This window comes from Enterobacter cloacae complex sp. IR53030 (assembly GCF_049238365.1).
GTDB classification, from domain to species: Bacteria; Pseudomonadota; Gammaproteobacteria; order Enterobacterales; family Enterobacteriaceae; genus Enterobacter; species Enterobacter kobei.
In genome coordinates this window covers 1-115,343 of record NZ_JBMKHA010000017.1, presented here as the reverse complement: position 1 = coordinate 115,343, position 115,343 = coordinate 1, and the positions used below count along the sequence as shown (strand labels likewise).

Here is a 115,343-nt window from a genome sequence, read left to right as displayed (position 1 = left end):
CCCGGCTGGTTACTTCCCGGACTGCTCGCCGCCATGCTGATGGTGGTAGTCAGTCTGGGAGCATTCCTTGCGTTGTGGTTTAACGCGCCGGAGAGCGATCTGCTCGCGCTCTGGCGCGATAGCTATCTCTGGCACGTCATTCGTTTCTCCTTCTGGCAGGCGTTTCTTTCTGCCCTGCTGTCAGCGCTCCCGGCTATTTTTCTTGCGCGGGCTCTGTATCGTCGGCGTTTCCCCGGAAGAGTAGTCCTGCTGCGCCTGTGCGCCATGACGCTGATCCTGCCCGTGCTGGTCGCGGTATTTGGTATCCTGAGTGTTTACGGTCGACAGGGCTGGCTGGCGTTGCTGTTTGCCCGGTTTGGCCTGGAATGGACCTTCTCGCCATACGGCCTGCAGGGCATTCTGCTGGCGCACGTGTTTTTCAATATGCCGATGGCAACGCGCCTCTTTTTGCAGGCACTGGAGAATATTCCCGGCGAACAACGCCAGATTGCCGCTCAGCTTGGCATGCGTGGATGGTCGTTTTTCCGCTTTGTCGAATGGCCTTGGTTAAGACGTCAGATTGCCCCGGTTGCCGCGCTGATCTTTATGCTCTGCTTCGCCAGCTTCGCCACCGTGCTTTCTCTCGGCGGCGGGCCACAGGCGACCACCATTGAGCTGGCGATTTATCAGGCCTTAAGTTACGACTACGATCCGGGCCGCGCCGCGCTTCTGGCGATCGTGCAGATGGCGTGCTGTCTGGTGCTGGTGCTGCTGAGCCAGCGCCTGAGCAAAGCGATTCCCCCGGGCAGCAATAGCCTCTCGGGCTGGCGCGATCCGCAGGATAGCCTGCACAGCCGCGTCTCCGATTTTATCCTGATCGTGCTGGCACTCCTGCTTCTGTTGCCACCGCTGCTGGCCGTTATCGTTGATGGCCTGAACAGGAATGTGGTGTCAGTACTGCAACAGCCCGTGCTGTGGCAAGCGACGTGGACCTCGGTACGCATTGCGCTGGCAGCCGGAGCGCTATGTGTGATCCTGACCATGATGTTGCTCTGGAGCAGCCGCGAGCTCTACGCGCGTCATGCCCGTAATGCCGGACAAGCGCTGGAGCTAACGGGCATGCTGATCCTGGCGATGCCGGGCATTGTGCTGGCGACCGGTTTCTTTCTGCTGTTCAACACCACCGTCGGCCTGCCGGAAAGCGCCGACGGCATCGTCATTTTTACCAATGCCTTAATGGCAATCCCCTACGCGCTGAAAGTACTGGAAAATCCTATGCGGGATGTCAACAGCCGCTACAGCATCCTGTGTCAGTCCCTTGGGATAACCGGCTGGCGGCGGTTAAAGGTGGTGGAACTTCGCGCCCTGAAACGCCCCCTCGCCCAGGCACTGGCCTTCGCCTGCGTACTCTCCATCGGGGATTTTGGCGTGGTGGCCCTTTTCGGCAATGACGATTTCCGCACGCTGCCGTTCTGGCTTTATCAGCAGATTGGCTCCTACCGCAGCCAGGACGGGGCCGTCACGGCGCTACTGCTGCTCCTGCTGTGCTTTGGACTCTTTACCGTTATCGAAAAACTTCCGGGGCGTGATGTTAAAACTGACTGATGTAACCTGGCTTTACCAGCATCTGCCGATGCGCTTCACGCTCTCCGTGCGTCAGGGAGAGATTATTGCGGTGCTTGGCCCAAGCGGTGCGGGAAAAAGCACGCTGCTCAATTTGGTTGCGGGGTTTCTGCAGCCGGCAAGCGGATCGATAATCATTGAAAATCGGGACCATACCTATACGCCGCCTGCAAAACGTCCTGTCTCCATGCTGTTTCAGGAAAACAACCTGTTTACCCACCTGACGGTGCGGCAAAACATCGCGCTGGGGATGCATCCGGGACTCAAGCTGAACGCCCCCCAGCGCCAGAAGCTAGAGGTCATTGCCGCCCAGATGGGGATCGCGGAATTTCTCGACAGGCTGCCCGGCGAGCTTTCCGGCGGCCAGCGTCAGCGCGTGGCGCTTGCCCGTTGTCTGGTCCGCGAACAGCCGATACTGCTGCTGGATGAACCGTTCTCTGCGCTCGACCCGGCGCTGCGCCAGGAGATGCTGACGCTTGTGCAGGACGTCTGTCAGCGCCAGCAGCTGACGATGCTGATGGTTTCGCACAGCATCGAAGATGCCGCACGGATTGCCCCCAGATCGGTGGTCATTGCCGAAGGACGAATTGTGTGGGATGGGATGACAGAAGAACTTCTGAAGGGTAATGCTACCGCGTCGTCGCTGCTGGGCATCAGCGCAGTCTGATGCCATCACTCTGGCCCTCTCCCACAGGGAGAGGGAAACCCATTAACGGCTCACCACCTTCAACAGGATTTCACCGTACACCGGCATCAGAGGATGGCGAATCAGTGCGACCAGCGCCACCACCGCAACGCCCAGCATCAGGGGGGCCAGCCACAAAAGACGAGTGCGCGGAAGATAGCGTGTCAGGCGATCGACACTGGCTTTCGCACTGCGCCATAACCGCCAGCACAGCCACGCAGCCAGCCACAGCAGCACCGCCGTTGCCAGCAACAGCCACTTAAACTCACCGCTTTGCATGCCGTCAGGAATATCGATGGCCGCACCGGCCAGGATCCCCGGCAGGAAGTAGAACGGCGGCCAGAAGACGCAGCCGATGATGTTCGGCACCACAAACTTTGCAACGGGCAGATCCAGCATTCCGGCAACCATCGGCACCAGAGGACGCGTGGGTCCCACAAAGCGGCCGACGAGAATAGTAAACATGCTGTGCTGATGCAGCGCATGCTCGGTTTTATCCAGCAGCGCTTTGTTCTTTTTCATGAACGACCAGCGGTGCAGCGGCTTCTTAAAGCGCCAGCCCAGCCAGAAGGATATCCAGTCGCCCAGCAGGCAGCCGATTATCCCGGCCAGCCACGCCTGCCAGAAATTGACCTCACCGCTGCCAATCAGCGCGCCAAGACCCGCCATCATCACGGTGCCGGGCAGGATTAACCCCACGAGCGCCAGCGACTCCAGAAAGGCCACCAGCGCCACGGCGATGAGCGAATACATAACGGACTGGGTAATAAAGTGTTCCAGCAATGCCTGCATAACTATTCCGGTCAGAAAACGAATCAGCGATTCTGCTTAGCGCCCCGCACTGCGTCAAGGCAACAATTGTCTGAATAGTTTACAGGTAGCTTTCTGCGTTCACCTGTTTGTTTATCTTTTTTTACCGTTTATTCACATCCCGCGCGGAATTCACTCGGGCTGGCACCGGTGCATTTTTTAAAGACGCGCGAAAAATAGAGCTGATCTTCAAAGCCAACGTTACGCCCCACAGTGGCAATCGGCATCCGGGTGGTGCTGAGCAACAGTTTCGCCTGGCTGATACGCTGATCCTCACGCCAGCTCAGGACGCTGACGCCAAGCTGCTGGCGAAACAGATGTGACAGCCGTGACGGCGACAGACACACATGCTGGGCGACGCTGGCAATATCGAACTGGCTGTCGGCGAGATGGTCGCTGATGTACTGGCAGGCGTCGCGCACGCGGTTATCCAGCGGAGGATTAAGCGACTCGTTAATGGCCTCCATCCGTCGCAGCAGCAGTTGTTCAAGCAGGTTTATCGCCAGCAGTTCAGCGTAGCGACCACCAGCCTGCCCCGCGTCAATAATCTGCGCGAACAGCTCACGGAACTGCGCCAGATGCACTTCATCCGGGCGATAAAAACCGGTGTGCGCAAAAATAGCAGGCCAGGTAAGCCACTCCTGCCAGTAGGCGCGCGGACGGAAATAGACCCACTGGTGATACCACTCTTTGGCATCCGGATGACGGCCATAGTGGTGGATCTCCCCCGGCGGGAACAGCAGGATATCGCCGGGGCGGCAGACGAACTGCTGGTCGCCATTCTTGATGATCCCCTCTCCGCGCACGGTCAGGTTGAGGATATACCCTTTCATCCCGAGCGGTCGGTCGACGTAAAAATCGAGATATCCCTCAGCCTCGATAGGGGTCAGCCCTGCCACAAGGTGCGCGTTAAACGAGTATCCCGGCAACAAGGGATCGTTTTGCGTTTCGGCCATAGATTCAGTTCTCCCAACGGTCCTGAAGGAAACCAATTGTCCATATCACTAAAAGCAGGTCAAAAATGGTCTGCGAAAAGATCCAGAAAGCATCACGCCTCTTTTACGTCCGCCATGTTTCAGCCTTTCCCCCTGATTTCTCCGCCAGAGGAGGCAGATAAGCAGTAACAAAAGTGTCTATAAGTGCGGCAGAAATGTCCACATTGAATATTTGCACGGCGTCACACTTTCCGCTGTAACAGCAATTTAATCCATAAGATTAGCGGATCCTGCCTGACGATTTTTGTCCCCAGTCTCTAATGTTCTTCCATACCTGTTTTTCGGATGGAGCAACACCATGGCAATTGCAATTGGCCTCGATTTTGGCAGCGACTCGGTTCGCGCGCTGGCAGTGGACTGTACGACTGGCCAGGAGATAGCAACCAGCGTTGAGTGGTACCCGCGCTGGCAAGAGGGGCGCTACTGTGATGCGCCAAATAACCAGTTCCGTCACCACCCGCGTGACTATATCGAGTCGATGGAAGCGGCAGTTAAAACCGTTCTGGCGGAACTGACGGATGCCCAGCGGGCCGATGTCGTTGGGATTGGCGTCGACAGCACCGGCTCAACGCCTGCCCCGGTGGATGCCGAAGGCCGCGTACTGGCGCTGCGCCCGGAATTCGCCGACAACCCGAACGCCATGTTCGTGCTGTGGAAAGACCATACCGCCGTGGAAGAGGCCGAAGCCATCACCCGTCTTTGCCATCAGCCGGGCAAAACAGACTACTCACGCTATATCGGCGGAATTTACTCCAGCGAATGGTTCTGGGCCAAAATCCTGCATGTCACCCGTGCCGATGCGACCATCGCGCAGGCTGCGGCATCGTGGATTGAGCTGTGTGACTGGGTTCCCGCCCTGCTCTCCGGCACCACCCGTCCGCAGGATATTCGCCGCGGACGCTGCAGCGCCGGGCATAAATCCCTGTGGCATGAAAGCTGGGGCGGTCTGCCTCCGGCAGCCTTCTTCGATGAACTCGATCCAATTATCAATAAAAACCTGACCTACCCGCTGTTTACCGACACCTTCACCGCCGATATTCCGGTGGGCACGCTCTGCGAAGAGTGGGCAAAACGCCTCGGCCTGCCGCAGAACGTGGCGATTTCCGGGGGCGCGTTTGACTGCCATATGGGTGCCGTGGGGGCGGGCGCACAACCTAACACGCTGGTGAAAGTTATCGGCACCTCCACCTGCGACATTCTGACGGCGGATAAAGCCACCGTTGGCGATCGCGCGGTAAAAGGCATTTGCGGCCAGGTTGACGGCAGCGTGGTGCCGGACTTCATCGGTCTCGAAGCGGGTCAATCCGCCTTCGGCGATATCTACGCCTGGTTTGGCCGCGTGCTGGGCTGGCCGCTGGATCAGCTCGCGGCTGCGCATCCTGAACTGAAAAGCCAGATCGCCGACAGTAAAAAACAGCTTCTGCCACAGCTCACGGAAGCCTGGGCGAAAAATCCGTCTCTCGATCACCTGCCGGTGGTGCTGGACTGGTTTAACGGCCGCCGCACGCCGTTTGCCAACCAGCGACTGAAAGGGGTGATTACCGATCTCAACCTGGCGACCGACGCCCCTGCGCTGTTCGGTGGCCTGATTGCCGCCACTGCCTTCGGCGCGCGCGCCATTATGGAGTGCTTCACCGAACAGGGTATCGACGTGAATAACGTGATGGCACTGGGCGGCATCGCCCGTAAAAATCCGGTCATTATGCAGGCCTGCTGCGACGTGCTGAACCGTCCGCTGCAGATTGTCGCGTCCGATCAATGCTGCGCGCTGGGCGCGGCGATTTTCGCCGCCGTGGCAGCCGGTGTCCACGCGGATATCCCCACCGCGCAGCAGCATATGGCGAGCGCCGTCGAAAACACACTCGAGCCGCGTGCCCAGCAGGCACAACGCTTTGAACAGCTTTATCAGCGCTACCAGCAATGGGCAAAAAGCGCCGAACTTCACTATCTCCCTGTCGCCGCCCCGTCAAAACACACCGCGGACACGACGGCAACCCTGACCCATTAAGGACACGATGATGACCATTTTTAATAATTATGAAGTGTGGTTTGTGATTGGCAGCCAGCACCTGTACGGGCCGGAAGCGCTGCAGCAGGTGACGAAACATGCGGAGCACGTCGTTAATGCCCTCAACGCGGAAGCCAAACTGCCATGCAAACTGGTGCTGAAACCCCTGGGTACAACGCCGGATGAGATCACCCATATCTGTCGCGACGCGAACTACGACGACAAGTGCGCCGGTCTGGTCGTGTGGCTGCACACCTTCTCACCGGCCAAAATGTGGATCAACGGCCTGTCTATCCTCAACAAACCGCTGCTGCAGTTCCATACCCAGTTTAACGCCTCCCTGCCGTGGGACAGCATCGATATGGACTTCATGAACCTGAACCAGACCGCGCACGGCGGCCGCGAGTTCGGCTTCATCGGCGCGCGTATGCGTCAGCAGCATGCCGTCGTGACTGGTCACTGGCAGGACAGCCAGGCGCAAAACCGTATCGGCTCGTGGATGCGTCAGGCGGTATCGAAACAAGATACCCGCCATCTGAAAGTGGTGCGTTTCGGTGACAACATGCGTGAAGTGGCGGTCACCGATGGCGATAAAGTCGCAGCACAAATCAAGTTCGGTTTCTCCGTCAATACCTGGGCGGTGGGCGACCTGGTGCAGGTAGTGAATGAAATCAGCGATGGCGACGTGAGCGCGCTGGTAGACGAGTACGAAAGCCGTTACCGCCTGACGCCTGCGGCACAAATCAACGGCGACAAGCGCCAGAACGTGCTGGATGCCGCGCGCATTGAGCTTGGCATGAAGCGCTTCCTGGAACAGGGCGGCTTCCACGCCTTTACGACAACGTTTGAAGACCTCCACGGCCTGAAACAGCTCCCGGGTCTGGCAGTACAACGTCTGATGCAGCAGGGCTACGGCTTTGCAGGCGAAGGCGACTGGAAAACTGCCGCTCTGCTTCGCATCATGAAGGTGATGTCAACCGGTCTGCAGGGCGGCACCTCCTTTATGGAGGACTACACCTACCACTTCGAAAACGGCAACGACCTGGTACTCGGCTCGCACATGCTGGAAGTGTGCCCGTCTATTGCGGTGGAAGAGAAACCGATTCTTGACGTGCAGTACCTCGGCATTGGCGGTAAAGCCGATCCGGCTCGTCTGATCTTCAACACCCGCACGGGCCCGGCCATCAACGCCAGTCTGATCGACCTTGGCGATCGTTTCCGCCTGCTGGTGAACTGCGTCGATGCAGTTGAAACGCCGCATTCACTGCCAAAACTGCCGGTCGCCAACGCCCTGTGGAAAGCACAGCCAGACCTGCCAACCGCGTCAGAAGCCTGGATACTGGCCGGTGGCGCGCACCACACGGTGTTCAGCCACGCGCTGGATCTGAATGACATGCGTCAGTTCGCCGAGCTGCACGATATCGAACTGACCGTGATTGATAACGACACCCGCCTGCCTGCGTTCAAAGATGCGCTGCGCTGGAACGAAGTCTATTACGGTTCGAAACGCTAAGTACGAAATGCCCGGTGGCACAGTGTTCACCGGGCAGGGAGACAACAATGTTAGACGATCTCAAACGACAGGTGCTCGAAGCCAACCTGGCGCTGCCGAAACATAACCTGGTGACCCTGACCTGGGGCAACGTCAGTGCCGTTGACCGCGAAAAAGGTGTGTTCGTGATCAAGCCTTCTGGCGTGGATTACACGGTGATGACGGCAGACGATATGGTGGTGGTCAGCATCGAAACGGGTGAAGTGGTGGAAGGCAACAAAAAACCCTCCTCCGATACGCCTACCCACCGTCTGCTGTATCAGTCATTCCCGACCATCGGCGGCATCGTGCATACCCATTCGCGTCACGCCACCATATGGGCGCAGGCGGGCCAGTCCATTCCGGCCACGGGTACCACCCACGCGGATTACTTTTACGGCACCATTCCCTGCACGCGCTTAATGACCGAGGCGGAAATTAACGGTGAGTACGAGTGGGAAACCGGCAACGTGATTGTCGAAACCTTCGAAAAACAGGGTATCGACGCGGCGCAGATGCCTGGCGTGCTGGTGCACTCCCATGGTCCCTTCGCCTGGGGTAAAAACGCGGAAGACGCGGTACATAACGCCATCGTGCTGGAAGAGGTCGCCTATATGGGGATCTTCTGTCGCCAGCTCGCGCCACGGCTACCGGATATGCAGCAAACCCTGCTGGATAAGCATTACCTGCGCAAGCACGGCGCGAAAGCGTATTACGGGCAGTAGCTTGTAGGCCGGATAAGCGCAGCGCCATCCGGCAAAACAGACACTGTATAAACCCCCAGCAAACACCCCTTAACCAGGCTATAATCAAGCCTGGTTTTGTTTATGGGATAACGGTGTGACGCAGGCGCAAGAAGGCTTTTTACTGACCCGGCACTGGCGGGATACGCCTCAGGGCACTGAGGTTGAATTCTGGCTGGCGACGGACAGCGGCCCGTTGCACGTAACGCTGCCGCCGCAGGAGTCCGTGGCGTTTATTCCTGAATCGCACGTCGAAAAAGTCAAACAACTGCTGCGCGGCGAAAACGGCTGGCGCATCACCCCTCTTGAGCTGAAAGATTTCCACCGTCAGCCGGTATACGGCCTTTACTGTCGCGCCCATCGTCAACTGATGCGCTATGAAAAGCTGCTGCGCGAGGCGGGCGTAACGCTTTACGAAGCGGATATCCGTCCCCCCGAGCGTTTCCTGATGGAACGGTTTATTACCGCGCCCGTCTGGGTGGATGGCACAGCGCAAAACGGTCGCCTCGTTAACGCTCGTCTGAAGCCTAACCCGGGCTATCGCCCGCCGCTAAAATGGGTCTCCCTGGACATTGAAACCACCCGCCACGGCGAGCTGTACTGCATTGGTCTGGAAGGCTGCGGCGATCGGGTTGTGTACATGCTTGGGCCGCCAAATGGCGATGCGTCCACGCTGGATTTCCGGCTTGAATATGTCAATAGCCGACCCCAGCTGCTGGAGAAGCTTAACCAGTGGTTTGCCGACTACGATCCCGATGTCCTGATCGGCTGGAACGTGGTGCAGTTCGACCTGCGCGTGCTGCAAAAACATGCCGAGCGGTATCGCATTCCGCTGATACTCGGGCGCGGCAACAGCGAGCTGGAGTGGCGCGAGCACGGCTTTAAGAATGGCGTTTTCTTCGCCCAGGCCAATGGCCGCCTGATTATCGACGGCATCGAGGCACTGAAATCCGCCTTCTGGAACTTCTCGTCATTCTCTCTTGAAGCCGTAGCGCAGGCGCTGCTTGGCGAGGGCAAATCCATTGACAACCCCTGGGACAGAATGGATGAGATTGACCGACGCTTTAATGAAGATAAACCGGCGCTCGCCACCTATAACCTGAAAGATTGCGAGCTGGTTACGCAGATTTTCCACAAAACCGAGATCATGCCGTTCCTGCTGGAGCGCGCGACGGTAAACGGCCTCGCGGCCGACAGGCACGGCGGCTCGGTAGCGGCCTTTAGCCACCTCTATTTCCCCCGCATGCACCGGGCAGGGTACGTTGCCCCCAACCTCGGGGACGTACCGCCACAGGCCAGCCCCGGCGGGTATGTGATGGACTCCCGGCCAGGGCTTTACGATTCGGTGCTGGTTCTGGATTATAAAAGCCTGTATCCGTCGATTATCCGCACGTACCTGATTGACCCGGTGGGGCTGGTGGAAGGGATGGCGCAGCCGGACGACGCGCACAGCACTGAAGGCTTTCTCGGCGCCCGTTTCTCGCGTGAAAAACACTGCCTGCCTGAAATTGTGGGAAACATCTGGCACGGGCGCGACGAGGCGAAGCGTCACGGCAATAAGCCCCTCTCGCAGGCGCTGAAAATCATTATGAATGCCTTTTACGGCGTGCTGGGCACCAGCGCCTGCCGCTTTTTCGACCCCAGACTGGCGTCATCCATCACCATGCGCGGGCATGAAATCATGCGTCAAACCAAAGCGCTGATTGAATCCCGGGGCTATGACGTCATTTATGGCGATACCGACTCCACCTTTGTCTGGCTGAAAGCCGCCCATTCTGAAGAGGACGCCGCGCGAATCGGCAAAGAACTGGTCGCCTTCGTGAACGCCTGGTGGCGCGAAAGTTTGCAAAAAGAGCGGTTAACCAGCACGTTAGAACTGGAATTTGAAACCCATTTCGCCCGCTTTTTAATGCCCACCATTCGCGGTACCGACCAGGGCAGCAAGAAGCGCTATGCCGGGCTGATTCAGGAAGGTGACACGCAGCGGATGGTGTTCAAAGGGCTGGAGACGGTTCGCACCGACTGGACCCCGCTGGCGCAGCAGTTCCAGCAAACGCTTTACCTGCGGGTATTCCGCAACGAGCCCTATCAGGATTACGTGCGCGAAACCATCGCCAGCCTGATGGCGGGTGATCTGGATAACCAACTGGTTTACCGCAAACGCCTGCGCCGCCCGCTGGCAGAGTATCAACGTAATGTGCCTCCCCACGTACGCGCCGCGCGCCTGGCGGATGAAGAGAACGTGAAGCGCGGCCGCGCCCCGCAGTATCAGAACCGGGGAACGATCAAATACGTCTGGACAATTAACGGTCCGGAACCGGTGGATTATCAATACTCACCGCTCGATTACGATCACTACCTGACGCGTCAGCTTCAGCCGGTCGCCGACGGAATTTTGCCCTTCATCGACGACGATTTTGCTACACTAGTGACAGGGCAACTTGGCCTATTTTGACACGTGACGAAATGGCTGCCATCCAGTACCATAGCGCCCTTTCCATTCCCGGACCCATTTTTCGATGACCGTCTTTTTTGACGGGGGTCGAACTATTGCCTGCAATTAAAGATTAGAGCCGAACAACTATGCCTTTTACACTTGGTCAACGCTGGATCAGCGATACAGAAAGCGAACTTGGATTAGGAACCGTCGTTGCCGTCGATGCGCGTATGGTAACCCTCCTCTTCCCTGCCACCGGTGAAAACCGCCTGTACGCTCGCAATGACTCCCCTGTAACCCGCGTGATGTTCAATCCGGGTGACACCGTGACCAGCCATGACGGCTGGCAGCTCAAGATTGAAGACGTAAAAGAAGAGAATGGACTGCTCGCTTACATTGGTACGCGTCTTGATACAGACGAAGCCAATGTCATCCTGCGTGAAGTGCTGCTCGACAGCAAACTGGTTTTCAGTAAGCCGCAGGACCGCCTGTTTGCCGGGCAAATTGACCGTATGGATCGCTTCTCGCTGCGCTATCGCGCGCGCAAGTTCCAGAGTGAACAGTACCGTATGCCGTGGAGCGGCCTGCGCGGTCAGCGCACCAGCCTGATCCCCCACCAGCTGAATATCGCCCATGACGTGGGCCGTCGCCATGCCCCTCGCGTACTGCTGGCCGATGAAGTGGGCCTGGGTAAAACCATTGAAGCGGGTATGATCCTGCATCAACAGCTGCTTTCCGGTGCCGCCGAGCGCGTGCTGATCGTGGTGCCTGAAACCCTGCAGCACCAGTGGCTGGTCGAGATGCTTCGCCGCTTTAACCTGCGCTTCTCCCTGTTTGACGACGAACGCTATGCCGAAGCGCAGCACGACGCCGACAACCCGTTTGAAACCGAACAGCTGGTTATTTGCTCCCTGGACTTCGTGCGCCGCAGCAAGCAGCGCCTCGAGCACCTGTGCGATGCCGAGTGGGACATTATGGTCGTTGACGAAGCGCACCATTTAGTCTGGAGCGAAGACGCGCCAAGCCGCGAGTATATGGCTATCGAACAGCTTGCGGAGCGCGTCCCTGGCGTCCTGCTGCTGACCGCAACGCCGGAACAGCTGGGTCTGGAAAGCCACTTCGCCCGTCTGCGCCTGCTTGACCCAAACCGTTTCCACGATTTCGGGCAGTTCGTGGAAGAACAGAATAACTACCGTCCGGTCGCGGATGCCGTGGCCATGCTGCTGGCAGGCAATCGTCTTTCTAATGAGGAACTCAACACCCTGAGCGAGCTGATTGGCGAGCAGGATATTGAACCGCTTCTGCAGGCCGCGAACAGCGATAGCGATAACGCGGAGCCTGCGCGTAAAGAGCTCATCGACATGCTGATGGACCGCCACGGCACCAGCCGCGTGCTGTTCCGCAACACCCGTAACGGCGTGAAAGGGTTCCCGAAACGCGAGCTGCATACCATCAAGCTTCCGCTGCCCACCCAGTATCAGACGGCGATCAAAGTCTCTGGCATTATGGGCGCGCGCAAAACCCAGGAAGAGCGCGCCCGCGACATGCTCTACCCGGAACAAATCTACCAGGAATTTGAAGGCGATACCGGCACCTGGTGGAACTTCGACCCGCGCGTGGAGTGGCTGATGGGCTACCTGACCGCCCACCGCTCCCAGAAGGTGCTGGTGATCTGCGCCAAAGCAGCTACCGCGCTGCAGCTGGAGCAGGTGCTGCGCGAGCGTGAAGGTATTCGCGCCGCCGTGTTCCACGAAGGGATGTCCATCGTTGAACGTGACCGCGCCGCGGCGTGGTTCGGTGAAGAGGACAGTGGCGCACAGGTTCTGCTGTGCTCGGAAATCGGTTCTGAAGGCCGTAACTTCCAGTTTGCCAGTAATCTGGTGATGTTCGATCTGCCGTTCAACCCGGATCTGCTGGAACAGCGTATCGGTCGTCTGGATCGTATCGGCCAGGCGCATGATATTCAGATCCACGTGCCGTATCTGGAAAAAACTGCCCAGTCCGTGCTGGTGCGCTGGTTCCACGAAGGTCTGGATGCGTTTGAGCATACCTGCCCGACGGGCCGCACCATTTACGATCAGGTGCATAGCGATCTGATCGGCTACCTGGCCGCACCGGAAAACAGTGACGGATTTGACGATCTGATCAAATCCTGCCGCGAGAAGCATGAAGCGCTGAAAGCGCAGCTTGAGCAGGGTCGCGACCGCCTGCTGGAAATTCACTCCAACGGCGGAGAGAAAGCGCAGGCGCTGGCTGAAAGCATTGAAGAACAAGATGATGACACCAGTCTGATCAGCTTCTCCATGAACCTGTTCGACATCGTCGGAATTAACCAGGACGATCGCGGCGAGAACCTGATTGTCCTGACCCCGTCCGATCACATGCTGGTGCCGGATTTCCCGGGCCTGCCGGAAGATGGTTGTACTATCACCTTCGAGCGTGATGTGGCGCTGTCCCGCGAAGATGCTCAGTTCATCACCTGGGAACACCCGCTGATCCGTAACGGACTGGATCTGATCCTTTCCGGCGATACCGGTAGCAGCACGATTTCACTCCTCAAGAACAAGGCACTGCCGGTGGGTACGCTGCTGGTAGAACTGATCTACGTTGTGGAAGCCCAGGCACCGAAACAGCTCCAGCTGACCCGCTTCCTGCCGCCAACGCCTGTGCGTCTGCTGCTGGATAAAAACGGTACCAACCTGGCAGGGCAAGTTGAATTCGAGAGTTTCAACCGTCAGCTGAGCGCGGTGAATCGCCATACGGGCAGCAAGCTGGTGAATGCGGTACAGCAGGACGTGCATGCCATTCTGCAGCTGGGCGAAAGCCAGATCGAGACAGCGGCCCGTGCGCTGATCGATGCTGCACGCACCGAGGCCGATGAGAAACTCTCAGCAGAGCTGTCCCGTCTGGAAGCGCTGAAGGCGGTGAACCCGAACATCCGTGACGATGAACTGGCTGCCATTGAAAGCAACCGTCAGCAAATTATGGAAAGCCTGAATCAGGCGGGCTGGCGACTGGACGCATTGCGTCTGATTGTTGTCACGCATCAGTAAGAAGAGCAAAAAAATGGTAATGGAGCCCTACAATCCGCCGATGGATCCCTGGCTGGTCATCCTGTATCAGGATGAACACATTATGGTAGTTAACAAGCCGAGCGGCCTGTTGTCCGTACCGGGGCGTCTGGATGAGCACAAAGACAGCGTGATGACGCGCATTCAGCGCGATCATCCACAGGCGGAATCTGTGCATCGTCTGGATATGGCAACCAGCGGCGTGATTGTGGTGGCGCTCAATAAAGCGGCGGAGCGCGAGCTGAAGCGCCAGTTCCGCGAGCGCGAGCCGAAGAAGCAGTACGTGGCGCGCGTCTGGGGACATCCTGCACAGGCAGAAGGGTTGGTGGATCTGCCGCTGATCTGCGACTGGCCGAACCGGCCTAAGCAGAAGGTCTGCTATGAAACCGGCAAGGCCGCGCAGACCGAGTATGAAGTGCTGGAGTACGCACCGAATAACACCGCGCGCATACTCCTTAAGCCGATTACCGGACGTTCACACCAGCTGCGCGTGCATATGCTTGCGCTAGGTCATCCGATTTTAGGCGACCGGTTTTACGCGCCGCCGGAAGCGCTGGCGTCAGCGCCGCGTCTGCAGCTTCACGCCCAGACGCTGACCATTACCCATCCGGCCTTCGGTAACACGATGACGTTTAACGCCCCGGTGGACTTCTGAAAAAAGGACCCGACAGTGTCGGGCCCTTTTTTATTTGAAACCTTTCTTCTCTTTAATCAGCTCGTAAGCCTTCTGAATTTCCTGCGCTTTCTGCTTCGCCATCTCCATCATTTCCGGCGGTAAGCCTTTCGCGACCAGTTTGTCCGGGTGATGCTCGCTCATCAGCTTGCGATAGGCGCGTTTGATGGTGGTTTGATCGTCAGTGGGTTTCACGCCAAGTACGTTGCACGCATCGTCCAGCGTCGGTCCACGCTGCGCCTGCTGCCATGCACCGCCGGAAGACTGCTGGTGATACCCCCCGCCAAACTGCGCGCCGCCCTGCATCATGCGTAAGAACTGGTCGAACTGCATTCGGGAGATGCCCAACTCTTCTGCAATGACGTACAGAACATCACGTTCATTAGGATGCAGTGAACCGTCAGCAAACGCCGCCTGGATTTGAATTTCCAGAAACATCCGAATTAAATCAAAACGTCCGAAGCAGATGCTGCGGAACTTACGCATTTTTTCACGCAGCGGATAGTTATCTGATTTCCCAATGCGAAACGCATTCTGCGCGGCCACACGGGATTCACCATGCAAATTCATGCGGTCCATAAAGATGCTGGCGATTTGAATATCGGCTTCGGTCACGCGGCCTTTGGATTTGGTTAAATGCCCCATGACTTCAAAGGTGGTGGAGAAAAAGAGTGACTGGCGCTCGCGCTGATTCGCAAACCAGGCCATTTTGCGGCTGCGCGCCTTATCAAACATATGACCGATAATGAGCCCAAGCACGATTCCCCAGAACCCGGCACCCATGATGATGGCGAACGCAACGCCGATTATTTTACCCCAATACTGCATATACTCCCCGGATAGTCATATTCCTGGCCGACGCAACGTCATCATCACAGTGTTCAAGCCACGGTCAATTGAAGGACATCGCCTATAATTTGCTTTATCATACTCGTCATTCGATAGCGAGCCTAACACTCTGGCACGCAAACGGGCAGGATTAACGCTGGTACTGCGCTGATGAGTAAGATAGTCTCTGAGCGTTTGTAAGCCGTAGCCACTGATGACGGAACAATAAAATACAACGTATGAAAAAACGTATCCCCACCCTTCTGGCCACAATGATTGGCACCGCCCTGTACAGTCAACAGGGGCTGGCGGCCGATCTCGCCTCGCAGTGTATGCTTGGCGTTCCAAGTTATAATCGCCCACTGGTGCAGGGTGATACAAATAGCTTGCCGGTAACCATTACTGCAGACAGTTCTAAGGGTACTTATCCTGACAACGCCACGTTTACGGGCAATGTGGATATTAACCAGGGCAATAGCCGCCTGCAGGCAGATGAAGTGCAGTTGCACCAGAAGCAGCCGGAAGGCGCGGCCGAGCCGGTACGAACGGTGGATGCGCTGGGTAATGTGCACTATGACGACAATCAGGTCATCCTGAAAGGTCCGAAAGCCTGGTCAAACCTGAATACGAAAGATACTAACGTCTGGGAAGGTGATTACCAGATGGTGGGTCGCCAGGGACGCGGTAAAGCGGACCTGATGAAACAGCGCGGTGAAAACCGCTATACGATCCTGGAAAATGGCTCCTTTACCTCCTGTCTGCCAGGGTCAAACACCTGGAGCGTGGTCGGGAGCGAAGTGATCCACGACCGTGAAGAGCAGGTCGCGGAGATCTGGAACGCCCGCTTTAAGCTGGGTCCGGTACCGGTATTCTACAGCCCTTATCTTCAGCTTCCCGTGGGTGACAAGCGTCGCTCGGGCTTCCTGATCCCTAACGCCAAATACAGCACCTCGAACTACTTTGAGTTCTACCTGCCGTATTACTGGAACATCGCGCCCAACATGGACGCCACGATCACGCCGCACTATATCCATAAGCGCGGTAACGTCATGTGGGAGAACGAGTTCCGCTACCTGACTCAGGCCGGTGCGGGTCTGATGGAGCTGGATTATCTGCCGTCAGATAAAGTCTTCCAGGATGAGCACCCGACCGAAGGCGACAAGCACCGCTGGATGTATTTCTGGCAGCATGCCGGGGTACTGGATCAGGTCTGGCGTTTTAACGTCGACTATACCAAGGTCAGCGATCCTTACTACTTTAATGACTTTGACTCCAAGTACGGTTCAAGTACCGATGGTTATGCCACGCAGAAATTCAGCGTTGGCTATGCCATTCAAAACTTTAACGCCACGGTGTCAACCAAGCAGTTCCAGGTCTTTAATACCCAAACAGCAAGTACCTACGGTGCTGAACCGCAACTGGACGTGAACTGGTACCAAAACGATGTCGGTCCTTTCGACACCCACGTCTACGCTCAGGCGGTGCATTTCGTTAATACCAACTCGGATATGCCAGAATCCACACGCGTTCATATTGAGCCGACGGTCAACCTGCCCTGGTCAAATGACTGGGCAAGTCTGAATACCGAAGCCAAGCTCATGGCGACGCACTATCAGCAGAAAAATCTGGACTGGTACAACAATCGCTATGGTACCGATCTTGAAGAATCAGTAAACCGTACGCTTCCCCAGTTTAAGATGGACGGTAAACTGATTTTCGAACGTGATATGGCACTCCTGGCGGATGGCTATACTCAGACGCTTGAACCGCGTATGCAGTATCTTTACGTGCCTTATCGCGATCAGAGCAAGATTCAGAACTACGACTCCTCTTTCCTGCAATCGGACTATAGCGGCCTGTTCCGCGACCGTACCTACGGTGGTCTCGACCGAATTGCTTCCGCTAACCAGTTAACGACCGGTGTCACAACGCGCGTTTATGATGAATCTGCCGTTGAACGTTTTAACGTTTCTGTTGGTCAAATTTACTATTTCACCGAGTCTCGTACGGGTGATGACGACATTAACTGGGAGAAAGACAACAAAACGGGTTCACTGGTGTGGGCGGGTGATACCTACTGGCGCATGACCGATCGCTGGGGTCTGCGCGGTGGGTTGCAGTACGATACGCGACTGGACAATATCGCGACGAGCAGTGCAGCCATTGAATACCGTCGTGATGAAGACCGTATGATGCAGTTGACGTACCGTTATGCCAGTCCGGAATATATTCAGGCGACATTGCCGAACTACGCCAATGCTGACCAATACAAAGATGGGATTTCGCAGGTGGGTGGCGCAGCAAGCTGGCCTATCGCCGATCGCTGGTCAATCGTAGGCGCTTACTACTTTGACACTAACGCCAATAAACCTGCTGACCAGATGGTGGGTCTGCAATATAACTCCTGCTGTTATGCGCTGCGTGTCGGCTACGAACGTAAGCTTAACGGCTGGGATACTCAAAACAATCAGAGCAAATACGATAACGTGATTGGCTTTAATGTCGAACTGCGCGGCCTGAGTTCCAACTACGGCCTGGGCACCCAGCAGATGCTGCGTTCGAACATCCTGCCATACCGTAGTTCCTTGTAATGTATTTGATTTACAACGTAATCCGCTTTGCGGTTAATTGAAATGGAAAAAGTATGAAGAACTGGAAAACGCTGCTGCTCGGTGTCGCTATGGTTGCGAATACCAGCTTCGCGGCCCCCCAGGTTGTTGATAAGGTCGCCGCTGTTGTTAACAACGGCGTCGTGCTCGAAAGTGACGTTGACGGGCTGATGAAATCTGTGAAGCTCAATTCGGGCGAAGCAGGTCAGCAACTTCCGGATGACGCCACGCTGCGCCATCAGATCCTGGAACGACTGATCATGGATCAGATCGTTCTGCAGATGGGTCAGAAAATGGGCGTGAAGGTGACTGACGAGCAACTCGATCAGGCCATCGCTAACATCGCAAAGCAAAACAACATGTCTCTGGATCAGATGCGCAGTCGTCTGGCCTATGACGGCATCAGCTACGCCACCTACCGCAACCAGATCCGTAAAGAGATGCTGATTTCGGAAGTGCGTAACAATGAAGTCCGTCGTCGCGTCACGATCCTGCCGCAGGAAGTGGACGCGCTGGCAAAACAGGTGGGTAACCAGAACGATGCGAGCACAGAGCTGAACCTGAGCCACATTCTGATCCCACTGCCAGAGAACCCAACCTCCGATCAGGCTGCGGAAGCAGAAAGTCAGGCACGTTCTATTGTCGAACAGGCGCGTAACGGCGGCGACTTTGGCAAGCTGGCTATCACCTACTCCGCTGACCAACAGGCGCTGAAAGGCGGCCAGATGGGCTGGGGACGTATTCAGGAGCTGCCATCCATCTTTGCCCAGGCGCTGAGTACGGCGAAGAAAGGCGATATCGTGGGTCCAATCCGTTCCGGTGTGGGCTTCCACATTCTGAAAGTGAACGATCTGCGTGGTCAGAGCCAGAACATTTCCGTGACTGAAGTTCACGCTCGCCATATTCTGCTGAAACCGTCACCGATCATGACTGACGATCAGGCACGTGCGAAGCTGGAGCAGATTGCGGCAGACATTAAGAGCGGTAAAACCTCGTTTGCCAATGCCGCGAAGGAGTTCTCTCAGGATCCAGGCTCTGCCAATCAGGGCGGCGATCTGGGCTGGGCTGCAGCAGATATTTACGATCCTGCCTTCCGCGATGCGCTGATGAAGCTGAACAAAGGCCAGATCAGTGCTCCGGTACACTCTTCATTTGGCTGGCATCTGATCGAGCTGATGGACACCCGTAACGTGGATAAAACGGATGCGGCGCAGAAAGACCGCGCTTACCGTATGCTGTTTAACCGTAAGTTCTCTGAAGAAGCGGCAACCTGGATGCAGGAACAACGCGCCAGTGCTTACGTGAAAGTTCTGAGTAACTAATGAAACCGCATCGTGTTGTGATCACCCCCGGCGAACCCGCCGGGATTGGGCCAGACCTCGTTGTCCAGCTCGCCCAGCGAAGCTGGCCGGTGGAACTGGTTGTCTGCGCAGATGCAACACTGTTACAAGACCGGGCGAAGCTGCTCGGTCTGCCTTTAACGCTTATTCCTTACGTTGAAGGCCAACAGCCAGCACCACAGCAAGCCGGTACGCTCACGGTTCTTTCTGTCCCTCTTCGTACACCGGTCATTCCAGGCCAGCTCAGCACGGAAAACGGCCACTACGTCGTGGAAACCCTCGCGCGCGCCTGCGACGGTTGCCTGAAGGGTGAATTTGCTGCCCTGATCACCGGCCCCGTGCACAAGGGCGTCATCAACGAAGCGGGTATCCCCTTTACCGGGCACACGGAATTCTTTGAAGAGCGCTCGCACAGCCCGAAAGTAGTGATGATGCTGGCAACGGAGGCAATGCGCGTTGCGCTCGTGACCACCCATCTGCCCGTTAAGGCCATTCCTGATGCCATCACCCCGGCACTGCTGCGGGAGATCATCGGGATCCTGCATCATGACCTGCAAACCAAATTCGGCATCAAACAGCCACACGTTCTGGTTTGCGGCCTGAATCCGCATGCGGGAGAAGGTGGACACATGGGCACCGAAGAGATCGACACCATTATTCCGGTGCTTGAAGAAATGCGCGCTAAAGGGATGAATCTTAGCGGGCCGCTCCCTGCGGACACGCTTTTTCAGCCGAAATACCTGGATAATGCCGACGCCGTCCTCGCGATGTACCACGATCAGGGCCTGCCCGTGCTAAAATACCAGGGCTTTGGCCGCGGGGTGAATATCACCCTCGGTTTACCCTTTATTCGAACGTCCGTTGACCACGGTACTGCGCTGGATCTGGCAGGACAGGGGAAAGCGGATGTCGGCAGTTTTATTACGGCGCTTAATCTCGCCATCAAAATGATTGTTAATACTCAATGACTAATCGAGTCCATCAGGGCCACTTAGCCCGAAAACGCTTCGGGCAAAACTTCCTCAACGATCAGTTCGTGATCGAAAGCATTGTTTCGGCTATTAATCCGCAAAAAGGTCAGGCTATGGTCGAAATCGGTCCGGGCCTTGCTGCACTGACCGAGCCGGTAGGCGAACGCCTCGACGAGCTGACCGTCATCGAACTGGACCGCGATCTTGCCGCACGCCTGCAAACGCATCCGTTCCTCGGACCGAAGCTGACCATCTACCAGCAGGACGCCATGACCATGAACTTTGGCGAACTGTCGGAGAAAATGGGTCAGCCGCTGCGCGTCTTCGGCAACCTGCCGTACAACATCTCCACGCCGCTCATGTTCCACCTGTTTAGCTATACTGATGCCATTGCCGATATGCACTTCATGTTGCAAAAAGAGGTGGTTAACCGTCTGGTTGCAGGGCCGAACAGTAAAGCGTATGGTCGTTTAAGCGTGATGGCACAATATTACTGTAACGTGATCCCGGTACTCGAAGTGCCGCCGTCAGCGTTCACACCACCACCGAAAGTGGATTCAGCGGTTGTGCGCCTTGTGCCACATAAAACGAAACCCTATCCGGTTAAAGATCTGCGTGTCCTCAGCCGCATTACCACAGAAGCCTTTAACCAGCGCCGTAAAACGATCCGTAACAGCCTGAGCAATTCATTTACCGTTGAGGTGTTAGCCGAGCTGGGGATCGACCCGGCAATGCGTGCGGAGAACATTTCCGTAGAGCAGTACTGCAAGCTGGCTAATTACATCAGCGAAAATGCGCCGCCGAAGGAGAGTTAAGCCATGATTGATTCGCCCCGCGTATGTGTCCATGTACAAAGCGTCTATGTTGAATCGCAATCCTCACCCGATGAAGAGCGTTTTGTCTTTGCTTACACCGTGACCATTCGCAATCTGGGGCGGATGCCCGTGCAGCTGCGCGGGCGCTACTGGCTTATCACCAACGGCAATGGCCGCGAAATTGAAGTTCAGGGTGAAGGTGTCGTGGGCGAACAGCCCCACATCGCCCCTGGCGAAGAGTACCAGTACACCAGCGGTGCGGTGATTGAAACGCCGCTGGGTACCATGCAAGGCCATTACGAAATGGTCGACGTCGATGGCAATGTGTTCCGCGTTGCTATTCCTGTGTTCCGTCTCGCCGTAACCACACTCATTCATTAATCTAATGTCTACATATCTGATTGGCGACGTTCACGGTTGCTACGATGAACTGATCGCATTGTTAAAACAGGTCGACTTTACGCCAGGACAGGACACCCTCTGGCTGACGGGCGATTTAGTCGCGCGCGGCCCGGGCTCGCTTGAGGTTTTACGTTTCGTCAAATCGCTGGGCGACAGCGTGCGCATGGTGCTGGGTAATCACGATCTCCATCTGCTGGCCGTGTTTGCCGGGATCAGCCGCAACAAACCTAAAGATCGCCTCACTCCGCTGCTGGAAGCGCCAGACGCGGACGATCTGATTAACTGGCTGCGCCGTCAGCCCTTGTTGCAGGTCGACGAGGATAAAAAACTGGTCATGGCCCATGCCGGGATCACCCCGCAATGGGATCTTGAGACGGCAAAAACCTGTGCGCGTGACGTAGAAGCGGTACTGGCGAGCGACTCGTATCCCTTCTTCCTGGATGCCATGTACGGCGATATGCCGAACCACTGGAGCGAAGAGCTCAGCGGTCTGGCCCGCCTGCGCTTTATCACCAATGCGTTCACCCGCATGCGATTCTGCTTCCCGAACGGGCAGCTGGACATGTATTCCAAGGAAACGCCGGAAAGCGCGCCTGCCCCCCTCAAACCGTGGTTTGCCATTCCGGGGCCGGTAACAACCGAATATAGCATAGCGTTTGGTCACTGGGCGGCACTGGAGGGCAAAGGCATGCCAGAGGGTATCTACGGTCTGGATACCGGCTGCTGCTGGGGAGGCAAGTTAACCTGCTTACGCTGGGAAGATAAAGCTTACTTTGTGCAGCCATCCAACCGACAGCAGGACTCAGGGGAGAGTGAGGCCGTCGCCTCCTGATGAATCCCCCTCACCCAGGGTGAGGGGGAAAAACTTAACGACGTTCCAGAATCTCGAAGCAGTAGCTGTGGGAGTTCTGCGCATCGGCGTCGTGGAATTCACTGAATACGGATTCCCACTCGTCCGGATCGTAATCCGGGAAATGGGTATCCCCTTCTACTTCCGCATCAATGTGGGTCAGATACAGCTTCTGCGCTTTAGGCAGGAACTGCTCATACACACGACCACCGCCGATCACCATGATCTCTTCGGCATCACCGCAGGCAGCAATCGCTTCATCTACGGACTTAACCCATTCGACGCGATCGTCAGTACCCGGCTGGCTACTGATAACGATATTCTTACGGCCCGGCAATGGACGACCAATCGACTCCCAGGTCAGGCGGCCCATCACTACCGGCTTGTTTAACGTCGTACGTTTAAACCATGCGAGATCGGCAGGCAGGTTCCACGGCATGGCATTTTCCATACCGATAACGCGGTCTACCGCCAGCGCTGCAATCAGACTGATCATTGAAAATTTCCCGGATGCAAAAAATTGCCGCCACTATACGGAAAGCTTAATCTTTCGTCGACTGGCGGCAGAGTAAAGATACAGAAATTTTTTAATATTGCTGGCAACGCCACTTCACACTGAAGGTTTACTCTCGGGCTCGTCAGCCGGATCGCCGGTATGCTTGCCCTCTTCCGTGCCCTGCCAGCCATGACGCTGGATCAGCGACAGATGATTACGGTCCTCATTGATGATTTCCGTCAGCATCGCACTGGTGCGTTTAAACACCGCCGCCCGCTCCGTGGCCGTGCTGCCTGCCATCGCCGCCATCTCTTCCACCATCCCGGTGTTAAAGCGGCGGAACAGATCCGCACGTTCGCGCGCTTCATACGCCCCGAGCCCCAGATTCTCGAGCGCCATACGCCCGGATTTCAGCGCACCTTCGAATGTTTCACGCTCGGGTGCCTCAACGCCTGCCTGACGTAGTCGGATGTAATGATCCACATCGCGCGCGCGGGAAATGATCGTCAGCGCCGGGAAATGTTCTTTTACCAGCTCCACCATCTGTATGCTGGTCTCCGGATCGTCAATGGCGTTAATCAACACCTCCGCTTTTGCGGCCCCCGCGGATTCCAGCAGATCGACACGGGTGGCATCACCGTAAAACACTTTCATATCAAATTTACGCAGCGTATCGACATGGTCGGGATCGTGGTCGAGGATGACCATTTTCACCCCACTCGACAGCAGCAAACGCCCTACGATCTGTCCGTAGCGACCAAAACCAGCGATGATCACGCGTGGTTGCTCCTCGTCGATTTCATCGGCTTCGCGCTCCTGATCGCTACCCGATTTTTCGAGGCGAGTCAGCACCACCAGCAGAACAGGTGTTGCCGCCATCGAGAGTGCGACCGCCAGCGTCAGCGCTTTTGCCCACTCAGGATCCAGCACGTTTGCCATCTGCGCGGCGCCAAAGACCACGAACGCAAATTCACTCCCCTGCCCCAGCAGTACGGCAAACCAGCTGCGCTGTTTACCCGGCACATTTAAAGGCCGCGCAATCAGCCACAGCATTGCCATTTTAATGACCAGGAAACCGACCAGCAGGATGATAATCCGCAGCGGGTGTGTGACCAGCGTGCCGAAGTCGACGGACATCCCCACGCCGATGAAAAACAGTCCCAGCAGCAACCCTTTGAACGGCTCAATATCGCTTTCCAGCGCGTGCCGGTATTCAGAGCTTGCCAGCAGAACGCCCGCAAGGAACGCCCCCATCGCCATCGACAGCCCGGCTTCTTCCAGCAGCAAACCAAAACCAAAGACCAGGAACAGTGCCACGGCGCTGAACACTTCGCGCAAACCCGAGCGGGCGACGAAACGCAGCAGCGGACGGGTCACGTAGCGGCCCAGCAGGACCACCAGTGCCAGCGCCCCTACAACCTTCAGTGCCGACAGCGCGAACGCGCCCAGCGTCGTGGAGGAGCCGCTTGCCGCCAGCAACGGGATCATCGCCACCAGCGGAATCGCCGCTATATCCTGGAACAGCAGCACCGAGAATGCACTGCGCCCCATCTGGGAGACCGTCAGGTTTCGCTCGTTCATCGCCTGCATGGCAATGGCCGTCGAGGAGAGCGCCAGCGTCATGCCGATGAGCTCAGCCACTTTCCAGTCCATTCCCAGCAGGATGCAGAACCCGCCCAGCAGCAAGCCGCAGGCCACCATCTGCAATGCCCCGCCGCCAAATACCGAGGCGCGAAGTTTCCACAGGCGCTGCGGATCGAGCTCCAGACCAATCACAAACAGCATCAGCACAACACCGATTTCAGCGAAATGGAGAATCGCCTCTGCATCCGTAACCAGACGAAAACCCCACGGCCCAATGACGCAGCCCGCAATCAGGTAGCCGAGAACCGAGCCCAGCCCCAGGCGTACCGCCACGGGCACAATCAGCGCCGCCGCGCCGAGATAAATCAGCGCCTGTATCAGCGTATGGCTATCCATGGTGCGTCTCCTGCCACTCAAGTAAGCGTTGTTTGTAATGGCGAGCCTGCGCCTGCAGCGTTTCATCGTCGCAGACAAACGTGCAGTGCATAGCAAAAGGTGGGATCCAGTTCAAACCACAATAGAGTGCAGTGGCCTGTAGCGGCTGGGCCAGCACGTCAAACCCCGGGAAAGAACCAATATCAAAGTGGCTTTCTCCTCCGCCAGTGGTCACCGCCCACATCAGGCTTTTCCCTTTTAGCGCATTGCCATTGTGGCCATACGCCCAACCGTGGGAGAAGACTTTATCAATCCACAGTTTCAGGAGCGGAGGCGTGCTGTACCACTGCATTGGATGCTGCCAGATAATCAGATCGGCACGGGAGAGCGCGTCCTGTTCAGCAGCGATATCGATATTAAAATCGGGATAAAGTTGATAGAGGGAACGTATCTCTACGTTATCAAGCGTCCTTACCTGCTCAAGCATCCGCTTATTCGCATGCGAGTGCTGCGGATAAGGGTGCGCGTAAATTATGAGTATCATCAAATGACCTGTCTTCTTCTCTTCTTGTAGCAGTGAGTGTAGACAGTTAACCCGCCCGGTGAAAGGGTCAACAGGCCGCGTAAAGGTAAAACGCAACTATTGGCAACCCTCCTTCCTGGCGGGTATAGCAGACCTCAAACCAACAAAAATAACTGTTATCAGATGATATTTGAAATGAATAATTAAGCGCTAAAGCATATTAGTAAGTGATCAATTAAGAAAATATAAAATTATTCTTTAGCAAAATGATCTATACATAACACATTGAAAAATTAATAATTTTACGCTTTTTATCGTTGAATCATTCTTTTAAGTAGCCCAGAAGCGCTATTTTAAGTCATTAATTAGCGCCACTTCTTTTCAAATGGACGTGTAAATGCGCAACAAAATATTCAAATTAAACAAGACCACAAAAACTCTGGGAAATATATTTCCTGCTTTACTTATATTCACACCGATAGTGGCCTTCGCTGGAACTATTAGCCAGTCAACCTCAGTACCCCAGGATTTTTCCGCTGATGCAGAATACGTGATAAATAAAGATGTCACCATTTCCTCCGCGGGAAGCGAGAGTGCCGTATCGGTCACAGGCATCAATGTCACATCCACGACCAACAAAGGTAATATTTCCGGAAAAGGGAATGGATTAGATATTAATACCGGGGCTCAGCGAGTCATTATTCATAATGAAAGCGGTGCAACCATTTCCTCTACAACAGCCAATGCCGTAAATGTTCAGTCAATGCTTGGCGATCTAAACAATGATGGAAACATCACAGGCACAGAGAATGGCGTGTTCGTCAGTGAAAGCTCTTCAGCCGTCAATATCGCTAACACTGACACAGGCATAATCAGAGGAAACACAGGCCTGAGTTCTCAGATTGGTGTGGGAATAAATAATAGCGGAAAAATAACGGGTACAAACGGCGATGGTATCAGCCTGAGCGATGGTAATACCAAAATTATTAATACCGGCACCTTAGAGGGAACGCAGTACGGTATCAACGTCACGGACACGTCGAAAGCGGACATCACAAACAGTGGCGCGATTAGTGGCGATACGACAGCTATTATGTTTGCCAGCACGAAAAATAATACGCTGGTACTGAACACAGGATCGTCACTCAAAGGAGATGTCATCTCCACCGCGTCAAAAGGCAACACGCTTTCACTGGTTGGTACGGGCACAGAAGACAGCAATTTCATCGGACTGAAGGAAGGGGATGGCTTTGCGTCAGTAAAAATGGATGGTGAAAAGTGGACGCTGTCAGGCAATATAGACATTATCGGCGCAGATGACTCTTTACAGGTCAACAGCGGTGATTTAGTCCTGTCAGGCGCCGTCGCGAATGCCGGTAATACCCTCGTTGCAAAAGATGCCTCTCTCCAGCTTGGTGATGGCAAGAACACCGCCACGCTGAGCGGTGGCCTGACCAACAACGGCACCGTTATTTTTAATCAGGGCAGTTCCTCCACATTCACCACCGGCATTACCGGCAGCGGTAATATCGAAAAAGCAGATTCAAACACCCTGACGCTCTCCGGCAATAATAGCTACACAGGAAATACCGTTCTGCATAACGGTACGACGCTGATCGCCAGTGGTGCAACGCTCGGCGTGAAAGGCAGTAACGCCACCGTCACCGTTGAAAATGGTGCAGCGTTTGCCACGGCAGGTGAAGTGAATAACAACATTGATATCCTGACCGGCGGTACGCTGGCGGCATGGAATGCGATTCAGGGTAACACGACCCTGAGCGTTTCAGGTATCGATACGGTCAACGGCAACGTTACCAACGGTGGCACGCTGCTACTCGGCGCGGCCAATAACAGTGTTGGCAACAATTTCATAATAAACGGCGACTACACGGGTTCTTCTGGTAGCCAGATCGTAATGAACAGCAGCCTCGGCGAAGATAACGCACCAACCGACCACCTCACCATTACGGGCAGCAGCTTCGGTCAGTCTGATGTCAGCGTTAAGAATATAGGCGGTCTGGGCGCTCAAACGGTAAATGGTATGGAAATTGTGAGCGTCGGTGGCAGTTCTGAAGCCCAACTGACGCTGGCAGCACCGGTTGTTGCCGGGGCGTATGAATACAATCTGTATCAGCACGGCGACGGCAACTGGTATCTGGAATCGAAGGCGACGCCATCAGATGAGCCGGCAGACGATAATGATGACGGCGGAAACACCGACGGTGACAATACCGATAACGGTGGTAATACCGATAACGGCGACAATACCGACAACGGTGGCAATACCGATACCGATGGCAACACGGATAACGGCGGTAATAGCGATAACGGTGGCAACTCAGCACCTGAAGTTATGGCCCCTGAAGTTGGCGCTTACTTAGGCAACTACCTTGCTGCCCAGGGTATGTTCCTGCACAAGCGTGACGATCGCGATCAAATCACCTTCCGCAATGAAGACGATCTGAACACCTGGATGTACGTTAAGGGGCGTTATCACGAGAACGACGCGGGTGGCGATAAAGTCAGCTACGACACCACCACGACCGTTCTGCAAGTCGGCAGCGATTTCATGAGCAAGCCAATGGACAATGGGATCCTGCGTGCCGGTGGCATGTTCGGTGCTGGCCAGGCGAAGACGCATTCGGATGCGAAGCACAACGTGCGTGATGCTCAAGGCAAGGTGGACGGTTTCAATGTTGGGGTGTATGCCACCTGGCAGGAAGATCAGAAATTACGTCTGGGCAGCTACATTGATACCTGGGCCGCTTATAGCTGGTACAACAATAAAGTGACCAGCAACCGCAATGATGAAGACTACGACAGCGAAGGCTTCGCTGCGTCTGTCGAAGTTGGCCACGCGTGGGTTATCCCGTCAGAAAACGCGCGTACCTGGAAGATCGAGCCGCAGGCGCAGGTGATCTACAGCTATCTCGATCAGGAAAATCATACCGAGCGCGACGGCGTACGCGTAACGACCCTGGACAACGACAGCATCTTTGGTCGTCTGGGCGTTAAGTCCAGCTACTTCGAGCAGAAGGACGTGAAAGCCTGGCAGCCGTACGTTGCGGTGAACTGGCTGAAAGGGGCAGGCCAAAACGATCTGGCGTTTAATGATGAAACCGTGAGCAACGATACGCCGGAAGATCGTGGTCAGTTAGAACTGGGCGTCACCGGCAACCTGAACGAAACCACGACGCTTTCGCTGCGCGCCAGCGGCGAATGGGGTGAGAACAGCTATGCTGCCTATGGCGGCCATATCCTGCTGAATCACCGCTGGTAATCGTCCAGCAAAAGCGAAAAGCCGTGGCATTTGCCACGGCTTTTTTTTTTAGTTATCCAGCTCGCCCATGGATTTCACCTGGTCACGGTTAATCTGCTCTGTTTGACCGGTTTCGGCGTTCTTGTACGACACCAGTCCGGTGTCATCATCTACCTGCGGTTTCCCGTCAGTCACGATGGTTTTGCCATCGGTGGTTTTGACTGCCTGGTTAGACGAACAGCCTGCTACGGTAAACAGTGCAGTGGCAGCCAGAACGGAAGCGATCAGTAATTTATTTTGCATGGTGTTTTCCCCTGCTCTCAGATGAATTTCGTTATCGACCTAACCATTTTAGGCTAACTGACTGAAAGCGGATGGAAAACCAGAAGGTTCTGAAGAGGGGAAGAATGCCCGGCAACCGAATGGCACCGGGCATTTTTCTTACTTGTTAATCTGCGCGTGCATTTCCTGCACTGAAATCACCTTCTCGGTGGCATCCGCGTTCAGCGCCATAGCTGTTGCGAAACCGCCGTTCAGAGTAGTGTCGTAGTGCACTTTGTACTGCAGCGCGCTGCGGCGAATCAGCTTGGAGTCTTCAATCGCCTGACGACCTGCGGTGGTGTTGATGATGTAGGTGTATTCGCCATTCTTGATACGGTCCTGAATGTGCGGACGACCTTCATGCACCTTGTTCACCAGGCGCGGGTTGATACCGGCTTCACCCAGCACAATCGCCGTACCGTGAGTTGCATCCAGCTCGAAGCCCTGTTTCAGCAGCTTGGCCGCCAGGTCAACCACACGCTCTTTATCGCCTTCGCGAACGGAGAGCAGCGCACGGCCTGATTTTCTCATGGTGGAGCTACTGCCGAGCTGCGCTTTCGCGAACGCTTCAGCGAAGGTGCGGCCCACGCCCATCACTTCCCCGGTAGAGCGCATTTCTGGCCCTAACAGCGGGTCAACGCCCGGGAATTTGTTGAACGGCAGCACCACTTCTTTCACCGAGTAGTACGGCGGAATGATCTCTTTGGTCACGCCCTGCTGCGCCAGCGTCTGGCCCGCCATCACGCGCGCCGCCACTTTCGCCAGCGGAATACCGGTGGCTTTGGAGACGAACGGGACGGTACGTGCCGCACGCGGGTTCACTTCAATCAGGTAGACTTCGTTGTCTTTCACCGCGAACTGGACGTTCATCAGGCCGCGAACCTGCAGCTCGAAGGCCAGCTTCTGCACCTGCTGACGCATCACATCCTGAATTTCCTGGCTCAGGGTGTAGGCTGGCAGAGAACAGGCTGAGTCACCTGAGTGCACGCCCGCCTGCTCGATATGCTCCATGATGCCGCCAATCAGCACCATTTCGCCGTCGCAGATGGCGTCAACGTCCACTTCCACCGCGTCGTCGAGGAAGCGGTCGAGCAGCACTGGCGCATCGTTAGAAACGCTCACCGCCGTCTGGAAGTAACGACGCAGGTCAGCTTCGTCATACACGATTTCCATCGCGCGACCGCCCAGGACGTAAGAAGGACGCACCACCAGCGGATAGCCAATCTCTTTCGCCTTCTCAACGGCCATCTCAATGGCGGTGACGGTGGCGTTGGCTGGCTGTTTCAGCTTCAGACGGTCAACCGCCTGCTGGAAACGCTCGCGGTCTTCCGCACGGTCAATCGCATCCGGGCTGGTACCAATAACCGGTACGCCTGCGGCTTCCAGCGCACGGGCCAGCTTCAGCGGAGTCTGGCCACCGTACTGCACGATAACGCCTTTTGGCTTCTCAATGCGCACGATTTCCAGCACGTCTTCCAGAGTAACCGGCTCGAAGTAGAGGCGGTCGGAGGTGTCGTAGTCGGTTGAGACCGTTTCCGGGTTACAGTTGACCATGATGGTCTCGTAACCGTCTTCGCGCAGCGCCAGCGAGGCGTGTACGCAGCAGTAGTCAAACTCAATGCCCTGACCGATACGGTTTGGACCGCCGCCCAGCACCATAATCTTGTCGCGGTCGACGGACGGGTTCGCTTCACACTCGTCTTCATAGGTGGAGTACATGTACGCGGTGTCGGTGGAGAACTCCGCCGCACAGGTATCCACGCGCTTGTAAACCGGGTGCAGGTCATACTGGTCACGCAGCTTGCGGATTTCCGCTTCACGTACGCCCGCCAGTTTAGCCAGACGCGCATCGGCGAAACCTTTACGCTTCAGCATACGCAGGAAGTCTGCGTCCAGGCCGTTGATGCCCAGCTCTGCCACTTTCTCTTCCAGACGCACCAGCTCTTCAATCTGCACCAGGAACCAGCGGTCAATGTTGGTCAGGTTGAATACGCCGTCGACTGACAGGCCAGCACGGAAGGCATCGGCGATGTACCAGATACGCTCTGCACCCGCATCTTTCAGTTCGCGGCGAATTTTGGTCAGTGCTTCCGGGTCGTCCAGGCTGACTTTAGGGTCAAAGCCGGTTGCACCCACTTCCAGGCCGCGCAACGCTTTCTGCAGGGATTCCTGCTGCGTGCGGCCAATCGCCATCACTTCACCGACAGATTTCATCTGGGTGGTCAGGCGGTCGTTCGCACCGGCGAATTTCTCGAAGTTGAAGCGTGGAATTTTGGTCACAACGTAGTCGATGGACGGTTCGAAGGAGGCTGGCGTGCGCCCACCGGTGATATCGTTCATCAGCTCATCGAGGGTGTAACCCACCGCCAGTTTCGCCGCCACTTTCGCAATCGGGAAGCCGGTCGCTTTGGAGGCCAGCGCGGAGGAACGGGACACGCGCGGGTTCATTTCGATAACAATCAGACGCCCCGTTTTCGGGTTCACCGAGAACTGCACGTTTGAACCGCCGGTTTCCACGCCGATTTCACGCAGCACCGCCATCGAGGCGTTACGCATGATTTGGTACTCTTTGTCGGTCAGCGTCTGGGCTGGCGCAACGGTGATGGAGTCGCCGGTGTGGATACCCATCGCATCGAAGTTTTCGATGGAGCAGACGATGATGCAGTTGTCGTTTTTATCACGCACCACTTCCATCTCGTACTCTTTCCAGCCAATCAGCGATTCATCAATCAGCAGCTCTTTGGTTGGCGAGAGATCCAGACCGCGTTCGCAAATCTCTTCGAACTCTTCGCGGTTGTAGGCGATACCGCCGCCGGTCCCCCCCATGGTGAAGGATGGACGGATGATGCACGGATAGCCCACTTCAGCCGCAACGGCCAGCGCCTCTTCCATATTGTGCGCAATACCGGAACGCGCGGTGTCGAGGCCGATTTTCTTCATCGCCACGTCGAAGCGACGACGGTCTTCTGCTTTATCAATCGCATCGGCGGTCGCGCCAATCATGGTCACGCCGAACTCGGCCAGCACGCCCTGACGCTCCAGCTCGAGCGCACAGTTTAGCGCCGTCTGGCCACCCATGGTTGGCAGCACAGCATCCGGACGCTCTTTCTCAATGATTTTGCGTACCACTTCCCAGTGAATCGGCTCGATGTAGGTTGCATCCGCCATTTCCGGGTCGGTCATGATGGTCGCCGGGTTGGAGTTGACCAGGATAACGCGGTAACCCTCTTCACGCAGGGCTTTACATGCCTGCGCACCGGAGTAGTCAAATTCACAGGCCTGGCCGATAACAATCGGGCCAGCGCCAAGGATCAGGATGCTTTTTATGTCTGTACGTTTTGGCATGGTCTTCTCGGCTCCTGATTATTTAGCGGTCTTACGGTATTGCTCGATAAGTTCGATGAAGTGATCGAACAGCGGCGCGGCGTCGTGCGGGCCCGGGCTGGCTTCCGGGTGGCCCTGGAAGCTGAACGCTGGCTTATCGGTACGATGAATCCCCTGCAGGGTGCCATCGAACAGTGATTTATGCGTCACGCGCAGGTTAGCCGGCATTGACGCTTCATCGACGGCAAAACCGTGGTTCTGCGCGGTGATCATCACCGTGTTGTTATCAATATCTTTCACCGGGTGGTTACCACCGTGGTGGCCGAACTTCATCTTGATGGTGTTCGCACCGCTCGCCAGCGCCAGCAGCTGATGGCCGAGGCAGATGCCGAATACCGGGATGTCGGTTTCCAGGAAGGACTTGATGGCGTCGATAGCGTAGTCGCACGGAGCCGGGTCGCCAGGACCGTTAGAAAGGAAGATGCCATCCGGGTTCATCTTCAGTACGTCTTCGGCAGAGGTTTTCGCCGGAACTACCGTCAGACGGCAGCCGCGGTCAACCAGCATGCGAAGGATGTTGCGCTTGGCGCCGAAATCATAGGCCACCACGTGGAACGGCAGCTCGCTCTCTTTTTTCGCTTCCGGCAGGTCGCCTTCCAGCGTCCAGCTACCCTGCGTCCAGCTATAGGCTTCAGCGGTAGTCACTTCTTTCGCCAGGTCCATGCCGTTCAGACCCGGGAAGGCTTTCGCTTTTTCCAGCGCCAGCGTGGCATCGAGGTTATCACCCGCGATGATGCAGCCGTTCTGTGCACCCTTCTCGCGCAGCAGACGCGTTAACTTACGGGTATCGATATCAGCAATCGCCACGATGTTATGGCGCTTCAGGTAAGACGAGAGATCTTCAGTGCTGCGGAAGTTGCTGGCAATCAGCGGCAGGTCGCGGATGACCAGGCCTTGCGCATGTACCTGAGAAGATTCTTCGTCAGCCGCATTGGTGCCGACATTGCCGATATGAGGATAAGTAAGAGTAACGATTTGGCGAGAATAGGAAGGATCAGTGAGGATTTCTTGATAACCGGTCATTGAAGTATTGAAAACGACTTCCCCAACCGCCGAACCCGTTGCCCCTATGGCCCGACCGATAAACTGGGTTCCGTCTTCCAGAACCAATAGCGCTGACTTAATCAAAACACCCTCCAGAGAATATTCACTCACTTTATTTGCATATTAATTCATAACCATGCCATGAATCAATGCAAATGTGTTGCCAGCGGATTTTTGGCAAACGGCGGCATTCTGGAGATTGGGAGGCTAAAAGTCAACTTAAAACGGATATTTTGTTTATCCTTTTGCAAGCCTGGCGAGAGTAAAGCCACTTAAGCGACAAAAAGATCAGGTAAATCACTGTAGAAAACGCTTGCGCGCAAGTTTTAATGAAAAATTATTCGGCGAGGCAGTAAAAAGTGGACCAAATGGTCAAAATTTACATTTCAGTAACGAAAACAAGAGATAAAAGCGCTAGTTTTTAAGCTTTAGAGCAAAAATTAAAGAAAATGAGTTAAAATAAAAGGGCAATAAAATATTGCCCTATGCAATCAATATATTACGACTGCAATAACCACATCACGATGGGTAATAATGCTTACAGATTGTTGAGATCAAGCACATCTCGCATATCAAAAAGGCCGCTCTTCTTGCCTTTCAGCCACAAAGCGGAACGCACTGCACCATTGGCAAACGTCATTCGGCTGGAAGCTTTATGCGTAATTTCGACGCGTTCGCCAATATCGGCGAACATCGCCGTATGTTCGCCGACGATGTCACCCGCACGGACGGTAGCAAAACCAATCGTGCCCGGTACGCGTTCGCCGGTATGACCTTCGCGGGTATAGACCGCGCAGTCTTTTAAATCTTTATCAAGTGCATGAGCAATCGCTTCGCCCATCGCCAGCGCCGTGCCTGACGGCGCATCAACTTTGTAGCGGTGGTGCGCTTCAACAATCTCAATGTCGGTGTAGTTGCCCATCACCTTCGCCGCCTTCTCCAGTAGCTTCAGCATGACGTTAACGCCCACGCTAAAGTTTGCCGCGAAGACAATCGCAATTTCTTTCGATGCATCCTGGATGGCCTGCTTACCTGCGTCGTCAAAACCGGTGGTGCCGATCACCATCCCCTTACCGTGCTGACGGCAAAACGCCAGATGCGTCAGCGTCCCTTCCGGGCGGGTAAAATCGATAAATACATCGAAGTCATCCTTAACCGCCTCCAGGCTGCTTTGCACGGTGACGCCGGTCTTTCCTGCGCCCGCCAGTTCACCTGCATCGGCTCCCAACAGTGATGACCCTTCACGCTCCAGCGCCGCGCCCAGTGCCACGCCATCCATCTGAAGTGCCGCCTGAATCAGCTGACGGCCCATACGTCCACCCGCGCCCGCAATGGCGACACGGATCTGTGCATCATGCATAGTTATTCTCTTACGTTAAAATGATGTAAATCGTTTTCAGATTAACCAGCCTTCGCAAAGGCTGCCAACTGAAAACACCGATAATTAGAATTTAACGTGAAACAGACTTAAATATCAGTAAAAGACATGATTTTGTCGTCACGATAAAGTACGGGGCAAAAAAAAGGCCAGCACATGAGATGCTGGCCTTTCATCAGATAAGGGGTTATTCCACTTCGCGCGCATCGATACGCAGTTCTTTCGGGACCTCGAAAACAATGTTCTCTTCGCGTCCTTCCAGAGGAACCGCTTCACCGCCGCCGAGTTCCTGCAGGCGGACAATGACGTTCTGCACCAGAATATCCGGCGCGGAAGCCCCGGCCGTTACGCCGACGCAGGCCGCATTTTTCACCCACGCTTCCTGAATATCCGTCGCGTCGTCGATCAGAAATGCCGCTTTACCCATACGCTGTGCCAGTTCGGCCAGACGGTTAGAGTTAGAGGAGTTTTTCGAGCCGACCACCAGCACCACATCCGCCTGTTCAGCCAGCGCGCGCACCGCTTCCTGACGGTTGGTGGTGGCGTAGCAGATATCGTCTTTACGCGGCCCGACGATCTTCGGGAAGCGCTGGCGCAGTGCGTCAATCACGTCAGAGGTATCGTCGACGGAGAGCGTCGTCTGGGTCATAAACGACAGACGGGCTTCGTTTTTGACGTTCAGCGTCAGGACATCTTCAGGCGACTCCACCAGGTACATGCCCCCTTCCGGGTTACTGTACTGGCCCATCGTGCCTTCGACTTCCGGGTGACCCGCGTGGCCAATCAGAATCGACTCTTCACCACGACGGCTGGCGCGCGCCACTTCCATATGCACTTTCGTCACCAGCGGACAGGTGGCATCAAAGACCGTCAGATCGCGGCTTTTCGCTTCGTTACGGACGGCCTGAGAGACGCCGTGCGCGGAGAAGATCAGGATCGCGCCGTCCGGCACTTCGCTAATCTGCTCGATGAAAATGGCACCACGCTCGCGCAGGCTGTCGACCACGTAGCGGTTGTGCACCACTTCGTGACGCACATAAATCGGCGCGCCGTAAATTTCCAGCGCGTTTTCAACAATGCTGATAGCGCGGTCTACACCGGCGCAGAAGCCGCGCGGGTTAGCCAACAGGATCTGCATTTCAGGCCTCCAGTGCTGGGTCAATCTCCAGTACTTCAACATCAAAATGAACGGTACGCCCGGCAAGCGGATGGTTGAAATCAACGGTAATGGAGTCACCGTTGATTTCGCGGATCACGCCAGGCATTTCGCTGCCGTCCATAGCGGTAAAGAGCATAATCGCCCCAATTTCCGGCTCACCCGCGTCCATAAATTCGCGACGCGAGAAGTACTGGATCAGATCCGGGCTTGGCACACCAAACGCAGCATCTGGCTCCAGCGAAAAGGCTTTTTTCTCGCCCTCTTTCAGGCCAAGAAGCTGCTGCTCAAGACCTTCAGACAGGGAGGTATCGCCAAGACGGAACAGGGCCGGTTTGCCGTTATTGCGGGTGGATTCAGCCGTGGAGCCATCATCCAGCTTCAGCGTGAAGTGGACGAGAACCGCGCTGTTGCTCTGTACAGATTTAGACATGCAAATTGCTCGCTTGTTTTGGGTCACCTGTTGCCCGGTGGCGCTACGCTTACCGGGCCTACGGGAGGCCACAAATTCTGTAGGCCGGGTAAGCGTAGCGCCACCCGGCATTGATGCTTACGCCTGCTCTTTCGCGGCCGGTTTCGGCAAGAAACCTTCCAGCACGATTAACGCCGCACCGATGCAAATTGCGCTATCGGCGAGGTTAAAGGTCGCGAAGTGCCAGTCGCCGACGTAGAAGTCGATCATATCGACCACAAAGCCGTGCCACAGGCGATCGAACAGATTGCCCAGTGCGCCGCCAATGATCAGCGCGTAGGCGATGTTATTCAGCTTTTGCGTTGCCTTCGAACGGTACATCAGCACTGCCAGTATGACGCAAATACCTAAAGCGATACCCGCGAAGAACCAGCGCTGCCAGCCACCGCTGTCAGCAAGGAAGCTAAACGCCGCACCGTAGTTACGTGCGTAGTGCAGGTTAAGCGACGGGAACAGCGGGACCGTCTCCCCCAGAGCAAAGTTCTGGAGGATCAGGAACTTGCTGCCCAGATCGATAATCAGCACTACCACAACCAGCCACAGCCAGCGCAGTCCTGTTGAACAGAGAGTTTTACTCATCAGGCAAACTTACGTTTTTCGCCGTCACCGGCGACGTTGCTTACACAGCGTCCGCAGATGTCTGCGTGTTCCGCCACCTGGCCGACATCGGTGGTGTAATGCCAGCAACGCGGGCATTTCTCACCGTCGGCTTTGCTCAGCGCGACTTTCAGTCCTTTGAGCAGCTCGCTCTGCTGAGCATCAGCAGAGGCCTCGGCATAATCCGCAACTTTCGCACCGGAGGTCAACAGGACAAATCGTAATTCATCACCCAGCGCGGTCAGTTTTGCCGCCAGCTCAGGTTCGGCGTACAGGGTGACTGCCGCTTCCAGAGAGCCGCCGACTTTCTTGTCCGCACGCGCCTGCTCGATAACCTTGTTCACTTCGCCACGCACTTTCAGCAGCTCGTCCCAGAAGGCATCGTTCATCGCTTCGGTGCTGGAGAGATCGAACAGACCTTCGTACCACTCGCCCGTGAAGACATATTTCTCACGGTCCCCTGGCAGGTAGCCCCAGATTTCATCCGCGGTGAAGGACATGATCGGCGCCATCCAGCGAACCAGCGCTTCAGCGATGTGGAACAGGGCGGTCTGGCAGCTACGACGCGCCACGCTGTCCGCTTTCGCGGTGTACTGGCGGTCTTTGATGATGTCGAGGTAGAACGAGCCCATCTCGATGGAGCAGAAGCGCATCAGGCGCTGTACCACTTCGTGGAAATCGTAAGATTCGTAAGCCTTCAGGATATCTTCCTGTGCCGCTTTCGCGCAACCTACCGCCCAGCGGTCCAGCACGACCATCTCTTCCGGTTTCACCATGTCCTTCACTGGATCAAAACCGTTCAGGTTCGCCAGCAGGAAGCGCGCGGTGTTACGGATACGACGATAGCTGTCGGCAGCACGCTTCAGGATCTCGTCAGACACCGCCATTTCGCCGGTGTAGTCGGTAGAAGCCACCCACAGACGCAGGATGTCTGCGCCCAGCTTGTTCATCACATCCTGCGGAGAAACGGTGTTCCCGATGGATTTAGACATCTTACGACCCTGACCATCCACGGTGAAGCCGTGAGTCAGTACCTGGCGATAAGGTGCTTTACCTTTCATGGCGGTGGAGATCATCAGGGATGACATGAACCAGCCGCGGTGTTGGTCAGACCCTTCCAGATACATGTCGGCAGCGTGACCGGCAAACTCTGGACGCACGTCAACCACCGAGGCGTGGGTCGAACCAGAGTCGAACCACACGTCCAGGGTATCTGGCACTTTCTCGTAGTTGTCCGCGTCCGCGCCCAGGATGTCGCGGGCATCGAGATCCCACCACGCCTGAATGCCGTCAACTTCGACGCGCTTCGCCACTTCTTCCATCAGTTCCAGGGTATTCGGGTGCAGTTCCTGCGTCTCTTTATGCACGAACAGAGACATCGGCACGCCCCAGGTACGCTGACGGGAGATACACCAGTCAGGACGGTTAGCGACCATGGATTCGATACGCGCCTGGCCCCAGTCCGGGATCCACTGCACGCCTTTGATCTCTTTCAGAGACTGCTCACGCAGGCCTTTCTGATCCATGCTGACGAACCACTGCGGGGTTGCACGGAAGATGATCGGCGTCTTGTGACGCCAGCAGCATGGATAGCTGTGCTGCATTTTCTCAACGTGCAGCAGCGCGCCGCTGGTGCGCAGCATATCTACGATGATGTCGTTGGCTTTAAAGACGTTGATACCGTCCAGAGCCGGATAAGTACCAGGCAGGTACGAGCCGTCCGGCCCCACCGGGTTAGCGATTTCCAGACCGTACTTCAGGCTGATGTTGTAGTCGTCAGGACCGTGACCACCGGCGGTGTGTACCGCACCGGTACCGGCTTCCAGCGTAACGTGGTCGCCCAGGATGGCCGGAACGTCGAAGCCCAGGAACGGGTGTTTGAAGCGCATCAGTTCCAGCGCGTCGCCTTTCACGGTGCCCAGCACGGTGTAGTCGGTGATGTTCGCGCGTTTCAGCACGCTCTCCACCAGATCTTTCGCCAGGATAACCGCGCGACCCTCAATCTGCACCAGCGCGTAGTCAAACTCACCGGACAGGGAGATTGCACGGTTGGCTGGCAGCGTCCACGGCGTGGTGGTCCAGATCACCAGCGAGACCGGGCCGTTAACGGAGGAGACACCAAATTTGGCTTTCACCGCATCCTGATCGACAGCGTCGAACGCCACGTCGATAGAAGGCGAGGTTTTGTCGTAATACTCTACTTCGGCTTCTGCCAGCGCAGAACGGCAGTCCACGCACCAGTGCACCGGCTTCGCGCCTTTGTGCAGGTGGCCGTTACCGATGATTTTGCCCAGCGCACGGATGATGTTGGCTTCAGTTTTGAAGTCCATAGTCAGGTACGGGTGCGACCAGTCGCCCAATACGCCCAGACGGATAAAGTCCGCACGCTGGCCGTCAACCTGCGTGGCAGCGTATTCGCGGCATTTTGCGCGGAACTCAGCGGCGGTGAACTTCTCACCTGGCTTGCCAAACTCTTGCTCCACTTTCAGCTCGATTGGCAGACCGTGGCAGTCCCAGCCCGGAACGTAAGGCGAGTCATATCCCGTGAGGCCTTTGGACTTCACGATAATGTCTTTCAGAATCTTGTTTACAGAGTGACCAATATGAATGCTGCCATTCGCATAGGGAGGGCCATCATGCAGAATGAAGGTTTTTTTGCCTTTTTTGGCTGCACGAATGATGCCGTACAGGTCATCATCGGTCCAACGCGCCAGCATTCCCGGTTCGCGCTTGGCGAGATCGCCGCGCATCGGGAACCCTGTTTCCGGCAAATTCAGGGTTGATTTATAGTCACTCATCAGATTCTCGGTTCCGTATTTATCACGTAGGCATTTAAGCCGGGTTCATAGCCCAAAAAACTCGCGGGCCGTCAATTCATCACGCGCAATCTGCGCTTTTAGTTCATCCAGTGAAGCAAATCGCTGCTCATTGCGTATTTTTTTACGCAGTATTACATCTATATGGCGACCATAAAGGTCCATTACAACGTCCAGCAGGTGCACTTCTAACTGTTGACGTACACCGGCGACAGTGGGACGCGTGCCAATGTTGGCAACGCCGTAAAACGGCTTATCGCCCAGTCCTGCCACTTCCACCGCATAGACCCCTTTAACCGGGGAAACCTGACGACGCAGCGGGATATTCGCCGTCGGGAAACCTATCGTGCGCCCCAGGGCGTCGCCATGCACGACGCGGCCTGAGATGGTAAACGGATGCCCCAGCAGCGTTTCTGCCGTATCCAGTTCATCATTCGCCAGCGCCTGACGCACCGCCGTGCTGCTGACGCGCACGCCGCCTTCACAGAAGGTCATCGCGCTGGTCACGTCAAAACCGTACTCCAGGCCCGCCTTCTGTAATAGCAAGAAATCGCCCTGCCGACCAGCGCCAAAGCGGAAATCATCCCCCACGGCGAGAAACTGTACGCCAAGACGCTTAACCAGCAGGTCGCTGACGAAATTTTGTGCTGTCAGTGCGGCAAAGCGACGATCGAAACGCACGCACAGCACGTAGTCCACGCCGGACTCTGCCAGGTAGCGCAGCTTCTCACGCAGGCGAGTGAGACGGGCGGGCGATTTATCCCCCGCAAACAGCTCCAGCGGTTGCGGTTCGAAAATCATCACCACCACGGGCAGGCCACGGGCCTCCCCCTCTTTACGCAATCCCTGCAACAGCGCCTGATGACCACGATGCACGCCGTCGAAATTACCAATAGTCAGCACGCACCCGTGTGGTGCGCTGCTGAGATTATGTATGCCGCGTATCAGCTTCATGTCTGGCTCAAAACAGTGAAAATCGCCAAAGTATACCTTGTACCGCGGTTAAGGTTAACCGGCGATTGTTCGCGCAAAACAGAAAGCCGTAATGATTTCATCAGGCTGACCTTTCACAGCGAAAAAATCTGCGCGTGAACTGCGATTTTTATACCGAAAGGCTGTATTCACGCAAGACAAGCTGGTAGAATCCTGCGCCATCACTACGTAACGTAGCGTCGCTTTTTAACGGCGCTTATTTGCACAAATCCATTGACAAAAGAAGGCAAAGAGGGCATATTCCTCGGCCTTTGAATTGTCCACATAGATCATATTTGGGAGTTGGACTTGGCTAATATCAAATCAGCTAAGAAACGTGCCGTTCAGTCTGAAAAGGCTCGTAAGCACAACGCAAGCCGTCGCTCTATGATGCGTACTTTCATCAAGAAAGTATACGCAGCAATCGAAGCTGGCGACAAAGCTGCAGCGCAGAACGCATTTAACGAAATGCAACCAATCGTGGATCGTCAGGCTGCTAAAGGTCTGATCCACAAAAACAAAGCAGCGCGTCATAAAGCAAACCTGACCGCGCAGATCAACAAACTGGCTTAATCGCTACTTGTTGTTGCTTGTTTAAAGAACCCGCTTAACGCGGGTTTTTTTATGTCTTCAGATTGCCGGTGGCGTAAACAGCGCCGAGTAGTCACGGTTGCAGATTCGCTGCACCGCCGGGTGCTGAATCATTCTTTCGGCAAATATGGCGTGATACTCCTCCATCACGTTATCCACTCTGCCAATCTCCGTAATCTTGTTGTCTGAATAGAGATCGAGCACGTACAGCGTTGGCGCAACGAAGATGGCATTGTGCGCTTCGCCAAAGGCTTTCATCAGTGCCGCATCGTCGAATTCACCGAGGATCTCCACCTTCAGCCCCTGCGAGTTAAACCAGTTCAACAGCTTACGCCCGAGCATTGACCGCCTTCCCGGCACCAATAAGCGACGCTCTTCCAGACAGGCCGGGAAGGGTTTTTCCGGCGGTGGATTAATGCACCAGAAGCTGACACCGCATTCGCCAATCTTCACTGAGAACAGCCCTTCCTGCTGCGTGGAGTCGATGGGGCAGTCCGAGATAATCATATCCAGCTTATGCTGGCTCAGCTGTTCCAGCAGCATCTCGTGGGTGGATTCAAAGCAGCGCAGATGGATTTGTTCATCTTCCACCACCGCGGCATCCAGCACGCCGCTCACCAGCCGTTTGGACAGCGCATCCGCCACGCCGACGTCAAAGAGCAGGTTAGACTCTTTGCGATAGTTGACGATATCCAGCATCTCCTGGCTCAGGGTGAACATCTTGTCCGCATAGCGAAAGACCAGTTCCCCAAGTTCGCTTGGCTCAATCCCGCGGCCTTTACGCTTGAACAGCTTGCCCTGCAGGCGCTCTTCCAGCGCCTTGATTTGGCCGGTAATGGTCTGCGGCGTGAGATAGAGCGCCTCAGCCGCCCCCACCACCGAGCCCTGCTTGTAGACGTGCCAGAAGTAGTAAAGATGGTTGTAATTCAAATGAGACATAGCGTCTTCACTCCCTGAGTATGTAACGGGAGAAGGCTCATCTTCTCCCGGTTTCCGTTATGCCTGGACAGCCTGTCCGGGCAATTTCACCTTCAACAAGGTATAACCGATTACCGCGGCCAGTAATGACCCGATAAGAATGCCGAGCTTCGCCCAGACGATGAGTTCAGGGGCATTTGCGCCAAACGCCAGCGTCGAGATAAAGATCGACATGGTAAATCCAATACCACACAGCACGCCGACAGCCATAATCTGACCAAAGGTGGTGCCGTTCGGCAGCGATGCCAGCTTCATCTTCAGCGCCAGCCAGCAGAACAGGCTGATCCCCAGCGGTTTACCAATAAACAGCCCGGCAATAATGCCCAGCGGCAGGACAGACGTCAGCCCATCCAGCGTCACGCCCTGCAGGGAAACGCCGGCGTTAGCAAAGGCAAACAGTGGCAGGATCACAAAGGCGACCCACGGGTGAAGGACATGCTCAAGCTGTTTAGCAGGGGATTTACCCTCCTGCGGTTTTAGCGGCACAAAGAAGCCAACAATCACCCCGGCCAGCGTGGCATGCACGCCGGATTTCAATACCGCTGTCCAGAGTACCATCCCCACGAGGATGTAAATGCCAATGCGGCGGACATTGAAAATGTTCAGCAGCGCCAGGACCGCAAGTGCGCCTGCCGCCACGCTCAGCGACAGAATCGACAGATCGCTGGTATAAAACAGCGCGATAATCACGATCGCGCCCAGATCATCAATGATCGCCAGCGCCATCAGGAAGATTTTCAACGCCATCGGCACGCGGCTGCCGAGCATGGCTAAGACACCGAGCGCAAACGCGATATCCGTTGCCGCCGGGATAGCCCACCCGTCACGCGCAACAGGATCCTGCCAGGTAAACGCAAGGAACAGCAGTGCGGGAACGACCATCCCGCCGATAGCGGCGATCACCGGAAAGGCGGCGCGCTGACGGCTTGCGAGGGAGCCCAACACCAGCTCCCGTTTGACCTCAAGTCCCACCAGCAGGAAGAACACCGCCATTAGCGCATCGTTGATCCACAGCAGCATGTTCTTGTTAATTTCCAGCGCCCCGACCTTCAGCTCAACGGGTGTTTCCAAAAATGCGTGATAGAGATCGCGCGTCATGCCCAGGTTCGCCAGCACCATTGCGGCTGCCGCGGCAATAATCAGGATCACACCACCGGACGCCTCACTGCTAAAGAAACGGTGTAGTAATTTCATTTAAGTTCTCTCTTTTACAACAATACCTCGATAAAACCATAATACCAAGCCAAATAGCTCGGCAAAAACAGATTAATATTGAGTGTAGACTCAGTTTTACCGATCTATCCCCCAAAATAAAAAAGCCCGGAATCGCTTCCGGGCTTTATATCGTTGAAAACCGGCTAACAGATTAGCGGGTCAAGTCGTCGAAGAATTTTTTGACGCCATCAAAGAAGCTTTTGGAGCGCGGACTGTTTTTCTCGCCCGTTGGGCCGCCAAAGCTCTCCTGCAGCTCTTTCAGTAGCTGTTTCTGCTTGTCGTTCAGCCCCACTGGGGTTTCTACAACCACACGGCACAGCAGGTCGCCCTGAGCACCGCCGCGAACGGACTTCACGCCTTTACCGCGCATGCGGAACAGCTTACCGGTCTGGGTTTCGCCCGGGATCTTCAGATTGACGCGACCATCAAGGGTAGGCACTTCAATTTCACCACCGAGCGCCGCCATGGCGAAGTTGATCGGCACTTCACAGTACAGGTTGTTACCTTCACGCTCGAAGATGGCATGCTGCTTCACCTGAACCTGAACGTACAGATCGCCTGCCGGTGCGCCGTGCTCACCTGCTTCGCCCTCACCTGCCAGACGGATGCGGTCGCCCGTATCCACGCCTGCCGGGATTTTGACGGACAGGGTCTTGGTTTTCTCAACGCGACCATGACCGTGGCATTTAGTGCACGGATCTTTAATCAGCGTACCGCGGCCATGACAGTGAGGACAGGCCTGCTGTACTGCGAAGAAGCCCTGACGCATCTGCACCTGACCGGAACCGTGACAGGTTGGACAGGTCTGCGGCTGGGTACCCGCTTTCGCGCCGCTGCCGTGGCACACGTCACACTCTTCCAGCGTCGGGATACGGATCTCTTTGGTGACACCGCGAACGGCCTCTTCCAGCGTCAGCTCCATGTTGTAGCGCAGGTCTGCGCCGCGCGCTGCGCGCTGACGACCACGACCGCCGCCAAAGATATCGCCGAACACGTCGCCGAAGATGTCGCTGAAATCAGCACCGCCGCCAAAGCCGCCGCCACCGAATCCGCCGCCGCCCATGCCGCCCTGTTCAAAGGCTGCGTGGCCGTACTGGTCATAGGCCGCACGTTTTTGTGCATCGGTCAGGACTTCGTAGGCTTCTTTGATCTCTTTAAATTTTGCTTCAGCCTCTTTATCCCCCTGGTTGCGGTCCGGGTGGAATTTCATGGCCAGGCGCTTATACGCCTTTTTGATTTCACGCTCTTCCGCAGTTTTCGGAACGCCTAAAATCTCGTAATAGTCTTGCTTTGCCATTGGTTTTTTTAAGCCCCTTAACATGCGAGCACGGGCGTGGAGAGTTCTCCTACGCCCGTGCCGATTAATTACCCTGCATCAGGGCGATTATTTTTTGTCTTTAACTTCTTCGAACTCAGCGTCGACAACGTCGTCGTCTTTCGCGTTGTTCGCGGAAGCGTCAGCGCCCGCTTGCTGCTGCGCGTGCTGCTGCTGAGCAATTTCCATCAGCTTCTGGGAAGCCTGTGCCAGCTCCTGCATCTTCGCTTCGATATCCGCTTTGTCTTCGCCTTTCAGAGACGTTTCCAGCGCGGTCAGTGCAGCTTCGATAGCCGTTTTATCTTCCGCTGGCAGTTTGTCGCCCGCTTCTTCAACCTGCTTACGGGTGCTGTGCAGCAGATGGTCACCCTGGTTACGGGTCTGAACCAGCTCTTCGAACTTACGGTCAGATTCCGCGTTCGCTTCTGCTTCACGAACCATTTTCTGGATCTCTTCTTCGTTCAGACCGGAAGAAGCCTTAATGGTGATCTTCTGCTCTTTACCGCTGTTTTTGTCTTTCGCGGAAACGTGCAGGATACCGTCAGCATCGATATCGAAGGTCACTTCGATCTGCGGCATGCCGCGTGGTGCCGGGTTGATACCATCCAGGTTGAACTGACCCAGAGATTTGTTATCAGACGCACGTTTACGCTCACCCTGCAGCACATGGATGGTTACCGCAGACTGGTTGTCTTCAGCGGTAGAGAACACCTGGCTGTGCTTGGTCGGGATAGTGGTGTTTTTAGTGATCAGCGCAGTCATCACGCCGCCCATGGTTTCGATACCCAGAGACAGCGGGGTAACGTCCAGCAGCAGAACGTCTTTCACTTCACCGGTCAATACACCACCCTGAACGGCAGCACCGATAGCAACGGCTTCGTCCGGGTTAACATCTTTACGTGGCTCTTTACCGAAGAACTCAGCCACTTTCTTCTGGACCATTGGCATACGGGTCTGACCACCAACGAGGATAACGTCATTGATATCAGACACGGACAGGCCAGCATCCTGCAGAGCAACTTTCAGTGGCTCGATAGAACGGTTCACCAGGTCTTCGACCAGGCTTTCCAGTTTTGCACGGGTCACTTTGATGTTCATGTGTTTAGGACCGGTCGCATCTGCAGTAATGTACGGCAGGTTAACGTCGGTCTGCTGAGCGGAAGACAGTTCGATCTTCGCTTTCTCAGCGGCTTCTTTCAGGCGCTGCATGGCCAGCGGGTCGTTACGCAGGTCGATGCCCTGATCTTTCTTGAACTCGTCTACGAGGTAGTTGATCAGACGGGTATCGAAGTCTTCACCACCCAGGTGGGTATCACCGTTGGTTGCCAGAACTTCGAAGGTTTTTTCGCCGTCAACTTCGTCGATTTCGATAATAGAGATATCGAAGGTACCACCACCCAGGTCGTAAACCGCGATAGTGCGGTTGCCCACTTCTTTATCCAGACCGTAAGCCAGAGCCGCTGCGGTAGGTTCGTTGATGATACGTTTTACTTCCAGACCTGCGATACGGCCAGCATCTTTGGTAGCCTGACGCTGAGCATCGTTAAAGTAGGCAGGTACGGTGATAACGGCTTCAGTTACTGGCTCACCCAGGTAATCTTCAGCAGTCTTCTTCATTTTTTTCAGCACTTCAGCAGAGATCTGCGGTGGTGCAGTTTTGGTGCCTTTCACATCAAGCCATGCATCGCCGTTATCTGCTGCGATGATTTTGTAAGGCATGATAGAAACGTCACGCTGAACTTCTTCGTCCTGGAAGCGGCGGCCGATCAGGCGTTTAATCGCAAACAGGGTATTTTGCGGGTTTGTCACTGCCTGACGTTTAGCCGGCTGACCAACCAGAGTTTCACCATCCTGGGTATAAGCAATGATAGAAGGCGTGGTGCGATCGCCCTCGGCGTTCTCCAGCACGCGTGCAGTAGTGCCGTCCATAATCGCTACACAAGAGTTGGTCGTACCCAGGTCGATACCAATAATTTTACCCATCTAAACGTCTCCACTAAAAATTCAGTCAACATGTGGTTGTGTACCTGTAATAAGGGCAGAACGTGCTTTTTCAACTGCCCAGATTTGATTTTTTTCAGGTCCACACACTGCGGTTGACTACAAGATGGGGTCGCTACGGCATCCATCAAGGGGCAAGCGTAAAAAAATTTTTAATTTCACCCTGATGAGATCATAGACGGCATCGATTGCGCCCATTATGATGCCGCGCCCCGTCAGGGAGTAATGACGCGGGTTTAACCATTTCACCATATTAATGATGATTTTTTTGAGGACTTATGGGCAACACTAAGTTGGCTAATCCGGCTCCGCTGGGCCTGATGGGTTTTGGCATGACCACTATCCTGCTGAACCTGCACAACATCGGGATGTTCCCGATGGATGGCATTATCCTGGCGATGGGCATTTTTTACGGCGGCATCGCACAAATCTTCGCGGGTCTGCTGGAATATAAGAAAGGCAACACCTTCGGCTTAACCGCCTTCACCTCTTACGGCTCGTTCTGGCTGACGCTGGTCGCTATCCTGCTGATGCCTAAAATGGGTCTGGCAGACGCAGCGAATGCCCACTTCCTGGGCGTGTATCTGGGTCTGTGGGGCGTCTTCACCCTGTTCATGTTCTTCGGCACGCTGAAGGGGAACCGCGCGCTGCAGTTCGTCTTCCTGAGCCTGACCGTACTGTTCGCCCTGCTGGCCATCGGCCACCTGGTGGATAACGAAGGCATCGTACACGTTGCAGGCTGGATTGGCCTGGTATGCGGCGCAAGCGCTATCTACCTGGCCATGGGTGAAGTGCTGAACGAGCAGTTCGGCCGCACTATTCTACCGATTGGTGAAAAACACTGATTCGTCTGTCGTGCCCGCCTCGCGGGCACGATTTTCCCCTGACTGCCGAAGCCAAATCCCCAATACCAGCCCCATTAACGACAACGCCAGCACGTACCAGGCCGGCGCCAGGGGAGACACACCCATTAATACCGTCACCGCAATCGGCGTCAGTCCGCCAAAGATGGCATACGAGACGTTGTAAGAAAATGAGATGCCGGTGAAGCGCACCTCAGGCGGAAACGCGCGTACCATCACATACGGTACCGCCCCGACAACGCCTACGCACAGGCCTACCACACCGTACAGCAGGAACAGCTGTTCAGGGTGGCTGCCTGCCAAATGGTAAAACGCCCAGCTTGATACGGCCAGTAACAGGCTGCCGACGATAAAGGTCACGCTGGCACCGAAACGATCGGCAGCCAGCCCGGCGGCAAGACAGCCAAAGCAAAGCATAATGGTCGCGATACTGTTCGCCTGTAACGTCACTGCCGGGGCGAACCCGTACTGTTTTTGCAGCCAGACCGGCGACATCAAAATCACCACCACGATGCCCGCCGAGAGCAGCCAGGTGAGCAGCATCGACACCACGACCGCTTTTTTATGGCGCACCACCACGGCTTTGACCGGCAACTCCTGAGCCAGCGCTTTGCGCTGCTGCATCTCAAGGAAAATCGGCGTCTCCTGCAACCAGCGACGCAGGTACATCGCCACCAGGCCAAACGCTCCGCCCAGCAGGAACGGTAAGCGCCAGCCCCAGTCGTGCACAGCCTGCTGCGTCATGCTGGTGTTTACAATGGTCGCAACGATGGAACCAAGCAAAATCCCCACCGTTAACCCCGCGGTTAAGGTGCCGCAGGCGATACCAATGCGGCGCGCCGGAACATGTTCCGCAACAAACACCCACGCCCCCGGTACCTCACCACCGATCGCCGCCCCCTGAAGAATACGCATCAGTAGCAGCAATAACGGGGCAACAATACCCATTGAGGCATAGGTTGGCAGCAGGCCAATTGCCAGCGTCGGCACGGCCATCAGCAGGATACTCAGGGTAAACATTTTCTTGCGCCCGACCAGATCGCCAAAGTGCGCCATCACAATGCCGCCCAGCGGACGTGCCAGATATCCGGCAGCAAAAATGCCGAAGGTTTGCACCTGTCGCAGCCATTCCGGGATATCCGCCGGGAAGAACAACTCCCCTACCACAGCGGCGAAGAAAACAAAGATGATGAAGTCGTAAAACTCCAGCGCGCCGCCCAGAGCGGCGAGCGTGAGGGTTTTGTAATCCTGTCGATTCAGAGGTCGGGTGTTATGTGACATAGCGAACCATTGTGCATGTGTTGTGGATTATTTTTTACAGCAATCGTAAAGAAAAAATTACTATATCGTAAATCCATTTACACGCCACTGCGGCTGACGCTAATGTCACATTTTAATTAATTTCAGGAGATTGTCTCGCGGCGGGCGCTTTTAGGACGAAATGCTGCTACCACTTTGTCGTCCGTCTCGACGTACGGCCCCTCCAGCAACTGTATACAATACGGTACACTTGCAAAGATGCCGTGGACGATGACGCTGCCATCCTCCGCTTTCAGTCCTTCCAGCGTCTCTTTGATGGACTTCGGCTGGCCTGGCAGGTTCAGAATCAGCGCCTGTTTGCGGATCACCCCCACCTGGCGAGACAAAATGGCTGTCGGGACAAAGTGTAGACTGATCTGACGCATCTGTTCACCGAAGCCTGGCATTTCACGATCGGCAATCGCCAGCGTCGCGTCCGGGGTAACATCGCGGCGCGCAGGGCCGGTTCCGCCCGTCGTCAGCACAAGGTGACAGCTCATTTCATCCACCAGCTCACACAGGGTCTGCTCGATGATTGGCTGTTCGTCCGGGATCAGGCGGGTCTGGATCTCAAACGGGGTGGTCAACGCGCTTGCCAGCCACTCTTCCAGAGCAGGGATGCCTTTATCCTGGTAAACGCCGCTGGAGGCGCGGTCGGAAATCGACACTAAGCCGATGCGTAAGGTATTCATATCCATTCCATTCAAAAAGTACTGATTAAAGGGAATGATACACGCAGAGGGGAAATTCAGACAGAGTACGAAAGAAGTAGCGTGACCGGGGACCCGGTCACGCAGAATGATTACAGCAGGTCGCCGATCATTTTTTCCAGTTTTTCCTGGTCAATAGCAAACTTACGGATACCGTCCGCCAGTTTGTCTACCGCCATTGGATCCTGGTTGTGCTGCCAAAGGAACTCGGATTCAGTGATGCGCTCTGGGCGTGCTTTCACTTCACCGGTGTAGGACAGTTTGCGCTCGATGGTACCTTCGCTTTCTGCCAGCTCTTTCAGCAGCGCAGGGGCGATGGTCAGGCGGTCACAGCCAGCCAGTTCGATGATTTCACCGACGTTACGGAAGCTTGCGCCCATCACCACGGTCTCATAACCATGCTGTTTGTAGTATTCGTAGATTTCAGTCACGGAAACCACGCCTGGATCTTCAGAAGCCGCGTACTCTTTCTTGTCGGTGTTGGCTTTGTACCAGTCCAGAATACGGCCTACGAACGGAGAAATCAGGTATACGCCAGCTTCAGCACAAGCACGCGCCTGCGCGAAGGAGAACAGCAGGGTCAGGTTACAGTTGATGCCTTCTTTTTCCAGCTGCTCCGCCGCGCGGATGCCCTGCCAGGTAGACGCCAGTTTGATCAGGATACGGTCGTTGCTGATGCCCGCATCGTTGTACAGTTTGATCAGACGTTTTGCTTTAGCAATTGACGCTTCGGTGTCGTAGGACAGACGTGCATCCACTTCGGTGGAGATACGGCCCGGGACCAGTTTCAGAATTTCCAGACCGATGTTCACGGCCAGTTTATCAGTGGCATCCACAACCTGCTGCGCGCGGTCATTGCTCTGTGCTTTCGCCCAGGTCACGGCCTCGTCAATCAGTTTGCGATACTCAGGGATCTGTGCGGCGTTAAGGATCAGAGAAGGGTTAGTTGTGGCATCCTGCGGCTGGTACAGCTTCATTGCCGCGATATCTCCGGTGTCAGCTACGACAGTGGTGAACTGACGAAGGGAGGTCAATTTATCCGTCATGATAGTGTTTCTCTTTTAACGTGCCCTGGATAATTCACGCTACCGACAGCATGCCTGCAGCGGAAAAATGACAGGTTTACTTGTTAGGGGGATGTAACCGGTCTGCCCTGATGATAACACGACGGAGGGGTAGCGCAACCGCAGACAGTGCGCTTAGGCAGAGTATGATAAACTGAGAATATTAACAGGCTGCTAAGCAACAGCATGCCCAATCAGTGGTAGCGCTTACATATTCACATTGGCATCAACAAGAGGGACGTTAATGCCTGATTTCTTTTTCTTTATTAACGAAGTCCTCTGGGGCTCGATAATGATTTACCTGCTCCTGGGAGCAGGTATCTGGTTTACGCTACGCAGTGGGTTTATCCAGTTTCGCTATATTCGCAAGTTTGGCAGAAGTCTGAAAAACAGCGTCACGCCCCATCCGGGCGGACTCACCTCGTTTCAGGCGCTGTGTACCAGCCTTGCGGCACGCCTTGGCAGCGGCAATCTGGCAGGCGTTGCGCTGGCCATCAGCGCAGGAGGGCCTGGCGCAGTGTTCTGGATGTGGGTCACGGCACTTCTGGGGATGGCCACCTCTTTCGCCGAAAGTTCGCTGGCACAACTCTACAAAGAGAAGGATAAAAGCGGACAGTTTCGCGGCGGCCCGTCATGGTATATGGCGCGTGGCTTAGGGATGCGCTGGATGGGCGTGCTGTTCTCGCTTTTTTTACTGTTCGCATACGGCCTCATTTTTAATACCGTCCAGTCAAACTCGGTTGCCCATGCTCTGCGCTATACCTTCTCCTGTCCGGAGTGGCTCACGGGCAGCGTGTTAGCCCTCTTTGTTTTGCTCGCCATTTCTGCCGGCCTTAGGGGCGTCGCCCGCCTGATGCAGTGGCTGGTGCCCATTATGGCTCTGCTCTGGGTTGCCGCGAGTCTGGTCGTTGCAGCACTGCATTTCGAACAGGTTCCGGGGGTCATTGCGTCCATCTTTAAAAGCGCCTTTGGCTGGCGAGAAGTCGCATCAGGCGCGCTGGGCTATACCCTGAGCCAGGCATTGATGGCAGGTTTTCAACGAGGCATGTTCTCCAATGAAGCCGGAATGGGTTCCACTCCCAACGTCGCAGCGGCCGCCTCTTCGTGGCCGCCACACCCGGCTGCGCAGGGTATTGTGCAGATGATCGGCGTCTTTATGGATACGGTGATCATCTGTTCCGCGAGTGCCATGATCCTCCTGCTGGCCGGCCCGGTCCCCCATACCTCGGATGCTGTCGGGATACAATTTCTTCAGCAGGCGCTGGTGAACCTGACCGGCGGCTGGGGGGCTGGCTTTGTCTCGCTCATACTGATGTTGTTCTCCTTCAGCTCAATTGTGGTCAACTATCTGTACGCTGAAAACAACCTCATTTTCCTGAGATTCAACGCTCGCCCTGCTATCCTCCTGCTTCGCCTGGGGGTGATACTGATGGTGTTCGCGGGCGCCCTTCTGACGATGCCTATGATCTGGCAGCTGGCGGATGTCATTATGGCGCTAATGGCAATCACTAACCTGACGGCGATCCTGCTGCTCTCCCCCGTTGTGACGCTTATTGCCAAAGATTATCTTCGCCAGCGCAAGCTGGGGGTTGCCCCGGTATTTGATGCATCACGTTACCCCGAAATTGCGTCACAACTTGCCCCTGGCACCTGGGATGATTTGCCCCGGCGATAACAGCTATCGATCAATTCAGGGCGATTTTTTGTTAAAGTCGCTCTAAATTTCCTGCAAGGACTGGATATGCTGATTCTGATTTCACCTGCAAAAACGCTCGACTACCAGAGCCCGCTCGCCACTGAGCGCTATACCCAGCCAGAACTGCTGGATTATTCACAGCAGCTGATCCGTGAAGCGCGCAAGCTCTCTGCGCCGCAAATCGCCTCGCTGATGGGCATCAGCGACAAGCTGGCGGACCTGAACGCGACCCGATTCCATGAATGGCATCCGGATTTCACCCCTGCTAACGCGCGTCAGGCGATTCTGGCGTTTAAAGGTGATGTCTATACCGGTCTGCAGGCGGAAGACTTCAGTGAAGCCGACTTCGATTTTGCCCAGCAGCATCTGCGTATGCTGTCGGGTCTGTATGGCGTACTGCGTCCGCTGGATCTAATGCAGCCGTACCGTCTGGAGATGGGCATTCGTCTGGAAAACGCCAAAGGCAAAGACTTGTACCATTTCTGGGGCGAAATCATCACCGATAAGCTGAACGCGGCGCTACGCGCTCAGGGCGATAACGTGGTGATTAACCTGGCATCCGATGAATACTACAAGTCGGTGAAACCGAAAAAGCTGGATGCGGAAATCATCAAGCCGGTCTTCCTGGATGAGAAAAACGGCAAGTTCAAGGTCATCAGCTTCTATGCCAAAAAGGCGCGGGGCCTCATGAGCCGCTATATCATTCAGAACCGCCTGACCAAGCCGGAGCAGCTGACCGATTTTAACAGCGAAGGCTATTTCTTTGACGAAGACGCGTCGGGGAAAGGCGAACTGGTCTTTAAACGCCACGAACAGTAAAACAACACCCCGCCTGCTGGCGGGGTGTTGCATTAATGGTGCTTCCAGTCCGGCCCTGGATGGCGATCGTCATGATGATGGTCGTGTCGATCGTCACGATCGCGATGTTCGTCATGCGGGCGCCAGTGGTTATCACGCCAGTCATAATGCGCCTTCCACCAGTCGTGGTCGCGCCAGCGGCCGCCGTCCCAGTAATGCCCGCTGTTGTCCCGGTCGCCAATCTGCAGTTTAACCGCCGGTACGAGGGTGATTTCGGATGCCTGTGCCGCCATGGGAGCGACCAGCACCAGTGAAAGCGCGATGAGTGCAGGTTTCAGTGTAGACATCTGTGACTCCTTATTCTTCTTGCCCAACGTGGGCCGATGTAAGGAGAGTACGCGAGGGGAACGGGGGATGTTATTCTCTGCAATCCTAAACGCTAAGTGACCGCATTTATTGGGAATTTCTGCTTTTTTCCTGCTTTATTCCTCCTTATTTTCTTCACAAAAAAGCCGGGTGGCGGCTTCGCCTTTCCCGGCCTAAAGATCGGTGCTGCTTTTGCCGGGTGGCGCTGCGCTTACCCGGCCTAAAAACCCCGTAGGTCCGGTAAGGCGTAGCCGCCACCGGGCAACACAATCACGCGCGAGTCATCATCAACTTACGCAGCGCGGCAAAATCCGCAGGCAGCTCGTGTGACAGCAGCGGCAGGTCGGCACGCTCGGCCAGCTCTTTTGGCAGCGGCAGCGTTTCGCCCAGGATCGCTTCCACGCTCTCTTTGAACTTGGCGGGATGGGCGGTACCGAGGAACAGACCATATTCCCCCGGGTTGAGCTGGTCGCGCAGTGCGCGATACGCAATTGCCGCGTGCGGCTCAGAGGTATATCCCACCGCCTTCAGCTCGCGCATGGTCGCTTTAGTGGTCTCATCCGTCACCGCCGCGTAGCCCAGGTCCACCAGACGCCATACCTTGCGGCGGAACAGCTCTTCCACGCGCGGCCAGTTGTTTGGCTGTGACACATCCATGGCATTGGAGAGCGTCGCCTGCGTCGCGTTCGGTGCCCATTTCCCGTCTTTCAGGAAGCGCGGCACGGTGTCGTTGGCGTTGGTAGCGGCGATAAAGCGCTTCACCGGCAGACCGAGCGATTTCGCCAGCAATCCCGCCGTCAGGTCACCGAAGTTACCGCTTGGTACGGACACCACCAGCTGATTGCGCGCTTCCTGTGGCAGCTGTGCTACCGCTTCGAAGTAGTAGCAAATCTGCGCCAGCAGACGGCTGATGTTGATGGAGTTGGCGGAATTCAGCCCCAGCGCGGCCTTCAGCTCTTCATCATCGAACGCCTGCTTGACCAGCGCCTGACAGGCATCAAAGTCACCGTCGATCGCCACGGTCTCAATGTTGCCGCCGAGCGTACAGAACAGTTTTTCCTGCAGCGGGCTGATTTTGCCTTTTGGATAGAGGATCACCACGCGGACGTTTTTCAGGCCGTAGAACGCATGCGCGACCGCGGCACCGGTATCGCCGGAGGTGGCTGTCAAAATGGTCACCGGCTTGTCGCCGCTGATGTGGGTCAGCATCTGCGCCATAAAGCGGCCACCGAAGTCTTTAAACGCCAGGGTCGGGCCGTGGAACAGCTCCAGACAACCGACGTCAGGCTCCACCTGCTGCACCGGAGCCGGGAAGGCAAACGCCGCACGCACGCGCTCTTCCAGCAGCTCCTGAGGGATTTCGTCGCCGATAAACGCAGACAGAATTTTGGTGCTGCGGGTGACAAAGTCCTGCTTCAGCAGTTCATCAATCTCGGTCAGCTGAAATTCCGGCAGGTCATGCGGGAAGAACAGCCCCTGATTTTTGCCCAGCCCCTGAGTCACTGCCTGCGCGAAGCTGACCTGCTCGTTATGATCTTTAAGGTTATAGAGTTTCATTCGTTATCCCAGTACTCGTGCGCCAGCCGTGTCCAGACGGCAAATATGAACAAAGCCTTCCTGATTTTGCAGGTAGTGTTTAGAGAGCCAGTCCGCCACGCGCTGCGCGGTGTCTGGCTTATCGCACAGGGCGAACAGCGTCGGGCCGGAGCCGGAGATGCCGCACGCCTGCGCGCCGATATCCATGGCGGCCTGTCGCGCCTCGTTAAAGCCAGGCAGCAGCTTCGTGCGGTACGGCTCGGCAATGACATCTTTCATCAGCTTCGCCGCCAGCTGCGGCTGACGGGTATAGCAGGCGTGGATAAAGCCCGCCAGATGACGTCCGTGAGCAATACAGTCCTGACGACGATATTGCGCAGGCAGGATCGCACGCGCTTCCGCGGTAGAGACCTTAATCCCCGGATATGCCAGCACCCACAGCCACTCATCAAACCCTGGCACCTGCTGGCTGATGATGCCATTTTCTTCGATCATCAGTTGCATACCGCCAAGGAAGCACGGTGCCACATTGTCGTAGTGGATACTGCCGGAGATACGCCCTTCCAGCTCGCCCATTAACCCCAGCAGGCGGCTGTTATTCAAAGGCTTGCCGCAGTGCTCGTTCATCGCCACCAGCGCGGCAACCACGGAACAGGCGCTGGAGCCCAGCCCCGAGCCAATCGGCATACTTTTTTCCAGCGTCATGGCGACCGGCACGTTTTTGCCGATCTCCTGACAGAAGCGTTCCCAGCACTGATAGACGATATTCTCGCGCGGGTCAGACGGAAGTTTGCTGGCGAATCGGCCCACGTTATTGAGGCTGAAACTCGCCGCCGCCTCAACCGTAACCGTATCGCCCAACAGCGAACCGTCCACCGGCGTGACCGCCGCACCCAGCACATCAAATCCGACGCTCATATTGGCGCTGGAAGCCGGGGCATAAACTTTGACCATGTTAAACTCCTAACTTCCATGACAGGGTACGCAACAGATCGGCAAACACACCCGCCGCTGTAACATCGTTCCCTGCGCCATAGCCGCGAAGCACCAGCGGCAATGGCTGATAATAGTGGCTGTAAAACGCGAGGGCGTTTTCGCCGTTTTTGACTTTGTACAGCGGGTCGTTGCCATCCACTTCGGCAATCTTCACCCGGCACACGCCATCTTCTTCAATGTTGCCAACATAGCGCAATACCTTACCTTCATCACGGGCTTTCGCCACGCGCGCGGCAAAAGCATCGTCAAGCTGGGGTAAATTCGCCATAAAGGTGCTGACATCACCGCTGCTGTCAAACTCGGCTGGCAACACGGGTTCAATCACAATGTCCGAAAGCTCCAGCTCGCGACCGGTTTCGCGCACGAGGATCAGCAGCTTACGCGCCACGTCCATGCCGGAGAGATCGTCACGTGGATCCGGCTCGGTATAGCCCAGCTCGCGCGCGGCGCGGGTGGCTTCCGAGAGGCTCATGCCCTCGTCCAGCTTGCCAAAGATAAACGACAGGGAGCCGGAGAGAATGCCGGAGAAACGCTGCAGTTCGTCGCCCGCATTCAGCAGATTTTGCAGATTTTCGATAACCGGCAGGCCTGCGCCCACGTTGGTGTCGTACAGGAACTTACGGCGCGACTTGCTCGCCGCCAGACGCAACTGGTGATAGTAATCCATCGACGAGGTGTTGGCCTTTTTGTTCGGCGTCACCACGTGGAAGCCTTCGCGCAGGAAATCCGCATACTGGTCGGCAACGGCCTGGTTTGACGTACAGTCGACAATCACCGGGTTAAGCAGATGGTACTCTTTTACCAGACGGATAAGGCGACCCAGATTAAACGGCTCTTTCGCCTCTTCCAGCCCGGCCTGCCAGTTTTCAAGATTCAGACCATGCACATTGGTCAGTAGCGCTCTGGAATTGGCAATACCGCAGACGCGCAAATCGATATGCTTCTTCTTGAGCCACGCCTGCTGACGCTTCACCTGCTCGAGCAGCGCGCCGCCGACACCGCCCACGCCAATCAGGAACAGTTCAATGACCTGATCGGTATTGAACAGCATCTGATGCACCACGCGCACGCCGGTGGTGGCATCGTCGTTATCCACCACAACGGAGATAGAACGCTCAGACGAGCCCTGGGCAATCGCCACGATATTGATGTTGGCGCGGGCCAGCGCGGCAAAGAACTTCGCGGAGATACCGCGCAGGGTGCGCATCCCGTCGCCCACAACGGAGATGACGGCCAGACGCTCCTGAATGGAGAGCGGCTCCAGCAACTCCTCTTTCAGCTCCAGATAGAACTCTTCTTCCAGCGCACGGCGCGCGCGCAGGCAGTCGGCCTGCGGCACGCAGAAGCTGATGCTGTACTCGGAAGAGGACTGCGTGATCAGCACCACCGAGATACCGTTGCGTGACATTGCGGCAAAGACGCGCGCCGCCATGCCGACCATGCCCTTCATCCCAGGACCGGAGACGCTGAACATCGCCATGTTATTGAGGTTGGAGATGCCTTTCACCGGCAGGCCATCTTCATCGGAGCTGGCACCAATCAGCGTGCCTGGCGCTTGCGGGTTACCGGTGTTTTTAATCAGGCAAGGGATCTGGAACTGGGCAATCGGGGAGATGGTACGTGGGTGAAGCACTTTGGCGCCGAAGTAGGAAAGCTCCATCGCTTCCTGGTAAGACATCGACTTCAGCAACCTGGCGTCCGGTACCTGGCGCGGGTCGCAGGTATACACGCCGTCGACGTCAGTCCAGATCTCACAACAGTCTGCGCGTAAACAGGCAGCCAGCACGGCGGCAGAGTAGTCGGAGCCGTTACGGCCCAGCACCACCAGCTCACCCTTCTCATTTCCGGCGGTAAAACCCGCCATCAGGATCATGTGGTCAGACGGGATTTTGCTCGCGGCGATACGGCGGGTTGATTCGGCAATATCAACGGTAGATTCGAGGTAGTGGCCCACCGCAAGCAGTTTTTCAACCGGATTGATGACGGTCACGCCGTGGCCACGCGCTTCCAGCAGGCCAGCCATGATGGCGATTGACAGTTTCTCACCGCGGCAGATCAGCGCCGCGTTGATGCTGTCCGGACACTGGCCCAGCAGGCTGATACCGTGCAGCACATGTTTGATCTGAGCAAACTCCTGCTCAACGAAAGACTTCAGCTGTGCGAGCGGGAAGCCGGGCTGTGCCTCCGCCAGCCCCTGCAGCAGCTCAGCGAAGATACGCTCGGCGTCGCTGATGTTCGGAAGTGCATCCTGACCACCGATGGTTTTTTCAATCATCGCCACCAGATGGTTCGTGATTTTTGCCGGGGCAGAGAGCACGGTCGCAACCTGCCCCTGCCTGGCGTTGCTCTCCAGGATATCGGCAACACGCAGAAAACGTTCTGTATTTGCCACTGATGTACCGCCGAACTTCAACACTCGCATGGTTCTACCTCGTTTCCTTTAGCCGAAAAAAAAGCCCGCACTGTTCAGGTGCGGGCTTTTTTTTGTTTTTCCTGTACGCGTCAGCCCGCATCGTTACCTGTGGTAATGATGATGGTTGTAGTAATGGTGGTGATGCTGATGCGTTTCATGGATGTTGTGTACTCTGTCATTATTATCTGTCTGTGCTGTATTCTTTTAGGGTTAAAGGATCGGGCACCTTAAGTCAATGAATTTTTAATTTGATCACAATTCCGCAGAGACTCACGCCCCGCTGTTTGCCGATTTATTTTCATCCGATTCCCCCAAATGCAACCCTCCATGACAGACAATTTCGCCATAGTAAAAACTTATGACAGCATTTTACTCGGCTAATTTTTTTTCAATATCGTGCAGCAAACGGTGCAACATTGCCGTGTCCCGCTGCTCAAGTCGTCCGAGACGCTGGTGTAGCCAGTCAGCCATTTTTTGATCGTCCGCCACATCCAGCCGCAAGAGCAAGTTCTCCACGCGAGCGCGAAGTGCAGCCAGCTGGTTTTCATCGGTTCCTGTATCGGGCGGCTGGGGGATTTGTATTAAGGATGCTAATTGATAGCAATAGACCATGACCGCCTGGCCTAAATTCAGAGACGGATAATCCGCGACCATCGGCGCGCCAGTCAAAACATCCGCCAGTGCCAGCTCTTCGTTAGTGAGTCCGGAATCTTCGCGGCCAAACACCAGCGCCGCTTTCTCAAGCCACTGGCTTTTCTCTTCCAGCATGGGCACCAGTTCAGCAGGCGTGGCGTAGTAATGGAACTTCGCGCGACTGCGGGCGGTGGTCGCAACGGTAAACGAAATGTCATGCAGTGCGTGGGCAAGCGTAGCGTAAGTCGTTATATTATCGAGAATATCTCCCGAACCATGCGCCACCCAGCGGGCAGCAGGCTCCAGGTGCGCAGTGCTGTCCACAATACGTAAATCGGTAAAACCCATGGTCTTCATGGCACGCGCCGCAGCGCCTATATTTTCTGCTCTGGCTGGGGCGACCAGTACAATCGACAGATGCATTTATGCTCTCTTTTTAATCAGTTAGCGGGTAAAAATGTGATGCACTTCAATATATTACGCAGCGCAAATTTACAAATTTGCAACACAAATCACCGAAATAGCGTTTCATAACAAATTAAAGACGCTAAACTATTTTGTGTCTGAACAATCAGTTAGAATGTTAACAGAAGACCATTATCCTTATGTTTTATAATGATAATGGCATCATGAATACCCTATTCTGATTGGATTCGCTTCGTTTATATATCAATGTCCGCAACTAGTTGGTTTATTGAAAAATTGTGACAAAGGCTAGCATTCGGCTACGATGATTTCATCAAACTGTTAACGTGCTACAATTGAACTTGATATATGTCAACGAAGCGTAGTTTTATTGGGTGTCTGGTGTCACTTAGCCTGTTATGTTGCTGTTAAAATGGTTAGGATGACAGCCGTTTTTGACACTGTCGGGTCCAAAGGGAAAGTACCCAAGACCAAGCTAATGATGTTGTTGACGTTGATGGAAAGTGCATCAAGAACGCAATTACGTACTTTAGTCACGTTAAGCCGATCATGTTAATTTGCGACATGCATCAGGCAGGTCAGGGACTTTTGTACTTCCTGTTTCGATTTAGTTGGCAATTTAGGTAGCAAACATGCAGACCCCGCACATTCTTATCGTTGAAGACGAGTTGGTAACACGCAACACGTTAAAGAGCATTTTCGAAGCAGAAGGCTACGATGTCTTTGAAGCGACCGATGGCGCAGAGATGCATCAGATCCTTTCTGAAAATGATATCAACCTGGTAATCATGGATATCAACCTGCCGGGCAAAAACGGGCTTCTTCTGGCGCGCGAACTGCGTGAGCAGGCGAACGTCGCGTTAATGTTCCTGACGGGCCGTGACAACGAAGTTGATAAAATTCTTGGCCTGGAAATCGGTGCGGATGACTACATCACCAAGCCGTTCAACCCACGCGAGTTAACCATTCGTGCACGCAACCTGCTGTCCCGCACCATGAACCTGGGCACGGTCAGTGAAGAGCGTCGTAGCGTCGATAGCTACAAATTCAACGGCTGGGAACTTGATATCAATAGCCGTTCGCTGATTAGCCCGAACGGTGAGCAGTATAAACTGCCGCGCAGCGAATTCCGCGCGATGCTGCACTTCTGCGAAAACCCGGGCAAAATTCAGTCCCGTGCAGAACTGCTGAAGAAAATGACCGGCCGTGAGCTGAAGCCACACGACCGTACCGTAGACGTGACCATCCGTCGTATTCGTAAACATTTCGAATCTACGCCTGATACGCCGGAAATCATCGCCACAATCCACGGCGAAGGGTACCGTTTCTGCGGAGACCTGCAGGAGTAATCCCGCAGTCAATGCAATAAAGAAAAACGGCGCATTCGCGCCGTTTTTTTTATTTCCAGATCCGCATCGTGTCGTTATCGGGCTCTGCGGGTGGCTCAGGGCGCTTCGGCTGTGAAAGCGAATACCAGTCGAAATGCCGGGTCAGGTACATCACGGCGAACAGTGCCAGTGCGAGCACCGCTGACCCCAACAGCAGCGCACTATCCTCCGAGCGCAGCAGGAACCACATCACCACGTCCAGCCCCAGCAAGGCCAGCACAAACAACCCGCTGCGCTTCCAGCTTTTTAGCACCGCCTGCAGGTACATCCCGTTCATCGCAGCACCCACCAGGCTTGCAACAACCCAGGCAGGCGTAAAGCCGACGTGTTCTGACAGCGCCAGCAGCACCAGATAGAACAGCACCAGCGACAACCCCACCAGCAGATACTGCATTGGGTGCAGGCGCAGCCCGGTTAAGGTTTCGAAGACAAAGAAGGCCATAAACGTCAGCGCAATCAGCAAAATAGCATACTTGATTGCCCGGTCAGTCAGCTGATACTGATCGGCAGGTGTGGCTACCGTGACGCTAAAAGCCGGGATCGACTCCCACGCAGGAGATTCACTCCCGTTGAACCAGCTCTCAAGGTTGTTCGCAAACCAGCTGCTCTGCCAGTTCGCCTGAAAACCTGAATCACCGATTTTGTGTTTCACCGGCAGATAGTTGCCCATGAAGCCCGGATGCGGCCAGTTGCTGTTCAGCGCCATTTCGCTGTTACGTCCCACGGGCACCACGGCAAAACTCCCCGTCCCCGCCAGATTCAGCGACATCTCCATGGCAAACGTTTTTGACTCCAGCGCTTTATCCGTCAGCGGGATATGAACACCGGAAAGCGCGCCAGATACGCCCGAACCCGGCTCTACGCTCAGCGTCTCGCCGTTGATAATGGAGACTTTCACCGTGCCAATACCGCGTGCATCGCCCACTCCAACAACGATAAACGGCTGCCCCAGGGTCATCGTCTCCCCTTTTAGCTGCGTCATTTTTTCGGTGCTGAACTGCGCTTTTATTTTGAGATCGGTGTTCCAGATCTGTCCGTCATAGATGCCGATATTTCGGGACTCAACGCGCTGGTTACCCTCAACAAGCAGCGACTCCGGCAGGATAAAATGCAGATAGCTTTTCTTGTACTCGACCTTCTTCTCATCCTCTAGCTTGTAAAAGATCTCTGTCACCGGAATCGCAATCAGCGGGCCGACCAGTTTTTGCGGTCCGCTGGTGCTCTGGCGAAGCGTATTTTCGACATCATTACGGTAGCTTTCACGCTCTGCAATGAGGTTACTTACCATAAACAACGGGACTAACAGCAGCAGAATGCACCCCAGCAGGGTGCTTATTTTCCAGAATAGGGGGGATTTCATCATTACGTCTCCTTTGTGATGAAGAGAGCGTAACCAGGCTGTGTGGGGGCAGTTTGAAGTTATGTGAAGGGACGGTGAAGTGTCAGCGTGGCCATCACGCCGCCCTCATCACGATTGCGCAATGTAATCTCTCCCTGATGCAGACGCGCCACCTCCTGCACAAAGGCCAGCCCGAGCCCACTGCTCTTAAGCCCGTTCTCGCGCGGAAGGGAATAGAAGCGTTCAAAAATACGATCCAGCGCGTAATCCGGGATCCCGCTTCCGCTGTCGATGACGACAAGCTGTATCTGCCCCTGCTCTTCCCGGGCCACCAGTTCAATGGTTCCGCCCTGAGGCGTAAAATCGATGGCGTTATCCAGCAAATTGCCGAGCGCCTGTTCGAGGAGATCGGGATCGCCTTCAACATTAAACGGAACAGGCTGGATAGTCAGCACAATCGCTTTTGCCGATAGCAGGGCCGAGCGCGCGTCAGCAAGCCGCGTAAACAGTGAATTGACCCGGATGACCTCCGGCGTAATCTCGACCCGATTTTCAAGCCGCGCCTGCGCGAGCAGTTTTTCAACCAGCGACTGCATGCGTGCGTTTTGTACCAAAATGTTATCAATAAAGCGTGCTGCCACCTGCGGCGGCGGCTGCTCGGCAAGGATTTCCGCCGCGCCGCGTATGGCCGCCATCGGGCTTTTCAGCTCGTGGGTGAGCGCATGGACATAGCGTTCAATGTAATTTTTCCCTTCGAGACGAATGCGCATATTCTCCAGCGCCTGGGCCAGCTTGTGCAGTTCGCTGCTGCCCGGATTAGGTAGCGGGAGAGGCGTGTCGGTGGTCACCGAATCGGCATAGCGCGATAACGTACTGATAGAACGATTGATCCACCAGGCGACAAGGAGACCAATCAGCAAGGCAATGCCGAGCAACGCGCCACCCGCCCAGAGGATCCGCCGCTCGCTGCGGTGGATAACCGGAGCCATCGCGCTGTTCGGTTTCCCGACCGACAGCACGCCGATAATCTTACCCTGCTCCACAACCGGCGCGGCAACATACATTACCGTACTCTCAGGATCGTCTGGATTGCTCTGAGTGCTGCGCGCGCCGTATTTACCGCGAAGCGTTAGCCAGACATCGTTCCAGCGCGAGTAATCTTGCCCCACGGCCAGACCGGCGGAATCAAACACCACTCTGCCCTGCGCATCGGTCATATAGACGTGATACTCGTTACGCACCTTATAGATGCCGCCGAGGTTGGCGCGGAAAGGCCGCTGATGGAGCTGTGAAAAGGCCTGCGCCAGTTTGCCCTGCTGCGCATTCCCCGAAAGAAGATCGTCGCGCCCGATTTCGGCAAGCAAGGTCGCGGTATCGATCAACGTCCCCTCGGTGGCCCTGCGCACGCCGGGCTTCACTTCCTGAACAAAAATCGACAGCACAAACCACGCGGCGATGCCCACGATCAGGAAATATCCCAGCAACAACCGCATCCCAATGCGCATCAGTAAAGGCCCAGACTGTAGCCCATACCCCGATGGGTACTGATGGGAGACTGTTCATCGTTCACCGCCCGCAGCTTGGCGCGCAGGGTTTTGATATGGGTATCCACGGTACGATCGAAGCTGTCGCCGTCTTCACCCCATACCTTGTCCATCAGCTGCTGGCGCGAAAATACCCGCCCGGGGGCCTGTAAAAAGGTTTTGAGCAGCAAGAACTCGTAGCGGGTCAGGGGTAAAACTTCACCGCACCAGCTTATTCGGGCGGCAGGTTCATTTAGCTCAAATTGCCCGATACGCATCGTTTCTGCTGGCGCGGCGGATTTTTGCATCCGCCGTAAAATTGTCCTTACCCGGGCGCAAACCTCTCGCGGAGAAAAAGGCTTGGCGACGTAGTCGTCGGCGCCCATTTCCAGCCCGAGGAGTTTATCCACTTCATCACTGCGTGCCGTGAGAAACAGCACCGGAAGTGACGGATGCTGCGCCAGCAGCTGGCGGCAGAGTTCAAAGCCGCTGATGTCCGGCAGCCCAACATCCAGAATGGCGAGCGCCGGGATCTGCCGCCGCGCCTCCTCCAGCACCGGTAAACCGCGCTCAAACGCCTTTACCGCAAAGCCTTCCTGCTGAAGCATGTAGATAAGCGTATCGGCGATACTGGTTTCGTCTTCAACCAGCCAGACCACAGGTTGTTGCATGGTTCATCCCTGAATTAATGCCATGGCATAATCGGCACGGCGCTGATGGCGTTTTTCGGCGAGCCTTCCACCACTTTGTCGGAATAGGCAAGATAAGCCAGCGTATTGCGCTTCGCATCATAGAAACGCACTACCTGCAGCTTTTTGAACACCAGCGACGTCCGTTTCTGGAACACCACGTCACCCTGCGCTTTACCGTTTTTAATTTTATCGCTCAGCTCAACTGGCCCCACCTGCTGGCAGGAGATCGCCGCATCAGAGGTATCTTCCGCCAGCCCCAGACCGCCTTTAATACCGCCCGTCTTCGCACGGCTGACGTAGCAGGTGACGTTTTTCACATCTGGATCGTCAAACGCCTCCACCACAATTTTGTGGTCCGGGCCAAACATTTTGAACACGGTATCGACAGATCCAATCTGTTCCGCCTGCGCCGCACGGCCAGCAACCAGCAACAGAGCGGTAAGAAGCAAAGTCTTGTATTTCATATTGTTACCATTCTTTAAAATTGCATTGAGCGATTATTCAACACTTTAGACAAAAATGTAGCAAGATCACAGGATTAGAATATATTCGCCCAAAACGGGGGAGAAAAGGCATTAATGCGCAAAAAAAACACTGAATGCTAAAACATCAAAAAATGCTATTATCCGCTAACCTGTTATCAGGCACCTGCTGTTTTAAGGATGAGGATAGTATATGGATCAGGCTGGAATTATTCGCGACCTGCTCACCTGGCTGGAAGGTCATCTCGACCAGCCTTTGTCACTGGATAATGTGGCGGCTAAAGCAGGCTATTCCAAGTGGCATCTGCAAAGGATGTTCAAGGATGTCACCGGTCATGCTATCGGGGCCTATATTCGCGCACGTCGTTTGTCCAAGTCTGCGGTGGCATTGCGCCTGACCGCGCGGCCCATTCTGGATATTGCCTTGCAGTATCGTTTTGATTCGCAGCAGACCTTCACCCGTGCGTTTAAAAAACAGTTCTCGTTGACGCCAGCGCTCTATCGCCGCTCGCCAGACTGGAGCTCGTTTGGTATGCGTCCGCCGCTGCGTCTTGGCGAGTTCGCCATGCCGAAATACGAAATTGTCACGCTGCCGGAAACCCATCTGATCGGTACGACCCAGAGCTACTCCTGTTCTCTTGAGCAGATTTCTGAGTTCCGTCATCAGATGCGTGTCCAGTTCTGGCGCGACTTCCTGAGTCATGCGCCAGCGATCCCACCGATCCTCTATGGTCTCAACGAAACGCACCCAAGCCAGGAAAAAGACGACGAGCAGGAGGTGTTCTACACCACCGCGCTGACGCCAGAGATGGCAAATGGTTATATTCAGGGGTCTAAATCGGTCGTGCTGGAAGGCGGCGAATACGTGATGTTCTCGTATGAAGGGCTGGGAACGGGCGTTCAGGAGTTCATCCTGACCGTTTACGGGACCTGCATGCCGATGCTGAATCTGAATCGCCGTAAAGGTCAGGACATTGAGCGCTACTACCCGGCGCAGGATGCGAAACCGGAAGAAGGCCCAATCAATCTGCGGATGGAATTCTTAATTCCGATACGTCGTTAACGCTGCAGTTCATCAAGCGCAGGGGCATCGAGATGCGAAATGTCCCCTGCCATCTCCACGACCCAACCCGACGCCAGCCACGCACTTTCCTGATAATCAATTCGGGAAATAGAGCAGTTGCGCAGACGCAGACGACGTTCAGCATAAGCCGGTAATCCCAGAATGGTGCTCACCAGGCAGCCCAGCGCAATACCGTGACTCACCAGCAGCGGACGGCTACCTGCCGGAAGCTTCAGACATTCCGCCAGTGCGGCATGCATACGCACGCTCAGCTCCTGCATGGATTCCCCCTCAGGGATGCGGCCATCTTCGGTACCGTTGACCAGCGTACGACGCCAGCCCTCTTCCGTTTCGGTCAGCGTATCGATATGGCGTTTTTCCAGCACGCCCATATCCAGCTCGCGCAGACGCGGCTCAAGCATCACGTCACAGCCGCAGGCATCTGCGATGATGCGCGCTGTCTGCTGCGTGCGACCTAAATCGCTGGTGATCACGTGGGTAATGCCCAGCGTCCTGGCACGCTCTGCCACCTGCCACGCTTGCTGGATCCCCTTCTCAGTGAGAGGACTGTCTGACTGGCCTTGAATACGTCGCTCGGCGTTCCACTGCGTTTCACCGTGGCGAACAAGGTATACCTGTAACATGCTTTTTTTCCGTTATACTGCGATGAGTTTTTTTTGAATCGAGCTTAATTATGCACCATGTTGTCTCTGCTACCACCAATCCTGCCAAAATTCAGGCAATTCTAAAGGCTTTTGAAGAGATTTTCGGCGAAGGATCCTGCCATATCGAAGCCATCGGCGTCGAGAGTGGCGTACCTGAACAGCCGTTTGGCAGCGAGGAAACGCGCGCTGGCGCACGAAATCGCGTGGCAAATGCCAAAGCCGCGGCCCCAAAGGCGGACTTCTGGGTCGCCATTGAAGCCGGGATCGACGAAGGTGCCACCTTTAGCTGGGTGGTGATAGAAAGCCGAGAGCAGCGCGGTGAAGCGCGTTCTGCCACCCTGCCGCTGCCAGAGATCATTCTGAACAAAGTGCGCGAAGGCGAAGCGCTCGGGCAGGTGATGTCACAGTACACCGGCATTGATGAGATTGGACGTAAAGAAGGGGCGATTGGCGTCTTTACTGCGGGCACGCTCACGCGTTCAGGCGTTTACCACCAGGCGGTGATTTTAGCGTTAAGCCCGTTCCATAACGCGATATATCGTTAGGTATTTTTCAACAACACCGCTTCCAGCCACTGGCGCAGCTCGACCGGCGCAGACTTCAGGCTGTTCGAGCCGCGGGTGATCGTCGCGATGCCCGCGCCCAGCTCATTTTTCAGCTCACGCTGACTCATCTCACCGCGCAGTAGCTCTTCAATGATCCGCACGCGCGTGCCCAGCGCTTCACGCTCGTCTGGGGTCAGCATCAGCTGCATAAGAGGTAAGTGCAAATCCTGATCGTAAGACTGGCGAAGCAGCTCCACAAAACGAAGCCACTCCTGGTGACGCTGTTCGGCCATTGCCGAGGAATACGGGGAATGCTGGGTCATGTTATGCTGCCTCTTGTACTCATTAGCGAGTACAGCATAACACAACCCACGCCGATCAGTAACGTCTCTGCCACTCGGCATCGCTCATCAGGGTATCTTTCTGCCCCATGAAGTAGCGATAGTAAGCATCGTACGCCAGCACGTTCTTCACATAACCGCGCGTTTCTGAGAAAGGAATGCTCTCCACAAACGCCACGGCATCAATGCGTCCGGCGCTGTTGCCGAGCCAGGTACGCACGCGCCCCGGCCCCGCGTTATACGCCGCCGAAGAGAAAATGCGGTTATTGCCAAACTGCTGATAAACATACCGCAGATAGCTGGTACCGATGTTGATGTTGGTATCCGGATCGAGAAGCTGTGAGGGGCTACTGTACCCGGGAATGTTAAACATCTTCACCGTATGGGTCGCCGTTCCCGGCATAATTTGCATCAGACCGCTGGCCCCCACCGGGGAGCGGACTTTCGGATTCCAGGCACTCTCCTGACGGGCAATCGCCATCGCGTAACTTTGCGGGATATCTTTGCCGCTGGTGTAGCGTTCGAAAAGATCGTTGTACGCCAGCGGGAAACGCTCTTCAAGATGATCCCAAAGCTTACCGGCGATCGTCGCCTGCACGCTCAGATCCCACCAGTGGTTATCAAACGCATAGCGGGCAAGCTGGGCTTTCTCGTCGGTGGTGCGACTGGTTACCAGATTCGCCCACTCGCTGCGCGCGGTATTGTCCATATTCCAGTACATCAGCTCGCGCACGCGCGCCATCTCTGGCCCCTGCGTCAGCGCCGGGTTCGCATTCGCGGGCGCTTTATCAATGCGGAAGGTATACTCCTCGCCCAGGCGCTGCGCGGCCACCATCGGGTAGAAGCCGCGCTGCTGCATCAGGCCGTGGAGGATCTCTTTGGCTTCATCATCACGACCGCGCTCCATCAGCAGATCGGCCTGCCAGTAGCGCCATTCATCTTTCTCTTTGGCGTCCATCGGCAAACGTGCGAGCCAGGTATTCAGCCCCCGGCGATCGCCGGTGCCCAGCGCCATGCGCACGCGGCGCTCCACCAGCGACGTGGAGTTCGAACGCATAATGGCATCATCTCGCCAGCGTGCCTGTTCGTCGGTCACATCCGTGCCCATCAGTCGCCACGCCACGATGTCACGCAGCTCCTGGGTTTGATCGTCATTCAGCTGCTGAGCCTGCACCAGCTGCGGGATCATCAGCCGGGCGTTTTCCACATCGTCGCGCGCCACGCTGGCAAAAGCCACCGCCGCCATCTGACGGGTAAAGTCGGTCGCGCCCGTGCTGCGGGCAAAGGTCAGGACGCTGTTCGGATCGTTTGCCAGCGCGATAACGGCCGTAGAGATCGTCTGATAATCGGAGGGCATCTGGCCCGCCAGTGCGGTCACCAGGCGCGTGTTGCCGGCTTTCATCGCCAGGCGAATACGCTCAAGATAGGCCAGCGGATCCTGCTTGCCGGAGGCTCGCCACGCGCCAAACAGCGAATCACAGGCATTCGGCTGGCTTTTGCCGGTCAGCCAAAGATCCTTCGCCCCGGCCCAGGCCTCTTCCTGCTGTCCGGTCGCCCATTTCGCATAGTAGTAGTTACATTGCGCTTCGGTGGTATTCGGCTTATCGGGGCTAAACGCCAGCAGCCCGCGCCAGTCTTCGCGACGCGCCAGTTCATTCACAAAACGAGATTGCAGGGTTCGCGCAGGCGGCAGGGTCGGGTTCGCCTGAATGAAATTATTCACAGTGACGGTCGGCTGGTTCATTAGATCGTCAGTGATCTGGCGATACTCCAGATACGGATACAGTGGATAATCCTTCAGCGTCGGCATCAGCGCCTGCACGGTATCCATCTGCTTATTGTCCCACGCCTGTTTAATCTGGGCGTAGCGATTACGTTGTTCATCCAGTGAATCGGCATGCACCGCCTGGCTTACCGCCATTACGCATACGCTGGCAGCCAGCAGACGCCAGACCACCTGTTTGGCTTTTTCCACAAGCTCTTCCTCATTGTTTTTTCGTCAATTGCAGCGTCTTGCCACGTCAAAGTCACACCAACTTATGCTAACCAGGCATCCTGCAACGCGCCACGTTATGGACACTTTTTTACCTTTCTTGCGCGTTTTAACACTCCCGACGTTCCTGGCTGGGATTAGGGCGTGAAAAAGGCTACACTTCGAGGCTGAAATTCCTTCTCATTACGATAAAAGAGGCGAAGTCCAACGTGGCTCAATTCGTTTATACCATGCATCGTGTCGGCAAAGTTGTCCCGCCGAAACGTCATATTCTTAAAAATATCTCGCTGAGCTTCTTCCCGGGCGCAAAAATTGGTGTTCTGGGTCTCAACGGTGCCGGTAAGTCCACCCTGCTGCGCATCATGGCCGGCATCGATACAGACATCGAAGGTGAAGCCCGTCCGCAGCCTGGCATCAAGATCGGCTACCTGCCGCAGGAACCTCAGCTGAACCCGGAACACACCGTTCGTGAATCCGTTGAAGAAGCGGTTTCCGAAGTGGTTAACGCCCTGAAAGGTCTGGATGAAGTGTATGCCAAATACGCCGAGCCGGATGCAGACTTCGACAAGCTGGCCGCTCAGCAGGGCAAGTTTGAAGAGATTATCCAGGCGCACGACGGTCATAACCTGAACGTGCAGCTGGAGCGCGCGGCCGATGCCCTGCGCCTGCCGGACTGGGATGCGAAAATCGCCAATCTTTCCGGGGGTGAACGCCGCCGCGTAGCGCTGTGCCGCCTACTGCTGGAAAAACCAGACATGCTGCTGCTCGACGAACCCACCAACCACCTGGATGCGGAATCCGTGGCGTGGCTGGAACGCTTCCTGCACGACTTTGAAGGCACCGTGGTGGCAATTACCCACGACCGTTACTTCCTCGACAACGTCGCAGGCTGGATCCTGGAGCTGGACCGCGGTGAAGGTATTCCATGGGAAGGTAACTACTCCTCCTGGCTGGAGCAGAAAGATCAGCGTCTGGCGCAGGAAGCTTCTCAGGAAGCCGCGCGTCGTAAGTCTATCGAGAAAGAGCTGGAGTGGGTTCGTCAGGGCGCTAAAGGCCGTCAGTCTAAGGGCAAAGCCCGTCTGGCACGCTTTGAAGAGCTGAACAACACCGAATACCAGAAACGTAACGAGACCAACGAACTGTTTATTCCGCCAGGAGCACGTCTGGGGGATAAAGTGGTTGAAGTCACCAATCTGCGTAAGTCATACGGCGATCGCCTGCTGATTGACGATCTGACCTTCTCCGTACCAAAAGGGGCTATCGTCGGGATCATCGGTCCGAACGGCGCGGGTAAATCGACGCTGTTCCGCATGATGTCCGGTCAGGAGCAGCCTGACAGTGGCTCTATCACCCTGGGTGAAACCGTGAAGCTGGCGTCCGTTGATCAGTTCCGTGACGCGATGGATAACAGCAAAACCGTGTGGGAAGAAGTGTCCGGCGGTCTGGATATTATGCGTATCGGCAACACCGAGATGCCAAGCCGCGCTTACGTTGGCCGCTTCAACTTCAAAGGCACCGACCAGGGCAAACGCGTGGGCGAGCTGTCCGGCGGTGAGCGTGGTCGTCTGCACCTGGCGAAGCTGCTGCAGGTTGGCGGTAACGTACTGCTGCTCGATGAACCGACCAACGACCTGGACATCGAAACCCTGCGCGCGCTGGAAAACGCCCTGCTGGAGTTCCCGGGCTGCGCGATGGTTATCTCGCACGACCGTTGGTTCCTTGACCGTATCGCGACCCACATTCTGGACTACCAGGATGAAGGGAAAGTGGAGTTCTTCGAAGGTAACTTCACCGAATACGAAGAGTACAAGAAACGCACGCTGGGCGCTGACGCGCTGGAGCCGAAGCGTATTAAGTACAAGCGTATTGCGAAATAAAAGCAAAACGGCAACTTCGGTTGCCGTTTTTAGTATTTGTTCCCTCTCCCCGTGGGAGAGGGCCAGGGTGAGGGCATCAGGCCGCACAGTTCGTAGGCCGGGTAAGCGTCAGCGCCACCCGGCTTTTTTATTTGTCCACGTAATACCGCTTCACCTCGTCAAACTGTATCGCAAAGTCGATATAGCTCATCAGCGCAGGCGAGTTCAGCTTGCGGCTCGGATAAGCCAGCCACAAATCATTCCCCTCGACGTTCCATTCAGGCAGCACCTTCACCAGCGCCCCTGTCTCAATCTTATCTTCCAGAAGAAAGGCGGGTAATAGCGTGATCCCGGCGCCAGCAATCGCACATTCACGGGCGTACACCAGGTTATCCGTCATGTGGGCGTTATCCGGCAGGTAGCGGTAATCTTCACTCTCGCTTCGCAGCAGCCACTCAGACCAGGCTTTGTGGGTAATGCAGCGGTGCTCCACCAGCTGGCGGGGATGGATTAACGGCTCCCGACGCGCCAGATAGTCGGGTGAAGCCAGCATATAGCGCGGACAATGTCCGATCATCCGGCCAATCAGGGAGGAGTCCTGCGGCTTACCGGTACGCAGCGCCACGTCAAAGCCGGACTCGACCAGATCCACCACATCATCAGAGATCGACACGTCCAGCGACACGTCAGGATAGCGAAGCTGGAATTCGGCATTCATATGCGCCAGCAGCGTCGCACCAATCCCCGCCGGGCAGGTGATGCGCAGCCGCCCGCTCGGGTTTTCGCGTAGCCGCTGAATGGCATACTCCGCCCGCTCGCTGGCCGCCAGCATTTCGCGACAGTGCATCAGATAATGCTCGCCTGCAAAAGTCAGGCTGATTCTGCGCGTCGTGCGGTTGAGCAGGCGTATTCCTATCTGCTGCTCCAGCTGGCTTATTCGCTGGCTGACGCTGGATTTTGGCAGTTCAGCCTTCTGTGCCGCAGCAGTAAAGCTGCCCATCTCGGCCACCAGCGCAAACAGCGCCATATCCTGAAGCTGTTTAAACATGATTGTTCATCCTGTGAGAACACTTCGTTCTTGATTGTCCATCTTATCATGCAGCTGACCACTTAATAGACTAGCCTCAACAAAACGCATGCCATTGAGGAGTCCATCCATGTCAGTTAAAGCCATTGCCGTTAATCCTGCGAATCCCGGCACGTTCATTGAAATCGCCCCGCCGATGCCGCAGCCCGGCGAGCACGATCTGCTTGTCGAAGTGAAAGCCGTGTCTGTTAACCCGGTCGACACCAAGGTGCATGCAGGCATTGTCAAAAACGGGCTGAACGAGCCGCGCATTCTCGGGTGGGATGCCAGCGGTATCGTTAAAGCCGTGGGCGCGGCCGTTACGGGATTTAAACCCGGTGACGAAGTGTGGTACGCAGGGGATATCACTCGTCCGGGCAGCAATACCACCCATCAGCTGATCGATGCGCGTATTGTCGGGCACAAACCTGCCAGCCTTGGCTGGGCAGCAGCAGCCGCATTGCCGTTGACCGCGCTGACCGCCTGGGAAGGGTTGTTCGAACGGCTGAACATTCAGGATGCGGACGCGGATAAAACGCTGTTGATTATTGGCGGCGCGGGCGGCGTGGGCTCGCTGGCGATCCCGTTTGCAAAGCACAACAGCAAGGTGAACATCATCGCGACAGCATCAAGAGAAGATTCCGCCCGGTGGTGCCGCGAGCGCGGTGCGGATCGGGTCGTGAACTACCGCGACCTGAAAGGTGAGCTGGCAAAACAGGGTATCACTTATGTGGATTACATTTTCATCCTCAATGACACCGACGGCCACTGGGATGCCGTCAGCGAACTGATCGCCCCGCAGGGGCACATCTGCTCCATCGTTGAGAACGCGCATCCGCTGAACCAGGATAAGCTGAAATCGAAATCCGCCGCCCTGCACTGGGAGTTTATGTACACCCGCAGCATGTACCAGACCGCTGATATGGCGCGTCAGGGCGAGATCTTAAACGAGGTTGCAAAGCTGGTGGACAACGGCGTGGTGGAAAGCTCGCTCAGCGAAACGCTTCACGGACTGAGCGTGGAAAGCATTACCGAGGCGCACCGCAAAGTGCTGGAGGGACATATGCGAGGGAAAGTGGTGGTTGCGTTCTGAGGGGTAATCGTTCCCTCTCCCCTTTGGGGAGAGGGTTAGGGTGAGGGGTAAGATTACCCCTGCTCCCCCATCATCTCCTTCACCAGCTCGACGCAGCGCAGGAAACGGGAGTCGTAGTCCGACTCTTCAACATGCACAAACTCAACGTTGTTTTCGTTGAGCATCTCCACCAGCATGGACTGGAACTCGCGCCTGTCTACGGAGCTGCCGAGGCTGCGCATGCCATCAGCGACCCATGGCGTGTTGTTTTCCAGCAGGATCACCAGGTCAAAGCGGTATTCGTCAATCAGCGCCTGCACGAACGGGTGCTCGCGCCCTTCGTACTTTTTACAGAACGCCTGCGTGGTGACGAAATCGGTATCAATAAACGCCACTTTGTTGGCATATTTGACCGCAAAATCAATGTACTGGGCGTGTCCTAGCGCGATTTTATCGTAGTCGGAATACTGCAGCGCCATCTCGTCACCGCCGAGGTGCGAGAAAACGTAATCGCGGCCATACTCCCACGCACTGGTCGTGTTGAAGATATTCGCCAGCTTATTAACGAGAGTGGATTTTCCGCTCGACTCACCGCCCAGGATCGCAACGGTACGTACAAAGAAGGGCTTTACCTCGGTCGGGATATAATCCCAGTAGCGGAACGGGTTTTCGCGGATCTGCGCCCCGCTGATGTTCATGAAGGTCCGTTTCGGATCGATCAGCACCGTCTCGATGCCCAGATGCTCGCGGAACTGCGGCGCATCGGACTCTTCAGAGGTGTAGATCCAGTTAGGCGCAATGCCCTTCTCTTCCATAAACGCTTTGATGCCGTTGCTCCACACGTCCCAGCCGTGCGGATAGGGCTCCATGCCCTCTTCGTTAAAAGCATGAATGCGAATGTTTTTCTGGTACTTAAAGGTCTGGAGCAGCCAGCGCAGGCGGTCAGGCACCGTCGGCTGCTGCGACATGGCGCTGTCCTCGAACAACTGGCGGTCACGGGTTTCATCGTACCCCATAATGATGTGCAGCTCGTCCACCTGGCTACAGGCGCGCTGAATCAGGTAGATGTGACCAGTATGCAGCGGGTAAAACTTGCCAAACACCACGCCGATGTTCTTTTGCATACGGGGAAATTCAAGTCCCAGGAAACGGTGCAGCGCTTCGAGCTTCTGCGCGCTGGGGCTTTTGATTTTGGCGTTCAGCAGCTGGCTTAAATAGCCTTTGGTCATACCGCTGGCGTCCGCCACCTGCTGCAACGTGCAGCCTTTCTGGCGGATTGCGGTTTTGATGTAGTCAAATGATGACATAAATTACGGTGCCTCCTGCAAAATCGAATACGTAATTATAAGTCGTCAAAGACATTTAACGCATCTGCGAGTTTCTTAACGCCAAAAACCTGCATCCCTTCGGGGATTTTTTTCGGCACGTTAGCGGCGGGCACAATCGCGCGGCGGAAGCCGTGTTTTGCCGCTTCGGAGATACGCTCCTGGCCGCTCGGCACCGGACGGATCTCTCCGGCCAGGCCAACCTCGCCAAACACCACCAGATCCTGCGGCAGCGGCCTGTCGCGCAGGCTGGAGACCATCGCCAGCAGCAACGCCAGGTCCGCGCTGGTTTCCGAGACCTTCACCCCGCCCACCACGTTCACGAAGACGTCCTGATCCGCCATCTGCAGACCACCGTGGCGGTGCAGCACCGCCAGCAGGATCGCCAGACGGTTCTGTTCCAGACCCACCGCCACGCGACGCGGGTTGCCCATCATCGAGTGATCCACCAGCGCCTGGATTTCAACCAGCAGCGGGCGCGTTCCTTCCCACAGCACCATGACCGAACTGCCGGAGGTGACTTCGTCGCCACGGCTCAGGAAGATGGCCGACGGGTTGCTGACCTCACGCAGCCCCTGCTCCGTCATGGCAAAAACACCTAATTCATTCACCGCGCCGAAACGGTTTTTATGGCTGCGCAGGGTGCGGAAGCGGGAATCCGCGTCGCCGTCGAGCATCACCGAGCAGTCGATACAGTGTTCGAGCACTTTTGGCCCGGCCAGGGAACCGTCTTTCGTCACATGGCCGACCATCACAATCGCCACGCCGCGCGTTTTGGCGAAGCGTGTCAGGTAGGCCGCGGTTTCGCGCACCTGCGCCACGCTGCCCGGCGAGGACTGAATGTCCGCCATGTGCATCACCTGAATGGAGTCGATCACCATCAGCTTCGGCTGCTCTTCTTCGGCGATCATGCAGATCTGCTCAATGCTGGTTTCCGACAGCATATTCAGGTTGCCGGTTGGCAGGCCCAGGCGGTGCGCACGCATCGCCACCTGCTGGAGTGATTCTTCCCCCGTGACGTACAGGGTTTTCATCTGCTCGGCGAGCTTGCAAAGCGTTTGCAGCAGCAGGGTCGATTTACCCGCCCCGGGGTTACCGCCGATCAGAATCGCACTGCCCGGCACCACGCCGCCGCCGAGCACGCGGTCAAACTCTTTGAACCCGGTGGAGAAGCGCGGTAGCGCTTCCAGGCTGATGTCTGAAAGCTTTTGCACCTTCGACACGCCTGCATTGCCCGCATAGCCGCTCAGGCGTTCATTGCGGGCCACACTCGGCGAAGCCGCCACACCACGCACTTCGGTGATGGTGTTCCAGGCATGACAGGCGCTGCATTGCCCCTGCCAGCGCGGATAATCCGCACCACATTCATTACAGACAAATGCGCGTTTTGGAGCTTTCGCCACGGTGTACCTCGTTATTTCTGTGCGGACTACGTGCCGGGTAGCGCTTACGCTTACCCGGCCTACAAAGCAGACCGTTATTTCTGATTAAGGCTGCCAGAAAGGATGCAGAACACCCCCATCAGGTCAGCATGACGGATAGTCACTTCCGTCTTTTCGTTCACTTTTGGCTTGGCATGGTAGGCAATGCCAAGACCAGCAGCTTTGATCATCGGCAGGTCGTTCGCGCCGTCCCCGATGGCGACGGTCTGGACCACCGGGATTTCATATTTTTCGGCCAGACGGGTCAGGGTGTTAGCTTTGTACTGCGCATCCACGATGTCGCCAATCACCTGTCCGGTCAGCTTGCCGTCCATAATTTCCAGTTCGTTGGCCACCACGGTGGTCAAATGCAGTTTCTCGCGCAGATAATCCGCGAAGAAGGTGAAGCCACCGGAGGCAATCGCCACCTTCCAGCCAAGGGACTGCAGCTTCAGCACCAGTTGCGTCAGTCCTGGCATCAGCGGCAGCACATCACGCACCTGGCGCAGGATGTTAGCATCGGCCCCTTTCAGGGTCGCCACGCGCTGTCTCAGGCTGGCGGTGAAATCCAGCTCGCCGCGCATCGCACGTTCAGTGACTTCCGCCACCAGCTCACCGCTGCCGGCCAGTTTAGCAATCTCGTCAATACACTCGATCTGAATAGCGGTGGAGTCCATGTCCATGACCAGCAGACCCGGCGTTTTCAGGTGCGGAATTTTACCGAGCGGGGCAACGTCCAGCCCTGCGTCATGCGCCAGACGCGTAGCACGCTGCGTCAGAGAACCCGCCAGGCGGATAACCTGGTAATCTTCTACGCACCAGGCGGCGACGATGACCATTGCCGCACCCAGTTTGGTTTGATACTGGGTCAGGCGTTGCTTATCCAGGCCGCGTCCATACAGCAGCCAGCCGCTACGGCCAGCGTGGTAATCCAGAGGCATCACCTCATCGCCACTTAACGAGAGCGGCAATCCTGGCCATAAAGAGACATCCGTTGGCAGGTCACACCAGGTAATGTTCGGCATCAAAGCTCCTGTAATTTCGTTCGCGCCGGAAGGTTCCAGAGGGAAAATAACGCATGAGGCTACCCTGTAACCATCACTTCTGGCAACATTAAGCCCTAAATTTTCAGCAGGTGGAATATGGCTCGCGCAAAACTGAAATTCCGGCTTCATCGCGCCGTGATTGTCCTTTCCTGTCTCGCACTGTTAGTGGCATTGATGCAAGGGGCATCGTGGTTTAGCCAGAATCATCAACGGCAGCGTAACCCGCAGTTTGAAGAGCTGGCCCGCACGCTGGCGCGTCAGGTGACCCTTAACGTCGCCCCCTATATGCGCACCGAGACGCCGGACGATAAGCGCATCGGCCAGATCCTGCGTCAGCTTACGGAAAACAGCCGCATTCTCGATGCGGGCGTGTACGATGAAAAAGGCGACCTGATTGCCCGCGCCGGTGAGCACGTCGACGTGCGCGACAGGCTGGCGCTGGACGGCAAAAAAGCCGGAGGCTATTTCAACCAGCAGCTCGTCGAACCTGTTCAGGGAAAAAATGGCCCGCTGGGCTATCTGCGCCTGACGCTCGACACTCATACCCTGCCGACCGAAGCCAAGCAGGTGGATAACACCACCAATATTCTGCGCCTGATGTTATTACTCTCACTGGCGATTGGCGTGGTGCTGGCGCGCACGCTGCTGCAGGGTAAGCGCACCCGATGGCAACAGTCGCCGTTCCTGCTGACCGCCAGCAAGTCGGTTCCGGAAGACGAAGAGAGCGAGAAGAAAGAATAGTGATAAAGTAGGCGGAGGATATAGAAAAGGAACTCTGCCATGACGACGTTACGCCTGCTTATCTCTGACTCTTACGATCCCTGGTTTAATCTCGCGGTGGAAGAGTGCATCTTCCGCCAGATGCCCGCCACCCAGCGCGTACTGTTTCTCTGGCGCAATGCCGACACGGTGGTGATTGGCCGCGCGCAAAACCCGTGGAAAGAGTGCAACACCCGCCGCATGGAAGAGGACCACGTCCGCCTGGCGCGCCGCAGCAGCGGCGGTGGAGCCGTGTTTCACGATCTGGGCAACACTTGCTTTACCTTTATGGCAGGCAAGCCGGAATACGACAAAAGCATCTCTACGTCGATTGTGCTGAACGCGCTGAATGCGCTCGGCGTAACCGCAGAGGCGTCAGGCCGGAACGATCTGGTCGTCAAGACCCCCGAGGGCGACCGGAAGGTCTCCGGCTCAGCCTATCGCGAAACAATGGATCGCGGGTTCCACCACGGCACTCTGCTGCTGAATGCCGATCTCAGCCGGCTGGCTAACTACCTCAATCCTGACAAGAAAAAGTTACAGGCTAAGGGCATTACCTCCGTACGCGGCCGCGTGGCGAATCTGGTGGAGCTTCTGCCGGGTATTACTCACGAGCAGATTTGCGACGCGATCCGTGAGGCCTTCTTTGCGCACTACGGCGAGCGTGTGGAGGCGGAAGTGATTTCGCCTAATAAAACGCCTGACCTGCCCAACTTCGCTGAAACCTTTGCCCGCCAGAGCAGCTGGGAGTGGAACTTCGGCCAGGCACCGGCGTTTTCACATCTGCTGGATGAACGTTTTACCTGGGGCGGCGTGGAGCTGCACTTTGACGTGGAGAAAGGTCATATTACCCGCACACAAATTTTTACGGATAGTCTCAACCCGGCACCGCTGGAAGCGTTGGCGTCACGCCTGCAGGGCTGTGTATACCGTCCCGATATGCTGCAACATGTGTGCGACGGGTTGCTTGAACATTATCCGGAACAAGAGCGGGAACTTCGGGAATTGTCGGCGTGGATCGCTCAGGCGATAAAATAATTCTCGCCCCCGGTTAAGACGAGAAAATAGTTTCCTCCGTTCTTATCCTGCCGGAATGTGTAAATACAACCGTGAATGTATTTACACATTTTAATAAAACTCAATTCAGAGATTAGAAATACTCATTACAGAAATAACAATAACCATTAATAGAATGCCTGCGCTTGCATTTCAGCAAGTTAATGACTTCACGGAAATTTATACATTTATTTTATTAATGGTTAAGGAATAACAATGAAAAAACTTCTTCTCGCAACGCTGATTGCGATGACCTCTTCGGCTGCATTCGCCGAAGGCAGCATCGTCATGAAGGTTCAGGGCAAGATGAACCATGCATCCTGTACGCCGGAACTCAGTAACGGCGGATCGATTGATTTTGGCACAATCGCGCTGGACCAGCTTTCTCCAACCCAGACCAACCAGATGGGTCATAAAGATATGTCTCTGACGATCAATTGCCCGTCAGCGACTAAAGTGGCATGGAGTATTGCTGATAACAAAGAAGATTCCAATGCGGCGACCTACCTGAACTCCAGCGAGTTTTACATTCGTGACGCCACAGACAATGGTGGGGACGTTTACGGTTCAGGTACCACCTACGGCGTAGGTACCACCGCTGCTGGCGATAAAATTGGCGCCTATGCAATCAGTACCCGTATCAATGAGATCACCGCTAACGGTGTGCCTGCTCAGGCGATCTTTGCGCCAAACTTCCTCAACAGCAAAGGCGAATATATGTGGCGTAACCTGGCCACCGGTGTGATTGCCAACGGTAACGCCGAGATCATGACCGCTACCAGACCAGGTTATACCGCACCGCTGGCCATCACCAGCGTTGTCTACCCGTTCAAAGTCTCTCTGGCCATTGTTAACACTGACCGTCTGACCACTACTGACGAAGCGCAGCTGAGCGGCGAAACCACCATCACTCTGGTTTATCTCTAACAGATAAAAACGCGTGACTCAACGGCGGATATTTCCGCCGTTTCTGCATAAAACATACGTTCAGAAATGTTTAATCGACATTATAAAATCTCAATACTGTCGTAAGAAAATCTAACTATTTAATGCGTTGATTCGTTAATAGAATCGGCCGCGACTCTTATGCCAGAAATTATCTTTTGGCAAGATTCATTTAAATTAAAAATATCCGAATTATCTCTTTCTATGGTTAAGGAATAACAATGAAAAAGTGCCTTCTCGCCACCGTTATCATGATGGCGGCGACAGCAGTTTATGCCGAACCTACTGCTATGTTAAAAGTTCACGGTACGCTGACCAGCGCAGGCTGCGTTCCTGAAATTAGCAACGGCGGCGTGGCCGATTTTGGCGAAGTGGGTCTGGACTCACTCTCCTCCGGTGTGGCTTATCAGGCTGGGCATAAAGATGTCACTCTGACCATCACATGTCAGTCTGCGACCCGCGTCGGCTGGACAATCAAAGATGACCGCAAAGACTCAAACGCGGGCGCACATAAAACGTCAAGCGAGTTCCATGTGGATAACGCTACCGCGAGCGGCGCGCAGGCATACGGCGATTACCAGCTCAACGGTGTCGGAAAAACCAGCGCTGGCGAAAGTATCGGTGCCTATTCAGTTTCAACTTACATGAACGCGGTCACTGCTGACGGTGCAACCGTTCAGCCTATCGCCGCAGCGATGTATACCGGCGGTACCATCAGCAGCAGAAGCTGGATCAACCTGTGGGCCACCGGCATCCTCACTAACGATGGTACCGACGTCATGACCGTTGCCAAAACCGGCGAACGCGCTCCGCTGGCCTTCACGACGGCGGCCTTCCCTCTGAAGATCGCGCTGGCGATTGCGCCAAGCAAAAATCTGACCCTGACTGACAGGACCGACCTGGACGGTCAGTCCACAATCACGCTGGTTTATCTGTAACCCGCATTCACGACGCTAAACTCCCCGCTCAGGCGGGGAGTTTTAACCCATTGTTCAATATCAATATTCATGGAAATAATTGTGAAAATTTCTCCTTTGGTCTGCGCTCTTTTTCTCACCCTTCCAGCGACAGTCTATGCTGCAGGCATGGTGCCAGAAACCACACTGCTGATGATTGATGAAGCCAACCACGGCGGTGTCATGAGTGTGAAAAACACGGACTCCATCCCCACCCTGCTTTATACCTCCATTAACGACATCGAGGGGGAGAATGGGGTCAAGCTCAACGTCACTCAGCCGGTTGTACGCCTTGAGCCAGGCCAGGAACAGCAGGTGCGCTTTATTCTTGAAACCAAAGAACCGCTGACCGTTGAACATTATAAACGCGTGATCTTTGAAGGCATTCCGCCTAAAACCAAAGATAAAAACGTTAAAGTCGGTATCAATCTTCGTCAGGATTTACCGGTGTTGATCCATCCTAAAAATCTTCCTGTTGTCACGGATGCATGGAAATTACTGACCTGGTCCGTCCAAGAGAAAGAGGTTCAGGTCCGTAATACCTCGCCGTACGTTGTACGTTTTTCCACATCAGTGACGCTACTGCCTTCCCACACCGAGGGAGTGGTTAATAAAACCTTTATCCTGCCGGGTGAGACCATGAAGGTGCAGACAAATACCCCGATCGGTAGCGGCGATAATGCCGTCGAGTTCAACCCTGCCAGTCGCTACGGGATTGAAGTGGACAAGTACACTGCCGCGCTTACACGCTGATATCACAGGGAATTTTTAGTGATACCGCGCGCTTTGCAAAACACGATGCGTCGAACAGCAGTGGCGGTCGCTTTTCTGCCGTCGTCGGCGCTGCATGCATCCGATCTGGATTTCAATACCGATATACTGGCCTCGCGGGGAATCAGTACTAATCTCGCCCATTACTTCTCTGATGCACAACGCTACCTGCCCGGCCAGCATGCCGTGCAGGTCAAAATTAACGGCGTTGAGAAGGGGAGCCTGGCCATTCGGGTTGGAGAAGAGGGGCAGCTTTGCATTGATGATGACTTCACCCGTGCAGCTGGCCTACTGCCATTGAATATCAGCGAAAAAGAGAAATGTCATAACCTGCTGAAAGATTACCCTTCCGCGACGGTAACGCTTCTACCGAATACCGAATCACTGGAGATTTTCGTTCCCGCAGAGGCAATGGACACTGGATTTTATGCCGCGAAATATTACTCGCACGGCGGTATTGCGGGCTTAATCAACTATAGCGCCTTCAGTAACATTAACGAGTACGGCTCGGGCGGGAGCAGCCGTTATGCCCAGGGAAATTTGGGGGCAGGCATTAATCTTGCGAACTGGACGCTGCGCAGCAATTTCATTTTGACGGATGACAACGGGACTCGCAGCACAGAGAACCTGTACACCTACGCTGAACACGTTTTTGAAGAGCGGAAAATGCGGGCGCAGGTTGGGCAGATCAACGTCAATTCGGCCCTGTTTAGCGGCGCGCAAATCACCGGCGTTCAGCTAATGCCTGAAACCGGCCTTCAGCCTAATATCCAGGCCACTGAGGTGTCGGGAATTGCCCGGACGAATCAGGCCCGCGTTGAAGTTCGCCAGTCGGGACAGCTGATCTACTCTTCCCTGGTCAACGCAGGCCCTTTCTCCCTGACGGACGTGCCCCTGGTGCGCGGAAATGTCGATCTTGACGTCAGCGTGGTGGAAACGGACGGTTCGACAACGCAATTTACCGTTCCCTCTTCCGCCCTCAATATACAGGGAAGTAATCGTGCCGAAGGGTTAAACCTCTCTCTCGGACGGGTTCGCGACAGCGGGGATGAGTCAAGTACGCCCTGGGTATTTACGCTCTCTGACGGAACGATGCTGAACACGCGCATGTCCGCCGTAGCCGCCGGCGTACTGGCAGAAAAATATCAGGCTACCGGTGCCAAACTCGACGTTTCTATCAACGAAAACTGGGCGATCTCACCGAGCTTTTTACTGAGCCAGTCCCACTTTTACGATCGACTGAAAGGCAGCAAGGCTGAACTTAGCAGCAATATCTTACTGCCCGCCCAGCTGACGATGGGGGTAAGTGCGTCCCAGTTCAGCGGCGGCTTCCGCGAACTCACGGAAGCCATGGATGAAGAGGCGCAGACCTACGAAAATAACTGGAACGCCAGCCTCACCTGGAACAATGAGTACATTGGCGCGATCTCAATGCAATACAGCGTGAATTCCGGTGATGAAAACAGCGGTGATTCACGCTATCTGATGGCTTCCTGGAGTAAAAGTCTCGGGCGTACCTCGCTGTCCGTAAACTGGCAGCATGCCATGAGCAATAGTGATACCCAGAACCAGAGCAGCACCAGCCGCGATGACGATCTGTTTTATGTCAGCCTGATCGTTCCTTTTGGCGAGGATCGCGTCAGTACCTACATGCGCGCTCAGGGGGAAAAACAAAATTATGGCGTTCAGGAAAGCGGCTCTATCGGTCAAAACCTTAACTACAACGTCTCTGCAGACCGCGATAATCAGGATAAGAGTAACGCCTTTAACGGCAATATCACCACCAATCTTCACTATACGCAGCTCGGTTTATCCGCTGGCCTGAATGACGGCAATCAGCATAACTACAGCGCATCCTTAAACGGTGGCGTAGCGCTGCATGGTCATGGCATGACGTTTTCGCCCTATCCGGTAAAAGAGACATTCGGCATCGCCCGGTTAAGCGAACCGGAAAGCGGTATTGAAATCACCACCCCCGATGGAACCGTCTGGACAGATCGCTGGGGACAGGCCGTGGTTCCCGGACTTCGGGAATGGCAAAAATCGCAAATAGTGATTAATGCCAGCTCGTTACCACAGGGAATGGATTTATCAAACGGTATTCAGACCGTCTCCGCCGCGTATGGCTCTTTTGCGCTGATCGATTTCAACGTGCTGAATACGCGTCGCGTCATGCTGGACGTCAAGCGAGTCAACGGGTCATGGCTGGAAAAAGGGCTGAGCGTGGTGGATCAGGACGGTAACTATATTGTCAGCGTAATGGATAACGGCAGCGTATTTATTCCCGATGCGTCGGATACGCCTGCGCTTTATGTGGTGGACGACGATTTAACCAAACTCTGCCAGATCGCTTACACCCTGAAAGACGAAAAAGATAAAGACGCCTATTACGAAAAAGCAGAAGGAGTTTGCCAGTGAAAATAGTTAACGCAGTGCTCATCGGTGCAGCATCACTTTTTTCGTCTTATGTCGTGGCCGAAGCGTGTCAAATTACGCTGTCGCAACCGAACGTCTCCTTTGGCAGATTCAAACAGGATGACATTATCGCCTCGCGTAAAAACTGGAACCGCATGCCGGGCAAAGAGGTCACCGCCACGGTTTTTTGCCCGCAGCCAAGGGTGATGGCGCTTTTTCTGCAATCCACGTCCGGCAGCAACGGGGGCGTTCTGTTTGGTCAGAAGAGCCGACTGGCGCTGGTTGCCAGCAATATTCTGGTCGATGGTCATCACTATAATCTGGTCAGGACCTCTGACCGGGTATTGTTCACCTCTGCGGAAACCCCCAAGGAAAAAGTCTTTCTGAGGAATAATGACGGCATTCTTGCATATCAAAATGGCCTGCCGGTGCGTGGCAAACAAATGAGTGTGACGATAAAAATTATACCTGTCATTAATGACGTTCAGCTGCGCGGCATTTCCGATAATACCGAGCTGGAAAGCGCACTCGCCTGGGAGCTATTAACGACAGAGTAACGCATTCACCGCCGAATAGATTATTCGGGTGAAGAGAAAAGAAGAAAAATAAAGGCAAAACACGTGGATTCGTCCATTTATTTTAACGATATATCTATGTTAAGGAATAACCATGAAAAAGAGTCTCCTTGCCGCTGCGCTGGCGCTGACAGCGACCTGTGCTCATGCGGGAGATACGGCAGTGCTGAAAGTGAAAGCCTCACTGACCAGCAACTCCTGTACGCCGGAACTCAGCAACGATGGCGTGATTGACTTCGGTACCGTTCAGGTTGGCGATCTCTCGCAAACCCAGACCACGCAGTTAGGTGAAAAGGGTCTGACGCTGACTATCACCTGCCCTACCCCTACCAAAGTGGGCTGGAGTATTGCCGACAACCGTACGGATTCGAACGCCAGCACCGGAACCGACTCAAACCTGAAGGTGCAGAACGCCACGTCAAACGGCGGCGAACTGCGCGGCAGCATGACGACCTTTGGCCTTGGCAAAACGCACGATGGCAAGAATATCGGTGCCTATTCCATCTATACCAGCACGGGTGAAGTGACGGCAAACGGGGCGACGGTTGAACCGATTCGTACGGCAGTCACTGCTGGTGTGGGCATGAGTCGCTGGCAAAAAGCCAATGGTGGCACTATCGCCAATAAGGATCTGGGCTTAATGAGCGTCGCCTCTGCGGGCAAAACGGCTCCGATGGCGGTGACCAGCGTCTCTTTCCCGCTGAACATCTCGCTGGCAGTGGAAAACCTGAAGAAACTGTCTCTGACAGAAGATACCGAGTTTGATGGTCAGGCCACCATCAGCGTGGTGTACCTGTAAGTCACAGAAACCGGGCGGCTTTCGCCGCCCGGCAGCACAACATTACTCTTTATCGCCCAGCAGAACGGATTCCAGCGCGATTTTGATCATGTCGTTGAAGGTGGTCTGACGTTCAGCAGCGGTCGTCTGCTCGTGGGTACGGATATGGTCAGAGACGGTGCAGATGGTCAGCGCTTTCGCACCGAATTCTGCCGCTACGCCGTAGATACCCGCCGCTTCCATCTCCACGCCGAGGATGCCGTACTTCTCCATCACGTCGAACATTTCACCGTCCGGGGAGTAGAACAGGTCGGCAGAGAAGAGGTTGCCTACGCGCGCGTCAACGCCCAGCGCTTTGGCCGCGTCCACCGCGTTACGCACCATGTCGAAGTCAGCAATCGCCGCGAAGTCATGATCCTTAAAGCGAATACGGTTCACTTTAGAATCTGTGCATGCGCCCATGCCGATAACCACATCACGCAGCTTAACATCCATGCGCACCGCGCCGCAGGATCCCACGCGGATGATTTTCTTCACGCCGAAATCAGTGATCAGCTCTTTGGTGTAGATAGAGCAGGATGGGATACCCATACCGTGGCCCATCACGGAGATTTTGCGGCCTTTATAGGTACCGGTGAAACCCAGCATGCCGCGCACGTTGTTCACTTCACGCACGTCTTCGAGGAAAGTTTCTGCAATGTGCTTCGCGCGCAGCGGGTCGCCCGGCATCAATACGACGTCAGCGAAATCACCCATTTCTGCGTTAATGTGAGGAGTTGCCATCTTCAGTTCCTTTTACATTGTTGTTTTTGCCGGGTGGCGGCTACGCCTTACCCGGCCTACAAAACCGTAGGCCCGGAAAGCGAAGCGCCACCGGGCAATGACCTCAGAACATAGCCTTGCCATATTCCATGTCTGACGTACCAAAGTACTTCGCGAGGGTCTGGCCGATGTCTGCGAAGGTTTCACGGTGTCCCAGTGAACCTGGTTTGACTTTCGGTCCGTACACCAGCACCGGAATGTGCTCACGGGTGTGGTCGGTACCGGTCCAGGTTGGGTCACAGCCGTGGTCGGCAGTCAGGATCAGAATGTCATCTTCACCCACCAGCTCCATCAGCTCTGGCAGACGGCGGTCGAACAGTTCCAGACCGGCAGCATAGCCCGCGACGTCACGACGGTGCCCCCAGGAAGAGTCGAAGTCCACGAAGTTGGTGAAGACAATGGTCTTATCGCCCGCTTCTTTCATCTCTTTGATGGTGGCATCGAACAGCGCATCCAGACCGGTGGCTTTCACTTTTTTGGTGATGCCGCAGTTAGCGTAGATGTCTGCGATTTTACCCACGGACACCACGTGACCGTCTTTCTCGTCGACCAGTTTCTGCAGCACGGTAGGGGCCGGTGGCTCAACGGCCAGGTCGTGACGGTTACCGGTACGCTGGAAGTTACCTGCTTTATCGCCGATAAACGGACGGGCGATAACGCGACCAATGTTGTAGCCGCCTTCGGTCAGCTCTTCGCGGGCGATTTCACACAGCTCGTAGAGTTTATCCAGGCCAAACGTCTCTTCGTGGCAGGCAATCTGGAAAACGGAGTCAGCGGAGGTGTAGAAAATCGGCTTGCCGGTTTTCATGTGCTCTTCGCCAAGCTGGTCCAGAATCACGGTGCCGGAAGAGTGGCAGTTACCGAGGTAGCCCGGCAGGTTGGCACGCTTCACCAGCTTATCGAGCAGCTCCTGCGGGAAGCTGTTCTCGTGATCGGAGAAATAACCCCAGTCGAAGAGGACCGGCACACCGGCGATTTCCCAATGGCCAGACGGGGTATCTTTACCGGAAGAGAGCTCGTGAGCCCAGGCGTAGGCGCCCACCACTTCCGCGTTGCCGTCCATACCGGCTGCGATTTTACCGGTAGAACCTTCATGCGCTTTCACCAGACCGAGGCGGGTCAGGTTTGGCAGGGTCAGAGGGCCTTTACGACCGTTGTCCGCTTCGCCTTTCGCACAGGCTTCCGCGATGTGACCCATGGTATCGGAACCCACGTCACCAAAACGTTCTGCATCTTCGGTTGCGCCGATGCCGAATGAGTCCAGCACCATAATAAATGCACGTTTCATAATTGTTCTCCGTACGTAGTGCTTCATAAAAATTCGATCAGATCAGTATACCGCTATTCGGTGATACGGCGATAGACCGAAGGTGAGCTTTCTGGCGCTTTATCAGCAAGCGTAATGGCCGCTTTCACCGCCTTCGCCGCGTCCTGCCAGCTGGCTTCGTCTTTGGCGTGGATCACCGCCAGCGGACGTTGGCCATCAACGCTGTCGCCCAGACGGGCCATATCGGTAAAGCCGACGCTGTAATCAATGGTGTCTGACGCCTGACGACGACCGCCGCCCATCGAGACCACCGCCATACCCAGCGCACGGGTGTCCATTGCTGAGACAAAGCCCTCGCTGTCGGCATATACGGCTTTGCTGAGCGTCGCGGTTGGCAGGTATTTGGCGTAATTCTCAACGAAGTCGGTCGGGCCTTTTTGTGCGGCGACCATACGGCCAAAGATCTCTGCCGCTTTGCCGTTGTCCAGCACGGCCTGCAGTTTCGCGCGGGCTTCCGCCTCGTCTTTCGCCAGCTTGCCGGAGATCAGCATCTCTACACACAGCGCCATGGTCACGTCGAACAGGCGCGGGTTGCGGTATTCCCCCGTCAGGAACTGGACGGCTTCACGCACTTCGACCGCGTTACCGGCGCTGGAGGCCAGTACCTGGTTCATGTCAGTGAGCAGCGCGGTGGTGCGCACGCCTGCGCCGTTGGAGACGCCAACGATCGCTTCGGCGAGCTGGGCAGAAAGTTCATAGGTCGGCATAAAGGCACCGCTGCCCACCTTCACGTCCATCACCAGCGCGTCCAGCCCTTCTGCCAGCTTTTTCGCCAGAATAGAGGCGGTGATCAACGGAATGGAGTCAACGGTGGCGGTGATGTCGCGGGTCGCGTAGAAACGCTTGTCTGCCGGGGCAAGAGAGCTGGTCTGGCCGATAATTGCCACACCCACGTCTTTAATAATGTCGCGGAAGCGGTTGTCATCCGGGAAGATATCGAAGCCCGGAATGGCTTCCAGTTTGTCGAGCGTACCGCCGGTGTGGCCCAGACCGCGCCCGGAAATCATCGGGATGTAACCGCCACAGGCGGCCACCATAGGGCCCAGCATCAGGGAGGTCACGTCACCCACACCGCCGGTGGAGTGTTTGTCCACAATCGGGCCGTTAAGGTTAAGGCTTTTCCAGTCCAGAACGGTTCCTGAATCTCGCATCGCCATGGTCAGCGACACGCGCTCGGGCATCGACATATCGTGGAAGAAAATGGTCATCGCCAGAGCCGCAATCTGCCCTTCAGAGACGGTGTTATCACGAATGCCATTGATAAAGAAGCGGATCTCTTCGTCGCTTAATGCATGACCATCACGTTTTTTACGAATAATTTCTTGTGCGAGAAACACGGTAACCTCCATGCGGAATCGGGGGAATTGTGGCGGGTGGCGCTACGCTTACCCGCCCTACGACCCTGTAGGCCGGATAAGCAAAGCGTCATCCGGCATTGTCTGGCAATCAGTAGCTGCTTGCGCTCTTACCGTCGCCATGACCCAGCGCTTTCAGCAGGCTTGCCAGCAGGCTGGACGCACCGAAGCGGTAGTGACGGGAATCGGCCCAGTCGGCGCCGAACAGCTCGTCGGCAATCGCCAGGAACTGCTGCGCGTCTTCGGCAGTACGCACGCCGCCCGCAGGTTTGAAACCAACGGTTTTGGACACGCCCATATCGCGAATGACTTCCATCATGATGCGCGCGCTTTCCGGGGTCGCATTCACCGGTACTTTACCGGTGGAGGTTTTAATGAAATCCGCACCGGCTTTGATGGAGATTTCAGACGCTTTACGAATAAGCGCTTCTTCTTTCAGCTCGCCGGTTTCGATGATCACTTTCAGCAGCACGTTTGCCGCCGCGCACGCGTCTTTACAGGCTTTCACCAGGTCGAAGCCAACCTGCTCGTTACCGGCGATCAGCGCGCGGTACGGGAATACCACGTCAACTTCGTCTGCACCGTAAGCAATGGCCGCGCGGGTTTCTGCCAGCGCAATCTCGATATCGTCGTTGCCGTGCGGGAAGTTAGTTACGGTTGCAATGCGCACATCCGGCGTGCCCTGCTCTTTCAGCGTTTTGCGGGCAATCGGAATAAAGCGCGGGTAGATACAGATGGCTGCGGTGTTACCCACTGGCGTTTTCGCCTGATGGCACAGGGCGATGACTTTCTCATTGGTGTCGTCATCGTTCAGGGTAGTCAGGTCCATCAGTTTCAACGCGCGCAGGCTGCTTGCAGTTAAATCGGTCATAACATTCTCCAACGGCAGTGCCGTATCAATTTTACCTTGCGGGTCTGTGAGTATTTTAACATCCACCCGCATCCACACTTCGACATTCATCACAGTTAATGAAAACTGCGTACAAATTTGCATTACTGTAATGAGATCTTCTTCAAACTTTAGCGCACTTATTGCTGACTAAAGCCGCGATACCCCCTGTGGGATCAAAAGCCCCAACAGGCTGGCTTTCTACAATTCGTTCATCATCAGCAGAACACTCAAGGAAGCGAACATGCCAGATACCCTGCAACAACGTTGCCAGCACATTGTGACAAGTCCGGTGTTAATCCCGGAACAAAAACGTCATTTTCTGGCGCTGGAAGCGGAAAACAACCTGCCTTATCCGGCACTTCCTGAAGCCGCCCGCGCCGCGCTGGACGAGGGATTTATCTGCGACATGTTCGAAGGCCATGCGCCTTACAAACCGCGCTACGTCCTGCCGGATTATGAAAAATTCCTGGCTAACGGTTCTGAATGGCTGGAGCTGGAAGGGGCAAAGGATCTGGATGATGCCCTCTCGCTATTAACCATTCTCTACCATCATGTTCCTTCAGTGACATCTATGCCGGTCTATCTGGGGCAGCTTGATGCGATACTGAATCCATATGTTAGAATTCTAACACAAGAAGAAATCGATAGCCGAATAAAACGTTTCTGGCGCTATCTCGACAGAACGCTCCCTGATGCGTTTATGCACGCAAACATCGGGCCCGCTGACGGCCCTATCATCCGCGCCATTCTACGTGCAGATGCAGAACTGAAGCAGGTTGCGCCGAACCTGACCTTTATTTACGATCCTGAAATCACCCCGGACGATTTGCTGCTTGAGGTGGCAAAAAACATTTGCGAATGCAGTAAACCGCATATTTCAAACGGCCCCGTGAATGATAAAATTTTCACAAAAGGCCGTTTTGGCGTGGTGAGCTGTTACAACTCCTTGCCGCTGGCTGGCGGTGGCAGCACCCTGGTGCGCCTTAACCTCAAAGCCATTGCGGAGCACAGCACCTCCGTTGACGACTTCTTCAACCGTACGCTTCCGCACTACTGTCAGCAGCAAATCGCCATCATTGATGCCCGCTGTGATTTTCTCTATCAACAATCAGGCTTCTTTGAGAATAGCTTCCTGGTAAAAGAGGGGCTGATTGATGCCGGGCGTTTTGTGCCGATGTTTGGCATGTACGGCCTGGCGGAAGCGGTAAACACGCTCTGTGAGAAGGACGGAATCAACGGTCGCTATGGCAAAGACGAGCAGGCTAACGCGCTGGGCTATCGCATCAGCGAACAGCTTGCGGCGTTTGTAGAAAACACGCCGGTGAAGCACGGCTGGAAACAGCGCGCCATGCTCCATGCGCAGTCGGGCATCAGCTCTGATTCCGGCGCCACGCCAGGCGCGCGTCTGCCTTATGGTGACGAACCGGATCCCATCAGCCATCTGCTGGCCGTTGCGCCACACCACAGATACTATCACTCCGGTATCAGCGATATTTTAACGCTCGATGAGACGGTAAAACGCAACCCACAGGCGATAGTGCAGCTTTGTCTGGGCGCGTTCAGGGCCGGTATGCGGGAGTTCACCGCCAACGTTGCGGGTAACGATCTGGTCCGCGTGACGGGCTACATGGTGCGCCTGTCAGACCTGGAAAAATTCCGCGAAGCCGGTTCGCGCACCAATACGACCTGGCTTGGCGAAGAAGCCGCTCGCAATACCCGCATCCTGGAACGTCAGCCGCGCGTGATAAGCCATGAACAACAGATGCGCTTTAGTTAGTCAGGTCACTCCTTTTTCCTGCGTGGACGGGCCGGGCAGTCGCCTGGCCCTGTTCCTGCAGGGCTGCAACCTGCGCTGTAAAACCTGCCACAACCCATGGACCATCGGGCGCTGCAACGACTGCGGCGACTGCGTGCCCCACTGCCCTCATGATGCACTCAACATTCAGGCCGGACGCGTATGGTGGCAGGAGAGTCATTGCCAGCAGTGTGATACCTGCCTTCATCTTTGCCCGCAGCAGTCCACGCCCATGGCGCACCGCCTGAGCGTGGAGGAGATCCTCACGCAGATCCGAAAAGCTGCTCCCTTTATTGAGGGCGTTACCGTGAGCGGCGGCGAGGCCACAACACAGCTGCCGTTTTTAATCGCCCTTTTTAGCGCAATCAAAACCGATCCTGAACTGCAGCATTTAACCTGCCTGGTGGACAGCAACGGGCTGCTAAGCGAAACCGGCTGGGAGAAACTGCTGCCGGTACTGGATGGGGCGATGCTGAATCTCAAGGCATGGGGAAACGCGCATCACCGTTTCCTGACCGGGCGCGAAAACCCGCTGATTAAACAGAGCATTCGCTGGCTTGCCGATCGCCACCGTTTGACGGAACTGCGCTTGCTGGTTATCCCGGAGCAGTGCGATTATCTGGAACATCTTAAGCCGCTGACCACGTTTATCCGCGGGCTTGGGAATGTTCCGGTGCGTATTAACGCGTTTCATGCGCATGGGGTTTACGGAGAGGCGGCGTCATGGCGCAGCGCCACGCCGGAGGACATTGAACCGCTGGCGCAGGCACTGGAAAAACAGAAGATAACGGTGATTCGTCCGGCACTTTACCTATAGCGTGATGCCAAATACCGCACGCGTATTTTCCAGTAACGCATCGGCAATCACCTCTTCAGGCTCCGTTCGCAGCTCACACAGGGTGGTAAACACGCGCGCAGCCTGCTCCGGACGATTCGGCTGGCCCTGAAAACCACTCAGCGGCATATCCGGGGCATCCGTTTCCAGTAGCAGCGCAGAGAGTGGCAACTGTGCCATCACATCGCGGGTTTTACTGGCACGCGGATAGGTAATGGTGCCCCCCACGCCAATTTTATAGCCCAGCTCGATAAAACGCTGCGCCTGCTGCAGGCTGCCGGAAAAACCGTGCACCACGCCCCTACGCGGTAGATCGATGCGTTTCAGGTGCATCGCCAGCTTATCGTGCGTGCGTCTTGAATGGAGGATCACCGGCAGGTCGTGACGCTTAGCCAGCCGAAGCTGCGCGTCGAGGATCGTCTGCTGGCGTTCAAACTGAGGATCCTCACGATAGAGATCGAGCCCGATCTCGCCGATAGCGACAAGTTTGTCTCCTGCGGTCTGCAGGGCTTCATCAAGTGCCTCAATATGCTCATCAAGGTGGCGCTCAATCACTATCGGATGCAGGCCGAGCGCAGCATAGAGAGCGGGGTAACGCGTGGAGAGCGTCAGCACACGCGAAAAATCAGCCGCTTCTACCGACGGTACAACGATCGCCTGAACGCCTGCCTCAGCGGCTTTCGCAATACTTTGCGCCTCATTTCCCGTAAACGGCGGAAAATCAAAGTGGCAGTGGGTATCAACAAAGCGGTGCGTCACGCCAGATCCTCGTTATCTAATAAAGCGTCATTCGCCTGTGGAATGTCCACCAGCGGCATCGTCAGGGCGTCGTTGGCGACAATTGCAGGGGGCGTAATGATGGGTTTGTGCCGATGCAGGGGCGGTTGCTCCGCCAGCATCTTACCGACCGTCGCCAGGAAGTAGCGTCCGCACAGCCGCCCCGTTTTGTAGTCCATGCGCAGCGCAGGGACGCGGCTGCCCAGCGCCATGCTGATCAATGGCTTAGGAGGATAGATTTCGAAAATTCGCAGCTTACCCGGCGGTTTTTCAATGAAACGCTGCATCGCGCCGTAGGTGGTTTCATGCTGCTTCGCGATGTTCACCAGCGGTTGCAGGCTGCTGTCACCCAACCAGCGCTCCATCCGCTTAAACCACTGCGGTGTATAGTACATTTGCGACGGCACGGTACGGATCACCACGATCGTTTTCGCACCGCGACGGGCGGCTTCCTGCACCGGTACCGCGTCACTGATCCCGCCGTCCAGATAGCTGATGCCGTCCAGCAGGGCGCCGGTACGATAAAAACCGGGAATGGCGCTGGAGGCGCGGATGATGTCCAGCCAGTTCTCCTTCTGCGGAGAGAAATAGCCCGGGGAATAGTCATCCCCCCGACTGGCGCACATCCAAAACTCTTTTCCGCTATCAAACAGACGGGCCGCCGTGTCCATTGCCAGCGGCATCTGGCTGGAGGTCGACTCCAGCAGCCAGTCGAGATCGATCAGGTTGCCGCCGCGCACAAAGCGCACCGGGTTAAAAAATTCTTTCGCCGTGGTGTAGCGCATAATCACTTTTCGCGCGTAGCCAGGCTGGTTGCAGACATAGGCAGAGAGATTCTGCGCCCCGGCAGACGTGCCAAAGTAGAGATCAAACGGGTTGAACTGCGCGCGCATAAACTCATCCAGCACGCCAGCGGTGAAAATGCCGCGCTGCCCACCGCCCTCACAGACCAGTGCGAGTTGACCCGCGCGAAACGGTTTTAACGTCAGCGGCGCAATATTGCCGAGCGTAACGGGAATTCGTTGCCCCACCTCTGCTTTCCTGTTTTGATTATTTTATAACACCACAGTAACGCACCCGACCTGTAACGCAAATAAGAAAAAGCCAGTCGCGGTGACTGGCTTTATTTTGTTGATGGAATATTGCGTTTGCTATGGACGTCGACGCCCTGTAAACAGGCTGACCAGGAACAGAATAATACCCACAACAAAGACAATTTTAGCTGCCCATGCCGCTGTACCTGCCAGTCCACCAAAGCCCAATGCGGCGGCAATTAACGCGATAACCAGAAATATAATGCCCCAACGAAACATAAGCTTCTCCTTTACCATAGTTAATGTCGGCCGCTAAACGTGAGCGCTCAGGTCACTCACCGGCGTTTTTCCAGAGTCGTTCTAATTTCGCCCGCAGGGTTGAGCCTGGCGGGCGACTGGTCCAGATTTACTTCGTTTTCAGATCGTTTTTAACGCTTTTCACACCATCAATCGCTTTCGCAATTGACTCGGCGCGTTCACTTTGCGCCTGGGAATCAACCGTACCGGAAAGCTGAACCACGCCATCGGTGGTTTCCACTTTCACCTTACGGGACGGTACGATGTCATCTGCTAACAGTTTAGCTTTGATTTCGCTGGTGGTTGCCGCATCCCCGGCATAACCTTTCACTGAAGCGTCTTTGCTGTCGCGAACGTGCAGTTTATCGCTCACGGAGGTGACACCCTCAACACCCTTCGCCACTTTGACAGCCTGTTCGGCCTGGGCCTGGCTTTCCACAAAGCCACTCAGCGTCACGACTTTCTTGTCGGTTTTAACGGAAATATCGGTGCTCTTGATCGCTTCGTCATCCACCAGTGCGGCTTTCACTTTTGCTGTGATAGAGCTGTCGTCCATGAAATTACCGACTTTATTCATAGAGCTATCGATTTTTTGCCCTGCGCTATCGGCCGTGGACTGTGCTTTATCCATGGTGCTGCTTTCCGCCAGAGCGGAACCGCTAACCAGAACGCTACCCAGTGTTACAGCCAGCAGAGTTTTAGAAATCTTCAGTCTTGTCATATTCATCGATGTATTCCTGTGTTGACCCGTTATTCGGGCTACATACTTCCTTAGTAGTTTTATATATTGCGAATAAACACACGGGCAAAATGGATAACCTAAAGCCATGCATTGAACAGTTAATTTATCCACGCCCGGTGCTAAACACTGAGTTAAATATAGATCACTCTCACAATGCCGCTTTCAGATTTGGGCAAAAAATAGGCAAAAGACGTGAAAACGCAGTGAATTAAGAACATTCCGCAAGGGACTAATAAGACAGGAAATAAAGAAGAGCACGGCGAGTGCCGTGCTCTGAGAGGGAATTAGTGTTCGCGCGTTTTGCGGAACTGAACGTCAGGATAACGCTCCTGCGTCAGGTTCAGGTTCACCATGGTTGGGGCAATATAGGTCAGGTTATCGCCGCCATCCAGCGCCAGTTGTACTTCGTTCTTACGCTTAAATTCTTCGAATTTCTTCACGTCAGAACACTCAACCCAGCGCGCCGTCGCCACGTTCACCGATTCGTAAATCGCTTCCACGTTGTATTCGCTTTTCAGACGCGCAACGACAACGTCGAACTGCAGTACGCCGACCGCACCGACGATCAGATCGTTGTTGGCGATAGGACGGAAGACCTGCACCGCCCCCTCTTCAGAGAGCTGAACCAGACCTTTCAGCAGCTGTTTCTGCTTCAGTGGATCGCGCAGGCGAATACGACGGAACAGCTCAGGGGCGAAGTTCGGGATACCCGTGAACTTCATCATTTCACCCTGAGTGAACGTATCGCCGATCTGGATCGTACCGTGGTTGTGCAGACCGATGATGTCACCCGGATACGCTTCTTCAACGTGCGAGCGGTCACCCGCCATAAAGGTCAGCGCGTCGGAGATCACCACATCTTTACCAATACGCACCTGGCGCAGCTTCATGCCCTTTTCATACTTACCGGACACGACGCGCATAAAGGCGACGCGGTCACGGTGTTTCGGGTCCATGTTGGCCTGAATCTTGAATACGAAGCCGGTGAATTTCTCTTCTTTCGCTTCCACTTCACGGGTGTCGGTTTTGCGTGGCATCGGCTGTGGCGCCCACTCCACCAGACCGTCGAGCATATGGTCTACGCCAAAGTTACCGAGCGCGGTACCAAAGAACACCGGGGTAATTTCACCGCTCAGGAACAGTTCTTTGTCGAACTCATGCGAGGCACCTTTCACCAGCTCCAGCTCATCGCGCAGCTGCGCGGCAAGCTCTTCACCGACCGCGGCGTCCAGATCCGGGTTGTCCAGACCTTTCACAATGCGCACTTCCTGAATGGTGTGGCCTTTACCGGTTTGATACAGGTAAGTTTCGTCTTTATAGAGGTGATACACCCCTTTAAACAGCTTACCGCAGCCAATAGGCCAGGTGATTGGCGCACAGGCGATCTTCAGCTCGTTTTCCACTTCATCCATTAACTCCATCGGGTCACGGATGTCACGGTCGAGTTTGTTCATAAAGGTGAGGATCGGCGTATCGCGCAGACGGGTAACTTCCATCAGCTTACGGGTACGATCTTCTACCCCTTTCGCGGCGTCGATCACCATCAGGCAGCAGTCCACTGCCGTCAGTGTACGGTAGGTATCTTCGGAGAAGTCTTCGTGGCCCGGGGTGTCCAGCAGGTTCACCAGGCAGTCGTGATACGGGAACTGCATCACGGAGGTGGTAATCGAAATACCACGCTGCTTTTCCATCTCCATCCAGTCTGATTTCGCATGCTGGCTGGAGCCACGGCCTTTAACGGTACCCGCAGTCTGGATCGCCTGTCCGAACAGCAACACCTTCTCGGTGATGGTCGTTTTACCGGCATCCGGGTGCGAGATAATGGCAAAAGTACGGCGCTTGGCCACCTCTTGCAGATAAGGAGACAACGTCATAATTAAATCTTCTTTTATAAGCGCGGCAGCACGCCACGCGTCATGGAATACAAAATTGCGGCTATTTTACCCATCAATGGGGGGCAGGCAATCATTGTTTACACAGGAGTTGCTCCAGTTCGTTCAACGACGTGACGGTCCAGGTCGGCTCAATGCCTTCAGGCTTCACGCGGCCATGCGCATTCAGCCAGACAGTCGACAGACCGGAGTTCATACCCCCCAGAATATCAGACTCTGCGGTATCCCCTACCATCAGCACGCGGTCGCGGTCAGGATTTCCGGCTTGCGCCAGGGCATAATCAAAAATTCGCGGATCCGGCTTCGGCACACCCACCTCTTCGGAGATCACCAGCGCGTCAAAATGATCGCGCAGGCCGGTGCGTTCAAGGCGGATCTGCTGCAGCGCGGTAAAGCCGTTGGTGATGATCCCAAGCTTCGCTTTACCTTTGAGAGAATCCAGCAGGGAAACCGCGCCCGGCAGTGGGGAGCAAATCTCTGCCATCGCATTGAGAAAAGCTTCGTTCAGCGAGCCCGGACTGACGTTTAAGCGTTCCGCCCACGCGTCAAAACGCTGGTGCTGGAGTTGTAACGCGGTGATGGCGCCGTTCTGATAATCCACCCACAGCGGCTTGTTCACCGCCTGATAGTCCTGAAAATCTTCAGCGGTGAAGGTCACGCTATAGTCGAGAAACATCCGCTGTAGGCCGCCGAACGCGTCAAAGGTAAACAGCGTTTCGTCGGCATCAAAGAAAATCCAGTCCCATTTCATCGTTACAACCTTATCTTTGTTATCCAATTGGCAGAGCCATAATAATGGCGTCTTCACGTCCCTCTGCGGTGGGGTAGTAGTTACGGCGGATTGTCGCCTCGTTAAAGCCTAAGCTTTCATAGAGCGCGATGGCGGCGACATTCGACGCGCGCACCTCCAGCCAGAGGGTAAAAACGTCACGGGTTTCGAGCTCACGAATGAGATGCTCAAGCAGTTCTCTTCCCAGTCCCCGGCGCTGAAACGCAGGGTCAACCGCGATGTTAAACAGCGTCGCCTCATCAAGGACGACCTGCGTTATGGCAAACGCCGCCATAGTGCCGTCAACGTCCAGCCGGTAGTTGAGGTACCGATCGCCCTGGTTGCTGGCGAACGTTTTTTCGCTCCACGGAAACGCGTGGGCGCGTGTTTCAATCGCGAACGCGGTGGTCAGGTCAGGCGTCGTGAGGGAAGAAATCGTGTTCATATTCGCAGATTTGTTGCCATAGCGCGCTGCGCGCTTTTGGGTTGGCTTTCAGTTCGTCCAGCGCTGGCGAGCAGATCTGACTCCCCTGAAGAGAGATGTCGGTCGTCTCTCCGATGCGCCAGCTGTTACACCGACTCTCAGGAGGAAGCATTGCCACCCGTTCCGGCGTCAGCTGTAAAACCTGGTCGGAAGTCAGCTTCAGGCTGCGAAGGACATCACCAATCAGGGGTTCATTCAGGGCAGGCAGTTCTTCCGCCACCATCACCAGCCTGACGTGCGCCGGGATGGAGATAGCGATTTCGCCCTGCAACGCCGTCGGGCGACGCAAGGCCCACTGGGTGATGCCCAGCTGCTGCAACTGCCAGTCTCGTCGGGATGTCATAGCGAAAACTCCTGTCTCTCAGGCGCGCAAATATAGCAAATGTGTCGAAAGTGCGCCATCTACCTACTATAATCCCCGCCTGAGTTTATTGAGGAACAATTCATGTCTGCATTTACCCCGGCAAGTGAAGTCTTGCTGCGTCACAGTGATGATTTCGAAGAAAGCCGTATTCTGTTTGCCGGAGATATGCAGGATGACCTGCCTGCGCGTTTCGACTGTGCTGAAAGCCGTGCCCATACCCAATACTATCACCACTGGCAGGTGCTGAGCCGTCAGATGGGCGAGCGCGCGCGCTTTAGCCTGGTGGCGGAGCAGCGCGATATTGCTGACTGCGATACGCTGATCTACTACTGGCCGAAGAACAAGCCGGAAGCCCAGTTTCAGCTGATGAACCTGCTCTCCCTGCTGCCGGTGGGTTGCGACATTTTCGTTGTCGGTGAGAACCGCAGCGGCGTGCGCAGTGCTGAACAGATGCTGGAAGGCTATGCGCCACTGAATAAAGTCGACAGCGCGCGTCGCTGCGGTCTGTACCATGGTCGTCTGGAAAAACAGACAGAATTCGATGCTAACACCTACTGGGACGAGTATCAGCTTGACGGCCTGACCATCAAAACTCTGCCGGGCGTGTTCAGCCGTGATGCGCTGGATACCGGCAGCAAGCTGCTGCTTTCTACCCTGACACCACACACCAAAGGCAAAGTGCTGGACGTGGGCTGCGGCGCGGGCGTGCTTTCAACGGTGCTTGCCAGCCATTCGCCTAAAGTCCGTTTAACCCTGTGTGATGTGAGCGCCCCGGCGGTAGAAGCCAGCCGTGCAACGCTTGCGGCAAACGGCATTGAAGGCGATGTTATTGCCAGCAACGTCTTCTCTGACGTGACCGGCCGCTTTGACATGATCATCTCTAACCCGCCGTTCCACGACGGTATGGAGACCAGCCTCGAAGCGGCGCAAGCGCTGATTCGTGGTGCGACCCGTCACCTCAACAGTGGCGGTGAACTGCGTATCGTCGCGAACGCCTTCCTGGCGTATCCGAAAGTGCTGGATGAAACCTTTGGCTTCCACGAAGTGATCGCCCAGACCGGCCGCTTTAAGGTGTATCGCACCGTGATGACGCGTCAGGCCAAAAAGTAATCTCCCGTTCTGTTTGCCAGATAAGCGCACGCGCTATCCGGCAAACAGGCACCTCGCTCCCGACCATTTTTGCAGCGATCAATAAATCGTGCGCACTTTTCTGTTGACGTAAAGCTGAAAACATCTAGAATGCGCCTCCGTGGTTACGATACTTTTACAGTATCGATGGTATGCGAAGGTGGCGGAATTGGTAGACGCGCTAGCTTCAGGTGTTAGTGTCCTTACGGATGTGGGGGTTCGAGTCCCCCCCCTCGCACCATAAATCACGTTGATATTGCTCGCACTGGGCGAAGGTGGCGGAATTGGTAGACGCGCTAGCTTCAGGTGTTAGTGTCCTTAGGATGTGGGGGTTCGAGTCCCCCCCCTCGCACCATAAATCACGTTGATATTGCTCGCACTGGGCGAAGGTGGCGGAATTGGTAGACGCGCTAGCTTCAGGTGTTAGTGTCCTTAGGATGTGGGGGTTCGAGTCCCCCCCCTCGCACCAACGAGGCGATATCAAACCAGTAAGATAACTGTGCGAAGGTGGCGGAATTGGTAGACGCGCTAGCTTCAGGTGTTAGTGTCCTTACGGATGTGGGGGTTCGAGTCCCCCCCCTCGCACCAATTATCTTGCATCCCTTCTGTTGTACCTCTTATTTTTCCCTGTTATTTCAAACTCATCAGTATTACCAGAATTCCACCGATCAGTGCCATACCGGATGTCAGTAAAACAAAGTGACGTAGTTGCTTATGCCAGATCATGCATGAAGTCACCAGCAATCCCGACACAAGAATGGTCTTCCAGACATCAATGGAGAGATCGGCGAACATCAAACCGCCAAGCACGACGCCCGGCAGCAGTACCCCCCATGCACTTCCCAGCACCCTGTTCAACATGCATCGCCCTTTCATAACGATAATGATAAACAATATCATATGATAAAGATTATCATTTGTCCGCGCAGACAATCAAAAAAGTTCGACCTTTACCGCTATGTAGAATGACAGGAATAGCCTAAGGTGATAAATTGCTCACCTGTTAACTACACATAAAGTTTTTCTTATAATTACTCTTTGAGTTTTTTGCATATTTTATTGCGAAACAACGCCTATTTATCTGTTTTAATTAAATTTTAATAAAAACGCACGACTATGACATCACAATCCTGGCGGTCTTTGGTTCAACGAAAATATCAATTATCGTTACGTTTATTTTTATTTCTGAATGCAACCTCAGCGGTGTTCTCGGTAACAAATCCGCTCTATTCCGTGCGCGTGTTTTCCGCCCCGCTGATTGCTATTTTTTCCATCAGCACCGGCCTGTTCGTCTGGCACTGGAAAAAGTGTGCGCGAAAGATAAATATTCCTTTTGTTTCAGGGATCTTCGGTATTTTGTGGGCATGGCAAATTGATTCGAAATTTTCGCTAATTACCCATAACCAGGCGACGTATTTGTTAATCGCCCTATTAACGGTGCTTTTTATCGGAACGCTGGCATTCGCCAGTAATATCAAAGCATTTACTCTGCATTCACTCCCCGCGTTTATTGTCTGTCTGTGGTTAAGCGATCCAGAGATGTGGCTGAGAATGACCTATTCTTTCGCACTTCCTGTGGTGGCCATCGCTATTCATAACATTTTGCAAAGACGCAACGATCGCTTTGCGCAGGAACTGCTTTCCCGGCTGCTGGAAGAACGGGAGACCCTTACCGATCTCAGTATGATGGATCCGCTTACCGGCCTCTATAATCGGCGCGGCCTGCAGAGCCGCCTGGAGAACCTGCCAGCGGTGGAAAACGGTGAACACTTTGTTCTGCTGATGGATATCGACCACTTCAAAGCCTATAACGACCACTACGGCCATATGATGGGTGACCAGGCTCTGAAACGTGTTTCTGCAGCAATCCGCGACGCCGTGCGTTCGCGTGACATTGTGGCGCGTTTCGGCGGGGAAGAGTTTATGGTGCTGCTGACGAATATTTCACTTGAACACGCCCGTCATACGGCAGAGCGGATCCGGCAGAAAGTCTACGATTTGAAAATCCCGCATCTCTTCAACGAAAGCGTCGCCACCAATGTCACCATCAGCATCGGTATTGCCATTTTTGAAAATGAAGATGTCGAAGGCGCGCTGGAGAGAGCAGACAGAGCGCTCTATGAAGCAAAGCATCTGGGACGTAACAACATTCTTCTGAGCGAAGAGCTGCAAACCGCGTAGACGGGTCGGCGTTGAATCAGGACAAAAGTCTTGCCATTGGTATAAGCAATAGTTAGGATTGGCAATCATTATCATTTAGATTCCTATCTCAACTATGGCTACGCATACCGCACACATTGTTGAACCCCTTCTCTGGCGAGCGCCCCTCACCAACGGGAATGCGTCGCTTGCGGATGCCATACGGGATAAGATTGCGGAAACACGCGCTCACCTGCTGGACTTTATCCGGCTTGATGAAGCGCCCCCGCACCACGCCATGACCCTCGCGGAGTGGCGACAACCCTCTACGCTGCAGTCGCTGCTTGCCACCTATTCCGACCATATCTATCGCAATCAGCCAGCCCTGACGCGAGAAAATAAGCCTTTGCTTTCCCTGTGGGCACAATGGTATATCGGGCTGATGGTGCCTCCGCTCATGCTGGCGGTATTAACCCAGAAAAGTATGCTGGCGCTCTCCCCGGAACATTTTCATGTCGAGTTCCACGAAACCGGTCGAGCGGCCTGTTTCTGGATCGATCTGCACGAAGACCTGAACGCGGCGCCACTCTCTGCCCAGGAACGTCTGGAGCAACTTGTCATTCAGGCCTTGATTCCGGTGGTGGATGCGCTTGAAGCGACGGGGGAGATCAACGGAAAGCTTATCTGGAGTAATACCGGATATTTAATCCACTGGTATTTAACGGAAATGAAACCGCTGCTTGGTGATGAGAACGTTGATGCACTGCGTCAGTCCTGTTTCTTTGCAAAACAGCTTTCAGACGGCCGCGATAACCCGCTCTTTCGTACCGTTGTACTCCGTGACGGACTCCTGGTGCGCCGCACCTGCTGCCAGCGCTATCGCCTGCCGGACGTTAAGCAGTGCGGGGATTGTACGCTGAAGTAATTGGGTGCGGCCTGATGCCCTCACCCTGCCCCTCTCCCACGGGGAGAGGGAACAAACATTAAAAACGGCAACCTGAAAGTTGCCGTTTTGCTTTTACCTAGGCCACCTGCTGATTATCCTCTTCCGCATTACGCTGCGCTTCTTCAGCTTCCTGCTCCAGCAGTTGTTTCTCGTAAACTTTAAAGAACGGGTAGTAGATGATGGCCGATACGCAGGCCAGAACGACAACCAGAATAGCTGCACGGAAATCCCAGCCCAGGGCCCATGCTGCGCCTATCGGCGCCGGTGCTGTCCAGGGTACGACGGAAATGACGCGGCCAATCAAATCAAAGGTCATCGCGGCCCAGGCCAGGACGGCGTTAACCATGGGGGCCAGCAGGAACGGTATAAAGAACACCGGATTCATCACAATCGGCGTGCCGAAGATAACGGGTTCGTTGATGTTAAAGAAGCTGGGCACCACGCTCAAACGCCCGATAGAACGTAAATGCGCCGAGCGGCTACGCAGATAGCAAATCACCAGCCCCATCGTCGCACCCGACCCACCGATCACGATGAAGAACGTCCAGAAGGCTTCCATAAAAATATGTGGCAAAGGCTGACCGGCGGCCAGTGCGGTCTGGTTGGCCCCAAGGTTTGTCAGCCAGAACATCTGCAGCATCCCGGAGACAATGGCCGCGCCGTGGATCCCGGCGAACCACAGCAAATGCCCAATCAGTACCGCCAGCAGAATCGCAGGCAGTGAGTCTGCCGCGGAAACCAGGGGTTTAAAGATCGACATAATCGCCTGCGGGATCAGCATGTCAAACTGAGACTGAATCACCAGGCTCAGCGGATAGAGCGTTAACACCACCACCAGCACCGGGATCAGCAGGTCAAAGGAGTTTTTGATCATCGGCGGTACCTGGTCTGGCAGGCGAATACCGATGTTATGCGCCTTGAGGAAACGCATCATCTCAACGCAGTAAATCGCGACCAGAATGGCGGTGAAAATACCGGTTCCACCGAGGCTATCGACAGGAAGTGTGCCTTTGGTTTTCGGTGCCGCGACCAGCAAAAATGCCATGAGCGAGAGCATGGCACACATAAACGGATCGAGCTGGTGCGTTTTGACATAGTGTTTGCCCAGGTTATAGGCAATGGCCGCACAGATATAAATGGACATAATCCCCATCGTCATATCAAACGGCGTGAGGATCTGGCCTTCAAATTGTTTCGCCATATCCAGCCAGGCGCGTGCGAAACCCCAGGTGGTATCAGGCGAAAATGGCGGGTAAGCGAACACTAATAAAAATGAACCCACAATCATAAACGGCATCGCGGAGATGAAGCCATCACGGATAGCCATCACATGACGTTGAGAAGAGATGCGCCCGGCAATCGGGCTAACGTAATTTTCAACGAAACGGAATATCAGATTAAACGCAGCATGGTTGGCAGACATGGCAGCTCTCCTGTCAGACGTTTATAACGGACGCGCTCGCGCCGCACGTTGTTCCATAACTCAGCTTCACAACCTTGCTGGCTTGTGTACCCGCGGTACTGCTCAGACGAAATGGTTTCATAATTGGCTCTTATTATTGGATACAGGGGACGTTACATACTCAGTATTAATCTACGCATCACGCTCTGCAACCGGTTACTGTAACCGGTTTCTGTGATTGTGAAGGGGATCCAGAAATCAGCCATCCGGGATATTTGTTACTTAAGAGATATTTACAGAGCATAAATTCTTATGACAGATTACGCAGGTTATTTGTCAGGAGGAAATAATGAGTTTGCAGTCCGTACAGCAGTTTTTTGCCGACAACGCGCCGGAGATAGAAGTTATAGAACTTAGCCAGAGTACGGCTACCGTTGCGCTGGCTGCTGCCGCCCATCGTGTGGAACCGGGACAAATCGCCAAAACCTTATCTTTGAAGATTAAAAATGAGGTGATACTGGTCGTTGCGAAGGGTGATGCGCGTCTGGATAACAAAAAACTGAAAGACACCTTTGGCGCAAAAGCGCGCATGCGCAGCAGTGATGAAGTGGTCACCGTTACGGGCCATCCCGTTGGCGGCGTCTGCCCGTTCGGGCTGGAAAACCCGCTCGCGGTTTACTGTGATATCTCTCTAAAACAGTACGCGGAAGTGCTTCCTGCCGCTGGTGCAATCCATAGTGCTGTGCGTATTTCTCCGGACAGAATGGCAGAGCTGACATCCGCAAAGTGGGTCGATGTGTGCATCTGATTGATGCGCCAGAAGATCTCTGGCGCAAAAGGCAGGTTACAAAAATGTCGGTTTGTTTAACCCCACACTACGCGTTTCTCTTACCGGCAAATGCGTAAGAATATCCGCGGCATCGAGCAACCCAACGTCAGAATTCACCCCCAGCTTCACCATCGCATTAAACTTATGTGCGCGGATAGTCTTGATATTGCGCTTAAGCTGCGCCGCGATTTCTGGGATGGAATAGCCGCACGACATATAACGCAATATTGCCCTCTCCGTCGGGCTTAACATCCGGTTCTGGCTGCAGTACCAATGATTAAGCATATTGTCATTTATGCGCAGCGTTTCGCTCAACAGCACCATGAATTCTTTCCGCAGGTGTTCAAGCGTCACTGATTTACTGACCACACCGTGAAGGCGAGAAGGGGAAAGATGGCTAATCAGCCGCGCCTCCATCTCATCAGATACCAGTATAATGCGTTGAATATGGCTATGCGTAAACGCGAGATCCCTCAGGTGCGCCAGGCAGTTGCGACGTGCTTCTCGCGCATCGGAAAGGGAATAGATCAGCGAGAAAAAATTAACGTGATAAAGCGCCTTCTTAAAGCCATCGAAATCATTGAACAGGTGCAGCTGATATTGACTGAGTTCGGACTGCGCAAAAAGATGCTGCAGCCCAATGGCACTCATCGTGCAATTTTCGATGATGGCGATATGTCGTGTTGAATCGGTTTTTTCCATTCCTCGAACTCTCCATAGGCTGACATGAGATTCAGCTCTCTCATTCCCTGTGTACTGTTGATCCAGGCGTACATATCGGCATTACTCCGTAATGACAGCCTTCGCATCGCACTGTTTTTCTGCGCACTGATCGTTTTATTGCTCTTCTTAAGGAAGGTGCGAATAAGTCACCAAACGCAAAAAAACGCCTATGTAAGTGATTGAATTTAATTGACTAAAAGTTTCATTTTCGTTGCGGAGGGTACTTATTCGCACCCTCCCTAACCCATTTTGCATTACGGGTATCCGGCTAATGACAACGCCATGCTTACCGTGCAATGACAACATAGACCCTCCGTGTCCATTTTCATTTGATAAGTAACGTTAAAACGCATCAAGTTATACGTATTTTCGTCCCTGAGTGTAAAACTGATTAATACAAGCAGAAGATGAGAAATGTTTTAAGTTTAAGAAATGCCTAAAACTGCACTAATATCTCACAAAGCGACAATAAATTTAATTCGACAATCATTAAAATATCGACAATATAAAATTAGAATAACTAAATACAAATATTCTATATTTCCAAACCAATAATTCACCGAATTGATAAATTGATCCCAACGTCTTTCGTCAGCCAGGCTGCAACTGTTTGCATAAACCTTGATCTGACCCACAGCAACTGCCACTGCATTTTGTGCTAAAAGTAGGCACTCTGGGCCACGCGGCTACTCTTCACCTTCTCTTCAGGACACGACATGCAGGCAGAACGGTCAACGCAGCGTGCTATCACGCGGCTCTGTATTCAGTGCGGTCTTTTTCTGCTCCAGCACGGCGCGGAAAGCGCGCTGGTTGAGGAACTTTCAACCCGGCTGGGGCTGGCGCTGGGGATGGACAGCGTGGAAAGCGCCATCTCTTCCAACGCCATTGTGCTGACCACGATCAAGGATGGTCAGTGCCTGACCTCCACCCGTAAAAACCAGGACCGTGGCATTAACATGCACGTTGTGACCGAAGTGCAGCATATCGTCATCCTTGCGGAGCATAAGCTTCTCGATCTCAAAGAGATTGAAAAACGGTTCAACCAAATCAAACCGTTACGTTATCCGCGCTGGCTTGTCGTGCTGATGGTCGGGCTCTCATGCGCCTGTTTCTGTAAGCTCAATAAAGGCGGCTGGGATGGCGCACTGGTCACCTTTTTCGCCAGCAGTATCGCCATGTATGTACGCCAGTTGCTGACCCATCGGCAGTTGCACCCGCAAATTAACTTCTGCATTACCGCGTTTGTCGCCACTACCGTTTCAGGCCTGCTGCTGCGCCTGCCGCAGTTCGCCAACACCCCGACGATTGCCATGGCGGCCAGCGTGCTTTTGCTGGTGCCGGGCTTTCCGTTAATCAACGCCGTTGCCGATATGTTTAAAGGGCACATTAATACCGGTCTGGCACGCTGGGCTATCGCCAGCCTGCTGACGCTGGCAACCTGTATCGGCGTGGTCATGGCTATGACTCTCTGGGGGTTACGCGGATGGGCGTGATAGATTTTCTGCTGTCACTGGCACAGGATATGATCCTGGCCGCCATTCCTGCCGTCGGCTTTGCGATGGTCTTTAACGTTCCGCAACGTGCTCTGCCGTGGTGTGCGCTCTTAGGAGCGATTGGTCACGGCTCGCGAATGGCCATGATGGCGGCGGGTTTTAATATCGAATGGTCGACATTTATGGCCTCTATGCTGGTCGGTAGCATCGGCATTCAATGGTCGCGCTGGTATCTGGCGCATCCTAAAGTCTTCACCGTCGCCGCCGTGATCCCAATGTTTCCTGGCATATCGGCGTATACGGCAATGATTTCGGCGGTGAAAATCAGCCATTTTGGCTACACCGAGCCGCAGATGATCCTTCTTCTGAGCAACTTTCTTAAAGCGTCGTCCATTGTCGGTGCGCTCTCTATCGGGCTGTCGATCCCCGGATTGTGGCTGTACCGCAAACGCCCGCGCGTTTGATATTTGTGTTATTTCGCTGCCGTGGAGATAATCTTTCTGGTCCGTTTGGTGAAAATAAGGAAAGGATGTGGCTAACCCTGGCAGCGAACACCCCGAGCACAACGAAGAGTCCAGCCTGAAAGAGAAAATTTTTCAGAGCGCTATTGCGCTGTTTGCCGAATACGGACTGAACGGCGCCCGCATGGAGCAGATCGCGGAGAAAGCGGGCACCACCAAACGCATGGTGGTTTACCATTTTAAGAATAAAGAAAATCTTTATCTGCTGGTGCTGGAACATGTTTACACCGAAATTCGCGCCAGCGAAAAAGCGCTTAGCCTGGCGGATATGCCCCCCGTCGAAGCGCTGGTCCACCTGGTTGAAACCACCTTTGACTATCATGCTGACCATCCGGATTACATCCGTATCATCTGCATGGAAAACATGCAGCGTGGCCGCTTTATGCAGCAGTCGAATTATCTGCGCCAGGTTAACCGCAGCGCGCTCGACCTGCTGGAAGAGATCCTGCGTCGCGGCAAAGAGAAACTGCTGTTCAGCCAGACGGTTGACGCCCGCGATCTCCACCGCCTGATAAGCAGCTTCAGCTTTCACTACGTCGCCAACAGCTACACCTTCACCCTGCTGTTTGAAGAGGGTGCCGACGAGCGGGCTCAGCGCCAGCACTACCGTAAAATGGCCGTTCAGGTGGCGCTGCGATATACCTGCCCATAAAATTGCTTGCAATTAAATCGCACACTATCTATATTCACCTCATGAACGCGAAAACGAACGACACGACCGCTGCGCTCCTGCTGGATAACCAGCTCTGCTTTGCCCTCTATTCGGCAAATCTGGCGCTTAACAAGCTGTACCGGCAGTTGCTGGCACCGCTAAACCTGACTTACCCGCAATATCTGGTGATGCTGGTGCTGTGGGAGCAGGATGACGTGACGGTATCAGACATCGGTGAACGGCTGTTCCTTGATTCCGCAACGCTGACGCCGCTGCTGAAGCGTCTGGAAAGCGCCGGTCTCATCAACCGTCACCGCTCGCGTAAAGACGAACGTCAGGTCGCTGTCACCCTGACTGATGCAGGACGTCATCTACAGCAGCAGGCCGCAGGGATCCCTCATGCGGTGGGATGCGCGGCACAGTGTGATACCGAGACCATGCTGTCGCTCAAGCAGCAGCTGGAAGTTTTGCGCCAACAGATTCAACGCGCGTGACGCTATACTTTACGCGTATTTATTTACCCATGTATATCGCACGCTATTTAATAGTACACATAAAAGTAAGATGAGGAACCTGCCATGTCTTTAGAAAAAGTTGTTTATACCGCCAAAGCAAAAGCCACCGGGGGCCGTGACGGCCGTGCGACCTCTTCCGATGGCGTTCTGGATGTCAAACTGGGCGTGCCAAAAGAGATGGGCGGCATGGGGGGTGAAGTGACTAACCCTGAGCAGCTGTTTGCTGCTGGCTACTCCGCCTGCTTCCTGGGCGCAATGAAGTTTGTCGCGGCTCGCGACAAATTTGCCCTGCCTAAAGAAGCCTTTATTGAAGGCGAAGTGGGTATTGGTCCGTTGCCAACCGGTTTTGGTATCGAAGCAAAACTGAACATCCACGTTGAAGGGATGGATCCGGCGGAAGCCAAAAAACTGGTCGATGCGGCGCACATTGTTTGCCCTTACTCTAACGCGACCCGCGGCAACATCGATGTGACCCTGAATATCATCGCGTGATAAATGCCTGATGGCGCTGTGCTTATCAGGTCTATGACTGTAGCCCCGGTACGCGCAGCGCCACCGGGGAAATCCCCTCCTTCCCTTCCCCCTCTCTGTGCTACCATAAGCCCTTATCACGCCCGTCGTTATCAGTAGAGTAAGCGTTATGTCCTCCAGAATTCTGACCACCAGCATTGCTGGCATTGATGCCTTTATGCGCGACCCACGCGGTGTGTTGACTCACGCCGAAGGCGGCACGGTTGCGGTTTTTGCCGACAACGCGCCGGCGTTTTACGCAATCACGCCGGAACGTCTGGCACAGCTTCTGGAGACTGAAGCGCAATTGTCCCGCCCGGCGAGCGATGTCACGCTGGATAGCCAGTTATTTGGTGAACCGGTTAACGCCCCGGTGACCGTTCCGATGGGCAAATTTGCCCTGTATGCGGGCTGGCAGCCCGACGCCGATTTTCAACGGCAGGCCGCGCTGTGGGGCATTGCGTTAACCCAACCGGCCACCGCGGAAGAGCTCGCCGCCTTTACGGCCTGGTGGCAGGCAGAGGGTAAAGTTTTCACCCATATTCAGTGGCAGCAAAAGCTCGCGCGTCATCTGCAGATTACCCGCGCCAGCAATAACGGCCAGCCAAAACGCGATATCAACGCGTTTTCAGAACCGGATAAACAGATCCCCAGTGGATTCCGAGGTGCGAAATGAAGAACGTCGGTGACCTGATGAAACGTCTGCAAAAAATGATGCCAGCCAACGTGAAGCCCGCTTTCACGACGGGGGAAGAACTGCTGGCGTGGCAAAAAGAGCAAGGAAAAATCCGTGCCGCCGCGCTCGCCCGCGAAAACCGGGCGATGAAAATGCAGCGCACGTTTAACCGCTCCGGTATTCGCCCTCTGCATCAGAACTGCTCGTTTGATAACTATAAAGTTGAAACCAGCGGGCAGATGAACGCGCTCGCCGCCGCACGTCAGTACGTGGATGAATTTGACGGTAATATCGCCAGCTTCATTTTTAGCGGTAAACCGGGCACCGGGAAGAACCATCTTGCCGCGGCCATCTGTAACGAACTGCTTCTGCGCGGTAAATCGGTGCTCATTATCACCGTGGCCGATATCATGTCCGCCATGAAAGACACCTTCAGCAACCGCGAAACCAGCGAAGAACAGCTGCTTAACGATCTGAGTAATGTCGATTTACTGGTCATCGACGAGATTGGCGTTCAGACGGAATCCCGTTATGAAAAGGTCATCATCAATCAGATTGTCGATCGCCGTTCTTCCTCCAAACGCCCCACCGGCATGCTCACAAACCACAACATCGACGAGATGACCCGCTTACTGGGCGAACGCGTCATGGACCGTATGAAGCTGGGTAACAGTCTGTATGTCATCTTCGACTGGGACAGTTACCGCAGCCGCGTTACCGGCAAAGAGTATTAAGACAGTTCCAGGAATCGCCAGCGGGACACAGGTATATACTGGAACCCCTTCCGGCCCAAAACGGACCTTTTTGAGAAAGCCATTATGAAAAAACAGATCCTTATCAGCACCTTTTTAGGCGCGCTGCTGGTTACCAGCGCAGCGCAAGCGGCGTCCTGGCAGGAGTCCCTCTCAAGCGCGGCAAACGAGCTGACCAAAGAGAGCAGCAGCACTCAGGGTGGGCTCTCCGCCTCTTCCCTCACCAGCCTGCTAAGCAACAGCTCCCAAAGCCTGAGCGCGGGCACGATGAACAACGCGGCGGGGATTCTGGAATATTGCGCGAAGCAAAAACTGGCCTCGGTGACCGACGCGCAAAACGTGAAAAACCAGGTGCTGGGTAAACTGGGTCTCGATACTCAGGAGCAAAAAGCGGATACCAGCTATATGGATGGCATTCAGGGTCTGCTTAACGCACAAAACGGTCAGCAACTTAACCTGAGCACCCTCGGCAACTCTTCTCTGGCGAAACAGGTGAAAACCAAAGCCTGCGATCTGGTGTTGAAACAAGGCGTTAATTTCATCTCCTGATTTCCCCCATTTTCTGCCACAACACGCCGCGTTTAATGCGATAGTCTTGCATCGCGGCGTGAAACGAGCGTTTTTCCAACCTGCCACCGTCTCAGCGTCCGTTTGTCAGGATGCGACCTTCTTCATAAAAACGATTTTCTAAACCAAATCCTAACAACAGCACACTTTCGTGACACTAAAATTGCAGCTAAACGACATCGCCATTACATTGTATAACCCAAAAAATAAACAGTTAGCCAGCGAAGCACCTGGCGTCATGAGGATATGCTGTTGTCAGAATTCATGTCTCTTGTCCTTTTTCTGGCTTCTGTGGGCGTTTATGCCTGGAAAGCCGGCCGTAACACCTGGTGGTTTATCGCTACACTGGTCGTACTCGGTTTTTTTATTATTTTAAACATTACCTTATACGCCAGCGATTACTTCACCGGTGACGGGATCAACGATGCGGTACTTTATACCCTGACGAACAGCCTGACGGGCGCGGGAGTGGGCAAGTACATTCTTCCGGGGCTGGGCCTGGTTGTGGCGCTGGTAACCATATTTGGCGCACTCGCCTGGGTGCTGCGCCGCCGGCGCCATCTTCCTCATCATCATGGTTACAGCCTGCTGGCGCTTTTCCTGGCGTTAGCCTCCGTCGACGCCAGCCCGGCGTTTCATCAGATCACCGAACTGGTGAAATCTCAGTCGCGTGACGGCGATCCAGACTTTGTGGCGTACTACAAAGAGCCATCGAAAACGATCGCCAACCCGAAACTCAACCTGGTCTATATCTACGGTGAAAGCCTGGAGCGCACCTACTTCGACAACACTGCGTTCCCGAACCTGACCCCGGACCTGGGGGCGCTGAAAGATGAAGGTCTCGATTTCAGCCACACCATGCAGTTACCCGGCACGGATTACACTATCGCCGGGATGGTGGCTTCCCAGTGCGGTATCCCGCTGTTCGCACCTTTTGAAGGTAACGCTTCAGCCTCGATGTCGACGTTCTTCCCGCAGAATATTTGCCTGGGCGATATACTGAAAAATTCCGGTTACGAAAACTACTTCGTGCAGGGTGCAAACCTGCGCTTTGCCGGAAAAGATGTGTTCCTGAAATCCCACGGTTTTGATCACCTGTACGGCTCAGAAGAGTTAAAGACGACGGTTGCCGACCCGACCTACCGCAACGACTGGGGTTTCTATGACGATACGGTACTGGACGAAACCTGGAAGAAATTCGAGGCGCTTTCCCGCGCCGGGAAGCGTTTTTCCCTCTTCGCGCTGACGGTAGATACGCACCATCCGGATGGTTTCGTCTCGCGCACCTGTAAACGCAAACGCTATGACGTGGACGGCAAAAGCAACGCCTCCTTCAGCGCCGTGACCTGTAGCCAGGAGCATATCGCCGCGCTGGTCGAGAAAATCAAAGCCTCGCCGTATTTTAAAAACACCGTCATCGTCGTCTCGTCTGACCATCTGGCGATGAAAAACAGCGCCTGGGATCAGCTCAACAAGCAGGATCGCAGCAACCTGTTCTTCGTTCTGCGCGGCGACCAGCCGCAACAAGAGGTGATCGCCACCAAACGCAACTCCATGGATAACGGCGCAACCGTGCTGGACATTCTGGGTGGCGACAACTTTATTGGCCTGGGTCGCAGCACGCTGTCCGGGCAATCCCTGTCGGAAGTGTTCCTCAACATGAAGGAGAAAATCCTCGCCTGGAAGCCCGACATCATCCGGCTGTGGAACTTCCCGAAAGAGATGAAAGACTTCACCATCGATCGGGAGAAAAATACGATTGCCTTCTCTGGCAGTAACTTCCGTCTGCCGCTGCTGGTACGGGTGTCGGACAGTCGCGTTGAACCGCTACCGGAAAGTGAATATTCCGCACCGCTGCGTTTCCAGCTGGCCGATTTCGCCCCACGCGATAACTTTGTCTGGATCGACAGGTGTTACAAAATGGGTCAGCTCTGGTCACAGCCGCTGGCGCTGTCGACCGACTGGTGCGTCTCTCAGGGGCAGCTTGGCGGGGAGCAAACCGTGCAGCATGTGGACAAAGCCCAGTGGAAAGGCAAAACCGCCTTTAAAGATACGGTGATTGATACCACACGCTATCAGAACAACATCGACATGCTGAAAATCGTCGACAACGACATTCGCTATAAAGCAGACAGCTTCATCTTCAACGTGGCCGGCGCGCCTGAAGAAGTGAAGCAGTTTAGCGGCATCTCTCGTCCGGAGTCGTGGGGACGCTGGTCAAACGCGCAGTTGGGTAACGAAGTGAAAATTGAGTACACCCATCCCCTGCCGGAGCAATTTGACCTGGTGATCACAGCCAGAGCGTATGGACCTAACGCGAATAAGCCAGTGCCGGTGCGCGTGGGCGATGAGGAGCAGACGCTGACGCTTGGGAATGATGTCAGCACGCACACTCTGCATTTTGCCAACCCATCGCGCAGCAATACCCTGGTGATTGTGCCGCCAGACCCGCAGTCCACCAATGAAGGAAATATTCTTGGCCACTCACCGCGCGAGCTCGGGATTGGCATGGTCGAAATCAAAATTGTCAGCAGACAAGGTTAATGCCTGAGCACCCGGCGTCCCTGCCGGGTGCTTATAAAAATAAATAAACCTATAAATTGATTATAAATCAGATAAAAACACCATATATAAGTCATTTTTATTTATAAATATCCCGCAAAAACACCATTCTATAAAATGTGTAGCTCCTAAAGTAACGACGGAGAGTGACACACTTTTATCATGCTAACCGGCTATAAGTTCGAATCCATCCGGGCACTGCGCAGTGAACATGTGATTGCCTGGGAGGTATTGTCCACGGCAAAACCCCACGTCAATCTCGAAGACTATTTTGACGCCATGCCTTCGACGCAGCGTAAACAACTTTTCTTTGCGCAGCTTCGCCATGCCATGTTTTGCGAAGAGGGCGACAAATATTATCTCAACGCGACATCGGATTTGCTGCTGGAAACGGACTTCCTCGACAGGCTAAAAGAAGCAACACCCTGTCCGGAGAGGCTTGCTATCGAAGTGACCGATCTCCATACGATGGTACAACTCGATGATACGCAAAGCCGGGCCCTGCGGAACTGCATTGCGAAACTTCATCTTTGGGGAATTGAAGTGTGGGCTGATGATGTCTGTGAAGCCATTCTTCCCGAACTGCTTGCCAGCCAGATCCGCTTCTGTGGCGTCAAAATTGACAAACATACTTTCTGGAGCGGGCGCACAGAGCAGGCGAAGTTTCTGCATCTCACCCGTCAATGTAAGCGTGTCGCCAGTAAAGTCCTTATTGAAGGCATCGAAACGGCGGGCGATTTCGCACTGGCCCGGGCTGTCCGAGGACAATAAAGTTGTACACAAAGCACTAAAGTTGTAACCATTCTCAAAAAACGACGCTAATG

Annotated in this window: 103 protein-coding genes, 4 tRNA genes, 2 pseudogenes and 1 other annotated feature (1 of these 110 running past the window's edge); of the genes and pseudogenes, 52 read left to right on the top strand and 57 right to left on the bottom strand. The window is 55.0% G+C overall.

All coding sequences use genetic code 11. The annotated features are described in order from the left end of the window. Together thiP and thiQ are read left to right on the top strand one after the other, a co-directional pair. Positions 1–1,584 carry the 3' portion of a thiamine/thiamine pyrophosphate ABC transporter permease ThiP gene (gene thiP / locus ACOTXR_RS17390; RefSeq protein ID WP_058690233.1) on the top strand. 27 nt of this gene lie to the left of the window's left edge, so the window shows 1,584 of its 1,611 coding nt (coding positions 28–1,611); the start codon falls outside the window, past its left edge; the stop codon is at positions 1,582–1,584. Beyond that, positions 1,568–2,269 carry a thiamine ABC transporter ATP-binding protein ThiQ gene (gene thiQ / locus ACOTXR_RS17385; RefSeq protein ID WP_058690234.1) on the top strand — a complete coding sequence of 234 codons (702 nt, stop codon included), beginning with the start codon at positions 1,568–1,570 and terminating at the stop codon, positions 2,267–2,269. Before thiP ends, thiQ begins: the two co-directional genes overlap by 17 nt. Positions 2,270–2,311: 42 nt before the next feature. On the opposite strand, the gene ACOTXR_RS17380 is transcribed toward thiQ, so the two are convergent. Together ACOTXR_RS17380 and araC are read right to left on the bottom strand one after the other, a co-directional pair. Then, positions 2,312–3,079: a DedA family protein gene (locus ACOTXR_RS17380; protein WP_014882517.1), complete on the bottom strand. Its 768-nt coding sequence runs from the start codon at positions 3,077–3,079 to the stop codon at positions 2,312–2,314. Between the two features lie 128 nt (positions 3,080–3,207). Further along, positions 3,208–4,053: an arabinose operon transcriptional regulator AraC gene (araC, locus tag ACOTXR_RS17375; protein WP_014882516.1), complete on the bottom strand. Its 846-nt coding sequence runs from the start codon at positions 4,051–4,053 to the stop codon at positions 3,208–3,210. Between the two features lie 337 nt (positions 4,054–4,390). Here araC and araB point away from each other — a divergent pair, with 337 nt between their 5' ends. From araB to rluA, 6 genes are all read left to right on the top strand, one after another. Continuing rightward, complete coding sequence (gene araB, locus ACOTXR_RS17370; RefSeq protein ID WP_058690235.1) at positions 4,391–6,100, top strand: ribulokinase; 1,710 nt, start codon at positions 4,391–4,393, stop codon at positions 6,098–6,100. 10 nt (positions 6,101–6,110) lie between these two features. Further along, complete coding sequence (gene araA / locus ACOTXR_RS17365; protein WP_014882514.1) at positions 6,111–7,613, top strand: L-arabinose isomerase; 1,503 nt, start codon at positions 6,111–6,113, stop codon at positions 7,611–7,613. A gap of 47 nt (positions 7,614–7,660) precedes the next feature. Beyond that, the gene (gene araD, locus ACOTXR_RS17360; RefSeq protein ID WP_047344034.1) at positions 7,661–8,356 is read left to right on the top strand and encodes an L-ribulose-5-phosphate 4-epimerase; all 696 of its coding nucleotides are present in this window, start codon (positions 7,661–7,663) and stop codon (positions 8,354–8,356) included. A gap of 115 nt (positions 8,357–8,471) precedes the next feature. After that, positions 8,472–10,829: a DNA polymerase II gene (gene polB, locus ACOTXR_RS17355; RefSeq protein ID WP_045134560.1), complete on the top strand. Its 2,358-nt coding sequence runs from the start codon at positions 8,472–8,474 to the stop codon at positions 10,827–10,829. 128 nt (positions 10,830–10,957) lie between these two features. Beyond that, on the top strand, positions 10,958–13,864 hold the full coding sequence (rapA, locus tag ACOTXR_RS17350) for an RNA polymerase-associated protein RapA (RefSeq protein WP_058690236.1): 2,907 nt from the start codon (positions 10,958–10,960) through the stop codon (positions 13,862–13,864). Positions 13,865–13,877: 13 nt separating this feature from the next. Continuing rightward, complete coding sequence (gene rluA / locus ACOTXR_RS17345) at positions 13,878–14,537, top strand: bifunctional tRNA pseudouridine(32) synthase/23S rRNA pseudouridine(746) synthase RluA (protein ID WP_058690237.1); 660 nt, start codon at positions 13,878–13,880, stop codon at positions 14,535–14,537. Positions 14,538–14,567: 30 nt separating this feature from the next. Here the strand turns inward: rluA and djlA are convergent, their stop codons facing one another. Further along, complete coding sequence (gene djlA, locus ACOTXR_RS17340; protein WP_058690238.1) at positions 14,568–15,383, bottom strand: co-chaperone DjlA; 816 nt, start codon at positions 15,381–15,383, stop codon at positions 14,568–14,570. A 239-nt stretch (positions 15,384–15,622) separates the two neighbouring features. On the opposite strand from djlA, the gene lptD reads away from it, so the two are divergent. From lptD to apaH, 6 genes are read left to right on the top strand one after another with little or no spacing between them, the layout of a single operon-like run. Next, positions 15,623–17,974, top strand: coding sequence for an LPS assembly protein LptD (lptD, locus tag ACOTXR_RS17335; protein ID WP_014882508.1), 2,352 nt, complete (start codon positions 15,623–15,625; stop codon positions 17,972–17,974). 53 nt (positions 17,975–18,027) lie between these two features. Continuing rightward, the gene (gene surA, locus ACOTXR_RS17330; RefSeq protein ID WP_014882507.1) at positions 18,028–19,314 is read left to right on the top strand and encodes a peptidylprolyl isomerase SurA; all 1,287 of its coding nucleotides are present in this window, start codon (positions 18,028–18,030) and stop codon (positions 19,312–19,314) included. Continuing rightward, positions 19,314–20,300 carry a 4-hydroxythreonine-4-phosphate dehydrogenase PdxA gene (pdxA, locus tag ACOTXR_RS17325; protein ID WP_014882506.1) on the top strand — a complete coding sequence of 329 codons (987 nt, stop codon included), beginning with the start codon at positions 19,314–19,316 and terminating at the stop codon, positions 20,298–20,300. Before surA ends, pdxA begins: the two co-directional genes overlap by 1 nt. Beyond that, positions 20,297–21,118 carry a 16S rRNA (adenine(1518)-N(6)/adenine(1519)-N(6))-dimethyltransferase RsmA gene (gene rsmA, locus ACOTXR_RS17320; RefSeq protein WP_008502020.1) on the top strand — a complete coding sequence of 274 codons (822 nt, stop codon included), beginning with the start codon at positions 20,297–20,299 and terminating at the stop codon, positions 21,116–21,118. The genes pdxA and rsmA overlap by 4 nt, the downstream gene beginning before the upstream one ends. A gap of 3 nt (positions 21,119–21,121) precedes the next feature. After that, positions 21,122–21,499 carry a Co2+/Mg2+ efflux protein ApaG gene (gene apaG, locus ACOTXR_RS17315; RefSeq protein ID WP_014882505.1) on the top strand — a complete coding sequence of 126 codons (378 nt, stop codon included), beginning with the start codon at positions 21,122–21,124 and terminating at the stop codon, positions 21,497–21,499. A gap of 4 nt (positions 21,500–21,503) precedes the next feature. Continuing rightward, positions 21,504–22,352 carry a bis(5'-nucleosyl)-tetraphosphatase (symmetrical) ApaH gene (apaH, locus tag ACOTXR_RS17310; RefSeq protein WP_047624783.1) on the top strand — a complete coding sequence of 283 codons (849 nt, stop codon included), beginning with the start codon at positions 21,504–21,506 and terminating at the stop codon, positions 22,350–22,352. 34 nt (positions 22,353–22,386) lie between these two features. Here apaH and folA read toward each other — a convergent pair whose 3' ends face one another. The 3 genes from folA to kefF form a co-directional block, all read right to left on the bottom strand. Next, positions 22,387–22,866: a type 3 dihydrofolate reductase gene (gene folA / locus ACOTXR_RS17305; protein WP_006173915.1), complete on the bottom strand. Its 480-nt coding sequence runs from the start codon at positions 22,864–22,866 to the stop codon at positions 22,387–22,389. Between the two features lie 114 nt (positions 22,867–22,980). Next, a complete protein-coding gene (kefC, locus tag ACOTXR_RS17300) occupies positions 22,981–24,846 on the bottom strand; it encodes a glutathione-regulated potassium-efflux system protein KefC (protein ID WP_032637522.1) in 1,866 nt (621 codons plus the stop codon). Then, the gene (gene kefF, locus ACOTXR_RS17295) at positions 24,839–25,369 is read right to left on the bottom strand and encodes a glutathione-regulated potassium-efflux system oxidoreductase KefF (RefSeq protein WP_014882502.1); all 531 of its coding nucleotides are present in this window, start codon (positions 25,367–25,369) and stop codon (positions 24,839–24,841) included. The genes kefC and kefF overlap by 8 nt, the downstream gene beginning before the upstream one ends. Positions 25,370–25,745: 376 nt before the next feature. Here kefF and ACOTXR_RS17290 point away from each other — a divergent pair, with 376 nt between their 5' ends. Next, positions 25,746–28,628, top strand: coding sequence for an autotransporter outer membrane beta-barrel domain-containing protein (locus ACOTXR_RS17290; RefSeq protein ID WP_222834780.1), 2,883 nt, complete (start codon positions 25,746–25,748; stop codon positions 28,626–28,628). Between the two features lie 48 nt (positions 28,629–28,676). On the opposite strand, the gene ACOTXR_RS17285 is transcribed toward ACOTXR_RS17290, so the two are convergent. From ACOTXR_RS17285 to ACOTXR_RS17240, 10 genes and pseudogenes are all read right to left on the bottom strand, one after another. After that, the gene (locus ACOTXR_RS17285) at positions 28,677–28,910 is read right to left on the bottom strand and encodes a YgdI/YgdR family lipoprotein (RefSeq protein ID WP_014882500.1); all 234 of its coding nucleotides are present in this window, start codon (positions 28,908–28,910) and stop codon (positions 28,677–28,679) included. A 138-nt stretch (positions 28,911–29,048) separates the two neighbouring features. Next, positions 29,049–32,273 carry a carbamoyl-phosphate synthase large subunit gene (gene carB, locus ACOTXR_RS17280; RefSeq protein WP_014882499.1) on the bottom strand — a complete coding sequence of 1,075 codons (3,225 nt, stop codon included), beginning with the start codon at positions 32,271–32,273 and terminating at the stop codon, positions 29,049–29,051. Between the two features lie 18 nt (positions 32,274–32,291). Next, a complete protein-coding gene (gene carA, locus ACOTXR_RS17275; RefSeq protein ID WP_014882498.1) occupies positions 32,292–33,440 on the bottom strand; it encodes a glutamine-hydrolyzing carbamoyl-phosphate synthase small subunit in 1,149 nt (382 codons plus the stop codon). Between the two features lie 454 nt (positions 33,441–33,894). Continuing rightward, complete coding sequence (dapB, locus tag ACOTXR_RS17270; protein ID WP_058690239.1) at positions 33,895–34,716, bottom strand: 4-hydroxy-tetrahydrodipicolinate reductase; 822 nt, start codon at positions 34,714–34,716, stop codon at positions 33,895–33,897. Positions 34,717–34,921: 205 nt separating this feature from the next. Next, on the bottom strand, positions 34,922–35,872 hold the full coding sequence (gene ispH, locus ACOTXR_RS17265; RefSeq protein WP_014882496.1) for a 4-hydroxy-3-methylbut-2-enyl diphosphate reductase: 951 nt from the start codon (positions 35,870–35,872) through the stop codon (positions 34,922–34,924). A 1-nt stretch (position 35,873) separates the two neighbouring features. Further along, positions 35,874–36,323 carry an FKBP-type peptidyl-prolyl cis-trans isomerase gene (gene fkpB, locus ACOTXR_RS17260; RefSeq protein ID WP_003856450.1) on the bottom strand — a complete coding sequence of 150 codons (450 nt, stop codon included), beginning with the start codon at positions 36,321–36,323 and terminating at the stop codon, positions 35,874–35,876. A gap of 117 nt (positions 36,324–36,440) precedes the next feature. Next, entirely contained in the window at positions 36,441–36,941 is a 501-nt protein-coding gene (lspA, locus tag ACOTXR_RS17255; RefSeq protein WP_008502034.1) for a signal peptidase II, read from the bottom strand. Further along, a complete protein-coding gene (ileS, locus tag ACOTXR_RS17250; protein ID WP_058690240.1) occupies positions 36,941–39,757 on the bottom strand; it encodes an isoleucine--tRNA ligase in 2,817 nt (938 codons plus the stop codon). The genes lspA and ileS overlap by 1 nt, the downstream gene beginning before the upstream one ends. A gap of 45 nt (positions 39,758–39,802) precedes the next feature. Then, on the bottom strand, positions 39,803–40,729 hold the full coding sequence (gene ribF / locus ACOTXR_RS17245) for a bifunctional riboflavin kinase/FAD synthetase (RefSeq protein WP_014882494.1): 927 nt from the start codon (positions 40,727–40,729) through the stop codon (positions 39,803–39,805). A gap of 7 nt (positions 40,730–40,736) precedes the next feature. Further along, positions 40,737–40,904 (bottom strand): annotated as a pseudogene (locus tag ACOTXR_RS17240) (DUF2575 domain-containing protein). A 152-nt stretch (positions 40,905–41,056) separates the two neighbouring features. Between ACOTXR_RS17240 and rpsT the strand changes: the two are divergent. Next, a complete protein-coding gene (gene rpsT, locus ACOTXR_RS17235) occupies positions 41,057–41,320 on the top strand; it encodes a 30S ribosomal protein S20 (RefSeq protein ID WP_003856458.1) in 264 nt (87 codons plus the stop codon). A gap of 57 nt (positions 41,321–41,377) precedes the next feature. Here rpsT and nhaR read toward each other — a convergent pair whose 3' ends face one another. From nhaR to dnaK, 4 genes are all read right to left on the bottom strand, one after another. After that, positions 41,378–42,277, bottom strand: coding sequence for a transcriptional activator NhaR (gene nhaR, locus ACOTXR_RS17230; RefSeq protein ID WP_014882493.1), 900 nt, complete (start codon positions 42,275–42,277; stop codon positions 41,378–41,380). Between the two features lie 57 nt (positions 42,278–42,334). Beyond that, positions 42,335–43,510 carry a Na+/H+ antiporter NhaA gene (gene nhaA / locus ACOTXR_RS17225; protein WP_421767061.1) on the bottom strand — a complete coding sequence of 392 codons (1,176 nt, stop codon included), beginning with the start codon at positions 43,508–43,510 and terminating at the stop codon, positions 42,335–42,337. Between the two features lie 172 nt (positions 43,511–43,682). Further along, positions 43,683–44,828 (bottom strand): molecular chaperone DnaJ, encoded by a 1,146-nt coding sequence (gene dnaJ / locus ACOTXR_RS17220; protein ID WP_014830600.1) that lies wholly within the window; start codon positions 44,826–44,828, stop codon positions 43,683–43,685. Between the two features lie 87 nt (positions 44,829–44,915). Continuing rightward, a complete protein-coding gene (gene dnaK, locus ACOTXR_RS17215) occupies positions 44,916–46,829 on the bottom strand; it encodes a molecular chaperone DnaK (RefSeq protein ID WP_014882491.1) in 1,914 nt (637 codons plus the stop codon). Between the two features lie 296 nt (positions 46,830–47,125). On the opposite strand from dnaK, the gene satP reads away from it, so the two are divergent. After that, positions 47,126–47,692, top strand: a complete 567-nt coding sequence (gene satP / locus ACOTXR_RS17210) for an acetate uptake transporter (RefSeq protein WP_023332055.1) — start codon at positions 47,126–47,128, stop codon at positions 47,690–47,692. On the opposite strand, the gene ACOTXR_RS17205 is transcribed toward satP, so the two are convergent. From ACOTXR_RS17205 to tal, 3 genes are all read right to left on the bottom strand, one after another. Further along, positions 47,669–48,991 carry an MFS transporter gene (locus tag ACOTXR_RS17205; RefSeq protein ID WP_050862289.1) on the bottom strand — a complete coding sequence of 441 codons (1,323 nt, stop codon included), beginning with the start codon at positions 48,989–48,991 and terminating at the stop codon, positions 47,669–47,671. The two genes, satP and ACOTXR_RS17205, sit on opposite strands and share 24 nt — an antisense overlap. Before the next feature lie 122 nt (positions 48,992–49,113). Then, positions 49,114–49,701, bottom strand: a complete 588-nt coding sequence (gene mog / locus ACOTXR_RS17200; protein ID WP_032637529.1) for a molybdopterin adenylyltransferase — start codon at positions 49,699–49,701, stop codon at positions 49,114–49,116. A 110-nt stretch (positions 49,702–49,811) separates the two neighbouring features. Then, positions 49,812–50,765, bottom strand: coding sequence for a transaldolase (gene tal / locus ACOTXR_RS17195; RefSeq protein WP_014882487.1), 954 nt, complete (start codon positions 50,763–50,765; stop codon positions 49,812–49,814). A gap of 262 nt (positions 50,766–51,027) precedes the next feature. Here tal and ACOTXR_RS17190 point away from each other — a divergent pair, with 262 nt between their 5' ends. Further along, complete coding sequence (locus ACOTXR_RS17190; RefSeq protein ID WP_023336743.1) at positions 51,028–52,458, top strand: alanine/glycine:cation symporter family protein; 1,431 nt, start codon at positions 51,028–51,030, stop codon at positions 52,456–52,458. A 66-nt stretch (positions 52,459–52,524) separates the two neighbouring features. Next, complete coding sequence (gene yaaA / locus ACOTXR_RS17185; protein WP_058690243.1) at positions 52,525–53,298, top strand: peroxide stress protein YaaA; 774 nt, start codon at positions 52,525–52,527, stop codon at positions 53,296–53,298. A gap of 32 nt (positions 53,299–53,330) precedes the next feature. Here yaaA and ACOTXR_RS17180 read toward each other — a convergent pair whose 3' ends face one another. The 7 genes from ACOTXR_RS17180 to yjjY form a co-directional block, all read right to left on the bottom strand. Next, on the bottom strand, positions 53,331–53,624 hold the full coding sequence (locus ACOTXR_RS17180) for a DUF2502 domain-containing protein (RefSeq protein WP_014882484.1): 294 nt from the start codon (positions 53,622–53,624) through the stop codon (positions 53,331–53,333). 289 nt (positions 53,625–53,913) lie between these two features. Then, entirely contained in the window at positions 53,914–55,200 is a 1,287-nt protein-coding gene (thrC, locus tag ACOTXR_RS17175; protein ID WP_023332051.1) for a threonine synthase, read from the bottom strand. A 3-nt stretch (positions 55,201–55,203) separates the two neighbouring features. Beyond that, complete coding sequence (gene thrB / locus ACOTXR_RS17170; protein ID WP_014882482.1) at positions 55,204–56,133, bottom strand: homoserine kinase; 930 nt, start codon at positions 56,131–56,133, stop codon at positions 55,204–55,206. A 1-nt stretch (position 56,134) separates the two neighbouring features. Further along, positions 56,135–58,597: a bifunctional aspartate kinase/homoserine dehydrogenase I gene (gene thrA, locus ACOTXR_RS17165; RefSeq protein ID WP_058690244.1), complete on the bottom strand. Its 2,463-nt coding sequence runs from the start codon at positions 58,595–58,597 to the stop codon at positions 56,135–56,137. 24 nt (positions 58,598–58,621) lie between these two features. After that, positions 58,622–58,739, bottom strand: a sequence feature (Thr leader region). Continuing rightward, a complete protein-coding gene (thrL, locus tag ACOTXR_RS17160; RefSeq protein ID WP_015572623.1) occupies positions 58,678–58,746 on the bottom strand; it encodes a thr operon leader peptide in 69 nt (22 codons plus the stop codon). Its footprint overlaps the feature before it by 62 nt. Before the next feature lie 211 nt (positions 58,747–58,957). Further along, positions 58,958–59,644 (bottom strand): tRNA/rRNA methyltransferase, encoded by a 687-nt coding sequence (locus ACOTXR_RS17155; protein ID WP_058690245.1) that lies wholly within the window; start codon positions 59,642–59,644, stop codon positions 58,958–58,960. 399 nt (positions 59,645–60,043) lie between these two features. Next, a complete protein-coding gene (yjjY, locus tag ACOTXR_RS17150) occupies positions 60,044–60,184 on the bottom strand; it encodes a protein YjjY (RefSeq protein ID WP_085928893.1) in 141 nt (46 codons plus the stop codon). A 95-nt stretch (positions 60,185–60,279) separates the two neighbouring features. Between yjjY and arcA the strand changes: the two genes are divergently transcribed. Then, complete coding sequence (gene arcA / locus ACOTXR_RS17145) at positions 60,280–60,996, top strand: two-component system response regulator ArcA (protein ID WP_003856501.1); 717 nt, start codon at positions 60,280–60,282, stop codon at positions 60,994–60,996. A gap of 49 nt (positions 60,997–61,045) precedes the next feature. Here the strand turns inward: arcA and creD are convergent, their stop codons facing one another. Genes creD through creA form a run of 4 tightly spaced genes read right to left on the bottom strand, consistent with a single transcriptional unit; the run spans position 61,046 to position 65,053 of the window. Continuing rightward, a complete protein-coding gene (gene creD, locus ACOTXR_RS17140) occupies positions 61,046–62,398 on the bottom strand; it encodes a cell envelope integrity protein CreD (RefSeq protein ID WP_058690246.1) in 1,353 nt (450 codons plus the stop codon). Positions 62,399–62,454: 56 nt separating this feature from the next. Continuing rightward, positions 62,455–63,879 carry a two-component system sensor histidine kinase CreC gene (creC, locus tag ACOTXR_RS17135; RefSeq protein ID WP_058690247.1) on the bottom strand — a complete coding sequence of 475 codons (1,425 nt, stop codon included), beginning with the start codon at positions 63,877–63,879 and terminating at the stop codon, positions 62,455–62,457. After that, the gene (gene creB, locus ACOTXR_RS17130; protein WP_014882477.1) at positions 63,879–64,568 is read right to left on the bottom strand and encodes a two-component system response regulator CreB; all 690 of its coding nucleotides are present in this window, start codon (positions 64,566–64,568) and stop codon (positions 63,879–63,881) included. Before creB ends, creC begins: the two co-directional genes overlap by 1 nt. 14 nt (positions 64,569–64,582) lie before the next feature. After that, the gene (gene creA / locus ACOTXR_RS17125) at positions 64,583–65,053 is read right to left on the bottom strand and encodes a protein CreA (protein ID WP_014882476.1); all 471 of its coding nucleotides are present in this window, start codon (positions 65,051–65,053) and stop codon (positions 64,583–64,585) included. A 211-nt stretch (positions 65,054–65,264) separates the two neighbouring features. Here creA and robA point away from each other — a divergent pair, with 211 nt between their 5' ends. After that, positions 65,265–66,134, top strand: coding sequence for an MDR efflux pump AcrAB transcriptional activator RobA (gene robA, locus ACOTXR_RS17120; RefSeq protein ID WP_058690248.1), 870 nt, complete (start codon positions 65,265–65,267; stop codon positions 66,132–66,134). On the opposite strand, the gene gpmB is transcribed toward robA, so the two are convergent. Then, on the bottom strand, positions 66,131–66,778 hold the full coding sequence (gpmB, locus tag ACOTXR_RS17115; RefSeq protein WP_014882474.1) for a 2,3-diphosphoglycerate-dependent phosphoglycerate mutase GpmB: 648 nt from the start codon (positions 66,776–66,778) through the stop codon (positions 66,131–66,133). The genes robA and gpmB overlap by 4 nt on opposite strands. Positions 66,779–66,828: 50 nt before the next feature. Between gpmB and yjjX the strand changes: the two genes are divergently transcribed. Then, entirely contained in the window at positions 66,829–67,344 is a 516-nt protein-coding gene (yjjX, locus tag ACOTXR_RS17110; protein ID WP_200923817.1) for an inosine/xanthosine triphosphatase, read from the top strand. Here yjjX and trpR read toward each other — a convergent pair. Then, positions 67,341–67,667 carry a trp operon repressor gene (trpR, locus tag ACOTXR_RS17105; RefSeq protein WP_014882472.1) on the bottom strand — a complete coding sequence of 109 codons (327 nt, stop codon included), beginning with the start codon at positions 67,665–67,667 and terminating at the stop codon, positions 67,341–67,343. The genes yjjX and trpR overlap by 4 nt on opposite strands. A 55-nt stretch (positions 67,668–67,722) precedes the next feature. Next, positions 67,723–69,660 (bottom strand): murein transglycosylase, encoded by a 1,938-nt coding sequence (gene sltY / locus ACOTXR_RS17100; protein WP_222834779.1) that lies wholly within the window; start codon positions 69,658–69,660, stop codon positions 67,723–67,725. 227 nt (positions 69,661–69,887) lie between these two features. On the opposite strand from sltY, the gene ettA reads away from it, so the two are divergent. Then, the gene (gene ettA / locus ACOTXR_RS17095) at positions 69,888–71,555 is read left to right on the top strand and encodes an energy-dependent translational throttle protein EttA (protein WP_014882470.1); all 1,668 of its coding nucleotides are present in this window, start codon (positions 69,888–69,890) and stop codon (positions 71,553–71,555) included. A 127-nt stretch (positions 71,556–71,682) separates the two neighbouring features. On the opposite strand, the gene ACOTXR_RS17090 is transcribed toward ettA, so the two are convergent. Next, complete coding sequence (locus ACOTXR_RS17090) at positions 71,683–72,582, bottom strand: LysR family transcriptional regulator (protein WP_058690249.1); 900 nt, start codon at positions 72,580–72,582, stop codon at positions 71,683–71,685. A 109-nt stretch (positions 72,583–72,691) separates the two neighbouring features. Here ACOTXR_RS17090 and ACOTXR_RS17085 point away from each other — a divergent pair, with 109 nt between their 5' ends. Next, positions 72,692–73,693 carry a zinc-binding alcohol dehydrogenase family protein gene (locus tag ACOTXR_RS17085; protein WP_032637538.1) on the top strand — a complete coding sequence of 334 codons (1,002 nt, stop codon included), beginning with the start codon at positions 72,692–72,694 and terminating at the stop codon, positions 73,691–73,693. A 53-nt stretch (positions 73,694–73,746) separates the two neighbouring features. Here the strand turns inward: ACOTXR_RS17085 and nadR are convergent, their stop codons facing one another. From nadR to serB, 3 genes are all read right to left on the bottom strand, one after another. After that, a complete protein-coding gene (gene nadR, locus ACOTXR_RS17080) occupies positions 73,747–74,979 on the bottom strand; it encodes a multifunctional transcriptional regulator/nicotinamide-nucleotide adenylyltransferase/ribosylnicotinamide kinase NadR (protein ID WP_006810194.1) in 1,233 nt (410 codons plus the stop codon). Positions 74,980–75,014: 35 nt separating this feature from the next. Beyond that, positions 75,015–76,400, bottom strand: a complete 1,386-nt coding sequence (gene radA / locus ACOTXR_RS17075; RefSeq protein WP_014882467.1) for a DNA repair protein RadA — start codon at positions 76,398–76,400, stop codon at positions 75,015–75,017. Positions 76,401–76,474: 74 nt separating this feature from the next. After that, a complete protein-coding gene (serB, locus tag ACOTXR_RS17070) occupies positions 76,475–77,443 on the bottom strand; it encodes a phosphoserine phosphatase (RefSeq protein ID WP_008502066.1) in 969 nt (322 codons plus the stop codon). Between the two features lie 117 nt (positions 77,444–77,560). Here serB and ACOTXR_RS17065 point away from each other — a divergent pair, with 117 nt between their 5' ends. The 8 genes from ACOTXR_RS17065 (at position 77,561) to ACOTXR_RS17030 (ending at position 85,740) form a co-directional block, all read left to right on the top strand. Continuing rightward, positions 77,561–78,205: a YtjB family periplasmic protein gene (locus tag ACOTXR_RS17065; protein WP_014882466.1), complete on the top strand. Its 645-nt coding sequence runs from the start codon at positions 77,561–77,563 to the stop codon at positions 78,203–78,205. Between the two features lie 39 nt (positions 78,206–78,244). Next, entirely contained in the window at positions 78,245–79,261 is a 1,017-nt protein-coding gene (gene lplA, locus ACOTXR_RS17060) for a lipoate--protein ligase LplA (protein WP_045134344.1), read from the top strand. 234 nt (positions 79,262–79,495) lie between these two features. Further along, on the top strand, positions 79,496–80,206 hold the full coding sequence (locus ACOTXR_RS17055; protein WP_014882464.1) for a DUF1120 domain-containing protein: 711 nt from the start codon (positions 79,496–79,498) through the stop codon (positions 80,204–80,206). Between the two features lie 239 nt (positions 80,207–80,445). After that, a complete protein-coding gene (locus ACOTXR_RS17050; RefSeq protein WP_045269572.1) occupies positions 80,446–81,162 on the top strand; it encodes a DUF1120 domain-containing protein in 717 nt (238 codons plus the stop codon). Positions 81,163–81,231: 69 nt separating this feature from the next. Then, positions 81,232–81,933: a fimbria/pilus chaperone family protein gene (locus ACOTXR_RS17045; protein WP_058690250.1), complete on the top strand. Its 702-nt coding sequence runs from the start codon at positions 81,232–81,234 to the stop codon at positions 81,931–81,933. Between the two features lie 45 nt (positions 81,934–81,978). Then, entirely contained in the window at positions 81,979–84,369 is a 2,391-nt protein-coding gene (locus ACOTXR_RS17040) for a fimbrial biogenesis usher protein (RefSeq protein WP_058690251.1), read from the top strand. Continuing rightward, positions 84,366–84,923, top strand: coding sequence for a hypothetical protein (locus ACOTXR_RS17035; RefSeq protein WP_058690252.1), 558 nt, complete (start codon positions 84,366–84,368; stop codon positions 84,921–84,923). The genes ACOTXR_RS17040 and ACOTXR_RS17035 overlap by 4 nt, the downstream gene beginning before the upstream one ends. A 112-nt stretch (positions 84,924–85,035) precedes the next feature. Further along, complete coding sequence (locus tag ACOTXR_RS17030) at positions 85,036–85,740, top strand: DUF1120 domain-containing protein (protein ID WP_023332037.1); 705 nt, start codon at positions 85,036–85,038, stop codon at positions 85,738–85,740. Between the two features lie 42 nt (positions 85,741–85,782). Here ACOTXR_RS17030 and deoD read toward each other — a convergent pair whose 3' ends face one another. The 4 genes from deoD to deoC form a co-directional block, all read right to left on the bottom strand. Then, the gene (gene deoD, locus ACOTXR_RS17025) at positions 85,783–86,502 is read right to left on the bottom strand and encodes a purine-nucleoside phosphorylase (RefSeq protein WP_014882458.1); all 720 of its coding nucleotides are present in this window, start codon (positions 86,500–86,502) and stop codon (positions 85,783–85,785) included. 103 nt (positions 86,503–86,605) lie between these two features. Next, complete coding sequence (gene deoB / locus ACOTXR_RS17020) at positions 86,606–87,829, bottom strand: phosphopentomutase (RefSeq protein WP_014882457.1); 1,224 nt, start codon at positions 87,827–87,829, stop codon at positions 86,606–86,608. A gap of 53 nt (positions 87,830–87,882) precedes the next feature. Next, entirely contained in the window at positions 87,883–89,205 is a 1,323-nt protein-coding gene (gene deoA, locus ACOTXR_RS17015; protein WP_023332036.1) for a thymidine phosphorylase, read from the bottom strand. A 109-nt stretch (positions 89,206–89,314) separates the two neighbouring features. Further along, a complete protein-coding gene (gene deoC, locus ACOTXR_RS17010; RefSeq protein ID WP_023310320.1) occupies positions 89,315–90,094 on the bottom strand; it encodes a deoxyribose-phosphate aldolase in 780 nt (259 codons plus the stop codon). A gap of 262 nt (positions 90,095–90,356) precedes the next feature. Between deoC and ACOTXR_RS17005 the strand changes: the two genes are divergently transcribed. Both ACOTXR_RS17005 and ACOTXR_RS17000 read left to right on the top strand, forming a co-directional pair. Beyond that, positions 90,357–91,892, top strand: coding sequence for a YjjI family glycine radical enzyme (locus tag ACOTXR_RS17005; RefSeq protein ID WP_058690254.1), 1,536 nt, complete (start codon positions 90,357–90,359; stop codon positions 91,890–91,892). Next, the gene (locus ACOTXR_RS17000) at positions 91,867–92,727 is read left to right on the top strand and encodes a YjjW family glycine radical enzyme activase (protein ID WP_421767060.1); all 861 of its coding nucleotides are present in this window, start codon (positions 91,867–91,869) and stop codon (positions 92,725–92,727) included. The genes ACOTXR_RS17005 and ACOTXR_RS17000 overlap by 26 nt, the downstream gene beginning before the upstream one ends. Here the strand turns inward: ACOTXR_RS17000 and ACOTXR_RS16995 are convergent. The 8 genes from ACOTXR_RS16995 to ACOTXR_RS16960 all read right to left on the bottom strand — a co-directional run bounded on the left by ACOTXR_RS16995 (position 92,722) and on the right by ACOTXR_RS16960 (position 99,083). Next, positions 92,722–93,504 carry a TatD family hydrolase gene (locus ACOTXR_RS16995; RefSeq protein ID WP_058690255.1) on the bottom strand — a complete coding sequence of 261 codons (783 nt, stop codon included), beginning with the start codon at positions 93,502–93,504 and terminating at the stop codon, positions 92,722–92,724. The two genes, ACOTXR_RS17000 and ACOTXR_RS16995, sit on opposite strands and share 6 nt — an antisense overlap. Continuing rightward, on the bottom strand, positions 93,501–94,553 hold the full coding sequence (locus ACOTXR_RS16990; RefSeq protein ID WP_045134351.1) for a patatin-like phospholipase family protein: 1,053 nt from the start codon (positions 94,551–94,553) through the stop codon (positions 93,501–93,503). The genes ACOTXR_RS16995 and ACOTXR_RS16990 overlap by 4 nt, the downstream gene beginning before the upstream one ends. A gap of 120 nt (positions 94,554–94,673) precedes the next feature. Then, positions 94,674–94,835 (bottom strand): DUF1328 domain-containing protein, encoded by a 162-nt coding sequence (locus tag ACOTXR_RS16985; RefSeq protein WP_003856556.1) that lies wholly within the window; start codon positions 94,833–94,835, stop codon positions 94,674–94,676. Positions 94,836–94,962: 127 nt separating this feature from the next. Beyond that, positions 94,963–95,580 carry a molecular chaperone OsmY gene (osmY, locus tag ACOTXR_RS16980; RefSeq protein ID WP_023332031.1) on the bottom strand — a complete coding sequence of 206 codons (618 nt, stop codon included), beginning with the start codon at positions 95,578–95,580 and terminating at the stop codon, positions 94,963–94,965. A 299-nt stretch (positions 95,581–95,879) separates the two neighbouring features. Beyond that, on the bottom strand, positions 95,880–97,469 hold the full coding sequence (gene prfC, locus ACOTXR_RS16975; protein WP_008502076.1) for a peptide chain release factor 3: 1,590 nt from the start codon (positions 97,467–97,469) through the stop codon (positions 95,880–95,882). 91 nt (positions 97,470–97,560) lie between these two features. Beyond that, positions 97,561–98,238, bottom strand: coding sequence for a pyrimidine 5'-nucleotidase (yjjG, locus tag ACOTXR_RS16970; RefSeq protein WP_014882448.1), 678 nt, complete (start codon positions 98,236–98,238; stop codon positions 97,561–97,563). Positions 98,239–98,257: 19 nt separating this feature from the next. Next, positions 98,258–98,701 (bottom strand): ribosomal protein S18-alanine N-acetyltransferase, encoded by a 444-nt coding sequence (gene rimI / locus ACOTXR_RS16965; protein ID WP_014882447.1) that lies wholly within the window; start codon positions 98,699–98,701, stop codon positions 98,258–98,260. After that, positions 98,670–99,083 (bottom strand): DNA polymerase III subunit psi, encoded by a 414-nt coding sequence (locus ACOTXR_RS16960; protein WP_014882446.1) that lies wholly within the window; start codon positions 99,081–99,083, stop codon positions 98,670–98,672. Before ACOTXR_RS16960 ends, rimI begins: the two co-directional genes overlap by 32 nt. Before the next feature lie 102 nt (positions 99,084–99,185). On the opposite strand from ACOTXR_RS16960, the gene rsmC reads away from it, so the two are divergent. The 5 genes from rsmC to ACOTXR_RS16935 all read left to right on the top strand — a co-directional run bounded on the left by rsmC (position 99,186) and on the right by ACOTXR_RS16935 (position 100,820). After that, positions 99,186–100,214 carry a 16S rRNA (guanine(1207)-N(2))-methyltransferase RsmC gene (rsmC, locus tag ACOTXR_RS16955; RefSeq protein WP_014882445.1) on the top strand — a complete coding sequence of 343 codons (1,029 nt, stop codon included), beginning with the start codon at positions 99,186–99,188 and terminating at the stop codon, positions 100,212–100,214. Positions 100,215–100,386: 172 nt separating this feature from the next. After that, a tRNA-Leu gene (locus ACOTXR_RS16950) sits at positions 100,387–100,473 on the top strand. A 28-nt stretch (positions 100,474–100,501) separates the two neighbouring features. Then, positions 100,502–100,587: transfer RNA gene (locus tag ACOTXR_RS16945), tRNA-Leu, on the top strand. 28 nt (positions 100,588–100,615) lie between these two features. Then, a tRNA-Leu gene (locus tag ACOTXR_RS16940) sits at positions 100,616–100,701 on the top strand. 32 nt (positions 100,702–100,733) lie between these two features. Further along, positions 100,734–100,820 (top strand) — tRNA-Leu (locus tag ACOTXR_RS16935). A gap of 42 nt (positions 100,821–100,862) precedes the next feature. Here the strand turns inward: ACOTXR_RS16935 and ACOTXR_RS16930 are convergent. Further along, the gene (locus ACOTXR_RS16930) at positions 100,863–101,132 is read right to left on the bottom strand and encodes a DUF1435 domain-containing protein (RefSeq protein ID WP_072205330.1); all 270 of its coding nucleotides are present in this window, start codon (positions 101,130–101,132) and stop codon (positions 100,863–100,865) included. A gap of 216 nt (positions 101,133–101,348) precedes the next feature. Between ACOTXR_RS16930 and ACOTXR_RS16925 the strand changes: the two genes are divergently transcribed. Together ACOTXR_RS16925 and fhuF are read left to right on the top strand one after the other, a co-directional pair. Beyond that, positions 101,349–102,413: a GGDEF domain-containing protein gene (locus ACOTXR_RS16925; protein ID WP_014882443.1), complete on the top strand. Its 1,065-nt coding sequence runs from the start codon at positions 101,349–101,351 to the stop codon at positions 102,411–102,413. Between the two features lie 94 nt (positions 102,414–102,507). Next, positions 102,508–103,296 (top strand): siderophore-iron reductase FhuF, encoded by a 789-nt coding sequence (fhuF, locus tag ACOTXR_RS16920; RefSeq protein ID WP_023336732.1) that lies wholly within the window; start codon positions 102,508–102,510, stop codon positions 103,294–103,296. A 97-nt stretch (positions 103,297–103,393) separates the two neighbouring features. Here fhuF and ACOTXR_RS16915 read toward each other — a convergent pair whose 3' ends face one another. Further along, positions 103,394–104,740 (bottom strand): PTS sugar transporter subunit IIC, encoded by a 1,347-nt coding sequence (locus ACOTXR_RS16915; protein ID WP_014882441.1) that lies wholly within the window; start codon positions 104,738–104,740, stop codon positions 103,394–103,396. Positions 104,741–105,068: 328 nt separating this feature from the next. Between ACOTXR_RS16915 and ACOTXR_RS16910 the strand changes: the two genes are divergently transcribed. Next, positions 105,069–105,527, top strand: coding sequence for a YbaK/EbsC family protein (locus ACOTXR_RS16910; RefSeq protein ID WP_200923813.1), 459 nt, complete (start codon positions 105,069–105,071; stop codon positions 105,525–105,527). A gap of 36 nt (positions 105,528–105,563) precedes the next feature. Here the strand turns inward: ACOTXR_RS16910 and bglJ are convergent, their stop codons facing one another. Both bglJ and ACOTXR_RS16900 read right to left on the bottom strand, forming a co-directional pair. Next, positions 105,564–106,199: a DNA-binding transcriptional activator BglJ gene (bglJ, locus tag ACOTXR_RS16905; RefSeq protein WP_014882439.1), complete on the bottom strand. Its 636-nt coding sequence runs from the start codon at positions 106,197–106,199 to the stop codon at positions 105,564–105,566. Further along, positions 106,196–106,414 (bottom strand): annotated as a pseudogene (locus tag ACOTXR_RS16900) (DNA-binding response regulator); the annotation flags it as partial. The gene bglJ and the pseudogene ACOTXR_RS16900, both read right to left, overlap by 4 nt. A gap of 573 nt (positions 106,415–106,987) precedes the next feature. On the opposite strand from ACOTXR_RS16900, the gene ACOTXR_RS16895 reads away from it, so the two are divergent. From ACOTXR_RS16895 to ACOTXR_RS16850, 10 genes are all read left to right on the top strand, one after another. Continuing rightward, entirely contained in the window at positions 106,988–107,764 is a 777-nt protein-coding gene (locus ACOTXR_RS16895; RefSeq protein WP_023331964.1) for a threonine/serine ThrE exporter family protein, read from the top strand. Next, a complete protein-coding gene (locus ACOTXR_RS16890) occupies positions 107,755–108,228 on the top strand; it encodes a threonine/serine exporter (protein WP_032637561.1) in 474 nt (157 codons plus the stop codon). The genes ACOTXR_RS16895 and ACOTXR_RS16890 overlap by 10 nt, the downstream gene beginning before the upstream one ends. Before the next feature lie 67 nt (positions 108,229–108,295). Beyond that, entirely contained in the window at positions 108,296–108,937 is a 642-nt protein-coding gene (locus tag ACOTXR_RS16885; protein WP_023331963.1) for a TetR family transcriptional regulator, read from the top strand. 41 nt (positions 108,938–108,978) lie between these two features. Beyond that, positions 108,979–109,431 carry a MarR family winged helix-turn-helix transcriptional regulator gene (locus tag ACOTXR_RS16880; RefSeq protein ID WP_014882434.1) on the top strand — a complete coding sequence of 151 codons (453 nt, stop codon included), beginning with the start codon at positions 108,979–108,981 and terminating at the stop codon, positions 109,429–109,431. An 84-nt stretch (positions 109,432–109,515) separates the two neighbouring features. After that, complete coding sequence (locus ACOTXR_RS16875) at positions 109,516–109,944, top strand: organic hydroperoxide resistance protein (protein ID WP_010427173.1); 429 nt, start codon at positions 109,516–109,518, stop codon at positions 109,942–109,944. 148 nt (positions 109,945–110,092) lie between these two features. Continuing rightward, positions 110,093–110,638, top strand: a complete 546-nt coding sequence (gene dnaT, locus ACOTXR_RS16870) for a primosomal protein DnaT (protein ID WP_058690534.1) — start codon at positions 110,093–110,095, stop codon at positions 110,636–110,638. Further along, entirely contained in the window at positions 110,635–111,372 is a 738-nt protein-coding gene (dnaC, locus tag ACOTXR_RS16865) for a DNA replication protein DnaC (RefSeq protein ID WP_014882432.1), read from the top strand. The genes dnaT and dnaC overlap by 4 nt, the downstream gene beginning before the upstream one ends. 84 nt (positions 111,373–111,456) lie before the next feature. Further along, positions 111,457–111,939: a DUF2501 domain-containing protein gene (locus ACOTXR_RS16860; protein ID WP_058690533.1), complete on the top strand. Its 483-nt coding sequence runs from the start codon at positions 111,457–111,459 to the stop codon at positions 111,937–111,939. A gap of 270 nt (positions 111,940–112,209) precedes the next feature. After that, positions 112,210–114,501 (top strand): phosphatidylglycerol--membrane-oligosaccharide glycerophosphotransferase, encoded by a 2,292-nt coding sequence (gene opgB, locus ACOTXR_RS16855; RefSeq protein WP_058690536.1) that lies wholly within the window; start codon positions 112,210–112,212, stop codon positions 114,499–114,501. 180 nt (positions 114,502–114,681) lie between these two features. After that, positions 114,682–115,290 carry an EAL domain-containing protein gene (locus ACOTXR_RS16850; RefSeq protein ID WP_421767059.1) on the top strand — a complete coding sequence of 203 codons (609 nt, stop codon included), beginning with the start codon at positions 114,682–114,684 and terminating at the stop codon, positions 115,288–115,290. Positions 115,291–115,343 lie beyond the last annotated feature (53 nt).

Coding starts and splice junctions, on each gene's coding strand:
- thiQ (WP_058690234.1), top strand. CDS start 1,568: ATGTTAAAACTGACTGATGTAACCTGGCTTTACCAGCATCTGCCGATG.
- ACOTXR_RS17380 (WP_014882517.1), bottom strand. CDS start 3,079: ATGCAGGCATTGCTGGAACACTTTATTACCCAGTCCGTTATGTATTCG.
- araC (WP_014882516.1), bottom strand. CDS start 4,053: ATGGCCGAAACGCAAAACGATCCCTTGTTGCCGGGATACTCGTTTAAC.
- araB (WP_058690235.1), top strand. CDS start 4,391: ATGGCAATTGCAATTGGCCTCGATTTTGGCAGCGACTCGGTTCGCGCG.
- araA (WP_014882514.1), top strand. CDS start 6,111: ATGACCATTTTTAATAATTATGAAGTGTGGTTTGTGATTGGCAGCCAG.
- araD (WP_047344034.1), top strand. CDS start 7,661: ATGTTAGACGATCTCAAACGACAGGTGCTCGAAGCCAACCTGGCGCTG.
- rapA (WP_058690236.1), top strand. CDS start 10,958: ATGCCTTTTACACTTGGTCAACGCTGGATCAGCGATACAGAAAGCGAA.
- rluA (WP_058690237.1), top strand. CDS start 13,878: ATGGTAATGGAGCCCTACAATCCGCCGATGGATCCCTGGCTGGTCATC.
- djlA (WP_058690238.1), bottom strand. CDS start 15,383: ATGCAGTATTGGGGTAAAATAATCGGCGTTGCGTTCGCCATCATCATG.
- lptD (WP_014882508.1), top strand. CDS start 15,623: ATGAAAAAACGTATCCCCACCCTTCTGGCCACAATGATTGGCACCGCC.
- surA (WP_014882507.1), top strand. CDS start 18,028: ATGAAGAACTGGAAAACGCTGCTGCTCGGTGTCGCTATGGTTGCGAAT.
- pdxA (WP_014882506.1), top strand. CDS start 19,314: ATGAAACCGCATCGTGTTGTGATCACCCCCGGCGAACCCGCCGGGATT.
- rsmA (WP_008502020.1), top strand. CDS start 20,297: ATGACTAATCGAGTCCATCAGGGCCACTTAGCCCGAAAACGCTTCGGG.
- apaG (WP_014882505.1), top strand. CDS start 21,122: ATGATTGATTCGCCCCGCGTATGTGTCCATGTACAAAGCGTCTATGTT.
- apaH (WP_047624783.1), top strand. CDS start 21,504: ATGTCTACATATCTGATTGGCGACGTTCACGGTTGCTACGATGAACTG.
- folA (WP_006173915.1), bottom strand. CDS start 22,866: ATGATCAGTCTGATTGCAGCGCTGGCGGTAGACCGCGTTATCGGTATG.
- kefC (WP_032637522.1), bottom strand. CDS start 24,846: ATGGATAGCCATACGCTGATACAGGCGCTGATTTATCTCGGCGCGGCG.
- kefF (WP_014882502.1), bottom strand. CDS start 25,369: ATGATACTCATAATTTACGCGCACCCTTATCCGCAGCACTCGCATGCG.
- ACOTXR_RS17290 (WP_222834780.1), top strand. CDS start 25,746: ATGCGCAACAAAATATTCAAATTAAACAAGACCACAAAAACTCTGGGA.
- ACOTXR_RS17285 (WP_014882500.1), bottom strand. CDS start 28,910: ATGCAAAATAAATTACTGATCGCTTCCGTTCTGGCTGCCACTGCACTG.
- carB (WP_014882499.1), bottom strand. CDS start 32,273: ATGCCAAAACGTACAGACATAAAAAGCATCCTGATCCTTGGCGCTGGC.
- dapB (WP_058690239.1), bottom strand. CDS start 34,716: ATGCATGATGCACAGATCCGTGTCGCCATTGCGGGCGCGGGTGGACGT.
- ispH (WP_014882496.1), bottom strand. CDS start 35,872: ATGCAGATCCTGTTGGCTAACCCGCGCGGCTTCTGCGCCGGTGTAGAC.
- fkpB (WP_003856450.1), bottom strand. CDS start 36,323: ATGTCTAAATCTGTACAGAGCAACAGCGCGGTTCTCGTCCACTTCACG.
- lspA (WP_008502034.1), bottom strand. CDS start 36,941: ATGAGTAAAACTCTCTGTTCAACAGGACTGCGCTGGCTGTGGCTGGTT.
- ileS (WP_058690240.1), bottom strand. CDS start 39,757: ATGAGTGACTATAAATCAACCCTGAATTTGCCGGAAACAGGGTTCCCG.
- ribF (WP_014882494.1), bottom strand. CDS start 40,729: ATGAAGCTGATACGCGGCATACATAATCTCAGCAGCGCACCACACGGG.
- nhaR (WP_014882493.1), bottom strand. CDS start 42,277: ATGTCTCATTTGAATTACAACCATCTTTACTACTTCTGGCACGTCTAC.
- nhaA (WP_421767061.1), bottom strand. CDS start 43,510: ATGAAATTACTACACCGTTTCTTTAGCAGTGAGGCGTCCGGTGGTGTG.
- dnaJ (WP_014830600.1), bottom strand. CDS start 44,828: ATGGCAAAGCAAGACTATTACGAGATTTTAGGCGTTCCGAAAACTGCG.
- dnaK (WP_014882491.1), bottom strand. CDS start 46,829: ATGGGTAAAATTATTGGTATCGACCTGGGTACGACCAACTCTTGTGTA.
- satP (WP_023332055.1), top strand. CDS start 47,126: ATGGGCAACACTAAGTTGGCTAATCCGGCTCCGCTGGGCCTGATGGGT.
- ACOTXR_RS17205 (WP_050862289.1), bottom strand. CDS start 48,991: ATGTCACATAACACCCGACCTCTGAATCGACAGGATTACAAAACCCTC.
- mog (WP_032637529.1), bottom strand. CDS start 49,701: ATGAATACCTTACGCATCGGCTTAGTGTCGATTTCCGACCGCGCCTCC.
- tal (WP_014882487.1), bottom strand. CDS start 50,765: ATGACGGATAAATTGACCTCCCTTCGTCAGTTCACCACTGTCGTAGCT.
- ACOTXR_RS17190 (WP_023336743.1), top strand. CDS start 51,028: ATGCCTGATTTCTTTTTCTTTATTAACGAAGTCCTCTGGGGCTCGATA.
- yaaA (WP_058690243.1), top strand. CDS start 52,525: ATGCTGATTCTGATTTCACCTGCAAAAACGCTCGACTACCAGAGCCCG.
- ACOTXR_RS17180 (WP_014882484.1), bottom strand. CDS start 53,624: ATGTCTACACTGAAACCTGCACTCATCGCGCTTTCACTGGTGCTGGTC.
- thrC (WP_023332051.1), bottom strand. CDS start 55,200: ATGAAACTCTATAACCTTAAAGATCATAACGAGCAGGTCAGCTTCGCG.
- thrB (WP_014882482.1), bottom strand. CDS start 56,133: ATGGTCAAAGTTTATGCCCCGGCTTCCAGCGCCAATATGAGCGTCGGA.
- thrA (WP_058690244.1), bottom strand. CDS start 58,597: ATGCGAGTGTTGAAGTTCGGCGGTACATCAGTGGCAAATACAGAACGT.
- ACOTXR_RS17155 (WP_058690245.1), bottom strand. CDS start 59,644: ATGCATCTGTCGATTGTACTGGTCGCCCCAGCCAGAGCAGAAAATATA.
- arcA (WP_003856501.1), top strand. CDS start 60,280: ATGCAGACCCCGCACATTCTTATCGTTGAAGACGAGTTGGTAACACGC.
- creD (WP_058690246.1), bottom strand. CDS start 62,398: ATGATGAAATCCCCCCTATTCTGGAAAATAAGCACCCTGCTGGGGTGC.
- creC (WP_058690247.1), bottom strand. CDS start 63,879: ATGCGCATTGGGATGCGGTTGTTGCTGGGATATTTCCTGATCGTGGGC.
- creB (WP_014882477.1), bottom strand. CDS start 64,568: ATGCAACAACCTGTGGTCTGGCTGGTTGAAGACGAAACCAGTATCGCC.
- creA (WP_014882476.1), bottom strand. CDS start 65,053: ATGAAATACAAGACTTTGCTTCTTACCGCTCTGTTGCTGGTTGCTGGC.
- robA (WP_058690248.1), top strand. CDS start 65,265: ATGGATCAGGCTGGAATTATTCGCGACCTGCTCACCTGGCTGGAAGGT.
- gpmB (WP_014882474.1), bottom strand. CDS start 66,778: ATGTTACAGGTATACCTTGTTCGCCACGGTGAAACGCAGTGGAACGCC.
- yjjX (WP_200923817.1), top strand. CDS start 66,829: ATGCACCATGTTGTCTCTGCTACCACCAATCCTGCCAAAATTCAGGCA.
- trpR (WP_014882472.1), bottom strand. CDS start 67,667: ATGACCCAGCATTCCCCGTATTCCTCGGCAATGGCCGAACAGCGTCAC.
- ACOTXR_RS17090 (WP_058690249.1), bottom strand. CDS start 72,582: ATGTTTAAACAGCTTCAGGATATGGCGCTGTTTGCGCTGGTGGCCGAG.
- ACOTXR_RS17085 (WP_032637538.1), top strand. CDS start 72,692: ATGTCAGTTAAAGCCATTGCCGTTAATCCTGCGAATCCCGGCACGTTC.
- nadR (WP_006810194.1), bottom strand. CDS start 74,979: ATGTCATCATTTGACTACATCAAAACCGCAATCCGCCAGAAAGGCTGC.
- serB (WP_008502066.1), bottom strand. CDS start 77,443: ATGCCGAACATTACCTGGTGTGACCTGCCAACGGATGTCTCTTTATGG.
- ACOTXR_RS17065 (WP_014882466.1), top strand. CDS start 77,561: ATGGCTCGCGCAAAACTGAAATTCCGGCTTCATCGCGCCGTGATTGTC.
- lplA (WP_045134344.1), top strand. CDS start 78,245: ATGACGACGTTACGCCTGCTTATCTCTGACTCTTACGATCCCTGGTTT.
- ACOTXR_RS17055 (WP_014882464.1), top strand. CDS start 79,496: ATGAAAAAACTTCTTCTCGCAACGCTGATTGCGATGACCTCTTCGGCT.
- ACOTXR_RS17050 (WP_045269572.1), top strand. CDS start 80,446: ATGAAAAAGTGCCTTCTCGCCACCGTTATCATGATGGCGGCGACAGCA.
- ACOTXR_RS17045 (WP_058690250.1), top strand. CDS start 81,232: ATGGAAATAATTGTGAAAATTTCTCCTTTGGTCTGCGCTCTTTTTCTC.
- ACOTXR_RS17040 (WP_058690251.1), top strand. CDS start 81,979: ATGCGTCGAACAGCAGTGGCGGTCGCTTTTCTGCCGTCGTCGGCGCTG.
- ACOTXR_RS17030 (WP_023332037.1), top strand. CDS start 85,036: ATGAAAAAGAGTCTCCTTGCCGCTGCGCTGGCGCTGACAGCGACCTGT.
- deoD (WP_014882458.1), bottom strand. CDS start 86,502: ATGGCAACTCCTCACATTAACGCAGAAATGGGTGATTTCGCTGACGTC.
- deoB (WP_014882457.1), bottom strand. CDS start 87,829: ATGAAACGTGCATTTATTATGGTGCTGGACTCATTCGGCATCGGCGCA.
- deoC (WP_023310320.1), bottom strand. CDS start 90,094: ATGACCGATTTAACTGCAAGCAGCCTGCGCGCGTTGAAACTGATGGAC.
- ACOTXR_RS17005 (WP_058690254.1), top strand. CDS start 90,357: ATGCCAGATACCCTGCAACAACGTTGCCAGCACATTGTGACAAGTCCG.
- ACOTXR_RS17000 (WP_421767060.1), top strand. CDS start 91,867: ATGAACAACAGATGCGCTTTAGTTAGTCAGGTCACTCCTTTTTCCTGC.
- ACOTXR_RS16985 (WP_003856556.1), bottom strand. CDS start 94,835: ATGTTTCGTTGGGGCATTATATTTCTGGTTATCGCGTTAATTGCCGCC.
- osmY (WP_023332031.1), bottom strand. CDS start 95,580: ATGAATATGACAAGACTGAAGATTTCTAAAACTCTGCTGGCTGTAACA.
- prfC (WP_008502076.1), bottom strand. CDS start 97,469: ATGACGTTGTCTCCTTATCTGCAAGAGGTGGCCAAGCGCCGTACTTTT.
- yjjG (WP_014882448.1), bottom strand. CDS start 98,238: ATGAAATGGGACTGGATTTTCTTTGATGCCGACGAAACGCTGTTTACC.
- rimI (WP_014882447.1), bottom strand. CDS start 98,701: ATGAACACGATTTCTTCCCTCACGACGCCTGACCTGACCACCGCGTTC.
- ACOTXR_RS16960 (WP_014882446.1), bottom strand. CDS start 99,083: ATGACATCCCGACGAGACTGGCAGTTGCAGCAGCTGGGCATCACCCAG.
- rsmC (WP_014882445.1), top strand. CDS start 99,186: ATGTCTGCATTTACCCCGGCAAGTGAAGTCTTGCTGCGTCACAGTGAT.
- ACOTXR_RS16930 (WP_072205330.1), bottom strand. CDS start 101,132: ATGATATTGTTTATCATTATCGTTATGAAAGGGCGATGCATGTTGAAC.
- ACOTXR_RS16925 (WP_014882443.1), top strand. CDS start 101,349: ATGACATCACAATCCTGGCGGTCTTTGGTTCAACGAAAATATCAATTA.
- fhuF (WP_023336732.1), top strand. CDS start 102,508: ATGGCTACGCATACCGCACACATTGTTGAACCCCTTCTCTGGCGAGCG.
- ACOTXR_RS16915 (WP_014882441.1), bottom strand. CDS start 104,740: ATGTCTGCCAACCATGCTGCGTTTAATCTGATATTCCGTTTCGTTGAA.
- ACOTXR_RS16910 (WP_200923813.1), top strand. CDS start 105,069: ATGAGTTTGCAGTCCGTACAGCAGTTTTTTGCCGACAACGCGCCGGAG.
- bglJ (WP_014882439.1), bottom strand. CDS start 106,199: ATGAGTGCCATTGGGCTGCAGCATCTTTTTGCGCAGTCCGAACTCAGT.
- ACOTXR_RS16895 (WP_023331964.1), top strand. CDS start 106,988: ATGCAGGCAGAACGGTCAACGCAGCGTGCTATCACGCGGCTCTGTATT.
- ACOTXR_RS16890 (WP_032637561.1), top strand. CDS start 107,755: ATGGGCGTGATAGATTTTCTGCTGTCACTGGCACAGGATATGATCCTG.
- ACOTXR_RS16880 (WP_014882434.1), top strand. CDS start 108,979: ATGAACGCGAAAACGAACGACACGACCGCTGCGCTCCTGCTGGATAAC.
- ACOTXR_RS16875 (WP_010427173.1), top strand. CDS start 109,516: ATGTCTTTAGAAAAAGTTGTTTATACCGCCAAAGCAAAAGCCACCGGG.
- dnaT (WP_058690534.1), top strand. CDS start 110,093: ATGTCCTCCAGAATTCTGACCACCAGCATTGCTGGCATTGATGCCTTT.
- dnaC (WP_014882432.1), top strand. CDS start 110,635: ATGAAGAACGTCGGTGACCTGATGAAACGTCTGCAAAAAATGATGCCA.
- ACOTXR_RS16860 (WP_058690533.1), top strand. CDS start 111,457: ATGAAAAAACAGATCCTTATCAGCACCTTTTTAGGCGCGCTGCTGGTT.
- ACOTXR_RS16850 (WP_421767059.1), top strand. CDS start 114,682: ATGCTAACCGGCTATAAGTTCGAATCCATCCGGGCACTGCGCAGTGAA.